This is a genomic window from Nesterenkonia sp. HG001 (genome assembly GCF_034438835.1).
Lineage (GTDB): Bacteria > Actinomycetota > Actinomycetes > Actinomycetales > Micrococcaceae > Nesterenkonia > Nesterenkonia xinjiangensis.
In genome coordinates this window covers 229,889-345,231 of record NZ_JAOSZD010000005.1, presented here as the reverse complement: position 1 = coordinate 345,231, position 115,343 = coordinate 229,889, and the positions used below count along the sequence as shown (strand labels likewise).

Annotated in this window: 89 protein-coding genes, 5 tRNA genes and 3 pseudogenes (2 of these 97 running past the window's edge); 66 read left to right on the top strand and 31 right to left on the bottom strand. The window is 69.0% G+C overall.

What is annotated here, in order from left to right; translation table 11 throughout:
• The 11 genes and pseudogenes from ODE13_RS11105 to ODE13_RS11060 all read left to right on the top strand — a co-directional run.
• Window positions 1-878, top strand: the 3' portion of a protein-coding gene (locus ODE13_RS11105) for a conjugal transfer protein TrbL (RefSeq protein WP_322479320.1). 538 nt of this gene lie to the left of the window's left edge; 878 of the gene's 1,416 nt are visible here — the last part of the coding sequence; its start codon lies beyond the left edge, outside the window; it ends in the stop codon at window positions 876-878.
• Window positions 879-885: 7 nt separating this feature from the next.
• A complete protein-coding gene (locus ODE13_RS11100; RefSeq protein WP_322479319.1) occupies window positions 886-2,355 on the top strand; it encodes an SCO6880 family protein in 1,470 nt (489 codons plus the stop codon).
• A 119-nt stretch (window positions 2,356-2,474) separates the two neighbouring features.
• A pseudogene (locus tag ODE13_RS11095) lies at window positions 2,475-2,843 on the top strand (hypothetical protein); the annotation flags it as partial.
• A 12-nt stretch (window positions 2,844-2,855) separates the two neighbouring features.
• Window positions 2,856-3,698 carry a hypothetical protein gene (locus ODE13_RS16935; RefSeq protein ID WP_416210670.1) on the top strand — a complete coding sequence of 281 codons (843 nt, stop codon included), beginning with the start codon at window positions 2,856-2,858 and terminating at the stop codon, window positions 3,696-3,698.
• Window positions 3,695-5,182 carry an ATP-binding protein gene (locus ODE13_RS11090; protein ID WP_322479318.1) on the top strand — a complete coding sequence of 496 codons (1,488 nt, stop codon included), beginning with the start codon at window positions 3,695-3,697 and terminating at the stop codon, window positions 5,180-5,182. The genes ODE13_RS16935 and ODE13_RS11090 overlap by 4 nt, the downstream gene beginning before the upstream one ends.
• The gene (locus ODE13_RS11085) at window positions 5,182-5,745 is read left to right on the top strand and encodes a hypothetical protein (RefSeq protein ID WP_322479317.1); all 564 of its coding nucleotides are present in this window, start codon (window positions 5,182-5,184) and stop codon (window positions 5,743-5,745) included. The genes ODE13_RS11090 and ODE13_RS11085 overlap by 1 nt, the downstream gene beginning before the upstream one ends.
• Window positions 5,742-7,511, top strand: a complete 1,770-nt coding sequence (locus ODE13_RS11080; RefSeq protein WP_322479316.1) for a TraM recognition domain-containing protein — start codon at window positions 5,742-5,744, stop codon at window positions 7,509-7,511. Before ODE13_RS11085 ends, ODE13_RS11080 begins: the two co-directional genes overlap by 4 nt.
• Window positions 7,512-7,602: 91 nt before the next feature.
• Window positions 7,603-8,094 carry a single-stranded DNA-binding protein gene (locus ODE13_RS11075; protein ID WP_322479315.1) on the top strand — a complete coding sequence of 164 codons (492 nt, stop codon included), beginning with the start codon at window positions 7,603-7,605 and terminating at the stop codon, window positions 8,092-8,094.
• 19 nt (window positions 8,095-8,113) lie between these two features.
• Window positions 8,114-8,728, top strand: a complete 615-nt coding sequence (locus ODE13_RS11070; protein WP_322479314.1) for a hypothetical protein — start codon at window positions 8,114-8,116, stop codon at window positions 8,726-8,728.
• Window positions 8,725-8,934 (top strand): hypothetical protein, encoded by a 210-nt coding sequence (locus ODE13_RS11065; protein WP_322479313.1) that lies wholly within the window; start codon window positions 8,725-8,727, stop codon window positions 8,932-8,934. The genes ODE13_RS11070 and ODE13_RS11065 overlap by 4 nt, the downstream gene beginning before the upstream one ends.
• A 183-nt stretch (window positions 8,935-9,117) precedes the next feature.
• A pseudogene (locus tag ODE13_RS11060) lies at window positions 9,118-10,170 on the top strand (recombinase family protein); the annotation flags it as partial.
• A gap of 399 nt (window positions 10,171-10,569) precedes the next feature.
• Here ODE13_RS11060 and ODE13_RS11055 read toward each other — a convergent pair.
• Window positions 10,570-10,734: a hypothetical protein gene (locus ODE13_RS11055; protein ID WP_322479312.1), complete on the bottom strand. Its 165-nt coding sequence runs from the start codon at window positions 10,732-10,734 to the stop codon at window positions 10,570-10,572.
• Between the two features lie 34 nt (window positions 10,735-10,768).
• Window positions 10,769-10,852, bottom strand: a tRNA-Leu gene (locus ODE13_RS11050).
• Window positions 10,853-11,003: 151 nt separating this feature from the next.
• Between ODE13_RS11050 and ODE13_RS11045 the strand changes: the two genes are divergently transcribed.
• A complete protein-coding gene (locus tag ODE13_RS11045) occupies window positions 11,004-11,624 on the top strand; it encodes an ANTAR domain-containing response regulator (protein WP_179542529.1) in 621 nt (206 codons plus the stop codon).
• Between the two features lie 280 nt (window positions 11,625-11,904).
• On the top strand, window positions 11,905-13,215 hold the full coding sequence (locus tag ODE13_RS11040) for an HNH endonuclease signature motif containing protein (RefSeq protein ID WP_322479311.1): 1,311 nt from the start codon (window positions 11,905-11,907) through the stop codon (window positions 13,213-13,215).
• A 36-nt stretch (window positions 13,216-13,251) separates the two neighbouring features.
• On the opposite strand, the gene ODE13_RS11035 is transcribed toward ODE13_RS11040, so the two are convergent.
• On the bottom strand, window positions 13,252-14,490 hold the full coding sequence (locus ODE13_RS11035) for a LysR substrate-binding domain-containing protein (protein WP_322479310.1): 1,239 nt from the start codon (window positions 14,488-14,490) through the stop codon (window positions 13,252-13,254).
• Between the two features lie 95 nt (window positions 14,491-14,585).
• Between ODE13_RS11035 and ODE13_RS11030 the strand changes: the two genes are divergently transcribed.
• Together ODE13_RS11030 and ilvD are read left to right on the top strand one after the other, a co-directional pair.
• Window positions 14,586-15,623 carry an EamA family transporter gene (locus ODE13_RS11030; RefSeq protein ID WP_322479309.1) on the top strand — a complete coding sequence of 346 codons (1,038 nt, stop codon included), beginning with the start codon at window positions 14,586-14,588 and terminating at the stop codon, window positions 15,621-15,623.
• Window positions 15,604-17,352, top strand: a complete 1,749-nt coding sequence (ilvD, locus tag ODE13_RS11025) for a dihydroxy-acid dehydratase (RefSeq protein WP_322479308.1) — start codon at window positions 15,604-15,606, stop codon at window positions 17,350-17,352. The genes ODE13_RS11030 and ilvD overlap by 20 nt, the downstream gene beginning before the upstream one ends.
• A gap of 12 nt (window positions 17,353-17,364) precedes the next feature.
• Here the strand turns inward: ilvD and ODE13_RS11020 are convergent, their stop codons facing one another.
• From ODE13_RS11020 to ODE13_RS10985, 8 genes are all read right to left on the bottom strand, one after another.
• Entirely contained in the window at window positions 17,365-18,150 is a 786-nt protein-coding gene (locus tag ODE13_RS11020) for a FadR/GntR family transcriptional regulator (RefSeq protein ID WP_322479307.1), read from the bottom strand.
• Window positions 18,151-19,881 carry an ABC transporter ATP-binding protein gene (locus ODE13_RS11015; RefSeq protein WP_322479306.1) on the bottom strand — a complete coding sequence of 577 codons (1,731 nt, stop codon included), beginning with the start codon at window positions 19,879-19,881 and terminating at the stop codon, window positions 18,151-18,153.
• Window positions 19,878-20,771: an ABC transporter permease gene (locus ODE13_RS11010; protein WP_322479305.1), complete on the bottom strand. Its 894-nt coding sequence runs from the start codon at window positions 20,769-20,771 to the stop codon at window positions 19,878-19,880. Before ODE13_RS11010 ends, ODE13_RS11015 begins: the two co-directional genes overlap by 4 nt.
• Window positions 20,768-21,712, bottom strand: a complete 945-nt coding sequence (locus tag ODE13_RS11005) for an ABC transporter permease (RefSeq protein WP_322479304.1) — start codon at window positions 21,710-21,712, stop codon at window positions 20,768-20,770. Before ODE13_RS11005 ends, ODE13_RS11010 begins: the two co-directional genes overlap by 4 nt.
• Before the next feature lie 22 nt (window positions 21,713-21,734).
• Window positions 21,735-23,273 carry an ABC transporter substrate-binding protein gene (locus tag ODE13_RS11000; protein ID WP_322479303.1) on the bottom strand — a complete coding sequence of 513 codons (1,539 nt, stop codon included), beginning with the start codon at window positions 23,271-23,273 and terminating at the stop codon, window positions 21,735-21,737.
• Window positions 23,274-23,290: 17 nt separating this feature from the next.
• A complete protein-coding gene (locus ODE13_RS10995) occupies window positions 23,291-24,727 on the bottom strand; it encodes an amidase (RefSeq protein ID WP_322479302.1) in 1,437 nt (478 codons plus the stop codon).
• Window positions 24,728-24,823: 96 nt separating this feature from the next.
• Window positions 24,824-25,603: an SDR family NAD(P)-dependent oxidoreductase gene (locus ODE13_RS10990; protein WP_322479301.1), complete on the bottom strand. Its 780-nt coding sequence runs from the start codon at window positions 25,601-25,603 to the stop codon at window positions 24,824-24,826.
• Between the two features lie 16 nt (window positions 25,604-25,619).
• Complete coding sequence (locus tag ODE13_RS10985; protein WP_322479300.1) at window positions 25,620-27,083, bottom strand: aldehyde dehydrogenase family protein; 1,464 nt, start codon at window positions 27,081-27,083, stop codon at window positions 25,620-25,622.
• 168 nt (window positions 27,084-27,251) lie between these two features.
• Here ODE13_RS10985 and ODE13_RS10980 point away from each other — a divergent pair, with 168 nt between their 5' ends.
• The 17 genes from ODE13_RS10980 (at window position 27,252) to thiL (ending at window position 47,708) form a co-directional block, all read left to right on the top strand.
• Window positions 27,252-28,397, top strand: coding sequence for a 3-isopropylmalate dehydrogenase (locus ODE13_RS10980; RefSeq protein WP_322479299.1), 1,146 nt, complete (start codon window positions 27,252-27,254; stop codon window positions 28,395-28,397).
• A 304-nt stretch (window positions 28,398-28,701) separates the two neighbouring features.
• Complete coding sequence (locus ODE13_RS10975) at window positions 28,702-30,576, top strand: acetolactate synthase large subunit (protein ID WP_322479298.1); 1,875 nt, start codon at window positions 28,702-28,704, stop codon at window positions 30,574-30,576.
• 3 nt (window positions 30,577-30,579) lie between these two features.
• Window positions 30,580-31,113: an acetolactate synthase small subunit gene (ilvN, locus tag ODE13_RS10970; RefSeq protein WP_322479297.1), complete on the top strand. Its 534-nt coding sequence runs from the start codon at window positions 30,580-30,582 to the stop codon at window positions 31,111-31,113.
• A 64-nt stretch (window positions 31,114-31,177) separates the two neighbouring features.
• On the top strand, window positions 31,178-32,203 hold the full coding sequence (gene ilvC, locus ODE13_RS10965; protein ID WP_322479296.1) for a ketol-acid reductoisomerase: 1,026 nt from the start codon (window positions 31,178-31,180) through the stop codon (window positions 32,201-32,203).
• Between the two features lie 96 nt (window positions 32,204-32,299).
• Window positions 32,300-33,901: a phosphoglycerate dehydrogenase gene (gene serA, locus ODE13_RS10960; RefSeq protein ID WP_179542546.1), complete on the top strand. Its 1,602-nt coding sequence runs from the start codon at window positions 32,300-32,302 to the stop codon at window positions 33,899-33,901.
• 23 nt (window positions 33,902-33,924) lie between these two features.
• Complete coding sequence (gene metG / locus ODE13_RS10955; protein ID WP_322479295.1) at window positions 33,925-35,532, top strand: methionine--tRNA ligase; 1,608 nt, start codon at window positions 33,925-33,927, stop codon at window positions 35,530-35,532.
• A gap of 93 nt (window positions 35,533-35,625) precedes the next feature.
• The gene (locus ODE13_RS10950; protein ID WP_322479294.1) at window positions 35,626-36,717 is read left to right on the top strand and encodes a 3-isopropylmalate dehydrogenase; all 1,092 of its coding nucleotides are present in this window, start codon (window positions 35,626-35,628) and stop codon (window positions 36,715-36,717) included.
• A gap of 68 nt (window positions 36,718-36,785) precedes the next feature.
• Entirely contained in the window at window positions 36,786-37,859 is a 1,074-nt protein-coding gene (locus ODE13_RS10945) for a branched-chain amino acid aminotransferase (protein WP_322479293.1), read from the top strand.
• Window positions 37,860-37,883: 24 nt separating this feature from the next.
• Window positions 37,884-38,657 carry a fumarylacetoacetate hydrolase family protein gene (locus tag ODE13_RS10940; RefSeq protein WP_322479292.1) on the top strand — a complete coding sequence of 258 codons (774 nt, stop codon included), beginning with the start codon at window positions 37,884-37,886 and terminating at the stop codon, window positions 38,655-38,657.
• Between the two features lie 26 nt (window positions 38,658-38,683).
• On the top strand, window positions 38,684-40,192 hold the full coding sequence (gltX, locus tag ODE13_RS10935; protein ID WP_322479291.1) for a glutamate--tRNA ligase: 1,509 nt from the start codon (window positions 38,684-38,686) through the stop codon (window positions 40,190-40,192).
• The gene (locus ODE13_RS10930) at window positions 40,189-40,920 is read left to right on the top strand and encodes an HAD family hydrolase (protein ID WP_322479290.1); all 732 of its coding nucleotides are present in this window, start codon (window positions 40,189-40,191) and stop codon (window positions 40,918-40,920) included. Before gltX ends, ODE13_RS10930 begins: the two co-directional genes overlap by 4 nt.
• A 74-nt stretch (window positions 40,921-40,994) precedes the next feature.
• A tRNA-Gln gene (locus ODE13_RS10925) sits at window positions 40,995-41,066 on the top strand.
• Between the two features lie 79 nt (window positions 41,067-41,145).
• Window positions 41,146-41,218 (top strand) — tRNA-Glu (locus ODE13_RS10920).
• 82 nt (window positions 41,219-41,300) lie between these two features.
• Window positions 41,301-41,376 (top strand) — tRNA-Glu (locus tag ODE13_RS10915).
• A 128-nt stretch (window positions 41,377-41,504) separates the two neighbouring features.
• Window positions 41,505-43,937: a helix-turn-helix transcriptional regulator gene (locus ODE13_RS10910; protein ID WP_322479289.1), complete on the top strand. Its 2,433-nt coding sequence runs from the start codon at window positions 41,505-41,507 to the stop codon at window positions 43,935-43,937.
• A 5-nt stretch (window positions 43,938-43,942) separates the two neighbouring features.
• Complete coding sequence (locus ODE13_RS10905) at window positions 43,943-46,519, top strand: LuxR C-terminal-related transcriptional regulator (protein ID WP_322479288.1); 2,577 nt, start codon at window positions 43,943-43,945, stop codon at window positions 46,517-46,519.
• Window positions 46,520-46,568: 49 nt separating this feature from the next.
• Window positions 46,569-47,708 carry a thiamine-phosphate kinase gene (gene thiL / locus ODE13_RS10900; RefSeq protein ID WP_322479287.1) on the top strand — a complete coding sequence of 380 codons (1,140 nt, stop codon included), beginning with the start codon at window positions 46,569-46,571 and terminating at the stop codon, window positions 47,706-47,708.
• Here the strand turns inward: thiL and ODE13_RS10895 are convergent.
• The gene (locus ODE13_RS10895) at window positions 47,690-49,018 is read right to left on the bottom strand and encodes a UDP-glucose/GDP-mannose dehydrogenase family protein (protein WP_322479286.1); all 1,329 of its coding nucleotides are present in this window, start codon (window positions 49,016-49,018) and stop codon (window positions 47,690-47,692) included. The genes thiL and ODE13_RS10895 overlap by 19 nt on opposite strands.
• A gap of 119 nt (window positions 49,019-49,137) precedes the next feature.
• Window positions 49,138-50,049 carry an IclR family transcriptional regulator gene (locus ODE13_RS10890; RefSeq protein WP_416210662.1) on the bottom strand — a complete coding sequence of 304 codons (912 nt, stop codon included), beginning with the start codon at window positions 50,047-50,049 and terminating at the stop codon, window positions 49,138-49,140.
• Between the two features lie 189 nt (window positions 50,050-50,238).
• Here ODE13_RS10890 and leuC point away from each other — a divergent pair, with 189 nt between their 5' ends.
• The 6 genes from leuC to ODE13_RS10860 all read left to right on the top strand — a co-directional run bounded on the left by leuC (window position 50,239) and on the right by ODE13_RS10860 (window position 56,833).
• Window positions 50,239-51,684, top strand: a complete 1,446-nt coding sequence (leuC, locus tag ODE13_RS10885; RefSeq protein ID WP_322479285.1) for a 3-isopropylmalate dehydratase large subunit — start codon at window positions 50,239-50,241, stop codon at window positions 51,682-51,684.
• A gap of 32 nt (window positions 51,685-51,716) precedes the next feature.
• Window positions 51,717-52,316, top strand: a complete 600-nt coding sequence (gene leuD, locus ODE13_RS10880; RefSeq protein WP_322479284.1) for a 3-isopropylmalate dehydratase small subunit — start codon at window positions 51,717-51,719, stop codon at window positions 52,314-52,316.
• A gap of 184 nt (window positions 52,317-52,500) precedes the next feature.
• Entirely contained in the window at window positions 52,501-53,823 is a 1,323-nt protein-coding gene (gene murA, locus ODE13_RS10875; RefSeq protein ID WP_322479283.1) for a UDP-N-acetylglucosamine 1-carboxyvinyltransferase, read from the top strand.
• Between the two features lie 20 nt (window positions 53,824-53,843).
• Window positions 53,844-54,587 carry a lysophospholipid acyltransferase family protein gene (locus tag ODE13_RS10870; RefSeq protein WP_322479282.1) on the top strand — a complete coding sequence of 248 codons (744 nt, stop codon included), beginning with the start codon at window positions 53,844-53,846 and terminating at the stop codon, window positions 54,585-54,587.
• 3 nt (window positions 54,588-54,590) lie between these two features.
• Window positions 54,591-55,664: an NAD(P)H-dependent glycerol-3-phosphate dehydrogenase gene (locus ODE13_RS10865; protein WP_322479281.1), complete on the top strand. Its 1,074-nt coding sequence runs from the start codon at window positions 54,591-54,593 to the stop codon at window positions 55,662-55,664.
• A gap of 8 nt (window positions 55,665-55,672) precedes the next feature.
• A complete protein-coding gene (locus ODE13_RS10860) occupies window positions 55,673-56,833 on the top strand; it encodes a D-alanine--D-alanine ligase family protein (RefSeq protein WP_322479280.1) in 1,161 nt (386 codons plus the stop codon).
• On the opposite strand, the gene ODE13_RS10855 is transcribed toward ODE13_RS10860, so the two are convergent.
• Complete coding sequence (locus ODE13_RS10855; RefSeq protein ID WP_322479279.1) at window positions 56,796-57,344, bottom strand: DUF3515 domain-containing protein; 549 nt, start codon at window positions 57,342-57,344, stop codon at window positions 56,796-56,798. The two genes, ODE13_RS10860 and ODE13_RS10855, sit on opposite strands and share 38 nt — an antisense overlap.
• 167 nt (window positions 57,345-57,511) lie before the next feature.
• On the opposite strand from ODE13_RS10855, the gene ODE13_RS10850 reads away from it, so the two are divergent.
• The 4 genes from ODE13_RS10850 to rsmD all read left to right on the top strand — a co-directional run bounded on the left by ODE13_RS10850 (window position 57,512) and on the right by rsmD (window position 62,477).
• Window positions 57,512-58,546 carry an LCP family protein gene (locus ODE13_RS10850; protein WP_322479278.1) on the top strand — a complete coding sequence of 345 codons (1,035 nt, stop codon included), beginning with the start codon at window positions 57,512-57,514 and terminating at the stop codon, window positions 58,544-58,546.
• Window positions 58,547-58,581: 35 nt separating this feature from the next.
• Entirely contained in the window at window positions 58,582-59,601 is a 1,020-nt protein-coding gene (locus tag ODE13_RS10845) for a DAK2 domain-containing protein (RefSeq protein WP_322479277.1), read from the top strand.
• The gene (locus tag ODE13_RS10840) at window positions 59,598-61,832 is read left to right on the top strand and encodes an ATP-dependent DNA helicase RecG (protein WP_322479276.1); all 2,235 of its coding nucleotides are present in this window, start codon (window positions 59,598-59,600) and stop codon (window positions 61,830-61,832) included. The genes ODE13_RS10845 and ODE13_RS10840 overlap by 4 nt, the downstream gene beginning before the upstream one ends.
• Before the next feature lie 93 nt (window positions 61,833-61,925).
• Entirely contained in the window at window positions 61,926-62,477 is a 552-nt protein-coding gene (rsmD, locus tag ODE13_RS10835) for a 16S rRNA (guanine(966)-N(2))-methyltransferase RsmD (RefSeq protein WP_322479275.1), read from the top strand.
• Here the strand turns inward: rsmD and ODE13_RS10830 are convergent.
• The gene (locus tag ODE13_RS10830; RefSeq protein ID WP_322479274.1) at window positions 62,450-63,346 is read right to left on the bottom strand and encodes a fused MFS/spermidine synthase; all 897 of its coding nucleotides are present in this window, start codon (window positions 63,344-63,346) and stop codon (window positions 62,450-62,452) included. The genes rsmD and ODE13_RS10830 overlap by 28 nt on opposite strands.
• 5 nt (window positions 63,347-63,351) lie before the next feature.
• The gene (locus tag ODE13_RS10825) at window positions 63,352-64,653 is read right to left on the bottom strand and encodes an aminotransferase class I/II-fold pyridoxal phosphate-dependent enzyme (protein WP_322479273.1); all 1,302 of its coding nucleotides are present in this window, start codon (window positions 64,651-64,653) and stop codon (window positions 63,352-63,354) included.
• A 69-nt stretch (window positions 64,654-64,722) separates the two neighbouring features.
• Between ODE13_RS10825 and coaD the strand changes: the two genes are divergently transcribed.
• The 8 genes from coaD (at window position 64,723) to ODE13_RS10785 (ending at window position 70,988) form a co-directional block, all read left to right on the top strand.
• Window positions 64,723-65,205 carry a pantetheine-phosphate adenylyltransferase gene (coaD, locus tag ODE13_RS10820; RefSeq protein WP_179542569.1) on the top strand — a complete coding sequence of 161 codons (483 nt, stop codon included), beginning with the start codon at window positions 64,723-64,725 and terminating at the stop codon, window positions 65,203-65,205.
• Window positions 65,206-65,306: 101 nt separating this feature from the next.
• On the top strand, window positions 65,307-66,227 hold the full coding sequence (gene galU / locus ODE13_RS10815; RefSeq protein WP_322479272.1) for a UTP--glucose-1-phosphate uridylyltransferase GalU: 921 nt from the start codon (window positions 65,307-65,309) through the stop codon (window positions 66,225-66,227).
• Window positions 66,228-66,367: 140 nt separating this feature from the next.
• Complete coding sequence (locus tag ODE13_RS10810) at window positions 66,368-66,925, top strand: YceD family protein (protein WP_322479271.1); 558 nt, start codon at window positions 66,368-66,370, stop codon at window positions 66,923-66,925.
• 72 nt (window positions 66,926-66,997) lie between these two features.
• Entirely contained in the window at window positions 66,998-67,201 is a 204-nt protein-coding gene (gene rpmF / locus ODE13_RS10805; protein ID WP_179542570.1) for a 50S ribosomal protein L32, read from the top strand.
• Between the two features lie 68 nt (window positions 67,202-67,269).
• Window positions 67,270-67,974, top strand: a complete 705-nt coding sequence (gene rnc, locus ODE13_RS10800; protein ID WP_322479270.1) for a ribonuclease III — start codon at window positions 67,270-67,272, stop codon at window positions 67,972-67,974.
• A gap of 18 nt (window positions 67,975-67,992) precedes the next feature.
• Window positions 67,993-68,970 (top strand): bifunctional DNA-formamidopyrimidine glycosylase/DNA-(apurinic or apyrimidinic site) lyase, encoded by a 978-nt coding sequence (gene mutM / locus ODE13_RS10795; protein WP_322479269.1) that lies wholly within the window; start codon window positions 67,993-67,995, stop codon window positions 68,968-68,970.
• A 1,084-nt stretch (window positions 68,971-70,054) separates the two neighbouring features.
• Window positions 70,055-70,303, top strand: a complete 249-nt coding sequence (locus ODE13_RS10790) for a hypothetical protein (RefSeq protein ID WP_322479268.1) — start codon at window positions 70,055-70,057, stop codon at window positions 70,301-70,303.
• A 166-nt stretch (window positions 70,304-70,469) separates the two neighbouring features.
• Window positions 70,470-70,988, top strand: a complete 519-nt coding sequence (locus ODE13_RS10785) for a YdcF family protein (RefSeq protein ID WP_322479267.1) — start codon at window positions 70,470-70,472, stop codon at window positions 70,986-70,988.
• Between the two features lie 77 nt (window positions 70,989-71,065).
• On the opposite strand, the gene ODE13_RS10780 is transcribed toward ODE13_RS10785, so the two are convergent.
• From ODE13_RS10780 to ODE13_RS10760, 5 genes are all read right to left on the bottom strand, one after another.
• A complete protein-coding gene (locus ODE13_RS10780) occupies window positions 71,066-71,836 on the bottom strand; it encodes a MerR family transcriptional regulator (protein ID WP_322479266.1) in 771 nt (256 codons plus the stop codon).
• Window positions 71,837-72,195: 359 nt separating this feature from the next.
• Window positions 72,196-73,356, bottom strand: coding sequence for an SGNH/GDSL hydrolase family protein (locus ODE13_RS10775; RefSeq protein WP_416210661.1), 1,161 nt, complete (start codon window positions 73,354-73,356; stop codon window positions 72,196-72,198).
• Window positions 73,353-73,949 (bottom strand): TetR/AcrR family transcriptional regulator, encoded by a 597-nt coding sequence (locus ODE13_RS10770; protein WP_322479264.1) that lies wholly within the window; start codon window positions 73,947-73,949, stop codon window positions 73,353-73,355. Before ODE13_RS10770 ends, ODE13_RS10775 begins: the two co-directional genes overlap by 4 nt.
• Window positions 73,950-74,065: 116 nt before the next feature.
• Window positions 74,066-74,845 carry a MerR family transcriptional regulator gene (locus ODE13_RS10765; protein WP_322479263.1) on the bottom strand — a complete coding sequence of 260 codons (780 nt, stop codon included), beginning with the start codon at window positions 74,843-74,845 and terminating at the stop codon, window positions 74,066-74,068.
• 6 nt (window positions 74,846-74,851) lie between these two features.
• On the bottom strand, window positions 74,852-76,087 hold the full coding sequence (locus tag ODE13_RS10760; RefSeq protein WP_322479262.1) for an MFS transporter: 1,236 nt from the start codon (window positions 76,085-76,087) through the stop codon (window positions 74,852-74,854).
• Window positions 76,088-76,643: 556 nt separating this feature from the next.
• Here ODE13_RS10760 and ODE13_RS10755 point away from each other — a divergent pair.
• Together ODE13_RS10755 and ODE13_RS10750 are read left to right on the top strand one after the other, a co-directional pair.
• On the top strand, window positions 76,644-77,840 hold the full coding sequence (locus ODE13_RS10755) for an LCP family protein (protein ID WP_322479261.1): 1,197 nt from the start codon (window positions 76,644-76,646) through the stop codon (window positions 77,838-77,840).
• Complete coding sequence (locus ODE13_RS10750; RefSeq protein ID WP_322479260.1) at window positions 77,837-79,987, top strand: glycosyltransferase; 2,151 nt, start codon at window positions 77,837-77,839, stop codon at window positions 79,985-79,987. Before ODE13_RS10755 ends, ODE13_RS10750 begins: the two co-directional genes overlap by 4 nt.
• Here the strand turns inward: ODE13_RS10750 and ODE13_RS10745 are convergent.
• Window positions 79,953-83,201 carry a glycosyltransferase gene (locus ODE13_RS10745; RefSeq protein ID WP_322479259.1) on the bottom strand — a complete coding sequence of 1,083 codons (3,249 nt, stop codon included), beginning with the start codon at window positions 83,199-83,201 and terminating at the stop codon, window positions 79,953-79,955. The genes ODE13_RS10750 and ODE13_RS10745 overlap by 35 nt on opposite strands.
• 108 nt (window positions 83,202-83,309) lie before the next feature.
• On the opposite strand from ODE13_RS10745, the gene ODE13_RS10740 reads away from it, so the two are divergent.
• A tRNA-Gly gene (locus ODE13_RS10740) sits at window positions 83,310-83,383 on the top strand.
• Between the two features lie 38 nt (window positions 83,384-83,421).
• Window positions 83,422-84,642, top strand: a complete 1,221-nt coding sequence (locus ODE13_RS10735) for a glycosyltransferase family 4 protein (protein ID WP_322479258.1) — start codon at window positions 83,422-83,424, stop codon at window positions 84,640-84,642.
• Window positions 84,643-84,680: 38 nt separating this feature from the next.
• Here ODE13_RS10735 and putP read toward each other — a convergent pair whose 3' ends face one another.
• Together putP and ODE13_RS10725 are read right to left on the bottom strand one after the other, a co-directional pair.
• Window positions 84,681-86,210: a sodium/proline symporter PutP gene (gene putP, locus ODE13_RS10730; RefSeq protein WP_322479257.1), complete on the bottom strand. Its 1,530-nt coding sequence runs from the start codon at window positions 86,208-86,210 to the stop codon at window positions 84,681-84,683.
• A 58-nt stretch (window positions 86,211-86,268) separates the two neighbouring features.
• Window positions 86,269-86,799, bottom strand: coding sequence for a hotdog fold thioesterase (locus tag ODE13_RS10725; protein WP_322479256.1), 531 nt, complete (start codon window positions 86,797-86,799; stop codon window positions 86,269-86,271).
• A gap of 18 nt (window positions 86,800-86,817) precedes the next feature.
• Between ODE13_RS10725 and polA the strand changes: the two genes are divergently transcribed.
• The 3 genes from polA to rpsA all read left to right on the top strand — a co-directional run bounded on the left by polA (window position 86,818) and on the right by rpsA (window position 92,860).
• Window positions 86,818-89,643, top strand: coding sequence for a DNA polymerase I (gene polA, locus ODE13_RS10720; RefSeq protein ID WP_322479255.1), 2,826 nt, complete (start codon window positions 86,818-86,820; stop codon window positions 89,641-89,643).
• 41 nt (window positions 89,644-89,684) lie between these two features.
• On the top strand, window positions 89,685-91,121 hold the full coding sequence (locus ODE13_RS10715; protein WP_322479254.1) for a GNAT family N-acetyltransferase: 1,437 nt from the start codon (window positions 89,685-89,687) through the stop codon (window positions 91,119-91,121).
• Window positions 91,122-91,363: 242 nt separating this feature from the next.
• Window positions 91,364-92,860 carry a 30S ribosomal protein S1 gene (rpsA, locus tag ODE13_RS10710; protein ID WP_179542588.1) on the top strand — a complete coding sequence of 499 codons (1,497 nt, stop codon included), beginning with the start codon at window positions 91,364-91,366 and terminating at the stop codon, window positions 92,858-92,860.
• Window positions 92,861-92,942: 82 nt separating this feature from the next.
• Here rpsA and ODE13_RS10705 read toward each other — a convergent pair whose 3' ends face one another.
• Together ODE13_RS10705 and ODE13_RS10700 are read right to left on the bottom strand one after the other, a co-directional pair.
• Window positions 92,943-94,199 carry a class I SAM-dependent methyltransferase gene (locus tag ODE13_RS10705; protein ID WP_322479253.1) on the bottom strand — a complete coding sequence of 419 codons (1,257 nt, stop codon included), beginning with the start codon at window positions 94,197-94,199 and terminating at the stop codon, window positions 92,943-92,945.
• A 14-nt stretch (window positions 94,200-94,213) separates the two neighbouring features.
• Window positions 94,214-94,912: an IMPACT family protein gene (locus tag ODE13_RS10700; protein ID WP_322479252.1), complete on the bottom strand. Its 699-nt coding sequence runs from the start codon at window positions 94,910-94,912 to the stop codon at window positions 94,214-94,216.
• A 334-nt stretch (window positions 94,913-95,246) separates the two neighbouring features.
• Between ODE13_RS10700 and ODE13_RS10695 the strand changes: the two genes are divergently transcribed.
• Window positions 95,247-97,088, top strand: a complete 1,842-nt coding sequence (locus tag ODE13_RS10695; protein WP_179542590.1) for a BCCT family transporter — start codon at window positions 95,247-95,249, stop codon at window positions 97,086-97,088.
• Window positions 97,089-97,134: 46 nt separating this feature from the next.
• Here the strand turns inward: ODE13_RS10695 and ODE13_RS10690 are convergent, their stop codons facing one another.
• Window positions 97,135-98,412, bottom strand: coding sequence for a cytochrome P450 (locus ODE13_RS10690; protein WP_322479251.1), 1,278 nt, complete (start codon window positions 98,410-98,412; stop codon window positions 97,135-97,137).
• A 27-nt stretch (window positions 98,413-98,439) separates the two neighbouring features.
• Between ODE13_RS10690 and coaE the strand changes: the two genes are divergently transcribed.
• The 3 genes and pseudogenes from coaE to ODE13_RS10675 form a co-directional block, all read left to right on the top strand.
• Entirely contained in the window at window positions 98,440-99,117 is a 678-nt protein-coding gene (gene coaE / locus ODE13_RS10685) for a dephospho-CoA kinase (RefSeq protein ID WP_322479250.1), read from the top strand.
• 121 nt (window positions 99,118-99,238) lie between these two features.
• Entirely contained in the window at window positions 99,239-101,380 is a 2,142-nt protein-coding gene (gene uvrB / locus ODE13_RS10680) for an excinuclease ABC subunit UvrB (protein WP_322479249.1), read from the top strand.
• Between the two features lie 211 nt (window positions 101,381-101,591).
• Window positions 101,592-102,572 (top strand): annotated as a pseudogene (locus ODE13_RS10675) (TerC family protein); the annotation flags it as partial.
• Window positions 102,573-102,641: 69 nt separating this feature from the next.
• Here ODE13_RS10675 and ODE13_RS10670 read toward each other — a convergent pair.
• The 4 genes from ODE13_RS10670 to ODE13_RS10655 form a co-directional block, all read right to left on the bottom strand.
• Window positions 102,642-104,051 carry an alpha/beta fold hydrolase gene (locus tag ODE13_RS10670; protein WP_322479247.1) on the bottom strand — a complete coding sequence of 470 codons (1,410 nt, stop codon included), beginning with the start codon at window positions 104,049-104,051 and terminating at the stop codon, window positions 102,642-102,644.
• Window positions 104,052-104,247: 196 nt separating this feature from the next.
• Window positions 104,248-106,845, bottom strand: a complete 2,598-nt coding sequence (locus tag ODE13_RS10665) for a DEAD/DEAH box helicase (protein ID WP_416210658.1) — start codon at window positions 106,843-106,845, stop codon at window positions 104,248-104,250.
• The gene (locus ODE13_RS10660; protein WP_322479246.1) at window positions 106,845-107,507 is read right to left on the bottom strand and encodes an MBL fold metallo-hydrolase; all 663 of its coding nucleotides are present in this window, start codon (window positions 107,505-107,507) and stop codon (window positions 106,845-106,847) included. Before ODE13_RS10660 ends, ODE13_RS10665 begins: the two co-directional genes overlap by 1 nt.
• 10 nt (window positions 107,508-107,517) lie before the next feature.
• Window positions 107,518-108,351: an HAD hydrolase-like protein gene (locus ODE13_RS10655; RefSeq protein WP_322479245.1), complete on the bottom strand. Its 834-nt coding sequence runs from the start codon at window positions 108,349-108,351 to the stop codon at window positions 107,518-107,520.
• Between the two features lie 216 nt (window positions 108,352-108,567).
• Here ODE13_RS10655 and uvrA point away from each other — a divergent pair, with 216 nt between their 5' ends.
• The 5 genes from uvrA to ODE13_RS10630 form a co-directional block, all read left to right on the top strand.
• On the top strand, window positions 108,568-111,453 hold the full coding sequence (uvrA, locus tag ODE13_RS10650; RefSeq protein ID WP_322479339.1) for an excinuclease ABC subunit UvrA: 2,886 nt from the start codon (window positions 108,568-108,570) through the stop codon (window positions 111,451-111,453).
• 145 nt (window positions 111,454-111,598) lie between these two features.
• Complete coding sequence (locus ODE13_RS10645; protein ID WP_416210668.1) at window positions 111,599-112,288, top strand: lysophospholipid acyltransferase family protein; 690 nt, start codon at window positions 111,599-111,601, stop codon at window positions 112,286-112,288.
• A complete protein-coding gene (gene uvrC, locus ODE13_RS10640; RefSeq protein WP_322479244.1) occupies window positions 112,281-114,308 on the top strand; it encodes an excinuclease ABC subunit UvrC in 2,028 nt (675 codons plus the stop codon). Before ODE13_RS10645 ends, uvrC begins: the two co-directional genes overlap by 8 nt.
• A 67-nt stretch (window positions 114,309-114,375) precedes the next feature.
• On the top strand, window positions 114,376-115,269 hold the full coding sequence (gene rapZ, locus ODE13_RS10635; protein ID WP_179542599.1) for an RNase adapter RapZ: 894 nt from the start codon (window positions 114,376-114,378) through the stop codon (window positions 115,267-115,269).
• Between the two features lie 2 nt (window positions 115,270-115,271).
• On the top strand, window positions 115,272-115,343 hold the beginning of the coding sequence (locus ODE13_RS10630; protein ID WP_322479243.1) for a uridine diphosphate-N-acetylglucosamine-binding protein YvcK. It continues 993 nt past the right edge of the window; the window shows 72 of its 1,065 coding nt (coding positions 1-72); the start codon lies at window positions 115,272-115,274; its stop codon lies off the right edge, out of view.

The window sequence follows — 115,343 nt, the reverse complement described above, 5'->3', positions numbered from 1 at the left end:
CGGCGGCGATCGTGTGGCTGTCCCTGCTGGTGCGCAAGGCGCTGCTGCTGGTCGCGATCGTGCTCGCACCATTGGCGTTCTCCGGGGCGTCGTGGGATGCCACGAAGGGGTGGATCAGCAAGTGGGCGATGTTCGTCATCGCCCTGATCGTCTCCAAGCTCGTCCTGGTCGTGATGTTCCTGGTCGCCATCACCCAAGTCTCCGCACCGATCGACGGCGACCTGTCCTCGGTGGCGGACCCGATCGCCGGGATCGTGCTCATGGCAATGGCTGCCTTCGCGCCGTACATGACCTACAAGTTCCTGAACTTCGTCGGGTTCGACATGTACCACGCCATCGGGTCGGAGCAGGACGCCAAGAGCGCCCTCAACAGGCCCGTGCCCACTCCGTCGAAGCCGCAGGGCGGGGCGGAGCCTAAGAAGGTTCTCGACGACAGTGGCGGGGGCAAGGGCGACAACGGCGGTGGTGGTGGGAAGAAGCCGCCGGAGCCGAAGAATCCGAAGCCGCAGGCATCCAGTGGCACTGCTGGCTCAGCCGGAGCTGGTGGTGGGAAGGCGGCCGCGAGTAGCGGCGCCGGTGCCGGGGCAAGCGGTGGAGCAGGCGCCGGTGCCGGTGCTGGCGCCGCGGCCGTGGTGGCGGCGAAAGTCGCCAAGGACGCCGCGACCGCCGGACCCAAGGCCGGCACGGCCCTCGGCAACCAGGGCGAGGCCGCCGCCGATTCGGCCGGACAGACCGGCAGCACACCACCACCGTCCGCGCAGGCGCCCCCGCCGTCGACACCGGCACCGAAGACACCCACCGGCGGGCCGTCGCAGTCGGAAGCGCGTCCATCGAAACAGCCCCCGCCGCCGGCTCCCAAGCCCACCGGGAAGGAGTGAACCGGTCATGGCCACGAAGCAGAACGACCGCGCTACGTCTTCGGAGTTGGTGCCGGTGAAGTTCTCCCGCCTCACCCGGCGCGGCATCCTCCTCGGACTGTCCCTGTCGCAGCTCATCACCCTCGCCATCGGCATCCTGTCGGTGGTAGGTGCGCTGTATGCCGGTGGCGGCATCCTCCTGGCATACACCGCACCGGTCTGGGTGGTTGCCGCCACCTTGACGTGGATACCGATCGCGGGCCGGCCCGCGGTGGAGTGGCTGCCGGTCGCGTTCTGGTGGCTCTGGCGTTCGACCGGCGGACAACTCCTCTATCGGCGCCGGATCGTCACGCCGCGACCGGTCGGGACGCTTGCGCTGCCGGGTGACATGGCCAGGCTGCGCGAGTACACCGACCCCGACACCGGGGCGGGGATGATCCACGACCCCCACGCCCAGACCCTCACCGTGGTCTGCGAGGTCTCCCACCCGGCGTTCGTCCTGTTGGACCCGGGTGAGCAGGAACGACGCGTCACCTCCTGGGGCCGTGTCCTGGCCACCGTCTGCCGCTCCGGCCGCATCGCCACCCTCCAAATCCTGGAACGCACCCTGCCGGACTCGGGCACCGGGCTGGCCGAATGGTGGGAAGCCCACGGCACCGAAGACGACACCTGGGCCGCGACCACCTATGCGGAGTTGATCGACCGGGCCGGACCCGCGGGTGAGAGACATGCCACGACGCTGAGCTTGTCGCTAGACATGAAGACCAGTGCCCGGCAGATCAGAACCGCCGGCGGCGGCATCCGCGGTGCGGCCGCCGTCCTGCGTCAAGAGATGTCCACCCTCGTGGCCGCTCTGCGGTCGGCTGATCTAACGCCCTCGGGATGGCTGAGTCCCGGCGAGGTCGCCGTCATCCTCCGATCCGCGTATGACCCGGCGATCGCCGCCACCCTGGAGCGGCACGGAGAACTCGGCCAGTCCCTCGCCACCGCCGGACCGGTGGCGGTGAACGAATCCTGGACCCGGCTGCGCACCGACTCCGCCCACCACGCCGTGCTCTGGGTCTCCGAATGGCCCCGGTCGCTGGTCTATCCCGGCTTCCTGTCCCCGGTCCTGCTCTCCACCGGTATCCAACGGTCGTTCTCGCTGATCTGCACCCCGATGCGCTCCGACCAGGCCGCACGGGATATCCGCAAGAAGAAGGTCGAGCACATCTCCGATGCCGCGCAGCGGGCGAAGATCGGGCAGATCGAAGACGCCTCCCAGACTGCGGAGTATCAGGACGTGCTCCAGCAGGAAGCCGACCTGACCGCCGGCCACGGCGTCCTCAGATACACCGGCCTCATCTCGGTGTCCGCGCCCACGGACGAAGAACTCGAGGCCGGGGTGGCAGCGATCGAGCAGGCCGCCATCCAAGCCTCCTGCGAGACCCGGCTCCTGGTGGGCCAGCAGGCTGCGGCGTTCACCGCCGCCGCACTGCCGCTGTGCCGCCGCGTCTGATCGCGCACAGTCGCCGGCCCCCGGCCCAGTGATGGTGGTGGCGTGGTGCGTGCACCTGAGGGGTGAGCCCGAACCACGGGCTCGCCCCTCTCTGTTCGCCCACCGTCTTGGAGGCTGTGATGCCCACGTTCCACGACCCGCTCGCCGATGCGGCCGAAGCCTCCGAGGCGCTGCGCGGTCTCGCCCATGCCTCCCGAGTCTTCGATGACCCGGCGGACACCTACACCGTGTTCGGTGACCTCGTGGCGGGGGTGCGGTCGCTGCGCCAAGTCCTCGACCAGCTCGCCGCTACCCACCTGAACGCCCAGGATCGGGCGTTCGACGATGACGGCGACCCGGCCGCGGGTGCGGCGTCCGCGCTGGCCGCGGCCGATGAGCTGCACCAGGCCGGCACGCTGCTGGATCAGGCCTACGACCGGCTCGACGCGGCGTTCTCGCACTCCGGGCGGATCGCCTGGCACCCCGAACCGGTCGTCGACCGAGACGCCGCCCGGGAACGCGTGGCCGCCCGGCTCGACGGTGACCCAGCGACCACGACCGTGCAGGCCGGGTCGCTGGCGCTGGTGGTGTGGCCGGATGCGCCGGTTGGTGAGCATCAGCGCTACGCCTACCGGATCACCGACACCACCACCGGGCAGGAACTGGAGGGCCGGGACCTGTTCACCGGCGCAGGGCAACCCGTCGACCCCGACCATGCGATCCGCGACCTCGCCACCTTCCTCGGAGCCGCCGGTGAGGCCCGCCAGTACGCCCTCGATCACCCCGACAGCGAGCCCGACCACGAGGGCCTATTCCCGGCGTGGGTGGCCGAGGCCGCCCGCACCAACACCGACGCCCTGGCCGAACTGAGTGAGCACGGCCCCATCCGACCTGACGAGGTCTCACAACGATGGATCAGCGTGGTGTTCCTCCAAGGCGAGGAGGCCGATGCGGTGCTCGACCTGATCGACCGCAACGGCACCGACGCTGCCATCGAACACCTGAAGGGATGGGACTACGGCGACGAGACCACCGATGCGGCGTTGGAGAACGGCTACGTCTACGACGATCAGCCGCCGACGAGCGGCATCGACCGGACCGTCACCGTCGCGGGGTACACGGTGACTTACAACCACGCGCTCGGCCAAGTCGGTCTCTACCGGCAATTCGACACTGCACCCGACCCAGCACTCCTCGTTGATCCGCCTGCTCCCGAGACCAACAGCATCAGGACAGAACTGTCGCGTGATGCCCAGCAGGCAGCGCCGGCGCACGGGGGTCGTGCGGCGTTGGTCGCGGACCGCGACTGGTTCACTTCCCCCTCCCGCAGCTCGGCTGGTTCAGGGCGGGGGTTGTCGCTATGAGCAGCACCGAGCCCGAGCGGCTGCACACCTCGGTCCTGGTCGCACCGGCCAAGGAGCGCCGCCGACTGCGCAAGCAACGTCGCCAGGCAGCGACGAGACTCCAGGCCGAGCAACGCGCTGCCGAGAAGCACGCTGCGCGGGCGAAGGCCGAGGCCGAGCGGGCCGAACGCCGCGCCACCACCTACCTGCCCGCGGCCGGTGAGCCCGGCCCCGCGGCGCTCAGGTCGCCGGGCCGGTTTCGGCTCCCCAGACATCAGGACACCAGTGCAACGTTGGCGGGGGTGTATCCGTTCGTCGCCGAAGGCGGTCTCGGCTCCGACGGTGTGTTCGTCGGGCAAGACCTCTACTCGGGCGGGTCCTTCGTCTACGACCCCTGGGTGCTGTATGCCCGTGGGGTCATCACCGCTCCCAACGTGGTGCTGGCCGGGATCGTGGGCTCCGGCAAGTCCTCCCTGGCGAAATCGCTCTACACCCGCAGCTTGCCGTTCGGCCGCAGGGTCTACGTCCCCGGCGACCCGAAGGGGGAACACACCGCGGTCGCCGAAGCCGTCGGCGGACGCGCGATCGTCCTGGGCCACGGACTGGACACCCGTCTGAACCCTCTCGACGAAGGACACCGCCCCGGTGGTCTCACCGATGGGCAGTGGACGACGACCGTGGCCTCGCGCCGCCGGGACCTGATCGGCGCTCTGGCCGAGACCGTGCTGGCGCGGGGGTTGACGCCGTTGGAACACACCGCCATCGACCTCGCCCTCACCACCACGGTGCGGGAGAACACGGTGCCGATCCTGCCGATGGTCGTCGAGCACATCCTCAACCCCACCGACGACACCGACGGTCGCCTGGCTGAGGATGGTCGGCTCGTCGGCCACGCGCTGCGTCGGCTTGTGGCTGGCGACCTTCAGGGGCTCTTCGATGGCCCATCGACGGTGGCGTTCGAGCCGTCATTGCCGATGATCAGCCTCGACCTGTCCCGAGTGACGGAGAACTCCACGCTGATCAGCGTGTTGATGACGTGCTCCAGCGCGTGGATGGAGTCGGCGCTGTTGGACCCGGCCGGTGGGCAGCGGTGGGTGATCTACGACGAGGCCTGGCGGCTGATGTCCCACCCGGCGCTGTTGAAGCGGATGGATGCGCACTGGAGGTTGGCGAGGCACTTCGGGATCGCGAACATGCTGATCTTCCACAAGCTCTCCGACCTCGACAATGTCGGCGACCACGGCTCAGCCATGCGCTCGCTCGCCAACAGCCTGCTCGCGAACGCGGAGACCCGGATTGTCTACCGCCAAGAGTCCGACCAGCTCGGACCTACCGCGACCGCGCTCGGGCTCACCGGCACCGAGCAGAAGCTGCTCCCGTCGCTGGGGGTCGGGCAGGGGCTATGGCGGATCAAGGATCGCTCCTTCGTGACCCAGCACCAGCTCCACCCCGCCGAGCTGGGACTGTTCGACACCAGCTCCCGGCTCACGCAGGGAGTGACGTGATGGCGTCGAAGAAGCCACGCCGCACCACCGGGCAGGACCCCGCCGAGACCCCGGTGCTGCTGCCACACGTCGTCGTCACGGTCGCCGAGAACGGAATCTTGGACGTCACCGTCGACGGCGCACCGTTCCCGCCCCCACAGCAGGATTCCGCGTGGACGCGCAGCACCTTCGGCGAGCTGATGGATGCCGTCACCTCCGACCGGACTATCGCCGTGCGGGTCGAGGTCCGAGAGAGCGACGGGTCCGTGTTCACCGACCTCATCCGCGCCCGCAAACCCACCCTGACAGAACCCGCAGAGACCAAGCCGCAGGAACGGCGTGGCAAGCACACCAAGACCAAGCACATGCCGGAGCTGGTGGAGGTAACCGGCGAGGGGTTCGTGCCCGGTGAGGACGTCGCGGTCGCCGTCGTCGTCGCTCACACCGACGCCACCGGCACCGGCCACGCCCGCACCCTGATCGACACCACTCACCTCGCTGATCTTCTCGACAACGGCGCCGGCGAGGTCGTGCTGCTGGGACGGGTCTCAGGCACCCTGCACATCCGGCGGCTCCCACGATGACCGGACAGCGACAGACCGGGAGCATGGGCGGTGAGCTGACCAACGCCGCCATCATCGCCCTGATCGGTGCCTGCGGCTTCGCGCTCGTCCTACGCGCCGCCGGGAGCGTGGCGGCGTTCCTCACCGGCACACCCCAACCCGCCGCCGGACCAGCGTCCGGGCTCGGGGTGCTGTTCAACCCCACCGACCCCGCCGCTGCGCTGGATGCCGAGGGGCTGAACCCGGTCGTCTACTGGATCGTCACCGCGATCCTGCTTGGTGGCCTCGCGACGGCTGGCGGGTGGGTGTGGGTGCGGCTGCGCCGTCACTCACGGAAGGCCGAGACCGACCCACGGCGCCTGGCCGGCACCGCCACAGCCCACGAGGTCACCCAGACCGCCTCCGCCAAAGGGCTGCTGCGCCGCGCCCCGACGCTGCGTCCGTCGCTCGACGAGCCCACGGCCTCCGATGTGGGCTACCTGTTGGGTCGTTCGCGCGGCAAGCAGGTGTGGGCCTCGGTGGAGGACTCGATCCTGCTCATCGGACCCCCGAGGTCCGGCAAAGGCCTGCACGTGGTCATCAACGCCATCCTCGACGCGCCCGGCGCCGTGGTCACCACCAGCACCCGGCCGGACAACCTCACCGCCACCCTCCGCGCCCGACAGCGTGACGGGCGGCCGGTGGCGGTGTTCGACCCCCAGCACCTCGCAGAAGGCATCCCCGCCGGGATGCGCTGGTCACCCATCCGCGGCTGCCACGACCCGCTCACGGCGATGATCCGCGCCACCGGCCTCGCCGCAGCCACCGGCCTCAGTGCGGGTGGGGTGGAGTCCGGCGGGTTTTGGGAAGGCAAAACCCGCACCGCCCTGCAAGCCCTGCTCCACGCCGCAGCCCTCGACGGACGCCCGCCATCGGAGTTGTTCCGCTGGACCCTCGACCCCACCGCGGCCGGCGAGGCCGTCGCCATCCTCACCAACACCCCGGCCGCGGCGACGGGGTGGGCGGACTCGCTCGGGGCGATGATCGATTCGGACCCCAAGACAAGGGACTCCATCTGGCAAGGCGTCGCACTCGCTCTCGGTGCCCTGGCCGATCCTCGCGTGCTGGACGCGGTGTCGCCGGGGCCGGGTGAGGAGTTCGACCCCGAGAGCTTCATCCGAAAGCGCGGCACGCTATATCTGCTCGCCACCGGAGCCGGAGCTGGCGCCTCCGCAGCGTTGGTGGCGGCGTTCGTCGAAGACCTCATCGAGACCGCCCGCCGGATCGCCGCACGCTCACCGGGTGCCCGCCTCGACCCGCCGCTGCTGCTGGCCCTGGATGAGATCGGCAACCTCGCCCCCTTGCCCTCCCTGCCGACGTTGATGGCCGAGGGCGGTGGCACGGGGATCACGACCCTGCCGGTGTTGCAGTCGTTGGCGCAGGCGCGGGAGAAGTGGTCCGACAACGCCGCCGGAGCCATCTGGGACGCCTCTATCGTCAAGGTCATCCTCGGTGGTGCCTCCAACTCCCGCGACCTCCAAGACCTGTCCACGCTGATCGGCGAGCGGGACGAGTACACCGACAGCGTGACCCTGGGTGACCACGGCACACGATCGAATCAACGCTCCATCCGCCGCATCCCGATCCTGCCGCCCGATCGCATTCGCACCCTGCCGTTCGGTACGGGTGTCACCCTTCTTCGTTCAGCGCCGCCGATCGTGACCGATCTGCGCCCCTGGCCCGCACGGCCCGACGGTGAGCAGTTGACGACCGACCGGGCTGAGGTCGAGGCGTTGCTCCAGCGCTGAGCCGGCCGCCTTCGGTCGTGGTGGTGCGCGCGTGCACCTACCTGTCCCAGCGGTCACCGCTCCGGTGGCTGCGTGAGCAGGAGTACGTGCGATGAGTACCGATTCGACGACTGGACTGGAGCTGAAGGACAGCATCTACGCCTTCGTGGCTTCCAAGCCGCAACTGACCTACACCGAGAACGGCGATGCCCGCCTGTACTTCAAGGCCGGCCAACGCCACCGCCACTTCGACCCCGAGGCCGGATGGCAGAACCAGCCGACCACCTTCCACGACGTCGTTGCATTCAAGGGTGCTGCCCAGTTCGGCATTGAGCACCTGCGCGAGAAGGACCGGTTCATCGCCCAAGGCTCGCTGCGCGAGTACACCAACAAGCACACCAGTGAGCGCGAGGAGCAGTTCGAGGCCACCCGGTTCCTGCCCGCGACTCCGCCGTCGAAGAACACTGCCGGGCGCGCCCCTCGCAGGACTCTCGAACGCCAGTCCCAGAGCCGGGAGGCCGCCAGTGCGGGGGCGCCGCAGATCGAACAGGCTCAGCGGCGAGCACCGCAGTCCCAGCACGCCACGCCACACATCGGCCTGTGACCCAAGAGGAGACACGAGCATGAACGACGACACTCCGAACGAGCACACGTCCGATGAGGACTTCCACGACATCGAGAACAGGGCTGACGCTGACGAGACGCCGGACACCGATGACGTGGACGGCTTCGACGACGCCGACACGCCGACGGTGCCGCATCCGGTGAACTGGAACCTGCTGAGCGCTGACGACCTGGAAGCCGAGTGGCTGGCACTCAACGACTGGGTCGCGTGGCTGCGCCGCACCTACGGGCTGCCCGTCAGCGTGCTGCCGCCGTTCTGGCACCGCCATCCCGAGCTGGTGTGGGAGCTGTCAGCGCTGCATCTGCACTGGCTGGGCGCCTACGACCCCGAGCAGAACGCCTCGGCCGCGATCGGCTGGCACCGTGACTTCGCCGACGCTCGCGCTCGACTGCGCGACTGGGTGGCCGCCTCGGGCACCCGCCTCGATCACGACCGGCCGACCCGGCAGACGGTCTGGCCCGGCGAGGAACCCGCACCCGCGATCGAGGACGCCACGATCACCAACCGTGGCGAGGATTTCGTGCAGTACGTGTTCGAGCAGGTTCAGACCCGCCGTGAAGCCGAGGACGCGTTCTTCGCCGGACTCGATCTCGACACCGGAGAGCTGCCATGACCACAGGAGCCGAAAGCCCGAGTGCTCCGCCGGAGCGGATGCGCGACTACCGCGTCGAGGCCGAGTTGCGTCCCAGCCCCGACCTGCAAAAGCTCGCCCAGGTGTTCATCGGGATGGCCCAGGCCCGCGCCCGCCAAGAACACCAGGAGAACGCCGGGCAGGAAAGTCCTCCTGAGCCCCCTGGTGGCCAGGGCGTAGAATCGTAAGCGTACGCATGCCAGCGGCCACCCAGGTGGTCGTGGTGTGGCGTCTTGTTCATTAGCCCTCGTGGCCTACCCAGCCCGTCTACAAGCGGACGGCACGGGTCGTGTTTGTTTCCTACGTCGCACCGCACGAGCAGTCCCGCGCTCTCGTGTTGGCCCCATCTGTTGGGGAAGGAAACACGACCCATGAGCACCACACACCCTCCATCTCCATTGGCGACGGCGCCCGATCAGATCGGTGCGACCACGACGCTGGCGGTGACCTACCTGCGCGTCTCGACCAAGGAGCAGGCATCCAAAGGCGGCCAAGACGAAGGGTTCTCCATCCCTGCTCAACGTCAGGCGAACCTGCGCAAGGCCCAGGAGGTCAACGCGGTCATCGTCGAGGAGTTCGTCGACGCCGGCGAGTCCGCTCGCCAGGCCGACCGGCCCGCGCTGATGCAGATGATCGAGTACGTCAAGACCCACCCGGTGGCCTACTGCATCGTCCACAAGGTCGACCGGCTCGCGCGCAACCGCGCCGACGACGTCGCCATCCACCTCGCGCTCAAAGAAGCAGGCGTCCTGCTGGTCTCGGCGACCGAGAACATCGACGAGACGCCCTCGGGGATGCTGTTGCACGGGATCATGTCCACCATCGCGGAGTTCTACTCCCGCAACCTCGCCAACGAGGTCTCCAAGGGCATGAACCAGAAAGCCGTCACCGGCGGCACCAACGGCAAGGCCCCGATGGGCTACCTCAACGTCACCCGGCGCGACGAACTCGGCCGCGAGATCCGCACCATCGACATCGACCCGCACCGCGGCCCGATCATCCGGTGGGCCTTCGAGGCCTACGCCACCGGGAACTACTCGGTGGCGACCCTGCGCGATGAACTCATCGACCGCGGCCTGACCACCGTGGCGACACCGAAGCGGCCAGCCAAGCCTCCCGCGTTGTCCTCGATCCACCGGATGCTGGCCAGCCCCTACTACAAGGGCAACGTGCAGTTCAAAGGCGCGACCTACGACGGCCTGCACGAACCCCTGGTCGCCCCCGAGGTCTGGTACCGGGTCCAGACGGTCCTCGCCGCCCACCAGGCCTCCGGAGAGAAGACCCAAGCCCACGAGCACTACCTCAAAGGCACCGTGTTCTGCGGCACCTGCGGCTCCCGGCTGATCCTGTCCAACGCCCGCAGCCGCAGCGGAGTGATCTACCCGTACTTCATCTGCGCCGGCCGACACTCCAAGCGCACCAACTGTGACCGTAAGTCGATGTTCGTGCCCGACGTGGAGGCCGCGGTCGAGGACTACTACCGCCGCGTGCAGATACCCGCCCACATCGTCACCGCGCTGCGCGAGCTGATCACCAGCGAGTTCGACCGGCTCTTCGCCACCGCCAAGACCGAACGCAAAGCACAGGTCGCCGAACGCGACCGCCTCTACGACGAGCGCACCAAGCTGCTCCAGGCCCACTACGCCGGGGCCGTGCCACTTGACCTGCTGGGGACCGAACAGGACCGCATCGCCCGACAGATCGCGTTTCTCGACTCACGGATCGAGGCCAGCGAGATCGAGTACGACCGGGCCCGCGCCCATCTCGATGACTGCCTGGCCCTGGCAGGCAACGCCCACGCGATCTACATGAGCATCGACGACTCACTCCGTCGGATCGCCAACCAGGCCTTCTTCGACCGTCTCACCGTCACCGACGACGACGCCATCGACGCCGAACCAGGCGTGCCCTTCGACACCCTGTTCAACCCCGAGGTCCAGGCCACCGCCCTCGCCCGCCAGACAGCAGGCGGAAACGGGGCGGATCAAACCGGGAACGTCGCTGGTTTGAACAACGACGCTCTGGTGCCCGAAGTGGGACTCGAACCCACACACCAGGGGTACCGCATTTTGAGTGCGGCGCGTCTACCAATTCCGCCATTCGGGCCGGTGCCAGTCCTCAGGGCGTCTGTTCGTCTCATGGAGGCGACCCTGAGGTGCCTGAACAGCATAGCGGGCGATACCCTAAAGGGGACAACCGGCCCGTCCATCAGCCGTCTGCCCTGTGCGGACGGCCCGGACCTCATCCAAGGAGAACGGTGACTGAAGAGCAGCAGTCCGCCCCATCGGGCGACGCCCCCGCGGAGACCCAGGGCCGTCGCGTCCTCGTCGCCGAGGACGAGACCCTCATCCGCCTCGACATCGTCGAGATCCTCACCGGCGCCGGCTACCAGGTGGTCGGCGAGGCGGACAACGGCGAGCAGGCGGTGGAGCTCGCGCGGGAGCACGAGCCCGAACTCGTCGTGATGGATGTCAAGATGCCCAAGATGGACGGCATCACCGCGGCGAAGGTGATCGCGGAGGAGCGCATCGCCCCCGTGGTCATGCTCACGGCCTTCTCGCAGCGTGATCTCGTCGAGTCCGCCCGCGAGGCCGGCGCGATGGCCTACGTGGTCAAGCCGTTCACCGAAAACGACCTCATCCCCGCGATCGAGGTCGCGGCCGCACGGTTCGATGAGATCCGAGCGCTGGAAGAGGAGGTCACCTCGCTGGCTGACAAGTTCGAGACCCGCAAGCTGGTCGACCGCGCGAAGTCGTTGCTGACCAGCAAGATGGGGCTGAGCGAGCCTGAGGCATTCCGCTGGATCCAGAAGACCTCCATGGACCGCCGGCTCTCGATGCGCGAGGTCGCCGAGACCGTCGTCGACCAGATGTCCTGACGGACTCGTCCACCTGTCGCCGTCTTCCGTCGGACGTGTCAGGGGCGGCGCCTAGGGTGTGAGACTTGGACACCGCAGCGCCACACACCCTGTGGCAGGAGCCCGGCACGGAGGCCGTTCGGCGTGCCACGCTGGCGCTGCGGCGTGCTGAAGCTGAGCAGGTTTGCGCCGCCCTCCAGGTGGTCGACGACGCCGACCGTCGCCTCGCCGCGCAGGATCTCACCGGGCACCTGCGTGAGCTGGAGCGCCGGGCCGTCCGTGCCCAGATCGCAGGGGCGATGTGCCTGAGCGAGCACTCCGTGGCGACGCTGCTGAGCCAGGCTCGCACGGCACGCCGGGACCTGCCTCGGACCTGGGGGGGGGCTTCCGCGAGGGGCGGCTCGATGCCCGGACCCTGCGCCGCATCGTGGAGACCAGTGAGCAGCTCGTCCACCCTGTCAGCCTCGAGGCGCTCGACGCGCGGGCCACGGCCTGCGCCGAAGAGCGGCGTCCTGCACAGATCGACGCCTGGCTGCGCCGGTTCGTGGCTGTGCGTGAGCCGGAGGAGCATCGGCGCCGGGCACAGGCTGCCGAACGCGCCCGAGGTCTGTGGCTGGAGCACCTGGACGATGGGATGAGCCATCTGCACGCGCTGCTCCCCACACTGACTGCCGAGGCCATCCGGAACCGCCTGCGTGCTGTGGCCGTCAGTCCCACCCAGCCGATCCCTCACCACTCGACACTCACCCCGGACCGGTCGGAGGAATCTGACCCGGCCGGCGGTCTCGCTGAGACGCGTGCGGGAGGCGACCCGCGCACTCTCGCCGAGCGTGAAGCTGACATGTTTGCCGCCTGGCTGCTCGACGGTCGCACCGTGCGTGACGCGTCCGTCGAGGCGTCAGTGGCCGTGATGGTGCCGCTGGCGACCCTGACCGGACAGAGCGATGCGCCGACTGTGATGCGCGACCGGTCCCGCCCGGTGCCGCCGGACCAGGTACTCGGGCTGCTGGCTGATCCTTCCACCCGCCGTCGGTGGCACACGATGATCGTTGACCCTGCGGAATCCGATCCCGACTCGCCCGATCCGCAAGCTCCGCCAGACGTGCCCGCCATCGGCCCGCCCGCCCGTGATGGGCGCAGGGGCGATCTGCTGAGCACGTCGGACCCGCCGTCTGAGTCGGGAGCCTCACGGCCGCATCCCCGTCTCGGTCCGACGGGTGTGGAGTTCGACGTGCTCGCTCATGAATACAGCGGACGATTCGTGCCGCGTGTGCTGCGTGATGCGGTGTCCTTCCGTGACGGCACCTGCCAGGCGTCGGGGTGCACCGTGCCCGCAGAACGATGCGACGCCGACCACCGGCTGCCCTGGCCCGCGGGCTCCACCGTGGCGGCCAATCTGCAGATGCTGTGCCGGCGGCATCACCGGATGAAGTCTCACGGTGTGCTGCCTCAGTCAGAAGACGAGGGGGACCAACGACCCAGTCTTCAACACCCCAGCGTTCAGCACACCGGCGATCCGCGTCCGAGCGCGGACCGTGCCGCCGGGCCTCCCGCCCGCACCGTGGACCTGGTCTTCCCACCGCAGCACGTGGGGTACGTCTGCGCCGCCTGAGCCGCCTGAGCCGCCTGCTCAGCTCGGCGGGTGCTCTCAGCTCGGTGGGCCCATCTCGAAGTACACCGGGTGGTGTCGGCTGCACCCCGGGTTGAACGCCGCCCCGCAGCCGGTGCATCCTTCGACCTGGAGGTACTCGGCGATGCTGAACCGCCGTCGGCACACGCCGCAGAGCAGGGCCTCGGCGTCATGCCGATCCGCGGGCCAGGGCAGCACAGAGTGGTCCTCGGCCCCGGCATGGCAGTGCAGGCAGGGATACCAGCGTCCGCAGCAGTGGAATCGGATCGCCACCACGTCCAGTGCGGAGGCGTAGTGCACACAACGGGTCTCGTCGTCCACCACGGGTCCTGCCACCTCGCCCGGGGACGGCTCACGGTGGGCGTCCTCCAGCGCGGCGCCGGTCTCCTGCAGCAAGCGGGTCACGGTGCGGACGGCAAGCCGGGCATGCCGATCGGGGCGGCTCAGAGCAACGATGGAGCGCTGCGCCCGGACACCGGTCAGCGGACGCAGCACGAGACCCTCACGGGGGCGGGTGGTGAACCCCGGCAGCAGGGCGGCACCCATTCCGGCACCCACCAGCGACTCCACGAGGCGGTTGTCGCGCAGCCTCACGCGACGGGACAGCGGTGCTCCGAGCTCGTTCTCCAGAGCCACGAGAACCGTGTCGAAGGGGTAACCCGGGGGCACCCCGATCCACTCCAGCGCATGCGCCTCCTCAGGGCCGATCGCTTCGGCGCCTGCCATCGGGTGGTCGGCCGGCAGCGCCACCACCAGGGGTTCATGCGCCACCACAGTGACGTTCAGCTCCTTCGTGCCCGTGGGGGCGTCTCCGCTCAGACTGTGGGCGATCACGATGTCGGAGTCGTGGGCGCGTGCCGCGAAATCAGCCTCGGCGAGGTCGAAGTCATCCAGGTCCACTGCGATCCCTGTCCCAGCGGTCCGCGCCAGCAGGCCCGGCATGAGCGCCTCGCCGGCGCTGGGCAGCGTGCCCAGGGTGACGGTCCCGGCAGGGGCGCCGCGCCGAGCGTCCAGCTGGGCCTGCAGGTCGGCCATGCGCTCAGCGATGTCCGCCGCCCCGGCGGCCAGCAGCTCTCCCTCCGGTGTCAGCCGCACCGTGCGTGACGCCGGCTCCACCAGTCGCACCCCCAGGTCCCGTTCTGCCGCGCGCAGGTGCTGGGACACTGCCGAGGGAGAGCGGTGGGTGGCCGTCGCCACGGCAGCCAGTGTTCCGCGGGCGGCGAGCTCACGGAGGAGTTCAAGATGTCGGTGCTCCATGGGAGGCATCATCCCACCCATTCATCAGTTCTGCTTCACTGCAGGTGCAGAATAATGCGCTGGTGCTGATGAGTGTTGCGAGGAGAGACTGAACCATGCCCATCCGTCATGTCCTCCTCGCGCTCACCGTCGCTCTGCTCTGGGGCTTGAACTTCCTCGCCATCCATCTCTCGCTCCAGCAGTTCCCACCGCTCTTCCTGGTCGCACTGCGCTTTGCCGTCCTGGCCGTGCCGACCCTCGTGCTCGTGCCGCGCCCTGACGTGCCGCTGCGCTGGCTCATCGGCTACGGGCTGGGCTTCGGCACCCTGCAGTTCTTCGGGCTGTATCTGGGCATGGCGGCGGGCTTCCCTGCAGGACTCGCCTCATTGGTGCTGCAGTCGTCGGCGCCCTTCACCGTGCTGCTCGGCGCGCTGCTGCTCCACGAGCGGCTCGGACCCCGCCGGGCCGTCGGCGTCTCCGTGGCGGTGGCCGGGCTGCTCGTCGTGGGGCTGGCCCGCGGGGGCCTCGACGGCTGGGCACCCTTCCTGCTGGTGGTGCTGGGCGGCTTCGGCTGGGCGCTGGGGAACATCGCCTCGCGACAGGCCCGGTCCGAGAAGCCCATGCACCTGGTGCTGTGGATGACCGTGATCCCGCCGCTTCCGATGCTCGCCCTCTCGCTCACCGTCGAGGGACCGGAGCAGATCGCCCATTCCCTGACCACCGCCTTCACCGCGGCCGCCGTCCCGGCCTGGCTCGGCCTGCTCTACACCATCATTGCCGGAACCGTCATCGGCTCCGCGGTGTGGGTCTGGCTGATGGCCCGTCACCCGGCCAGCACCGTCGCGCCCTTCTCCCTGCTCGTGCCGGTGGTCGGGATCCTCACCGCGTGGGCGGCGCTCGGGGAGGTGCCGCTGCAGGGGGAGATCCTGGGTGGTGTCCTGGTCATCGGCGGGGTGCTCTGGGCCAACAGCCGGGTCCGACGCCGGCCACCTGCGCAACCTGTGCCTGACCCCGGGCTCGACCCGGTGCCTGACCCTGTCGGCGAGATCTCCACCGCCTCCGCGCTCGTCTCACATTCCAGAACGGCGGCGAGGTGCCTCCCCGCGCCCTCCGAGCCCGGTATACGATCTGCCTATGGCACAGAGCACCAGTGAGGACACCCCGTTCACCCCTCCGCAGCCGGTCACCGGCCCGTCGACCGCCGAGAAGCCCCGCAGCTGGCAGGTCACCGACGGCTACACCCGCGCTCCCGCCCGCGGCATGCTCCGCGCCGTGGGCATGGGGGATGAGGACTTCTCCAAGGCGCAGATCGGCATCGCGAGCTCCTGGAACGAGATCACCCCCTGCAACCTCTCGCTGGACCGCCTGGCCCGTGCCTCGAAGGAGGGAGTCCACGCCGGAGGCGCCTATCCGCTGGAGTTCGGCACGATCTCCGTATCCGACGGGATCTCGATGGGCCACGAGGGAATGCACTACTCGCTGGTCTCCCGCGAGGTCATCGCCGACTCGGTGGAGACCGTCATGCAGGCCGAGCGGCTCGACGGCTCCATCCTGCTGGCCGGCTGTGACAAGTCCCTGCCCGGCATGCTCATGGCCGCGGCCCGTCTCGACCTCTCCTCGGTGTTCCTCTATGCCGGATCGATCATGCCCGGCATCGCCCGCTTCGCCGACGGCACAGAGAAGGAGGTCACCCTGATCGACGCCTTTGAGGGCGTCGGTGCCTGTGCGCGCGGCGCCATCAGCGAGGCCGACCTCGACGTCATCGAGCGCGCCATCTGTCCCGGCGAGGGGGCCTGCGGCGGCATGTACACCGCCAACACCATGGCCGCCATCGGTGAAGCGCTGGGCATGTCCCTGCCGGGCTCCGCGGCTCCGCCCTCGGCGGACCGTCGTCGAGACACCTTCGCCCATCGTTCGGGCGAGGCTGTGGTGAACCTTCTCCGCCAGGGGATCACCACCCGCGACATCCTCACCAAGCCTGCCTTCGAGAACGCCATCGCTGTGACCATGGCTTTCGGCGGCTCCACCAATGCGGTGCTGCACCTGCTGGCCATCGCTCGGGAGGCCGGCGTCGGCCTCACCCTGGACGACTTCAACCGCATCGGTGACAAGGTCCCGCACCTGGGAGACCTGAAGCCCTTCGGCCAGTACGTGATGGCCGACGTCGACCGGGTCGGCGGCGTCCCGGTGGTCATGCGCGCCCTGCTCGACGCGGGGCTGCTCCACGGCGACTGCCTCACGGTCACGGGCCGGACGGTCGCGGAGAACCTCGCGGCCATCAATCCGCCGGACATCGACGGCAAGATCATCCGCTCGTTGGACGACCCCATGCATCACAACGGGGGCATCGCCGTGCTGCGCGGATCCCTGGCGCCGGAGGGCGCGGTCGTGAAGTCGGCCGGCTTCGACGCCGAGGTCTTCGAGGGCACCGCCCGCGTCTTCGAGCGTGAGCAGGCTGCGCTGAAGGCCCTGGAGGAGGGGCAGATCCAGGCCGGCGACGTCGTCGTCATCCGCTATGAGGGGCCCAAGGGTGGCCCCGGCATGCGCGAGATGCTGGCGATCACCGGCGCCATCAAGGGCGCCGGGCTCGGCAAGGACGTCCTGCTCATCACGGACGGCCGCTTCTCCGGAGGCACCACGGGATTGTGCATCGGCCATATCGCCCCTGAAGCGGTCGACGGCGGTCCGATCGCCTTCATCGCCGACGGCGACACCATCCGTGTGGACATCGCCGGACGTTCCATCGAGCTGGTGGTCGCCGAGGACGAGCTGGCCCGCAGACAGCAGGAATGGACTCCGCTGGAGCCGTATGTGACCACCGGTGTGCTCGGCAAGTACGCCAAGCTGGTGGGTTCGGCGGCCGAAGGGGCCTACTGCGGCTGAGCTCTGCCCCTGTCAGCCGAGCAGCGGCCCCAGCGCCTCAAGCTCCTCGGCGGTGAGCCGATCCTTGTAGAAGCGGTAGATGTTCTCCGTGGCGATCTTCCGTGCGCCGGTCGGGTCCTGGGCCTGGATGCGCTCGGTCAGTGCGGCCGCGTCCTGAGCAGAGCGGCGCAGCCGCGAGCTCAGCGCCGTGCTGTCGGTCTCGCCCCCGAGTCGCTGCCGGGCGATGGTCGTCAGCGCTCCGTCGACGGCCTGCCCGGTCGCCTGCAGCAGCTGGTTGCCGGAGGCGGCGCGGATGGCCGTGTGGAAGCCGGAGAGCAGCACGCCGAACTGCTCCGGGTGATCTGCGGGCGCCTCCGGCTCCGCGGTGGATGCCCGGTCGGCCAGACGCGCGAGGCCAGCGGCCCGGGAGGAGATCTCCTCCTTGGCCTGGGCGTCGTCCGAGGCAGCGGCGAGCAGCGCCGACTGGCCCTCCAGCAGCAGCCGGAACTGGATCAGCTCCGCTCGGGTCGTGCCCTGCTGGTGCGTCATGCGCAGCAGCGGGCGCTCCAGGGCCTGAGGAGTGAACGGCAGCACCTCGGGGCCCCGCGGGTCGCCCGCTCGGGTGTTGACGACCCCGGTGGCGTGCAGCACCCGCATCGCCTCACGCACCGTGGGCCGTGAGACCGAGAAGGTCTCCATCAGTCTCCGCTCGCCGGGGAGCCGATCGCCGGGGTGCAGCCTCCCCTCGCGGATCCCAGCCTCGATCTGCTCCACGATCATCTCGTAGGAGGGCACCTTCTTCACCGGTTCGAAGCGCATCTAACGCACCTTGTCTCTGAGTCGGGGGATGGCGGACACCAGCTCTTTCGTATAGGGGTGCTGAGGAGATTCCAGCACGTCCGCTGAGGGGCCGCACTCCACGATGTTGCCGGCCTTCATGACCGCCACGACATCACAGCTGTGACGGACCACATTGAGGTCATGCGAGACGAAGACCAGGGTGAGCCGGTACTCCTCGACGAGGTCGTCCAGCAGATTGAGGACCTGAGCACGCACGGAGACGTCCAGCGCAGACACAGCCTCATCGGCGATGAGGATCTCCGGCTTGGTGACCAGAGCCCGGGCGATGGCGATGCGCTGGCGCTGCCCGCCGGAGAACTCGTGCGGGTGCTTCGCGGCCGAGCTGAGTGGCAGCCCGACCTGCTGCAGGAGCTCGTCCACCCGGCGGCTCCGCTCGGTCCGGGACGCTGTTCGCAGCGGTTCGGTGATGATGTCTTCCACTGCCATCCGGGGATCCAGAGATCCCATCGGGTCCTGGAAGACGATCTGCATGGTCTCACGCAGCCAGCGCAGCTGCTTCTCCCGACGGCGGCTGATCACCTGTCCGCTCACCTCCACCTGACCTGAGCTCGGGTCGTCGAGCGCGGTGAGGAGTCGAAGCAGCGTCGACTTGCCGCAGCCGGACTCCCCGACGATTCCGAACCGCTGCCCTGCGGCCACGTCGAAGGAGACTCCCCGCAGCGCCCGCACGGTGCGACCGCGGCCGAGGAGCCCAGGGCTGCCGTACGTGCGGGTCAGGTCACGGACCCTGAGCGCCGGGTCCTCCACCTTGTTGAAGACGGGGGAGGAGCCCTCCTCGGTCAAGGTCTCATGCTGGACGGACCCGGCTCCGGCCGGGGGCACGGGCGTCCCTACGCGATCCGGGCGTTCCGGGGGTGGTCCGTCCACGGTCACCAGTCGCCTGGTGGCCGGGTGCGTCTCGAGGGCGGAGGCGGCCATCAGCGCGCGGGTGTAGGGATGCTCCGGTGCGGTGAACACCCTGTCGAGGGGCCCGCTCTCCACGATCTGTCCGTGGCGCATGATGATCACCCGGTCGCACACCTCCGAGACCACGCCCAGATCGTGGGTGACGAACAGCAGCGAGGAGCCTGCGCTCCTCACCTGTTCGGTCATGAGGTTCAGTGCCTGCTTCTGGACGGTGACGTCCAGGGCGGTGGTCGGCTCGTCGGCCAGCAGGAGGTCCGGCTCATTGGCCATGGCCATCGCCAGCATCACGCGCTGCCGCTGGCCCCCGGACATCTGGTGCGGGTAGACGGTGGCGGCACGGGCGGGCTCGGGGATGCGCACCGAGGAGAGCAGCTCGAGCATGCGCTGTCTGCGGTTCGTGGTCCTCGGCTGGTGGATCCGCAGGCTCTCGGTCAGCTGATCTCCCACCTTCATCAGAGGGTTCAGCGCCGTCATGGGCTCCTGGAAGACCATGGAGATCCGGTTTCCACGGATCGTGGCCATCTGCTTCTCCTGCGCCGTCAGCAGGTCGACCGGCTGAGGGCCGCCGTGAAGCGTGACGCGACCGTCGGCGTGCAGGCCTGGACCGAGCAGGCCGATCACCGAGAGGCAGGTCAGGGACTTGCCTGACCCCGACTCGCCGATGAGGCCCACGCGCTCCCCACGGGACATGCTGAAGCTGATGGTGCGGACCAGCCGGTCCGCGCCCGCGCGGACGGAGAGGCCTTCCACGCTGAGCAGGGGTTCTGCACGGCCGACGCTCAACGCGCCACCTCCATTCGCGGGTCGAACCGGTCCCTGAGCCCGTCGCCGAGCAGATTGAAACCCAGCACGGCGACGGCGACGGCCAGTCCTGGCCACAGCACGGTCAGGGGCGCGACATGCAGGACGGCCTGGCCGTCCTGCAGCATGCGGCCCCAGGAAGCTGTGGGTGGGGGAGTGCCCAGGCCGAGGAAGCTCAACGCCGCCTCCGCGAGGATGGCGATGGCGAATCCCACGGTGGCCTGGACGATGAGGATGCCGCGGATGTTCGGGAGCACATGGCGCACCGCCAGATAGAGCGCTCCCCGCCCGGCGGCGCGGGCGGCCAGGGCGAACTCGCGGCTGAGGACCTGCAGGGTGCCCGAGCGGACGACTCTGGCCACACCCGGTGCGAGCCCGAGTCCCAGAGCGATGATGGCGGTCAGCGTGCTGGGGCCGAAGACCGCGGCGAGGATGATGGCCAGCAGCAGCGCAGGGAAGGCCTGGAGGATGTCATTGCCGCGCATCAGCCACATACCTGCGCCACGGTCGGTCATCGCCGCGATGATGCCGAAGGGCACACCGAGAGCGAACCCCACCGTCACCGTGCCGAGCCCGACCAGCAGCGGCACCCGTGAGCCGGCCAGCAGCATCGACGCGATGTCGCGGCCCAGTCCGTCCGAGCCCAGCCAATGGTCGGCGCTGGGACCGGCCAGACGATCGACCGCGTGGGTCGCTGTGGGGTCCTGGGGGGTCCAGAAGAGGGAGACCAGCGCCATCAGCAGCACGGCAGAGACCAGTACGCTGCCGGCGAGGATCATCGGGCCGCCGCCGCGGCGGCGACGGCGCAGGGCCGGCACCTCCTCAGTCTGCGGCGCGGCGCGGTTCTCCGGGCGGCTCTTCCTCGTGCTCATCTCGTGCTCCTGAGGCGGGGGTCGATGACGGGACGCACCAGGTCCACCAGCAGGTTGACCACGAGCACCAGGATCACCACACACATCACGATCGACTGGATCATGATGAGGTCGCGGTTGGCCACCGCCCGGATCAGGGTGGACCCGAGCCCGGGGATGACGAACACCGTCTCGATGACCACGGCCCCGATGATGAGGTTGGCGAACTCGATGCTGGTCACCGTGACCACAGGCACCAGGGCGTTGCGGAGTCCGTGACGGATCAGGGTGCTGCCCGGGGTGAGGCCCTTGGCCCGGGCGGTGCGCATGAAGTCCTCCCGCATCACCTCCAGCACCGCAGCACGGGTGTAGCGTGCCAGGATGGCTCCGTTGACCAGGCCGAGCGCGAGTGCCGGGAGGGCCAGATGTCGGAGGAAGTCCACGCCCGCCGCCGGCGGTGACCACCCTCCCGAGGGCAGCCACCCCAGGGCCACCGCGAAGACCGCGATGAGGAGCAGGCCGGCCAGGAAGTTGGGCACGGAGATTCCCAGCTGGCTCAGGCCGGAGAAGAGCGCACCGTCGGGGCGGTGGTGACGCACGGCGGAGAGGATGCCCAGGGGCAGCGCGATGAGGACTGCCACGCAGATGCCGCCCAGCACCAGCAGCAGCGACACCTGGAGCGCATCGAGGACCTGGGGGGCCACCGGCGTGCGGGACGCGTAGGACAGCCCCATGTCGCCGCTGAAGAAGCCGGTGACCCATTCCAGGTAGCGGACCGGCAACGGCCTGTCCGCGCCCAGCTGCTCGCGCAGCGCCTGCACCTGCTCCTCGCTCGCCTGAAGGCCCAGCTGCGCCCTCGCCGGGTCACCGGGCAGCACCCCCAGCAGGAAGAAGACCACCACTGAGGCGACCATCACCGTCAGGACGAAGACGCCCAGCCGACGGATCACGTGCAGCAGCATGGTTCTCCTCCACCCGCTCGGATCACTCGGCGACGGTGACGTCGGACAGGTCGATGCCCACGCCCAGGTCATTCTCGGGCAGGCCGGAGATGCCCTCGGTGGAGAGGACCACGTTCGGCGCGTTGTACAGCCACACCCCGGGGGTGTCCGCGACGATCTGCTCGGTGAGCTCCTGCATCGTTGCCACGTACTCGTCGTCCTCGGTGGCGGAGGCGGCCTCGGCGAAGAGGTCCTGGGCCTCCGGAGAGTCGTAGCCCCAGTAGTAGTCGGCGTGGGCGTAGTTGGCCATGTTCCGGGGCTCCACGTGGTTCACCAGAGTGAGATCGAAGTTCTGGTCGACCATGTTCTCCTCGACCCATACGGCGGGGAACTCCTGCGTCTGCAGGGTCACCTCGATGCCGACCTCGTTGAGATTGTCCTGGATCACCTGCGCGGAGGCCTCCGCGTAGGCCCTGTTCGGCACGGTGAAGGTCAGCGAGAGGTCCTCGACCCCCGCAGAGTCCAGCTTCTCCCGGGCCAGCTCGGGGTCGTGCTCATAGGTGGTGGAGAAGTCGACGAAGTAGGGATCGGTGGGAACGGTCGGTCCGCCCAGGATCTCCCCGTAGCCGGCAGTGGCGGCCGCGAGGACCGATTCCCTGTCGATGGCGTGCTGGAGGGCCTCACGCACCGCGGGCTGGGCCAGGGCCTCGTGGTCGGGGTTCATCGACATCACCACCACGCCCTGAGTCGAGCCCACCAGGACGTCGACGTCGTCCTCGGCCTCGAGGCTCTCCAGCTGGTCATAGGCCTCGGAGCGAAGGATGGCGTCCACACCGCCGGTGCGGATGGCGTTGGCGGCGGCGGAGGCGTCTTCGTAGTAGACCAGCTCCACCCCTGCGGTCCCGGCCGGTTCGCCCCAGTACTGATCATGGCGCGCGAACTCCATGCGCACCGCGTTCTCGTAGGTCACGAATTCGAAGGGGCCGGTGCCGTTGGCCTCGGTGGCCAGGCTGTCGACGCTGTCGGGGGAGAACATGGTGCCCAGCGGACCGGCCAGCCAGAAGAGCGCGTCGTAGTCCGGCTCGGAGAGCACCACAGTGACCTCGTGATCGTCCACGACCTCCACCGAGTCGATGGCCGACAGGTCCTCGGGGGTGTTGGCGGACCACTCGTCCAGCCGCTCCAGCGAGAACTTCACAATCTCGGCGTCGAACGCTGTGCCGTCGTGGAAGGTGACGCTTTCGCGCAGCTGGAACGTGTACTCCAGGCCGTCGTCGCTGATCTCCCAGGACTCGGCCAGCAAGGGCTGGAGCTCGCCTTGGGAGTCGACGCGCACCAGACCCTCGTAGACGTTGTAGAGCAGCGCTTCGAAGATCGCGGCACCGCCTGTGGTGGTGAAGTCCAGGTTCGCCGGCACTGCGAACATGCCGATGCTCACGCTCGCGTCTGCGACGACGCCGTCGCTGTCGGTGCCTTCGGCCGGAGAGGCGTCATCGGCACCGGCGTCGCAGGCGGTCATCAGCGTCAGGGCGCCGATGGCCAGGACCGCGGTGAGTGCCGTGCTGGATGGGGCTGGTCTCATGATGGTGTCCTTGTCTCTCAGCGTCCGGGGATGACATGGTCGGTGACTCGCCCGCGCGGCCAGGGTCGGGAGGCGTCCTGCGGACGCTCACCCTCGAAGAAGGCCGCCGCGGCCAGCGCGGTGCGATCCTGGTGGCGCTGGGCGGCGATCTGGAGGCCCACAGGGCTCCCCTCCGAGGTGAATCCGGCGTTCACGGAGGCGGCGGGCATGCCCGCGAAGTTGTAGCCCACGCAGAAGTGGATGTGCTCCATGGCCCGATGCACGTCATTGGACGGCATCGGCCACTCCGCGGGGAAGGCCGCGCCGGGGGAGATCGGGGAGAGCACGATGTCGAGGTCGGCCGAGGCGTCCAGCACGGTGCGCCCCAGCTCGATCTGAGCATCATGGGCCTCCAGAGCCTCCTCGGCGCTGATCGTCGAGGCTGCCCGGCACCAGTCGGCGATGAACGGCAGCATCTTCGCCTGCTGCTCTGGCGCGAGCTGCTGGTATCTCCTCCAATGGCTGGCGCGCCAGAACTTGTCGATGAGGTCCACCGTGCCCGGCGTCAGATAAGGGGGCACCTCCACGACCTCCGCTCCCGCAGCGACGAAGGTCTCAGCCGCCCGCCGGATGAGGGCGGCGACCTCCGGATCGACCGGGGCGCCGTCACCGATGTCCAGCATCAGGCCCACGCGCAGCCCGAACGGGTCCAGCTCAAGGTCGAGCCAGTCTGTGCCGTCCTCACGCAGCGACGAGGGATCGGCCGGATGCGGCCCGGCGAGCACGCTCATCGCGCGGGCCAGGTCGGCCGCGCTGCGCCCCATCGGGCCGATCGTGCGTCCTGGGTAGGGCGGGTCCACGGCGATTCTGCCGTAGGTGGGTTTCAGCCCGGCGACCCCGCACCAGGACGAGGGCAGACGGATGGACCCGCCGATGTCCGAGCCGAGATTGATCGGGGCATAGCCTGCGGCAGAGGCGGCCCCGGCTCCTCCGGAGGAGCCGCCTGGGCTCCACTCCAGGTTCCAAGGATTGCGGGTGATCGGGTGGGCGGACGAGATGCCGGAGGAGAGCATGCCGAGCTCAGACATGGTGGTCCGTCCCAGCACGCAGGCTCCGCCGCGCAGCGCCCTGTCCAGCACGGGGGCGTTCTGCCCGGCCGGCACCGGGAGGGTGGATGCCGAGCCCAGGATGGTCGGCCGGCCCGCCACCTGTTGGTTCTCCTTCAGGGTGAGGGGGATCCCGTCCAGAGGGCCCAGGGGCCTGGACTGCTTCCAGCGCCGGGCCGAGGCCTCGGCTGCGGCGAGAGCCGCCTCGTCATACCGGTCGTACATCGCTCGCAGGGAGGGTTCGAGGGCATCCATCCGGTGGAGGCAGGAGTCGACGACGTCGACCGGGCTCAGCTCGCCCGAGGCATAGCCCGAGGCCATCTGCCCCGCGTCGAGATCCGGGAGATGAGGTGCGGACAGCGATTCCATGGAGTGACCCCCGCAGTGTCGAGATTCAGTGTGCAATGCATCACGTGGACAGGTATGTTACTGGCCTGGCCAGTAGGAGGCCAGGGTGGGGAGTCCTCACGGGGGAGTCGGCGGGGTGAATCGGCCGTCGATCGCAGTCCACCCCCCGTCGACGCGAAGGCTGGTGCCGGTGACGTAGCCGGCGGCGTCCGAGGCGAGGAAGACCACCGCCCCGGCGAGCTCGGAGGGCACGGACCAGCGGCCCAGCGCGCTCTTGGAGGCGTAGGCCTGGTACCACTGGGGGTCGGACTTGATCTGGTGCGTCAGGGACGTCTCCACCACTCCGGGGGCGATGGCATTGACTCTCACCCCCGCCTCGCCGAATTCGGCGGCGGCGGTCTTCACCAGCTGCACGGCTCCCGCCTTGGTCGCGGCGTAGACCGACTGGCCCGGCTCCACCACCTCCTCGCGGATGGAGGAGAAGACGATGATGCTGCCGCTTCTGCGTGCCACCATCGGCGCCCCGAACTGTTGGATGACCATGAACGTGCCCTTGAGATTGAGCGACACCACGCGGTCGAACTCCTCCGGGGAGTAGTCCAGGATCCTCTTCCGGACGTTCATGGCGGCGGTGAGCACCACCGCGTCCAGCGGGCCCAGGTCCTGGGCCGCCCGGCGGACGGCCGCGGCGTCGGTGACGTCCAGCTGCAGCGGGTCGCCCGCCACCTCGTCGGCGGCGGACTGTGCCGTGCCGAGGTCCTGGTCTGCGCAGGTGACGTGGGCCCCGTGGTCCTTCAGGGCCTTGGCCGCCTCGAGGCCGATTCCCCCGGCGCCGATGACCAGCGCCCGGCGTCCGTCCAGGCGGAACAGGTCCGTGTACGTGTGCGTCGTGCTCATCATGCTCCTTCGATGCCTAGTCCGGCCGGATGATGGCCATCCGGGTGACGGTGAGTTCCTCGATGGCGAATCTGGGCCCCTCGCGTCCTATGCCGGAGTCCTTCACCCCGCCGTAGGGCATGATGTCCGAGCGGAAGCCCGGCACCTCGTTGACGACGACGCCACCGACCTCGAGCTCGTCGATGGCCCGGAATGCGTTGGTCAGCGACCGGGTGAAGATGCTGGCGTGGAGGCCATAGCGGGAACGGTTCACCATCTCGAGGGCCGCGTCGAGGTCAGGCACCGACCGGACCCCGATCACCGGCGCAAAGATCTCCTCACCCCATGCCTGCGCCGACTCCGGCACGTCCAGCAGCACGGTGGGTTCCACGGCCCCGGCGGTGGCGCGGCCCCCGTGCAGGATCTGGGCGCCGAGGCGTTCTGCCTCGGCCACCCAGCGCAGAGTGCGTTCGGTGGCCGCGGCATCGATGAGCGGCGCGACATCGGTGGCGGGGTCCCGCGGGTCCCCGACCCGCAGCGCCTCGACCCGGGGGGTGAGCTCGGCCAGAAACGCCTCCCGGACGGCCTCGCAGACCACCACCCGCTGCACCGCGATGCACGCCTGCCCGTTGAAGTAGTACCCACCGCGAACCACGGCCTCCGCGGCCCTGGCGGGATCTGCCTCGGCGTCGACGATCAGCGCCGCATTCGAGCCCAGCTCCAGGAGGGTCTTCCGCGGGGCCGCGTCCCGGGCGATCTGGTGGCCGACGGCGTCTGAGCCGGTGAACGAGACTGCTGCCACCCGGGGGTCGGTGACCAGATGGCGGCCCACCTCGGCGTCTCCGGTGACCACCTGGATGATCTCCGGAGGCGCGCCGTGTGCGGTCGCCGCCTCTCGGACCAGGGCCGCCAGCCACAACGTCGTCAGGGGAGTGGCCGGGGCGGGTTTGCAGATCACCGGGCAGCCCGCAGCGAGAGAGGGTGCGATCTTGTGGCTGGCCAGCAGCAGGGGTGCGTTGAAGCCGGTGATGCCGACCACCAAGCCGATCGGCCGCCGGGTCCAGAACCCATACATCCCGGCGCCGGAACTCTGCAGGTCGAGCGGCACGGTCTCGCCATGGATATGAGCGATCTCCTCAGCGGCGGCCGACCACGTGACCAGGGTGCGCGAGACCTCCATCTCGCAGTCCCTGCGCACCTTGCCGGTCTCTGCCACGAGCAGCGCCACGAGCTCATCGGCGCGACTGCGCAATGCCTCGTGGACGTCCAACAGGATCTCCCTCCGGACCTTGGAGGTGAGCCTGCCGACGGTGCTGGTTGCTGCGGCTCCGGCGCCCAGTGCTCGCTGCGCATGCTCCACCAGTCCGACCGGAGCGTGGGCGACGACTGAGCCGTCGAAGGGGAAGACGACTTCGGAGGTCGGCACACCCTGCACCCATCCAGGACCGAGGGGGAGCCCGTGGGGGATCGACGCCAGGCAGAGATCGGGACGCTGGTCCATGGTGAGGTCCTCCTGGTCAGGGATGACGAGCGGGGCGGGGTACTGGTCAGGCCAGTACTGCGCCCTCTATAGTTTGATCCAGGTCACACTGAGCGGTCAAGGCCCGGAGTTCGCATGAGGAAAGGCCACCGCTCTCAGCCAGGTCAGGATGGAGAGGACAGGACCGCCATGAGGACGTATCGGCTCGCCGTCGTCAAGGGCGACGGCATCGGCCCTGAGGTGACAGAGGCCGCGTTGCGAGGGATGCATGCCGCGGCGCGGCGCTGCGGCTTCAGTCTGGACGCGGCAGACGTCGATCTCGGAGCCGAGCGCTACTTGCGCACCGGAGAGGTGCTGGACGAGGGGACCGTCTCCGCCCTGCGGACCCACGACGCCGTGCTCCTGGGCGCCGTCGGAGACCCCAGGGTGCCCCCGGGCATCCTGGAACGCGGCCTCATCGTCGCGCTGCGGGTCGCCTTCGCCCAGTCGGTCAACATTCGTCCCGTCCGGCTGTACCCGGGAGTGCAGAGCCCCATCCGCGGAGTCACTGACCAGAACTGCGACCTGGTGGTCATCCGTGAGAACACCGAGGGTCTGTACACCGGGGGAGGGGCCCTCGCCCATGCCGGCACTGCCCATGCGGTGGCCGTCCAGAACTCCCTGACCACGGTCGCCGCCACCACGGACACCGTGGAATTCGCCTTCCGGCTCGCGCAGGCGCGACGTCGCCGGGTGACCTTGTGCCACAAGACGAACATCCTGATGCACGCCGGGCAGCTGTGGCAGGAGGTGGTGGACCAGGTGGCCCTGCGCTACCCCGAGGTGGAGCACGACTACGTCCACGCCGACGCGATGTGCCAGCATCTGCCGCTGGATCCGGGCCGCTTCGACGTGGTGGTCACGGACAACCTCTTCGGGGACATCATCAGTGATCTCGGGGCGACGGTGCAGGGCGGCCTCGGCCTGGCCGCCAGCGCCAACTACAACGTGGCAGGCACGGCTCCGAGCATGTACGAACCGGTGCACGGGTCGGCACCGGACATCGCGGGGAAGGGATGGGCTAACCCTGCTGCAGCCGCCCTCTCGGCGGCGCTGTGTCTGGCCGGACTCGGTGAGCGGGAGGCCGCACTGTGTCTGGAGGCGGCCACGGCCTCCGTGCTGGCGGAGCTGCCGTCTCTGGCCGGCCCCGGCATGGGCGGCGACACCGCCGCACTGGGTGACCGCATCGCTGCCCGGGTCATGGACGTCGACCCGGCACAGCACACGGGTGGAGACGGATCCCTGATGAGTGCTCTGAGCCGGATCGCCCGGGAAAGGGCGGCGGCCGTCATCTGAGCCGTCCACACAGTGAGACGAGTTCATGGTCTGTTGACACCCGTCACGCGCCCGGGAAGCATAGAGGCCATGCGTCACCTGCTACGAGTAGCCGTACTCGCCGCCGGGGGAGAAGTGGAGTGATCCACCTTCCTCAGGGTGGTCCGAGCCCTGCTCGTGGCGGGCGGGACGACGGTCGCACCCTGAGCTGACGTACACGCTCAACCCCGGTAGAGAGCCCCAGCAGGGACGCTTTTCTGTCGGGGTTTCTCCTTTCCGGGTTCCCGCATCACCCGCCCAGGGACAGGACAACAGGAAGTCAACGATGAGCACACCAGCTGCGACGAGCCCCGCGGCGCTGGCCGCGAAGAGGCCGCGCCCCAGTCACACGACCTCGGCCGATCGTCGTCTCTACGGACCAGGCCAGCCGGTGGAACCTGTACAGGTCACCGGCTCCCAGTCGATCGTCCGCAGCCTCGAGGCACTCGGCGTGACCGATGTCTTCGGCATCCCCGGCGGCGCCATCCTGCCGACCTATGACCCGCTCATGGACTCCGCCACGGTGAACCACATCCTCGTCCGTCACGAGCAGGGTGCGGGCCATGCGGCTCAGGGCTACGCGATGGTCACCGGAGAGGTCGGCGTCTGCTTCGCCACCTCCGGACCCGGCGCCACCAACCTCGTCACGCCGCTGGCGGACGCGCACATGGACTCCGTGCCCATGGTCGCGATCACCGGTCAGGTGAACGCGCAGGTGATCGGAACCGATGCCTTCCAGGAGGCCGACATCGTCGGGATCGCCACCCCGATCACCAAGCATTCCTTCCTGGTCACCGACGCCGACACCATCCCGCAGGTCATGGCCGAGGCGTTCCACCTGGCCTCCTCCGGACGGCCCGGACCGGTGCTGGTGGACATCACGAAATCTGCCCAGACCGCGCAGACGACCTTCGCCTGGCCGCCGAAGATCGGCCTCAACGGGTACCGGCCGGTGACCCGCGGACATGCCAAGCAGGTCCGTGAGGCGGCCAAGCTCATCCGCGAGGCGAGCCGCCCGGTGTTCTATATCGGCGGCGGCGTGATCAAGGCCGACGCCTCCGCGGAGTTCGCGGCCCTGGCGGAGACAGTGGGCGCGCCGGTCGTCAACACGCTGATGGCTCGCGGCGCCTTCCCCGACTCCCACGATCTCAACGTCGGCATGCCTGGCATGCATGGGACGGTCTCCGCCGTCGCCGCCCTGCAGCGCGCCGACCTGCTCATCACACTCGGTGCCCGCTTCGATGACCGCGTCACCGGCCAGCTGGACAGCTTCGCGCCCGATGCCAAGGTCATCCACGCCGACGTGGACCCGGCGGAGATCTCCAAGAACCGGCTCGCCGACGTGCCGATCGTCGGATCGCTGAAGGAGATCATCCCGGAGCTCGACGCCGCGCTCACCGACCTGTTCGAGAAGGAGGGCCGGACGGACATCGAGGGCTGGTGGCGTCAGCTGCGGCGTCTCCGCGAGACCTACCCGCTGGGCTGGACCGAGCCCGAGGACGGCGCGATCGCGCCGCAGAAGGTCATCGAGCGCATCGGCAAGGCCGCCGGCCCGGAGGCGATCTACGTGGCCGGGGTCGGTCAGCATCAGATGTGGGCCGCCCAGTTCATCGACTACGAGCGCCCCCGCCAGTGGCTGAACTCCGGCGGCCTGGGCACCATGGGCTACTCGGTGCCGGCCGCGATGGGCGCCCAGGTGGGCAATCCCGATCGGGTGGTCTGGGCCATCGACGGCGACGGCTGCTTCCAGATGACCAACCAGGAGCTGGCCACGTGCGCCATCAATGACATCCCGATCAAGGTCGCGGTGATCAACAACTCCTCCCTGGGCATGGTCCGTCAGTGGCAGACGCTGTTCTACGAGTCGCGCTACTCCAACACGGACCTCAACACGTCGCTGAACCCCTCCGGCGAGGCCGTCGTGCGCATCCCTGACTTCCTCAAGCTGGCAGAGGCCTACGGCTGTGTGGGCCTGCGCTGCGAGCGGGAGGAGGACATCGACGACGTCATCGCCCAGGCGATGGCGATCAACGACCGTCCCGTGGTGGTCGACTTCGTGGTCAGCAGAGACTCGATGGTGTGGCCGATGGTGCCGGCAGGAGTGTCCAACAGCGACATCCAGGTCGCCCGCAACATGACGCCGGAATGGGACGAGGAGTAGACCATGACCAGCCCTCAGCCGAACCCCGGTGCCCAGCGCCGCACCCTGTCCGTCCTCGTCGAGGACGTGCCCGGTGTCCTGACCCGTGTCTCGGGCCTCTTCGCCCGCCGGGCCTTCAACATCGACTCCCTCGCGGTCGGCCCCTCCGAGATCGCCGGGCTGTCCCGCATCACGGTCGTGGTCGACGCCGACGCCGAGCTTCTCGAGCAGATCACCAAGCAGCTCAACAAGCTCATCAACGTCATCAAGATCATCGAGCTGGCACCGGAGACCTCGGTGCAGCGCGACCACCTGCTGATCAAGGTCAAGGCCGACTCGCCGACCCGGCTGCAGGTGACCCAGGCGGTGGACCTCTTCCGCGCCAAGATCGTGGACGTCTCCGTGGACTCGCTCACCGTCGAGGCCACCGGCGCCCCGGACAAGCTCAACGCCTTGCTGGAGGTGCTCGAGCCCTACGGCGTGCGGGAGATCGTGCGCTCCGGCACGCTGGCCATCAGCCGAGGCTCGAAGTCCATGACCGACCGGGCGCTCCGCTGAGCGGCCCGGGCCCCACCCACGACATCCCTCATCAGAAGAACCCATCACTCAAGGAGATCTCGACGTGACTGACCTCTACTATGACGACGACGCCGACCTGTCTGTCCTCAGCGACAAGAAGGTGGCCGTCATCGGCTACGGCTCGCAGGGCCACGCCCACTCGCTCTCGCTGCGGGACTCGGGTGTGGACGTGCGAGTCGGCCTCAAGGAAGGCTCCAGCTCCAAGGCCAAGGCCGAGGAGCAGGGACTGACCGTCAAGCCGGTGGCCGAGGCCGCTGCCGAGGCCGACGTCATCATGATCCTGGTCCCGGACCAGCACCAGGCCGCGGTCTACTCCTCGGAGATCGAGCCGCACCTCAAGGCCGGCGATGTGCTGCTGTTCTCCCACGGGTTCAACATCCGCTACGGCTTCATCACCCCGCCGAAGGACGTGGACGTCGCCATGGTCGCCCCGAAGGGCCCGGGCCACGTGGTCCGCCGCGAGTACGAGGCGGGTCGTGGTGTGCCGGCGCTGATCGCTGTGGAGCAGAACCCCAGCGGCCGGGCCAAGGAGATCGCCCTGGCCTACGCCAAGGGCATCGGCGGCACCCGTGCCGGGGTCATCGAGACCACCTTCACCGAAGAGACCGAGACCGACCTGTTCGGCGAGCAGGCGGTGCTCTGCGGCGGCGCCTCCCAGCTGGTGCAGTACGGCTTCGAGACCCTCACAGAGGCCGGTTACAAGCCCGAGATCGCCTACTTCGAGGTCCTGCACGAGCTGAAGCTGATCGTCGACCTCATGGTCGAAGGCGGCCTCACCAAGCAGCGCTGGTCGATCTCCGACACCGCCGAGTTCGGCGACTACGTCTCCGGCCCGCGGGTCATCTCCCCGGAGGTCAAGGAGAACATGAAGGCCGTGCTGGCCGACATCCAGGACGGCGGCTTCGCGAAGCGCTTCATGGACGACCAGCGCAACGGCGGCGCCGAGTTCGCCGAGCTGCGGAAGAAGAACGAGGCGCACCCGATCGAGTTCACCGGTCGCGAGCTGCGCAAGCTGTTCTCCTGGATCACCCAGGAGGACGACTACACCGAGGGCACAGCCGCCCGCTGAGCCGCTAGAGTGTGTGGGGCCGGGCCGGTCACCGGCCCGGCCCCACACGTCTGACCGGAGCATGACAGACCACCCATCACCGAGAAGAAGGACACTGTGAGCATCAACCGCCCCGTCGTCGTACTCGCCGAGGAACTCTCTCCCGCCACCGTCGAGGCCCTCGGGCCGGACTTTGAGATCCGTCAGTCCGACGGGACCGATCGCCAGCGTCTCTTCGCCGATCTCTCGGACGCCGATGCGCTCATGGTGCGCTCGGCCACCACTGTCGACGCCGAGGTGCTCAGCCACGCGCCCCGGCTGAAGGTCGTCGCCCGCGCCGGCGTCGGACTGGACAACGTGGACATCAAGGCGGCCACCGCCGCCGGCGTCATGGTGGTCAACGCCCCGACGTCGAACATCATCTCCGCGGCCGAGCTGACCTGTGCTCACATCCTCGGTCTGGCCCGGCACATCGCGCCGGCCACCCGGGCGCTCAAGGACGGGGAGTGGAAGCGTTCCAAGTACTCCGGCGTCGAGCTGCAGGACAAGGTCCTCGGCGTCATCGGACTGGGCCGCATCGGTGGCCTGGTCGCAGAGCGGATGAAGTCCTTCGGCATGGAGCTCATCGCCTACGACCCCTACGTCACCTCGGCGCGCGCCCATCAGATCGGCGCCCAGCTGGTGACCCTCGAGGAGCTGTTCGCCAAGGCGGACGTCATCACCATCCACATGCCGAAGACCCCCGAGACTCTGGGCATGCTCAACCGTGAGGCCTTCGAGAAGATGAAGGACACCGCGTTCGTGGTGAACGTGGCCCGCGGCGGACTGGTCGACGAGGCAGATCTCGAGGCGGCTCTGGCGGAGGGCCTCATCGGGGGCGCCGCCATCGACGTCTTCGCCAGCGAGCCCTCCACCGACCTGCCGTTCTTCGGCCGAGAGAATGTGGTGGTCACCCCGCACCTGGGCGCCTCCACCTCCGAGGCCCAGGAGAAGGCCGGCGTCTCCGTGGCGCGATCAGTGCGCCTGGCCCTGGCCGGCGAACTGGTGCCCGACGCGGTCAACGTGGCCGGGGGCGCCATCGACGAGCTCGTTCGCCCCGGAATCCCGCTCATCGAGAAGCTGGGCCGGGTGCTCAACGCGCTGGCCTCGGATGCCTTCACCGACGTCGAGACCGAAGCCGCCGGCGAGATCGCCGAGCACAACGTCGACGCTCTGCAGCTGGCCGCCCTGAAGGGCCTGTTCACCGATGTCGTCTCCGAGCAGGTCTCCTATGTCAACGCGCCGATCCTGGCCGAGCAGCGCGGCATCGCCACCCGGCTGACCACCACCCCCGACGTCGAGGACTACCGCAACGCGCTCACCGTCCGCGGCGCCACGGCCTCCGGGGTCAACCTGGAGGTCCGCGGCACGCTCACCGGTCCGAAGCAGATCGAGAAGATCGTGGGCGTCAACGGCTACGACCTCGAGATCCCGCTGACCGACCACCTGGTGATCTTCGAGTATGCGGACCGCCCCGGTGTGGTCGGCGCCCTCGGCCGGATCCTCGGCGAGGCCGAGGTGAACATCGCCGGGATGCAGGTCTCCCAGGACACCCGAGAGGAGCGCGCCCTGGCCGTGCTGGCGGTCGACGCGGCCCTGCCTGCCGGTGTGCTGGAGACCATCTCCCAGGAGGTCGGCGCGGCCCTGGCCGCTGAGGTCGACCTCGAAGAACGGAACTGAGAGGAACTGAGGGGCGACCACTGATGTCACGACCCGCCTACTATCTGACGACGGCGATCACCTACCCCAACGGTGAGCCGCACATCGGCCATGCCTACGAGTACATCTCGGCCGACGTGATGGCCCGCTTCAAGCGCCTCGACGGGTACGACGTCCGTTTCCTCACCGGCACCGACGAGCACGGCCAGAAGGTCCAGCAGACCGCTCAGGCTGAGGGGATCACCCCCTACGCTCTGGCCACGCGGAACGCCCAAGCGATCAAGAGGGTGGACGATGAGGTGCTCGGCATCTCCTATGATCGCTTCATCCGCACCACCGACGACGACCACTACGTGGCCTCTCAGGCGATCTGGCGGCGGATGGTCGAGGCCGGGGACATCTACCTCGACAAGTACGCCGGCTGGTACTCGGTGCGTGACGAGCGGTTCTTCGCCGACGACGAGACCGAGGTCCGTGAGGACGGCGAGCGATTCGCGATCGAGACCGGCACGCCGGTGACCTGGACCGAGGAGGAGAGCTACTTCTTCCGGCTCTCCGCCTACCAGGAGAAGCTCCTCGAGCTCTATCGGTCCCACCCGGAGTTCGCCGCGCCGGCCAGTCGCTTCAACGAGGTCATCCGCTTCGTGGAGAGCGGCCTGGAGGACCTCTCCATCTCCCGGACCACCTTCGACTGGGGGGTCCCGGTGCCGAAGGATCTCACGGCCGGGCAGACGGAGCTGGACCATGTGATGTACGTCTGGGTGGACGCGCTGACGAACTACCTCACCGGGGCCGGGTTCCCGGACACCGAGTCCGAGGAGTTCCGGCGGCGCTGGCCCGCCGATCTGCACATCATCGGCAAAGACATCTCCCGGTTCCACTGCATCTTCTGGCCGGCGTTCCTGATGAGCGCCGGCCTGGAGCTGCCGCGCCGGGTGATGATCCACGGATTCCTGCACAATGCGGGGGAGAAGATGTCCAAGTCGGTGGGCAACGTGGTCGCCCCGGCCGCATGGACCGAGGCCTACGGCCTCGACGCCGTACGGTTCTTCCTGCTGCGGGAGTTCCCCTACGGCCAGGACGGCTCCTACACCCATGAGGCCGTCGTCGGACGGAAGAACTCGGACCTGGCCAACAACCTGGGCAACCTGGCGCAGCGTTCGCTGTCGATGATCGCGAAGAACTGCGAAGGCGCTCTGCCGGTCGCGGGTGAGTTCAGCGAGGAGGACCGGGCGATCCTGGACCAGGCCGCCGGGCTGCTGGAGATCTGCCGCGCCGCCTATGGGAAGCAGGACTTCCACCGGGCGCTCGAACGCACCTGGTACGTGCTCGGGGAGGCCAACGCCTATTTCGCCGAGCAGGCGCCCTGGCAGCTGAAGAAGACGGATGTGGAGCGCATGAACACCGTGCTGTGGGTGACCGCCGAGGTCCTCCGCCGGGTCGCTCTGCTCATCCAGCCGGTGATGCCGGGCTCGGCCACCCTGCTGCTGGACGCCCTGAGCGTGGACGCCGGCGGCGACGCCGGTGCCACCAACGCCTCCAACACCGGTCCGCGCAGCTTCGCCGCCTTCGACGAGGAGCTCGTCGCAGGCACTCCGATCGCGAGGCCGCAACCGATCTTTCCGCGGCACGAGGAGCCGGCCGCGGTCTGAACCGGGCCTTCGGGGGTCGCCCGGGGTCTCAGATGCTGAGAGCTCAGGTGCTTCTCTCGCCGCCCGGCGGGAGAAGCACCTAGCCTGAGGGACATGTCTGACATCGTTGCGCAGAACCCCACCGGCACCACGTTCGACATCGCCGTCGTCCCCGGGGACGGCATCGGCCCCGAGGTGATCGCCGAGGCTCGCCGCGTGCTCCAGTCCGTGCTCGACGCGGCCTCAGTGGCGGTGACCTGGACCGAGTACTCGCTGGGTGCCGCGCACTGGGTGGAGACCGGGGAGACGCTCTCGGAGGCGACTCTGGAGCGGCTGCGCGGCCATGATGCCATCCTTTTCGGCGCCGTGGGCGCCGACCCGCAGGACACCCGCATCCCCTCGGGGCTCATCGAGCGGGAGCTGCTGCTGAAGCTGCGGTTCAGCCTCGACCACAGCATCAACCTGCGTCCGGCCCGCACTTACCCGGGCACCGCCACTCCGCTGGCCGGAGACCCGGAGATCGACTTCGTCGTGGTCCGAGAGGGCACCGAAGGGCCCTATGTGGGCAACGGGGGCACGATCCGCCGCGGCACCGCCCATGAGATCGCCACCGAGGTCTCGCTGAACACCGCGCACGGGGTGCGCCGCGTCGTCGCAGACGCCTTCGCCCGTGCCGCACAGCGCCGCGGCCGGCTGACCTTGGTCCACAAGCACAATGTGCTCACGCACGCCGGGGACCTGTGGCGCCGTACCGTGGAGGAGGCCGCCGCCGAGCATCCCGAGGTCGGCTGGGACTACATGCACGTCGACGCCGCCACGATCCACATGGTGCAGGACCCTGCGCGCTTCGACGTCATCGTCACCGACAACCTCTTCGGTGACATCCTCACCGACCTCGCCGCGGCGGTCACCGGCGGCATCGGCCTCGCCGCCTCCGGGTCGATCAACGTCGAAGGCTCGGCGCCGTCGATGTTCGAGCCGGTGCACGGCTCCGCCCCGGACATCGCCGGCCGGCAGATCGCCGACCCGACCGCGGCCGTCCTCTCCGGCGTCCTGATGCTGCAGCACCTCGGACTCGCCGAGCCCGCCGCGCGCCTCGAGCAGGCCGTGCAGGCTCAGCTCGCGGAGTGGGCCCGGGACCCCGAGGCGGCTCGCGGGCTGAGCACCGCCCAGCGCGGCGAGGCCCTCCTGACCCGACTCGGCTGAGAGGTTACCGAGCCGCCGGGCAGCGGTAGAGTGGACCGCACGCAGAGAACGAGCGAAAGGCTGTTCCCATGACGTTCGACGTCACCTCACACCCTGAGCCGACGACGGAGGCCCGTCGCCAGCAGATCCTGGCCGACCCGGGCTTCGGCACGAACTTCACCGACCACACCGCGGTGATCGACTGGACCCAGGGCGCCGGCTGGCACGGGGCCCGCGTGGAGCCCTACGGTCCCATCACCCTGGACCCGGCCGCGGCCGTGCTGCACTACGCGCAGGAGATCTTCGAGGGCATGAAGGCCTACCGTCATGCCGACGGCGGAGTCCACACCTTCCGTCCGCGGGAGAACGCGCGCCGGATGAACCGCTCAGCCCGCCGGATGGCCATGCCGCAGCTCGACGAGGAGCTGTTCGTGCAGTCGCTGGAGGCGCTGGTCGGGATCGACGCCGACTGGGTCCCCAGCGGCGAGGGCGAGGCGCTGTACCTGCGCCCGTTCATGTTCTCCACCGAGGCCTTCCTCGGGGTGCGCCCGGCACGGGAGTTCACCTATCGGGTCATCGCCTCGCCGGCCGGCAACTACTTCGGCGGCGAGCTCAAGCCTGTCCGGATCTGGGTCACCCGGGACTTCACCCGTGCGGCGCCCGGGGGGACCGGCGATGCGAAGACCGGCGGGAACTACGCCGCCTCGCTGGCCGCCCAGGCGCAGGCCACTGAGAAGGGCTGCGACCAGGTGCTGTTCCTGGACCCGCTGCATGACAACGCCATCGAAGAGCTGGGCGGGATGAACGTCTTCCTGGTCACCGCCGACGGTCGGCTGATCACCCCCGAGCTGACCGGCACCATCCTCGAGGGGATCACCCGGGACTCCGTCATCCAGCTCGCCAGGGATCGCGGACTCCAGGTCGAAGAGCGTCGCGTCACCCTCGACGAGTGGGACCGCGGAGTGCAGGACGGCACCGTCACCGAGGTCTTCGCCTGCGGCACCGCCGCGGTCATCACGCCGATCGGCGAGCTGCTCGACGGCGACCGCACGATCGCCTCCACCGGCACCGGCGAGGTCACCCAGTCGATCCGTGCCGAGCTGCTCGGGATCCAGACGGGGACGGTCGCGGATCGCCACGGCTGGATGCACCGTCTCGTCTGAGGCTCGCGCGATAGGGTGGTGGGCATGCGCATCGCACGTTTCGTCACTGACGCAGAGCCCACCTTCGGAGTCGTCACCGGAGAGCCCGGACAGGAGACCATCACCGAGCTGGTCGGAGATCCCTTCTACCAGGGGATCCAGCAGGCACAGACCACCCACGCCCTCGACGACGTGCGGCTGGTCGCTCCGATCATCCCGCGGAGCAAAGCGATCGGCGTGGGTCGCAACTATGCGGACCACGCCAAGGAGATGGGTCATGACCTGCCCGTCTCTCCGCTGCTGTTCCTGATCCCCAACACGGCAGTCTCCGGGCCGCACGAGCCCATTACCCTGCCCTCCTTCTCGGAGGAGGTCAGCTATGAGACCGAGCTGGCCGTGGTCATCGGCCGGATCTGCAAGGACGTGCCTGTGGAGCGGGCCGCCGACGTCATCTTCGGATACACCGTGGGCAATGACGTCACGGCCCGTGACGCGCAGCGGACTGACGGCCAGTGGGCCCGGGCCAAGGGCTTCGACGGCTCGACCCCCCTGGGCCCCTGGATCGAGACCGAGCTGGACCCCGAAGGGCTGCGCATCACCGGTCGCCTCAACGGAGAGACCGTGCAGGACGGCACCACCGGGGACATGGTCTTCGGGGTGCCCGAGCTGGTCTCCTACATCTCCCAGGCCTTCACCCTGCTGCCGGGTGACGTCATCCTCACCGGCACCCCCGCCGGCGTCGGGCAGGTCTCCTCGGGAGACCGCTTCGAGGCCGAGATCGAGGGCATCGGCACCCTGGTCAACCACTTCCGCAGCTGAACACCCACAGGAGTCACCACACCACCATGAGCATCCCCGTCGTCGACGCCTCCACCCCGGTCCGCGTCAGGTTCTGCCCCTCACCGACCGGCACGCCGCATGTCGGCCTGATCCGCACCGCGCTGTTCAACTGGGCCTACGCCCGGCACACCGGGGGGAAGCTGGTGTTCCGCATCGAGGACACCGACGCCGCCCGTGACTCTGAGGAGTCGTACCAGCAGCTCCTGGAGGCGCTGCGCTGGCTGGGGCTGGACTGGGACGAGGGTGTCGAGACCGGCGGCGAGCATGGCCCGTACCGACAGTCCCAGCGTGGCGAGATCTACGCCGACGTGCTGGAGAGGCTGAAGGCCGCCGGGCACGTCTACGAGTCCTTCTCCACTCCCGAGGAGGTCGAGGAGCGGCACCGCGCCGCCGGCCGTGACCCGAAGCTGGGCTATGACAACGCCGACCGGGACCTCACCGGGGAGCAGATCGCCGCCTTCCGTGCCGAGGGCCGGGATCCGGTGCTGCGGCTGCGGATGCCGGCCGAGGACCTCACCTTCACAGACCTGGTGCGGGGGGAGATCACCTTCTCCGCAGGTTCCACCCCGGACTTCGTGGTGGCCCGTGCCAACGGGCAGCCGCTCTACACGCTCGTCAACCCCGTGGACGACGCGCTGATGGAGATCACCCACGTGCTGCGTGGTGAGGATCTGCTGTCCTCGACGCCGCGCCAGATCGCCCTCTATCGGGCGCTGCATGACATCGGAGTGGCCCGGTACATGCCGCTGTTCGGCCACCTGCCCTACGTGATGGGGGAGGGGAGCAAGAAGCTCTCCAAGCGGGATCCGGAGGCGAACCTGTTCCACCATCGGGACCGCGGATTCATCCCGGAGGGCCTGCTCAACTACCTGGCGCTGCTCGGCTGGTCGCTCTCCGCGGACGAGGACATCTTCACCGTGGACCAGTTGGTGGAGCACTTCGACGTCGCCGACGTCCTGGGCAATCCAGCGCGTTTCGACACCAAGAAGGCCGAGTCCATCAACGGCACCCACATCCGCCGCCTGGAGCCCGCGGACTTCCGTGACCGCCTGGTACCCCATCTGCAGGCTCTGGGGCTGGTGGGCGCGGAGCTCACCGCGCAGCAGGGCCGCATCCTCGACGGCGCCGCGCCCCTGGTTCAGGAGCGCATCGCGCTGCTCAGCGAGGGTGCGGACATGATGGGGTTCCTGTTCGTCGCCGACGAGGACCTGGAGATCGAGCCCAAGGCATTCAGCGGTCTCGGGGAGGACGTGCTCGGCACCCTCGACGCGGGCGTCGCGGCGTTGGAGGGCGTGGCGGAGGATTCCTGGCACACCGAGGTCATCGAGGGGGCCCTGCGCGGGGCGCTGATCGACGGCCTCGGCCTGAAGCCCCGGAAGGCCTTCGGGGCAGTGCGCTCAGCGATCTCCGGACGCAGGGTCTCCCCGCCGCTCTTCGAGTCCATGGAGCTGCTCGGCCGGGAGTCCTCGCTGGCGCGCCTGGCACGCTTCCGTGCGGAGGTCGAGGCCCGGTGAGCCCGGCCGGCGTCCTGTTCGACGTCGACGACACGCTCGTCGACCTGGAGGGTGCGATGCGGGCCACCTTCCGTGAGCTGGCCTCCGCACACCTCCTCCGCGAGGGGGTCGTCTGGGAGGACTCCGCCTGGGAGGCCGCGGAGAGCAGCTTCTGCGGCGACGCCGGTCAGCAGTACGCCCGATACCTCGCCGGGGAGCTGAGCTTCCTGGAGCAGCGGATCGCTCGGGTCCGGGACGCCTACCGGGCAGCCGGGGCGCCGGTTCCGGATCCGCAGAGCCTGCTCCACTGGGAGGACGGGTATGAGCAGGCGGTGAGACGGCGCTGGCGGCCCTTCAGCGACGTGCCGGAGGCCCTGGCCCGGCTGCGCTCTGCTGGCGTGGCAGTGGGCGCGGTGACCAACAACGTGGCCGCGTATCAGCGGGCGAAGCTGGGCATCGCAGGGCTGGGCGGATTCGACGTCGTCGTCGGCACCGACACCGTCGGGGAGGTCAAGCCGGCGCCGGCGATCTTCCACGAAGGCGCCCGGCAGCTGGACCTTGCCCCGGCCTCCTGTGCCTATGTGGGAGACAATCCCGTCGTCGACGGCGTGGGCGCGCGCGATGCCGGGCTGGAGTCTGTGCTGGTGGATCGCAAGGGCATCGTGGAGGCCCCCGAGGGGGTGACCAAGGTCGCCACCGTGGAGGCCGCCGTCGATTTTGTGCTCGGGGCACCTGCTCGTGTAGAGTAGTTTCCCGTTGCGGGGCGCGCGGAAAGCCGGGACGAGAGATCCTCCAGGCGGGCCGAATGGCCAGCAACAGCCGATGGGCTATGGTGTAATCGGCAACACAGCGGTTTCTGGTACCGTCGTTCTAGGTTCGAGTCCTAGTAGCCCAGCGCGATCCGATTTGCGGATCGAAAACCCAGTCGATAGGCTGGTGCAGCCCTCGGCGACGAGGGCATCATAATGACATAGGGCCCCATCGTATAGCGGCCTAGTACGCCGCCCTCTCACGGCGGTAACGCGGGTTCGAATCCCGCTGGGGTCACGGTCGATGGTCTCCTGTTCCTTTCGAGGAGCGGAGGCCATCTCTCCGTCAGCTGCCTTGACGGCAGCTGAAAAGTGAATATGGCCCCATCGTATAGCGGCCTAGTACGCCGCCCTCTCACGGCGGTAACGCGGGTTCGAATCCCGCTGGGGTCACCATATTCAGAAATGCCTCGGATCACATGATCCGAGGCATTTCTTCTGTCTGCCGGCACCACCGGCCTTTCTCCCTTCTCCGGCGATCAGGGAATCTATAGGATGCAGGAGGAAGCTCCGAGAGGTTGCCCATGACTGGTGCCCGTCCCCAGGCCGCCCCCGGCGGCGCAGACTTGATGATGGTCGAGGCAGACTGGAAGCGCGCGCTCGACCACTGGCAGTCGCGCCCGGCGGCGGCCCTCTTGGTCGAGGGTGAGCACGGTGCGCCGAGCGAACGCTTCATCCAGGAGCTGGCCCGAGCGACCGGAACCCGCCTGCATCTGCTCGGCGCCGACGGGAGGGTTACGGCTGAGGCGGTCTCCACCGTGGTCTCCACCGTGCTGTGCCCCCACCTGGAGACGCCTGCCCACGGGCCCGGAGCCGTCCTGGTACCCGGAGCGGACCGACTCGACACGAGTTCGCTGACCGCGCTGGATGGCCTGCTGCGGCAGGAACGCGTGCCCGTGATGCTGACCTGTTGGCCCGGTTCGGACTTCGGGTATCGCTTCGCCCGGGTCGCGGGTGCGCCGCGAGGGCTTCGCGTGAGCCTGGACATGCTCCCGGTTGCCGCGACCCAGCGGCTGCTCACGCGGCTCCTGGGCGTCCCTCCCACCCAGACCCTGACCCGCTACCTCCACCAGGTCTCCGGGGGACATGTCCTCGAGCTGGAGGACGTGGTGGAGGTCGGACTCGTCGAGGGTTGGATCAGCGCCGCCGGCCGGCGGGCGTCGATCGCGCGACTGCCGGACTGGCTGGATCGGCGCACGGCGCGTGGGACGGTCCGCAGACTTCGGGAGGGCACGACGCCCGTGGGCCTCGACGTGCTTCAGCAACTCGCCGAGCTTGGGCCGCGCGACCTCTCCTCGCTGGCCGCAGACTCCACGACGCGGGACGCGGTCTTCGGGCTGGAAGCGGCAGGTCTGGTCGTCCTGGACCGTTCCACGGTCGGGCTCAGCTGTGCCGCGCACCAGCATGCCCTCTCCTGCGACACCGAGAGGTCGGAACGGTCGCGCGGTGAGCCGGCGCCGGAGTCCGCGCTGGGTAGGGCGCTGCGCGGTGAGCCGGTCGGGGAGGAGGAGGGAATCACCAGAGCCTCGCACCTGCTGCGCAACGGGCTCCTGTCCCAGATGCGGGTGCTGCTGCGCCGCATGGATGCCCATGATCCCCGGGTGTCCTGTCTCGAGGCAGCCGCTCTGGCCGCACAGGGGGCACCGGCTGCAGGACTTGCGGTGTTGGACGCCGGGGATCCTCCCGTGACTGGCGGCATCGCGACCCTCGCTCACGAGCTGCGGAGCTTCATCCGTTTCGGCCTCCTCGACGACCAGGGTGACCCGTCAGGGCCGCGATCAGACCTCAGCGGGCGGCTGTGCACTTTCCGCGAGACCCGGGCCACGGAGTATCTGCGACGCTTCTGCGCCCCGGCTCCGGGCTCGTGGGCCCCGGTCATGGGCGACACGACCCTCATCGGTGATCTGCAGCCCCTCCAGGTGGAGACCTGCACCCTGCTCGCACTCGATGCCTATGCCGCTGCGCTGGCCGACCACAGGGTCAGGGCCCGCACGGCGCTCCAGGCTCTCGAGCAGTTCGGTGAGCAGGGGATCCCCCTGGTGTGCCTGTCCTGGGTCGCCGAACGGGTCAGCGTCGCCCGTGTGCTGCTCGACGCCGAGGATTCGGTGCTCCCCGAGGACTGGCGCACCCGGCAGGTCCCGGAGCGCACGCTCGCCATGGCCCTGGCCGTCGGCATCGTCGAGGTGTTCCGCGACGTCGTCCGCGGGGTCCGCCCGGAGAGCCTGCACGGCCGTCTGGAGGATCTCTGGAGCGAGTTCGAGGCCGGAGGGCCGGGCGGCCACGTCACGCGCATGCAGCTGGAGGCGCTGGACTTCCTCATCGACGGGGAGCGATCGAGGGATCTCATCGGGCCGCCAGGGGTCGCGGTGACGAGGGTGGGGGAGTCTTACGGGGATGCCTGGGTGACGGCGATGCTCGGGCTGGCGCGGCTGCTCCACGCCCCGGCTGAGGCCGTCGGCTCCCTCGTCCGGTCCCAGACGAGCGATGAAGCGACCGTCCCGGGGGTGCGTCGTCTCATGCTCCGCTGTCTGGCGCTGCGGCGCGCGCGGGAACTCGCGACGACGGACCTCGTCCTGCTGCTGCAGGCCTGCCGACGGGTCGACGTCGAGGAGGAGATCCTGGACATGCTCTCTGCGCACATCGCAGGAGATGCAATCCAGATCAGGGCCTCCATACAGCGGCTGGGGACGAGCCATCCCCGGCTGCATGTCTGGGAGCATCTTGACAGCTCGGGGGAGGGCCCCCTGCGGTGGAACGCGGTCTATGCGACGTTGTCGCCCCGTGAGCGAGAGACGGTCGCGCTTCTGATGAATGGGCTCCAATCCGCCGATGTGGCTGAGAGGCTGGGGATCAGCCCCCGCACGGTGCAGACCCATATCCGTCACGTGTACCGGAAGCTCGGCGTGGGCTCCCGCACGGCACTGCGTGCCCTTCTCACCCGGGGGAGTCCTCGCTGATGCTGATGCCGCCCCTTCTTGTGGAGGCCCCGGACTTCCGCCCCTCCCGTGCACTGGCGGAGGCCCTGCTCACCGTCGACGACTACGACGTGGCCGCCGTGATGATCCCGGCCCTCTGGGGCGCCGACGAGCTGCTCGGCGAATTGGCGGGGCGGACCCGAGTGCATCGGCTGCGCCACGACGCCACATCGGGGGAGTCTCTCGCCTCAGCACTCGGGCCGCCAGGGGTGGAGAATGACGCGGGCGCAGTGGGCTTCATCGTTGTCCAGCACCCTGCAGAGCTGGAGGAACGGCGGTTCAGCGAGCTGCTGGAGTTCGTGTCCGGCCGGCCCCTGACCGTGTTGCTGATCCTGCGGAGCCAGCAGGACCTGCCGGAGTCGGTCATCCGGCACGGACGCACCGGCCGGGTGGTGACTCTTGCCGTGCGGGCGCTCACGCCGGAGGACACCGTTCGTGCGATGGTCCGAGAGCTGGGTGGTCCGGTGACCTCGCTGGCGGCCCGGCGCACGGTGCTGCTCAGCGGAGGCCACCCCCAAGCGGTGAACATGGTGCTCGACCGGGCGCGTCGCACCCAGGTGCTGAGACCAGTCGACGGTGTCTGGAGGTGGGAGCCCGAGGAGCCCGCCTTCCGCCGCAGGCTGGCCGAAGAGCTTCCGGAGCTGATGCGTGGCTTGGAGGAGAAGGAGCATGAGCTCCTCCGCCTGATCTCCTGTGCCTGGCGACTGCCGGAGTCCTGGGCGGTCCGGGAGTTCGGAGTCTGCGTAGTGGACAGTCTGCGGGCGCAGGGCCTCATCGGTGTGGATGCCCCGGCTCCTCATGGCCCTCCGGAGCTCAGGATCACCTCGGAGCTGCTGGAGAGCGGCATCGCCGACCGGATGCGCCCTGCCGAATCGGCTCGCCTCTGGCATGTCATGGGGGCGACGGTCCCCCGGGTCGGGATCGGCGCGACGGCCGAGATCGGCCTGATCTGGTGGGCGGCACGCGTGGGGGAGCAGGTCGGTGTCGAGGAGGCGCTGCGAGCGGCACGCGGGGCGGTCTCACGTTCCTGGTACGGGCCGGCGATAGCGGTGCTGGACGCGATGGCGGAGGATCCCGGCCCGACGGGGCGTGTGCTCCGTGTTCGCGCCATGCTCGGACTGGGACGCGTGCGGGAGGCGGTCCAGGATCTCGGGCGGCTCGTCCGGCACTCTCCGGGGGACACCGCCCCGTCCTCCGAGTGGCTCGACGCGCTGCGGCAGGGGCTCCTCCTGGCGCGTAGGCTGAGCCTCTTCCAGCCGGCTGCGGCGGACCCGCTGGTCCAGCAGCTCTCCGCGGTGCTGGGGCCGGGGACGACTCCGACACTCGACCGGATCGTGGGCACAGCCGACGATGCCGTCTGCCCCGGTGACCCCGAAGACGTCGAAGGCGCCCGCCGGTGGCTCCAGGAAGTGCGCCGGATCCACCAGGAGGCCCCCTGTGACGAGGCTGCCGTGGCTCAGCTCCATGTCGGCGCCCGCCTCGGTCTCGGACGGCATCCGGACCTCGGACGCCTGGTCCTATCCTTGCTGCTCGACCAGCTGGCCCGTGAAGGTGGCCGGCCGGATGTCGAGGAGGCCGCACACAGCCTTCTGCTGATGATCACCATGGTCACGGGGTGGCATACGGACACCCTGCGCCTCGACGTCGGGACCTGGCGTCACGGGGCCGCGAACCCGGCGACGGGCGCCGCGGTGGCCGACACGGTCGGGGCCGTCGCCGCTATGCAGGAGGACCGCATGCACACCGCCGCCCAGTTCGCCGTCTCGGCGATGGCGTCCTGGGAGCGGGACGACCCCTATGGCCTTCTGCCGTTCGCCTCCGCCGTGCACGCCGCCTGCGCCTCGTACGTGGACCCTGAGGTCGCCGCCGAGGCTCATCGTGATCTGCGTCTCCGTGGGCTCGAGGAGTCTGCGGGCTTCCCGGCGCTGCGCCTGGCCACTGCCGGAATGGCCCTGGTAGGGAGCGGCCCCGGTGCCTTCGAGGTCGCCGATGCCCTCGTGCGGCTCGCGGAGCGTGCCCGTGAGGCAGGGGAGTGGGCCCAGGAGCAGCAGCTGCTCCTGCTCGGAGTGCTCAGCGGCTGGCCCCCCGCTGCTGAGGCGATCGGGGAGTCATCGTGGGGGCGCAGCACGGGCCGGGCCCGCATGATCGGGATCCTCGGGGAAGCGATGATCACGGAGTCCGACACGAGGGCCCTGGAGATCGCGGATGTGCTGCTGCAGGCCGGGGCCAGGTTCTTCGGTCTGGCGGTGCTCATGGTCCGTTGGCAGAGACGCCATGAACTCGACCTGTCCCAGCGGGCCTGGATCGTGCGGACCGTGCTGGAGGAGCGGAGACGGGCGCCGGAGGGCTCGTGGGTGTTGAGCACCTTCACCGAGCTCGACCTCTCGTCCCGGGAGGAGCAGGTCCTCGGGCTGTTGCGCCGCGGCGAGCCGACCCGCCAGGTGGCCCGCGTCCTGAGACTGTCGCCACGTACGGTGGAGGCCACGATCTCCCAGCTGCTCCAGCGGTTCTCCTGTCGGAACCGCATGGAGCTGATGGAACTCGGACTGGTGGACCTGGAATGACAGGGGACGTCCCGGCCGGACGGTGACGTCCCATGGGATCATGGGACCCATGTCAGAGACCCGCCCCGCCGACCCCGCCGACCCCGCCGACCCTGAAGGCGCTGACACGGTCCAGCAGCTCGGAGAGGACGTGGTCCTCGCGGCCCTGCGCGAGGTCATCGATGCCCACAACGCTCACAACGCCCCTGATGCCCATCGTGCCCAGGCCCCTCCTGGGCGAGGGGTGCCGGTGGGCATGCCTGTGGGTCCGGGCGACGACGCCGCAGTGCTCCGGCTGGAGGACCCTCGGCTGGTGGCCACCACCGACACCATGTCCCAGGACCAGGACTTCCGTCCCGGCTGGTGGGCCTATCCCGCCGAGGCCGCGCATGCCGTCGGGACCAAGGCCGCGGCTCAGAACCTCTCGGACCTCAGCGCCATGGGCGCTCGTCCGGTCGCACTGTTGGTGAGCCTCACTCTGCCTCCGCAGACCCGCCTGGACTGGGCAGTGGGCGTCATGTCCGGGATTGCGGCGGCGGCCACGGCGCCCGGCGCTGCGGGGTGTGTGATCGCCGGCGGGGACCTCGGCTCCGGCGATGTCGTGTCGGTGACCATCACGGCCCTGGGGACGCCCACCGGGGCGAGGAGCCTGCTGCGCTCGGGGGCGCGGCCGGGAGATCAGCTGGCCGTGTGCGGGCCGCTGGGTCGGGCCGCCGCCGGTCTGGCGGTGTTGGAAGGGGAGGTGTCGCCCGCGCGGGGCGCCGAATCTCTGCTGGAGGCCTGCCTCGATGCCCAGCGCCGTCCCGCCCCGGACCTGACGGCGGGGCCCCGGGCGCTGGCCTCCGGCGCGACCGCGGGACTTGACGTCTCCGATGGGCTGCTGCGCGACGCGGACCGGCTGGCCCGGGCGTCCGAGGTCGCCCTCGTCCTCGAGGAGCAGACTCTTGCCGAGGAGATCACTGCGCTGGGCCGTCTGGACGCGCACAGCTCCCGCGGGTGGGTGCTCGGCGGGGGAGAGGACTATGCCCTGCTCGCGACCTTCCCCGGTGAGGTCGACCTGCCCGAGGGTTTCCGTCGGATAGGAGAGGTGCGCAGATGCGACGGTGCCCCCGGCGTGTTCGCCGGGGGCACCGTCAGCGCGGGATGGGACTCGCTCCGGCAGGGCGCGGGGCCCGCCTCGAGGTCCGGCTCTCAGTCCTGCGGGAAGTGACGGCCGAGCTGGGCGAAGGTCCAGCCGGCGCCCTCCCACTGCGCGGCGTCGAGCACGTGGCGGGCGTCCAGGAAGTTCTTCGCGGCCACCACTCCGTCCAGGTCGGCGGGAGTCAATGCCTTGAACTCATCCCATTCGGTGGTCAGCACCACCAGATCGGCGTCCTGGGCGGCTTCGGCCAGGGAGTCCACATAGCCCAGGCGCGGGAAGCGCTTCGCGGCGTTCGCATTGCCCTCCGGATCATGGACGAAGACCTCGGCGCCGGAGTTGAACAACCGGTTGGCCACATCCAGACCGGGGGAGTCGCGCACGTCGTCCGAGAGCGGCTTGAAGCTCACCCCGAGGACAGCGATGCGGCGCCCGCTGAGGTCCCCCAGGATCTGCTCGGCGAGGGTGACGACCCGGTCGCGGCGTCGCAGGTTGATCTGGTCCATCTCATTGAGGAAGTTCATCGTGTGGTCCAGGCCGAGCTCGGAGACCCTGGTCTGCAGGGCGCGGATGTCCTTGGGCAGGCAGCCGCCGCCGAAGCCGACCCCCGCGTTGAGGAACTTCCGACCGATGCGGGCGTCGTGTCCGATCGCGTCCGCCAAGGTGCGGATGTCACCGCCGACGGTCTCGGTGACCTCGGAGAAGGCGTTGATGAAGGAGATCTTGGTGGCCAGGAAGGCGTTGGCGGCGACCTTGACCAGCTCGGCGGTCTCGAAGTCGGTGGCGACCCACGGCGTCTCGCGGCTCAGCGCGTCGGCGTAGACCTCGCGCAGCGTGGCCTCGTCCTCGGGGGAGTCCGTGCCGACCACCAGGCGGTCCGGGCGCAGCGTGTCCTGCACCGCGAAGCCTTCGCGGAGGAACTCGGGGTTCCAGGCCAGGGCGACCCTGACCCCGTCGCGGGACTCTTCGGCGACCAGGTCGCGCAGCCGCCTGGCGGTGCCGACCGGCACGGTCGACTTGCCGACGATCAGCGCGTCCTTGGTGATGGCGCGTGCGAGTCCGGCGGCGGCCGTGTCGACGAACGTCATGTCCGCCCCGGTGCCGCCGCTCTGCTGGGGAGTGCCCACCGCGATGAAATGGATGTCCGCCCAGCTGCCGACCGCGTCGAGGTCGGTGGTGAAGCGCAACCTGCCCGAGTCCACGTGGCGGCGGATGAGCTCCGGCAGGCCGGGTTCATGGAAGGGCAGCTCCCCGCGCGAGAGGCGTTCGATCTTCTCCGGGTCGACGTCGACTCCGACGACGTCGAAGCCGAGCTCCGCCATGCACGCCGCGTGCGTGGCGCCCAGATATCCGGTACCGATGACACTGATGTTCTTGATCACGGACCCATCATAGGTGCGTGAGCGGGGGAGCCGGCGGCACAACGTCCGGGCGGCGGGTCTGTGACGATCCAGGCGTCCGAGGCCGCTGCGCGAGGGGGGCGGCGACGTCGGCGGCGACCTCAGGGGCGCCCGGGATCCTCTCCGAGTCCGTGCTCGGCGGCGTCGGGGTTCTTCCGGACCATCTCGGTCAGCTGATGAGCGGCCTGGACGACCACTTCAGCGTGCTGACGGCCCGGCTGGCGGGTCAGCCGCTCGATGGGCCCGGAGATGGACACGGCGGCGATCACCCGGCCGGAGGGGCCGCGCACCGGCGCCGAGACCGAGGCGACGCCGGGCTCGCGCTCGCCCAGCGATTCTCCCCAGCCGCGTCGACGTACCCCGGCCAGCACCGTGGGGGTGAAGCGAGCCCCCTGGAGTCCTTCGACGAGGCGCTCGTGGTCCTCCCAGGCGAGGAGCACCTGGGCGGCCGAACCGGCTCGCATCGACAGCTGGGTCCCGATCGGAATGGAGTCGCGCAGTCCGATGGGGCGCTCCGCGGAGGCCACGCAGACCCGCGCATCGCCCTGCCGGCGGTACAGCTGGGAGCTCTCGCCCGTGGCGTCACGCAGCCGCAGCAGGATCGGCCCGGCGGCGGAGACGAGCCGGTCGTCACCGGCGGCGGAGGCGAGTTCGGCCAGTCGGGAGCCGATCACGTAGCGGCCACGGACATCTCGGCTGAGGAAGCGGTGATGGATCAGCGCCGAGGCCAGCCGGTGGACCGTGGGGCGGGCCAGCCCGGTGCATTCCACGAGCTGGGCCAGGGAGGCCGGGCCGGCCTCCAGGGCGTCGAGGATGAGGACCGACTTGTCCACCACGCCGATTCCTGAGGGGGAGTGCAGCGGGCGGGGCGGGCCCAGCGGCGGGTCCGCGGGGCGGGCCGGGTCAGCTGCGCGTCCGCGCGGCGGGGCGGTGCCGGGCCGCTGGGGGCCGGACGCGGAGGCGGCGGGTCGGGAGGCTCGGGGTCGGGGAGCACCGGCTCGAGGGCTGGACATGGACCACATCATACTGCGAATCCGAGGAAATATCTCAGATAGTGAGACCTGATGCCGCGCCGGGTCCTGAGCTGTGGGTCGCCGATTCGGCTCCCGCTGTTCATATAGTGAGACCCGGGCGTCTAGGTCTGGATACCGCCTGGCAACGATGCTTCTGTAGTGGTATAGGGCCGACCTCAGGAGGATCCCATGGAGGACAAGCCGCTGACGATGGCGGAGAAGGTGTGGCATGAGCATGTCGTCGTGCCCGGCGAGGAGAAGGGCGGGCAGCGCACGCCTGACCTGCTCTACATCGACCTGCATCTCGTCCACGAGGTGACCTCCCCGCAGGCCTTCGAAGGGCTGCGGCTCGCCGGTCGTGAGGTCCGCCGTCCCGATCTCACGATCGCCACCGAGGACCACAACACCCCCACGCTGGAGATCGACAAGCCGATCGCCGATCCGATCAGCCGCAAGCAGGTGGACACCCTGCGCGCCAACGCTGTGGAGTTCGGCATCAGGCTGCACTCGCTCGGCGACGACGATCAGGGCATCGTCCACGTCGTGGGCCCGCAGCTCGGGCTCACTCAGCCTGGGATGACGGTGGTCTGCGGCGATTCCCACACCTCCACCCACGGCGCCTTCGGCGCGCTGGCCATGGGCATCGGCACCTCAGAGGTCGAGCATGTGATGGCCACCCAGACGCTCTCGCTCAAGCCGTTCAAGACCATGGCCATCACGGTCGAGGGCACGCTGAAGCCCGGGGTCAGCTCCAAGGACATCATCCTCGCGGTGATCGCGAAGATCGGCACCGGCGGCGGACAGGGCTATGTGCTCGAGTATCGCGGCTCCGCCATCGAGCAGCTCTCCATGGACGCCCGGATGACGATCTGCAACATGTCCATCGAGGCCGGCGCCCGAGCCGGCATGATCGGCCCGGACGAGATCACCTTCGACTACATCAAGGGGCGCCCCCACGCTCCTGAAGGCGAGGACTGGGACGCCGCCGTCGAGAACTGGCGCTCGCTGCGCACCGACGAGGGCGCGGAGTTCGACGCCGAGGTCGTCATCGACGCCGACGAGCTGGAGCCCTTCGTCACCTGGGGCACCAACCCCGGCCAGGGGGTGAGCCTCTCCGACGCCGTGCCGGCGCCGGAGAACTTCGACGACCCGGGGGACCGCGACTCCGCAGAGCGCGCTCTGAAGTACATGGACCTCACCCCCGGCACGCCGATGCGGGACATCCGGGTGGACACCGTCTTCCTGGGCTCCTGCACCAATTCCCGCATGGAGGACCTGCACGCCGCCGCGGAGATCATCCGAGGCCGCGAGAAGGACCCGCAGGTGCGCATGATCGTGGTGCCGGGATCCCAGCGGGTGCGCCTGCAGGCGGAGGCGGAAGGGCTGGACCAGGTGTTCAAGGACTTCGGCGCCGAATGGCGCTTCGCGGGCTGCTCCATGTGTCTGGGCATGAACCCGGACCAGCTGCAGCCGGGGGAGCGCTGTGCCTCCACCTCGAACCGCAACTTCGAGGGCCGCCAGGGCAAGGGCGGCCGCACCCATCTGGTGTCTCCTGTGGTCGCCGCCGCGACCGCGGTGCGCGGCACGCTGTCCGCCCCCTCTGACATCCTGGCCCCCGCGCCGCAGCCGGCCTGAGCCGGCGTCCCCCACGAGGAGCTGAATCGAGCATGGAACCCATCATCCGGCACACCGGCGTCGGCGTCCCGCTGCGCGCCTCCAACGTGGACACCGACCAGATCATCCCGGCGGTGTACCTGAAGCGGATCACCCGCACCGGCTTCGAGGACGCGCTGTTCTCCTCCTGGCGCAGGGATCCTGAGTTCATCCTGAACCAGGACGCCTACCGCGAGGGCACAGTGCTGGTCGCCGGTCCCGACTTCGGCACCGGATCCTCGCGCGAGCACGCCGTGTGGGCGCTCAAGGACTACGGATTCCGTGTGATCATCGCCTCACGCTTCGCCGACATCTTCCGCGGCAACTCCGGAAAGCAGGGGCTGGTCACGGCCCAGGTGGCCCAGCCCGACGTCGAGCTCATCTGGAAGGAGCTCGAGAAGGAGCCCGGCGCCGAGGTGGAGGTGGACCTGGAGGCCCGCACCGTGCGCTGCGGTTCGGTGGAGTCGACCTTCGAGATCGACGACTACACCCGCTGGCGTCTCATGGAAGGCTTCGACGACATCTCGCTGACGCTCACCCACGCCGAGGACATCTCGCGATTCGAGGCGACGCGTCCCCGCTGGAAGCCCAGGACGCTCCCGGCCCGGATCTGATCCCTCCGGGGCAGTGACCTGGATCGCCGTGATGCTGGGGATCCGCTGGGAACCGGCTGGGAAGATCCCCCGTCATGGAATCGTTGCCTTCCCGCGTGGCTGAATTGTCCGACGGCGTCCACGACGTTGGATACAGTGGCAAGGCCACATCTCCTGTGCATCACGAAGGGATCGTCGAGTCACTATGGCCAAACTGCTCACCATCCAGGGTGGAAAGCCCCTCGAGGGCAGCGTCCGGGTCCGCGGCGCGAAGAACCTCGTGCCGAAGGCCATGGTCGCCTCTCTGCTCGGCAGCGAACCTTCGAAGCTCCGCAACGTGCCGGAGATCAAGGACGTCGAGATCGTCACGAATCTGTTGACCATCCACGGGGTGACCGTCGACGTCGAGCCGGAGACCGGTGACCTCACCCTGGACCCGCGGCAGATGCGCAATGCGGAGCATTCCGAGATCGACACCCATGCGGGCGACTCGCGCATCCCGATCCTCTTCTGCGGTCCCCTGATGCATAAGAACGGGGAGGCCTTCATCCCGGATCTGGGTGGCTGCCGCATCGGCGACCGCCCGATCGACTACCACCTGGAGGTCCTGCGGACCTTCGGCGCCGTCGTCGACAAGCAGGTCACCGGCATCCATATCACCGCGCCCAAGGGCCTCAAGGGTGCCAAGCTCGACCTTCCCTACCCCTCGGTGGGCGCCACTGAGCAGGTGCTGCTCACCGCCGTCATGGCTGAGGGCATCACGGAGCTGAAGAACGCCGCGGTGGAGCCCGAGATCCACGACCTCATCGCGATCCTGCAGCAGATGGGCGCGATCATCTCGGTCAACACCGACCGGACGATCCGCATCGAGGGAGTGGACCGGCTCAGCGGATTCCGGCACCGGGCGATCCCGGACCGCAACGAGTCCGCCTCTTGGGCCTCCGCCGCGCTGGTCACCCGCGGTGACATCTACGTCCACGGTGCGGCCCAGCGCGACCTCACCGCCTTCCTGAACACCTACCGGAAGATCGGCGGGGAATTCGAGGTCGACGACGACGGCATCCGCTTCTGGCACGCCGGGGACCCGCTGAAGCCCCTCGTCCTGGAGACCGACGTCCACCCGGGCTTCATGACCGACTGGCAGCAGCCGATGGTCGTCGCGCTCACCCAGGCCCATGGGGTCTCCATCGTCCACGAGACCGTCTACGAGAACCGCTTCGGATTCACCGAGGCGCTCAAACGGATGGGAGCCTCCATCCAGCTCCACCGTGAATGCCTGGGGTCCAACCCCTGCCGCTTCGGCCAGCGGAACTTCCTGCACTCGGCCGTCATCTCCGGGCCCTCCGAGCTGAAGGGCACCGACATCGACGTGCCCGACCTGCGCGGGGGCTTCTCCCACCTCATCGCGGCACTCGCCGCCCAGGGCACCTCTCGCGTCACCGGCATCGAGATCATCAACCGCGGCTATGAGCGGTTCATCGACAAGATCGCCGGACTCGGCGCTGACGTCGAGATGACTGGCCGCTGAGGCTGGGTAGGCTCTCTGCTGTGACACCTCCTCGCCACACCCCGACCTCGCTCAGCATCCGTGCCGCCGCAAACGCGGTGCGCCCAGCCCTGAACCTGGTCCTGAGCAAGCAGTGGGACGGCCTGGACCGACTTCCGCGCGGGGGCTTCATCGCGGTGGCCAACCACATCACTGAGATCGACCCGCTGGTGGTCGCCCACGCCGTGTACAGCAGCGGCAGCACCCCGCACTTCCTGGCCAAGGACTCGCTGTTCAGGATCCCGGTGTTCGGCGGCATGCTGGGCCGACTGGAGCAGATCCCCGTGGCGCGGGACCAGCGGGGCGCGCAACGGTCCCTCCACCAGGCCCGTGAGGCCCTGGCGGCAGGCGGAGCCATCGTCATCTATCCCGAAGGGACGCTCACCCGGGACCCTCAGCTGTGGCCCATGCGTGCCAAGACCGGCGCCGCTCGCCTGGCGCTGAGCACCGGGGTCCCCGTCGTGCCGATCACCCATTGGGGAGTCCAGGGTCTGCTGGCTCCCTACGGGAAGGTCCCCAGGATCCTGCCACGCCCCCGGTACCGGCTGCGCGTGGGGGATCCGGTGGATGTCGCCGACCTACGGGAGCTCCCCAGCACGCGCAAGGTGCTGGCCCGGGCCACCGAGCGCATCGAGGATGCACTCACCGAAGGAGTGGCCGCACTGCGCGGCGAGGAGCCGCCCGAACTCATCTGGGACCGCGCGCTGCGCCAGCGGGTCCCGCGTCGTCAGGTCCAGGAAGGGTGATCCATGAACGTGCAGAACATCGCCCGGCAGGCTGAACCGTCCTCCGGGGCGCAGCACGGCGCCCGGATCGCGGTGCTGGGCGCCGGCAGCTGGGGCACCACGTTCGCGAAGGTCCTCGGCGATGCGGCCCGATCCTCCGGCAGCCCGATCGAGGTCGTGCTGTGGGCCCGCCGCGAGGAGGTCGCCCGAGAGATCACCGGGAACCACACGAACACCTCCTACCTGGGTGGCGTCCCTCTGCCCGAGTGCGTGCGCGCGACCACCGACATCGCCGAAGCGGTGACGGACGCGGAGGTCGTCGTCCTGGCCGTGCCGGCCCAGTCGCTGCGCTCGCACCTGACCGCCGTGGGAGAGGTGCTGGACGACGAGGCCGTGCTGGTCTCTCTGATCAAGGGTCTCGAGCGCGGCACCGACATGCGCATGTCCGAGGTGATCGCCGAGGAGCTCGGCGTGGGGCCTGCGCGCGTCGCCGTCGTCTCCGGGCCCAACCTGGCCATGGAGATCGCCCGGGAGGAGCCCACCGCCTCGGTGGTCGCCTGCGCGGAGGTGTCCGTGGCCGAGCGGATCGCCGCACTGTGCAACAACGCCTACTTCCGGCCCTACACGAACACCGACGTCGTCGGAGTGGAGATCGCCGGCATCGTCAAGAACGTCATCGCCCTGGCCGTGGGCATCTGCGACGGCCAGCGCCTCGGGGACAACTCCAAGGCCTCGGTGATCACCCGCGGCCTGGCCGAGACCACACGGCTGGCCAGCGTCCTGGGCGGCCAGCTGGAGACCTTCTCCGGGCTGGCCGGGCTGGGCGACCTTGTGGCCACCTGCGCCTCGCCGCTGTCCCGCAATCGCAGCGCCGGCCGGCTCCTCGGAGACGGCCTGACCGCCGAGCAGGTCACCGCCGAGCTGACCCAGACCGCCGAAGGGATGAAGTCAGGCTCGGCCGTGGTCGACCTGGCGCGCCGCCACGGCGTGGAGATGCCGATCTCTGAGGCGGTCGTGGCCGTACTCGAGGGCACGCTCGCGGTGGACCGCATCGCCTCGCTGCTGCTGGCCCGAGACCTCAAAGCCGAAGGGAAGTGACCCTCTCCATGCCTGAACCAGTGCAGCCCGGACCTGCTCAGCCTCGCCCTCGTGTGCTCGTCCTCTACGGCGGCCGCTCCTCGGAGCACGCGGTCTCCTGCGTGACCGCAGCCGGAGTGCTCAAGGCCGTGGACGAGGAGCAGTTCGACGTCGTGCCGGTGGGGATCACGGCCTCCGGCCAGTGGACCCGCCCCACCGTGGATCCGCGGACCCACACCTTCAACGGCGGGGCCCTGCCCCGAGTGGCGCCGACCGCCTCCACGGTGACGCTGCACGGCGGCGCCGACGGGGCCGGAGCCCGCACCGGCGAGCTGCTCGAGGTCGGTCCTGCCGGCGAGAGCACGCTGCTGGGACCTGTCGACGTCGTGCTGCCCCTGCTGCACGGGCCCTTCGGCGAGGACGGCACCCTGCAGGGGATGCTGGAGTCCGTCGGGGTGCCCTACGTGGGCGCCGGGGTGCTGGCTTCGGCCGTGGGCATGGACAAGCACTTCATGAAGGTCGCCTTCGAAGCCGCCGGACTGACGGTGGGCCGGTACGAGACGCTGAGCGCCCGACAGTGGCGCCGCGACCCGCAGGCGGCGCTGGACCGGGTGCGTCGGCTCGAGCTGCCGGTGTTCGTCAAGCCTGCACGCGCCGGCTCCTCCGTGGGGATCACCCGCGTGGACGCCTGGGAACAGCTCGACGAGGCAGTGGCGCTCGCGCAGAAGCACGACCCCAAGGTGGTCATCGAAGAGGGCATCTCCGGCCGTGAGATCGAGTGCGGCGTCCTGGACGGTCGCGAGGGGGAGTCCCCGCGCGCCTCGCAGCTGGGGGAGATCGTCGTCCACGACGGCGGCGAATCCCATCAGTTCTATGACTTCACGGCCAAGTACACAGACTCTGCGGCGGCCGACCTCAGCTGTCCTGCGGACCTGCCGGCGGAGGTCGCCGAGGAGATCCGGCGGCAGGCGGTGATCGCCTTCGAAGCGGTGGACGCCGAGGGCATCTCCCGGGTGGACTTCTTCTACACCGATGCCGGGGAGATCGTGATCAATGAGATCAACACCATGCCCGGCTTCACTCCGATCAGCATGTACCCGCAGATGTGGAGAGCCACTGGGATCGACTACTCGGAGCTGATCACCGAGCTGATCACCCTGGCTCTTCAGCGTCCTGTCGGTCTTCGCTGACGTCCGAGCCGTCCGCGGTGTCCTCGATGTCCTGCTCGGTGGAGGTGCATTCGCGGGTCTGATCGATCCGCTCCACTGCTCCGGAGAGCGCCAGCATCACCGTCGAGGATGGGACCTCTTCGACATCGAGCAGCACCTCCACCGCGGGCTGCCGGCCGTAGCTGATCAGCCGCCAGTCGGCTGAGCCCTCCTCCAGCGCGAGCCAGTCGACGCCGTCGGCGCTCACACAGTGCTCCGGGCTGGGGCCCGGCGGCTCCACTCCGCAGCGCACGACCACCTGACTCGGGTCGCCCCAGACCGCGGTGCCCTGCGAGTCGGTCTCGCGCTGGTCGTGTTCGCCGATCACCTCCGGCAGGGCCAGCATCACCTGGGCGCACAGCGGGTCGGCGGCGTGCGGGGCGGGCTCCACAGAGGCCACGCCCCCGGAGCAGGCGGTCAGTGTCGCGACGACGGGAATCAGGGTCGGGACGTGCAGTCGGCGGCGGCTCGAGTCGGTCCGGAGAACGGGCATGCACGACACCGTAGCTGAGCGGCCCACGGAAGGGCTGTCACGGCTCGTCACAGTTCTGGCATATCCTGGGACGACGTCGACCCGTTCATTGCACGTCGACCGTCGGACGCCGTTCGCGGGGAGACCCGCCGTCCGACGGCAGGGGCGCGCCCAGCTGAGGAGCACATATGGCAGAAGAGACCGTCGATACGGCGCGTCAGAGACGGAAGAAGCGCAGCCGGATCACCATCGGCATCGTGCTGGGTTCCTTGGTGATCCTGGTCGCAGGCGCGCTCGTCGCCGCGCTGATGTATCTGAACTCGCTCTCCCGGAGCTACGAGGACAATGTCCAGACCTTCGCCGAGGAGGATGTCTTCCCGGACGAGGAGGGGCGTCCCGCCAAGGACGACGACTCGATCAACGTCCTGCTGATCGGTTCGGACGACCATGGCGGCTCCGGCGAGTCCGAGGACCTTCCTCGGGTGCCGCAGGGTGGGCGCTCCGACACGATGATGCTGGTGCACATCCCGGAGGACCGGGACAGCCTGCAGGTGATGTCCATCCCGCGTGACCTCTGGGTCGAGGTGCCTGAGCACGGTTGGCACAAGGTCAACGCGCCGCTGGCGCTCGGTGGGATCGCGCTGACCGTCGACACCCTCGAGGGCCTGTTCGACGTGCGCATCGACCATGTCACCTCGGTGGACATGCTTGGCTTCATCGGCCTGGTCGAGGCCCTGGGGGGAGTGGACGTCAACTCCAGCTACTCCGAGGCCTTCACCACCGGGGAGGGGCACACCTTCGAACCGGGCGTGCAGCACATGGACTCCGAGCAGGCGCTCTCCTTCGTGCGGCACCGCGCGACGTTCCCCGACGGGGACCTGCAGCGAGTGCGTAATCAGCAGGCCTTCATCCGCGCGGTGGTCCAGGAGTCGCTCTCTCCCTCGAACCTGACCAACCCCGGCCAGGTGCAGGACATGGTAGAGACCTTCTCGCCGCATCTGGTGGTCGACGACACCCTGGACGCTCGGGCCGTGGGCTCGCTGGCCTGGCAGATGCGCGGCGCCGCCGGAGACATCCAGCTCTTCACGCTCCCGACCGGCGACTCCGGACGTTCTCCCGACGGCCAGTGGATCTGGAACCAGGACACCCAGTCGATGGCGGAGATCTCCGAGGCCCTGAACGACGGCACGCTCCAGGAGTACGTGGACGAGCGCGACCTCTAGCGCCGCCGGCACCAGAACGCAGCACGAGGAGGACCATGAGGGGCAAGGTCAAGGGCCGCCAGGCGGTGCAGGGCTGGTTCGCGCTCGCGGAGCAGTCCCTCGACGCCCGAAGGGGCCAGCTGGACCTGCTCAACGTGTTCCCCGTCCCGGACTCGGACACGGGGACGAACATGCTCGCCGCGGTGCGCACCTGTCGTCGTGCTGTGGAGAGCTCCGAGCAGGAGGATCTGGGCGAGCTGCTGGCCGCTGTGGGATCTTCGGCCATGGTGGAGGCCCACGGCAACTCCGGGACCCTGCTGGCGGTGCTGCTCTCCGGCATCGCCGAGCCCCTCCATGGGCATCAGCGGCTCACCGCGCCCGGGCTGGCCGACGGTCTGGAACGGGCCAGCCTGCGGGCGTGGAGCGCCCTGTCCGAACCCGTGGCCGGGACCATGCTTTCGGTGCTCGACGCCATCGCCGCGGAGATCCGTTCCAGCGCCCTCACCGCCGAGGAGCCGGAGAGCCGCGCCGCGCTCGAGGAATGTCTGCACCGGGCGCTGCGCTCCGGTCGAGCCGCGGTGGAGGCCACCGTGGATCAGCTGGACGTGCTGCGCGCCGCCGGGGTGGTCGACGCCGGCGGCACCGGCCTGCTGCTGATCTTCGATGCGCTGCGTGCCACGGTCTGTGGGGAGGAGCTCGCCGAGGACCTCCTGGACGGGCTGCCCGGTCTGCTCGGACCGGCGCCGCAGGAGCCCGTCGGCGCCGCTCAGGATGGGTCCCCCACGGGCCCTGCCGCGTCCACGTCCCCGCAGCAGACCGAGCATGCCGCCGCGAGCCGCCTGGTGGAGATCATGGCCACCGTCCGCCTGGACCCGCTCGGCGCCGCGTCGCTGCGGCACCGGCTCGATGAGCTCGGGGATTCGGTCATCATCACCCCCGTCGACGTCGAGGCGGATGCCGCGGGAGCCTACCGCTGGCGAGTGCACGTCCACACCGCCCGGCGTGGGCCCACTGCTGAGGCGATCCGCGCCGCCGGTTCGGTCGAGGCGCTCACCCTCACGGAGCTCGGCGGATGAGCGGACACGGACCGCACACGCCGCTGGACCGGCTGCTCGGTGAGGCCTCCGCGCGCACTCTGGAACGTGAGCTCGGACTGCGCACCGCTGAAGATCTGCTCGAGCACATCCCGCGCCGCTGGGTCGAGCACGGGCAGCTCTCCTCACTGGCCGAGCTGCGCGAGGACGAGCACGTGACCTTCGTTGCCCGGGTGGTCAGCTCGTCCAAACGGCGCATGCAGCGTCGCCGCGGCTTCCTGGTGGAGGTGCTCGTCGAGGACGACGACGGCGTCCGTCTCCAGATGGCCTTCTTCCAGGGACACGGGGCCTTCCGTGATCTGAACTCCGGGGTCCGGGCGATGTTCCACGGCAAGGTCGGCAGCTATGGGGGCCGGCTGACCCTGAACAATCCCGACTATTCGGTCCTGCGGGAGGACGCCGAGGAGCCGCCGGGGCTCCCCGCCCATGGACCGTCGGGCGCTCCGCTGCCGGGGGAGGGGCGGACCACTCCGGTCCCGTTGTATCCGGCCACGGCGAAGGTCTCGAGCTGGGAGATCTACCGCTGCGTGCGACTGGTGCTGGAGATGGTCGACCTCGACACCTGGCCGGATCCGGTGCCTGTCGAGGTGGCCGACTCTGAGGACCTCTGCGGTCTGGCCACCGCCTACCTGCTGATCCACCGGCCCGCGCGCATGGAGGACCCCGCTGAGGGGCTGCGTCGGCTGCGATTCCAGGAGGCCTTCCTGCTGCAGGCGCTGCTGGCCCGGCGTCGTGCGGTGGCGGGTCCCGGCGTCGGGCACCCGCGGCCGCGTCGCGAGGGCGGGCTGCTCGGGGTCTTCGAGGCCGCCCTGCCCTTCACCCTCACCGCCGGACAGCGAGGCTGCGGGGAGCTGATCGCCGCGGATCTGGCCGGCGCCGAGCCGATGAACCGCCTGCTGCAGGGCGAGGTCGGCTCCGGCAAGACGCTGGTGGCGCTGCGTGCGATGCTCCAGGTCGTGGACGCCGGGGGGCAGGCGGCCCTGGTCGCGCCCACGGAGGTGCTGGCCGCCCAGCACGAGCGGTCGCTGCGGGGGATGCTCGGTGCGTTGGCCGGCACGGATCTGCTCTCGGCCTGGGACAGCCCGGATGACGCCCCGGCGGTGAAGGTCACTCTGCTGACCGGCTCGATGAGCACCGGGGAGCGTCGACAGGCGCTGCTGGACATCGCCTCCGGAGCGGCGGGCATCGTCGTCGGCACCCACGCGCTGCTGGGGGAGAAGGTCCAGTTCGCCGACCTGGGGATAGTCGTCGTCGACGAGCAGCATCGTTTCGGCGTCGAGCAGCGTGACGCTCTGCGGCACCGCTATACGGTCACCCCGCACATGCTGGTCATGTCGGCCACCCCGATCCCTCGATCGGTCGCGATGACGGTGTTCGGCGATCTCGAGCTGACCGTCCTGGACGGGCTGCCGGCCGGCCGGCAGCCGATCCGCACCCATGTGGCTCGGATGGTCCAGGGCCCGCGGGTCATCGGCCGGGTCTGGGAGCGCATCGCTGAAGAGGTCGCCGCCGGGCATCAGGCCTATGTGGTCTGCCCGAAGATCTCCGAGTCGGACCAGCGCGAGGATCCGGAGACCGGGGTACAGATCGAGCAGGACGCCTCCGTGGAGCTGCTCGCCGAGCGGCTCGCGGAGCATCCGCTGATCGGCAGACTGCGCCTGGCCAGCCTGCACGGTCGGATGGACGCGACCCAGAAGGAGGCGGTGATGACGGCCTTCGAACGCGGAGAGATCGATGTGCTGCTCTCCACCACCGTCATCGAGGTCGGGGTGGACGTCCCCAACGCCACCGTGATGGCGGTGCTCGACGCCGACGCCTTCGGCATCTCCACGCTGCATCAGCTCCGCGGCCGCATCGGCCGCGGTTCCGCGCAGGGTCTCTGTCTGCTGGTCACCCGGCTGCCGGACGAGCACCCGTCCCTGGAGCGTCTGGAGGAGGTCGCCGCGCACAGCGACGGCATGGAGCTGGCTCGGCTGGACCTCCAGCGTCGGCGCGAGGGCGATGTGCTCGGCGCTTCCCAGGCCGGCCGCAGCACCACGCTGAAACTGCTGCGCATCGTCCGGGACGAGCAGGTCATCGCCGGTGCCGCCGACCACGTGCAGGCCATGACGGCGGCAGATCCGCAGTGGGAGGGCCACGCCGCGCTGCGGGAGGCGATCGACGCCTGGATCGCCCGCAGCGACGGTGCCGACGCCTACCTGGAGCGCGGCTGAGCCGAGCCGGCCGACACCCCGGACGGCCGACACCCCGCACGACCGACACCCCGCACGACCGACATCCCGCACGACCGACAGAGAGGCGCATCAGTGGCGCGTATCATCGCCGGCACGCATAAGGGCCGCCGTCTGGCGTCGGTCCCCGGGGAGGGGACTCGGCCCACGAGCGATCGGGTCAAGGAGTCGCTGTTCTCCCGGCTCGAGGTCTATGACGCCCTCGAGGACGCCGTCGTCGTGGACCTCTTCGCCGGCTCGGGGGCGCTGGGGCTGGAGGCGCTCAGCCGCGGCGCCCGCCACGTGGAGCTGGTGGACCGGGCCGAACCCGCGCTGCGCACCCTGCAGCGCAACGTGACGTTCTTCGAGGCGCACCGGGCCACAGTGCACCGCTGTGACGCGCTGCGTCACCTGCAGCGGCGTGACGACGCGCCGATCGAGCTGCTCTTCCTCGACCCGCCCTACGCCCTCGAGGAGCAGGAGCTCACGGCTCTGCTGTCCGCGGCGGTCCCGCAGCTCCATCCCGCGGCCACAGTGGTGGTCGAGCGAGACGCCCGGAGCCCGGAGCCCAGCTGGCCGGAAGGCCTGGAACGTTTCCAGGAGCGCGCCTACGGCACCACTCAGATCTGGTTCGCCGAGCCCTCCTGAGCCGCGAGCCAGACCTGAAGCTCATGCCCGCTGAGCACCTCGCACGGATGTGGTCCGGCGGCCCAGATCGCCTCGGCGGCGCGGGACCGGATCGGAGCGTCGGCGACGGCGACCACCAGGTTCCCCGCGACGGCGCCTTCGAGGACATCGGCAGGGGCGGTGACCAGGCACCGTACGGCCTCCCCGGCCGCGGCGCCGGACACCAGCCGGCTGATCAGCGGGCGGGCGAAGGCCAGTCCCGGCTCGTCACCCAGGTTCATCACCAGCACCCCGCCGGGGGCCACGATCGCTCCGAGCCTGCGGCAGAACTGCGTGGAGGTGACCGCCTCGGGGGCGTCGGCACTGTTGAAGAGGTCGACGACGACGGCGTCGTGGTGACGTCCGGCCAGCGCCCCGCTGGGAGCCAGGGCTGCGGCGGCGTCCGCGACGATCGTGTGCGGGCGGGTGCGCATCGGCAGCGTCTCGAGCACGAAATCCATCAGCTCGGGCTCGAGGTCCAGCACGATCTGCTCGGGGGCGGGCAGGTGTCGTTCTGCAGCTCGGTGCTCCACCCAGCGCGGCAGGGTCAGGGCCCCGGCGCCGAGGTGCAGCACGCGCCGTCCTCTGGTCGAGGCGGTGCCGTCTCCCAGCGCGTCGAGCACCGCGCCGATCCGCACCGTGTAGTCATGCAGCAGCCAGCCGGGGTCGTCCGTCTCCACATGGGACTGCTCGACGCCGTCGATGGTCAGCACCACTCCGGCCTCGGTGAGATCGTCGGCTCGCAGCTCGGCCAGAGTGCCCGAGCCGGAGAGCCCGATGCTGCGCGGGAGGGTGTGCGGCGGGCTGGGTGTCGGCGTCCGCGCCGCGGGGTTCTCCTCGGGGTGGACCATGGTGCTCAGCCCAATGCCGCGGGAAGGCGCTCGCGCAGTCGGCGCATGGCCTCCTCGATGGTCCGCGGCTCCTTGCAGAACGCGAAGCGGACCAGTCGCTGCAGCTCGTCGTCCGTGCTGGCGCGATGCTGGATGGTCAGCGCGGCGACCGGAATCGCGGCGACGCCGACCTCGCGCGTCAGCACCTCGCAGAACTGCGGGCCGGAGAGCTCGGTGACCTCGGCGATGTCGGCGACCACGAAGTACCCGGCCTCCGCCCGATTCGGGCGCAGCCCGGCCTCCCGGAGGCCCCCGCGCAGCAGGTCCCGGCCGGCGGCGAGCGCGGCGGCGTTGGCGGCGAAGAACCCGCGGTCATCACGCAGGCCCTGGGCGATCGCCCACTGGTAGGCGGGTCCCGAGGAGAAGCTGAGGAACTGCTTGACCCCGCGCACTTTGTTGAGCAGCTCCGTGGAGCCGGTGATCCAGCCGACCTTCCAGCCGGTGAGCGAGAAGGACTTTCCGGCCGAGCCCACGGCGACGGCCACCTCCTGAGCGCCGGGGACCGAGAGGATCGTGCGGTGGCGATGGGTGGCGTCGTCGAAGACCAGGTGCTCATAGACCTCGTCACACATGATGCGCAGCCCATGGCGCCGGGCGATGTCGACCACCCGGCGCAGCTCCTCCGGGCTGAAGACCGTTCCCGTCGGGTTGTGGGGGGTGTTGAGCAGGATGAGCGATGTCCGGTCCGTGACGGCGGCCTCCAGGGCGTCGACGTCCGGGCGGAAGTCCGGTGCGCGCAACGGCACGCCCTTCAGCTCGGCGCCGGCCAGGGCGGTGCAGGCGCCGTAGGAGTCGTAGTGCGGCTCGAAGGTCAGGACCTCGGAGCCGGGTTCGGCGAAGGCCAGGATCGCCGCCGTGATGCCCTCTGTGGCGCCGGTGGTGATCATGACCTGCTCGGCGGGGTCCAGGGTGACGTCGTATCGCCGCCGGTGGTCCTCGGCGACGGCTTCGCGCAGCACCGGCAGTCCGAGTCCGGGGGCGTACTGGTTCGGCGGGCCCACCTGCGGATCCGTGATGGCCTCCGCGGCGGCGGCCTGGAGCCAATCCGGACCCTCCCGGTCAGGGAAGCCCTGTCCGAGGTTCACGGCATCATGGGCCAGGGCGGCGGCGGTGGTGCGCTCATAGATGGTGGGCAGCACCGTGGCGGTCTCGAAGTCGAACGTGTTGGCCCCGATCGCCGCCTTGGCCCAGAGGGGGCGGTGGTCCAAGGGGACGCGGGAGAGGGCGGCGGAGGCGGATTCAGACTGGTGGCCGGAGCGGGAGAGCATGCCTCCCATCGTAGACACATCGGTCTTCCCTCCCGCCGAGGAGGGGTCACCTGCAGTAGTGTCCTGTACATGCAGTCAGCCGTGTGCCCCGGATCCTTCGACCCCCTGCACAACGGGCATGTCGAGATCATCGCTCGTGCCTCCAACCTGTTCGACGAGGTCATCGTGGCGGTGTCCCCGAACATGCACAAGAGGCCCATGTTCTCCGTGGAGGAACGCATGGAGATGGTCCAGGAGACCTTCGCCTATGTGCGCGGAGTGACGGTGAGGCCGCTGGGCGAGGGACTGCTGGCCGAGTTCTGCAAGGCCCACGGCGCCAACGCGGTCGTCAAAGGGCTGCGGGATGCCAAGGACCTCTCCTATGAGACCCCGATGGCGACGATGAATCGCCACCTCTCCGGGCTCGAGACGATCTACCTGCCTGCCGACGGTCGTTACACACATCTGTCCTCCACCCTGATCAAGGAGGTTCACAGCCTGGGCGGAGATGTCTCCGAACATGTGCCTCGGGCCGCGCAGCGGCGTCTCGCGGAACGGCGTCACGAGGCCTGAACCACGCCGCGGCGGAGTCGGTGACATGCTAGATTCCCCGATACTGCGGTCCTTCGTACCATCAGTCCTCGGTACCCGAGGCGTGAACCAGAGAGAGGTCGATGAGCAGCATGAAGCCGATCAGCAAGGCCGTGATTCCAGCGGCGGGCCTGGGGACCCGCTTCCTCCCGGCGACGAAGGCCATGCCCAAGGAGATGCTGCCGGTGGTGGACGAGCCGGCCATCCAGTACGTGGTGGCGGAGGCCTCCGCCGCGGGCCTGGATGACATCCTGATGATCACCGGGCGCAACAAGCGTTCGCTGGAGGATCACTTCGATCGGGTTCCGGCGCTGGAGGCCACTCTGGAGGCCAAGGGGGACACCGCGAAGCTGGCGGCGGTCCGGGAGGCCACCGAGCTCGGCGACATCCACTATCTGCGCCAGGGAGACCCCAAAGGACTGGGGCACGCAGTGCTGTGTGCTCGTCAGCACGTCGGGGATGAGCCCTTCGCGGTGCTGCTGGGCGATGACCTGATCGACCCCCGGGACGAGCTGCTGACCACAATGCTGAACACCCAGCTGGAGCTCGGCGGATCCGTGATCGCGGTGATGGAGGTCCCGGTCGAGGACATCAGCGCTTACGGGGTGGTCGACACCGGGCGTGCGGGTGCCGGGCTCACGGAGAACGGTGACGAGACCGTGGTGCCGGTCACCGGGCTCGTGGAGAAGCCCCCCGTGGAGGAGGCGCCGTCGAATCTGGCGATCATCGGCCGGTACGTGCTGCATCCGGCGATCTTCGATCGGCTCGAGCAGACCCCTCCGGGACGTGGTGGTGAGATCCAGCTGACCGATGCGTTGCAGACGATGGCCTCGACTCCGGCCGAGCAGGGTGGCGGGGTGCACGCGGTGGTCTTCCGCGGACGCCGCTATGACACCGGGGACAAGTTGAGCTACATCAAAGCCGTGGTGACCCTGGCGGTGGACCGCGAGGATCTCGGCGCGGACCTGCGGACCTGGCTCAAGGAGTTCGTCCCCGGTCTGTGATCCGCGTCCGGTCAGAGAGCCCACGACGACACGCCGCCGAGGGTGTTCCGGCCGGATTCGTCACCGGCGCCGGCGTGGGATAGACTGGCACGTCGGTCCTCGAGGATCGAATCGTTCGTCGTCCGCAGGGAGTCTCCATCGTGGCTGCACCGCACGGAAGTGCCCTGGTGATCGATGCGAAGGAGCTCCGGGGCAGACCCGGGACCCAACAGCATCTCGCCAGGACCGTCGGCGTGCCCGCCGGTTTCTCCACGGTGCTCGTGGGATTCCCCGAGGGCGAGGACCTCGAGCTGGATCTGCGGATCGAGTCGGTGCATGAGGGCGTGCTCCTCACCGGCACCGTCTCGGCACGGATGTCCGGCCAGTGCGGACGCTGTCTCGGGGAGCTGGGACAGCCGCTCACGGTCGACGTCATGCAGCTGTTCACCTATCCGGAGCGCGCCGCCGACGCATCAGGGGAGGACGAGGACGAGCGTCTCATCGGCGAGGATCTCAGGATCGACCTGGAACCGGTGCTCCGTGACCTTATGGTCTCGGCCCTGCCGTTCCAGCCGATCTGTCGCGAGGAATGCCCCGGGCTGTGCTCCCAGTGCGGACTCCGCATGGAGGATGACCCCGAGCATTTCCACGAGCAGATCGACCCCCGCTGGGCGGCCCTGGCCGACCTGCGGGACGGGCTGGACAAGCCCGAGGACTGACAAGACCCCACCGGGGAGGGGCCGCGGCCCCTGCCGATGACCTGACCGACACCGAGAGAGAAGAGAGACACAGTGGCTGTTCCGAAGCGGAAGAAGTCCCGTGCCAACACCCGTCACCGCCGTTCGCAGTGGAAGGCCCAGGCGCCTTCGCTGGTCAAGACGGTCGAGAACGGCCGTGTCGTCTACAGCCAGCCGCACCAGGCCAAGCTCGTGACCGACTCGGCCGGCACCCCGCTGTTTTACGAGTACAAGGGTCGCAAGGTCGCCGACGCGTGACCTCGACGGCTCCTTCCGGCGGACCCGTCGGAGCGGATGACCAAGAATCACTGGTGAAGAGTCTCGGGGTGCACATCGCCCCCGAGACTCTTCGCTGTGCCCTGACGCACCGGTCCTACGCCTACGAGAACGACGGGATGCCCACCAACGAGCGTCTGGAGTTCCTCGGTGACTCGGTGCTGGGCTATGCCGTCACGGACTACCTGTTCCGCACCTATCCGGATCACTCCGAGGGGGATCTGGCCAAGCTGCGCTCTGCGTTGGTGAGCACCCGGGCTCTGGCCCGGATCGCTCGCGCCCTGCAGGTCGGGCCGCACATCAGCCTCGGCACCGGCGAGCTGCGCACCGGCGGCCAGGACAAGGACTCGATCCTCGCCGACACCATGGAGGCGCTCATCGGGGCTGCCTACCTCTCGACCTCCTTCGAGACCGCCCGCCGCCTGGTGCTGCGACTGGTGGTCCCGTTGCTCTCCGATGCGCAGGCGATGAGTGCCGGCAAGGACTGGAAGACGACGATCCAGGAGATCTCCGCCCAGCGCGGGCTGGGAGATATCCGCTATGGGATCGAAGGGTCGGGACCGGACCATGACAGGAGCTTCACTGCGACACTGATCATCGGTGGCGTAGCCTACGCCTCGGGGACCGGCAAGTCTAAGAAAGACGCCGAGCGGGAAGCTGCTCGACGCTCCGTGGAGAAGCTGGCGGGCGGCTCACCTGACGCCGTCAGGGACGATGTGCTCGACGACGTCCTCGGTGACGTCCTGGACCGTTGACTCGCAGAGCGCCCCGCCATGCCTGAGCTTCCCGAGGTCGAGGTCGTCCGTCGTGGACTCGCCGCCTGGGTCGCCGGCCGTCAGGTGATGGACGTCGACGTCCATGACGCGCGCAGTCTTCGTCGGCATGAACCGTCCCCAGGCTCTGACCCGGGGGCTCCTGCTGACGCCCCCACCCAGCCCGACCCGGCGCCCTTCGCTCGCGGCGAGGACTTCCGTGCTCGGCTTCTCGGCCGGACGTTGCAGGAGCCGCAGCGCCGCGGGAAGTATCTCTGGCTTCCGCTGGACTCTGCCGACTCCGCGCTGCTGATCCATCTGGGCATGAGCGGTCAGGTCTTGGTGGAGGATCGCGCCGCTGCGGCGGAGAAGCACCTGAAGATCTCTCTGGACCTCTCCGCGCGCCGTGGGGCGCCGGAGCAGCTGCGCTTCGTGGATCAGCGGATCTTCGGAGGCATGCAGGTCACTGGCCTGGTCGCCGCCGACCATGCCTCCGGCGCGGTGCCGGCCCCGGTGGCGCATATCGCGGCCGACCCCTTCGAGACGGCCACCGACCCCTCCGCTGATGAGCGGCTCTTCCGGGCTCTGCGCCGCAGGCGCTCCGGGCTGAAGCGCGCGCTGCTCGACCAGTCGCTGATCTCCGGAATCGGGAACATCTACGCCGATGAGGCACTCTGGCGCGCCGGGCTGCACTTCGCCCGCCGAACCGAGACGGTCACTCGGGACGAGGCCTCCCGGCTCCTCGCCGCCGCCCGGGAGGTCATGTCCGCCGCGCTCGAGGCCGGAGGGACGAGCTTCGACTCGCTCTACGTCAACGTCAACGGCGCCTCCGGGTACTTTTCCCGTTCGCTGCAGGCCTATGGGCAGGCGGGCTGCGAATGTTCCCGCTGCGCGGTGGACGGTCGCAGCGCCGGGGTGATCCAGCGGGCCAAGTTCATGGGCCGCTCCTCCTATTGGTGCCCGGTCTGCCAACCGCGGCCCCGCAACGGCCGGTGGTGAGCCGTGTACCAGAGGCCGGCGTTCTCGTGCAGTGACTTATCTCGGGCGTGTTCGTTCGAGGAGCTCGCTGACTAAGCCCACCGCTTCCTCGCCCGGACCACGGCAGGGAGCGTTTCGGCGAATCCTCCAATACGCGCGTTCATGGGGCTCAAGTTTTCGGGGTCTACTCTGTCATGCAGCGTCGCATCGGCATAGTGCGCCCCAGAATGGGCCCTTGTGGGAGTTTTCTGGGCATTCTGTCGGTCTGTGGCTTGTGAGCGTGAGTCTGGGAGCGACACACGGCGGTGTTCTGGACCGCGTCATACAAACGCACTCTCCGAATGTGATCAGATCGGGCGTCGATCTCCTACTACAGGGGGAGATGGCCTACTCCCGAAGAATCAGTCACTTGAGAATCTCTGAAAAAAGTCCTACTCAGGAATGTTCCTGGGCAGTTGTGCGCCTCATATTCTCGATGCAGTAAATATTCGTCATGCCCCTGAACGGGAGTTAAGGAGAATGAGATGACTGAGGTATGTGTCCACGGGAAGCAAAGTCTGACGACCCCGAGGAGAGTCCATCGCGCGATGTCGCTCAGCGCGGTCGGATTGGCACTCGGGCTGGTCCTGAGCGGGTGTGGGTTCTTCGAGGAAACACGAGCTGTGACCTACGAGGTCGAGACAGTGTCCGACGGAGCCGATGCTGAAAACTTGCGGGTTGAGTATCTCGGACGTGAATCCGGGGTGAGTGGGCAGGAGACAGTGGGATCTACGGTGACGAACGGCTCTCTTCCAGCACAGTTTGAGACGCTCGGTCGAGTCGATGATGATGTGTCGGTCTCCGTCGCCGGGGTTGCCGACGTCGTCCTGCGTTGCGTGGTCATCGTCGATGACTCCCACACTTTGGCGGAATCGGAATCGAGTGCTCCAGGTGAGGGCGTTGAGTGCAGTGCCACAGTGCCTGCGCCGGAAGATTAGCGATGATGCTCATATGGACGTGGCCGATACTGTGACTGTGCGGACTTGGTACAGCGGGTTGGGGGCTGACGAGGTATTTCCGTGACGGACGCCGACTGGGATCCTTCGTCCGAGGAATGTTTGGAGCGTTGGCCGCACTTGTCGCTGGTGGACTTCTCGCGCTGGAACATGGCCACCCCGAGGTGCTTATCGGTACTGGGCTCACTGCCGTGGTGATCCTGGTCGCAGGAAACGTTCTTGGCTACCCGGTTCTGACCGTGTTCCTCTTGTGGAGCGGCGTCACCGTGCTGCGTCGAGAGAGCCGCTCACTGGGCAACGCTTCGGCCCTCGTCACTGGGATCGCGCTAGTCTCTCCCGACCACATTGCGATTGCTTGAGCCCTCCGGTGCGGTCCATGATGATGTGGGCTACTTGATTCGCTATGGCCTCCACCTCGCGGCGACGCTCTTCGTGGGTTATTTCGAGTTCTGTTTCTCTGTCTTTCTCGTGGCGTCGTTGCTCTACCGGTGAAGACGGGTTCAGCTCACCCCTGAGGCTGTCATCGTGCTCGGGGCGGGCCTCATCAACGGTCAGGTCCTGCCATTGCTGGCCGGCCGGCTCTGCCGTGGGCTCCACGCCCAGCGCCAGTACGGTGCGAAGCTACTGGTCACCAGTGGCGGTCAGGGGCAAGACGAACCGGTCCCCGAGGGTGATGCGATGCGTGACTACCTGATGAGCCAGGGAGTCACGCCGGACCAGGTCATCGCGGAGACAGCTTTGAGCAATACAGCGGAGAATCTCAAGTTCTCTCGCGAGCTGTTGGGTGACCCGCAGTCGTCTGTGCAGGTCGTGACCAGCAGCTACCACGTATTTCGAACCGCTCTCCTGACTCGGAAGCTTGGCATGAGGGCCCATGTCATTGGGCCGAGAACAGTATGGTATTACTTCCCCAGCGTAGTGATCCGGGAGTTCATAGGGATCCTACGTGACCAGCTGAGGTTCCATGTGGCAGCAGGCGTGATCATCATCGCTGTCAGTGTCCTCAGCGTTGCCTTCTCCTCTACTAGGTCCGCCCCGGGGTGACTGAGAATCACCAGACGTGACTGGTGACCAGGTCGTCGCTCCGAACGAGGCGAGCGATCGCCGCGGAACCCTAGCACTCAGGGCGGTTCGTTCTGGCTGAACCGTTGGGCAAGCACGCTCAGGGTTTTGCGCTGTTGCGGGTTGTAGGTTTCGGTGCTGTATTTGTCCAGCAGATCTGCTGCTCGCCCCAGATCGGTGGGGTGGTCGTCTGTGGTGAGGGGTGAGTCTAGTTCCGCGAAGAACGCGGTAAAGTCGTCAACCAGCTCGGCGATCTGCGCCTCACTGCTAGTCGAATCAAGAGCCTCGAAGCGCCGAGAGATGTCGGCAGAGGAGGCAAGAAGGGCTGAGTCCTCGCTGAGCTTCTGGCAGACAGCCATCAGGTATGCCTTGCCTGTCTCGTCGGAGAAGTGGCTCCACAGGATGGCCTGGTCACGGTCCATCTGAGCCACACGCTCGGGGTAACCGGCCATGTCAAACGGTGGGTAGAACGGCACCAGCTCCGCCGGTAGATCCGGGGCAGCCTGATGCGCGCGCAGGTGGGCGATCACTTTTCGCTGTGCGGTGAGCTGTTGGATCTGCTGCAGCAGTTCCTGGTCAAGGTCATCCAGGTATTGGCCCTGAGCCAGCCCGTCTGTCTCAACATCATCGAGAACGGAGTCCATCTGGTCCAGGGGCATGCCCAGGCTGCTCAGTTGCCTGATCCGCAGCAGCCGGACCAGATCAGTCACACTGTACTCGCGGTAGCCGTTGCTGGTACGTGGCGGCTCTGCAAGCACGCCGACCTGGTGGTAGTGGCGCAGGGTGCGCACGGTGACACCGGCCAGGCGGGCTATTTCAGCGCTGCGCATCTCATGCCTCCTCGGCAGCTTCGGGCGGGGGCTACTCCAGGTTACGGAAGGCCGAGGAGAAGACGGCATAGACCACGGAGATTACCCGCAGCCACAGGAAGATCAGTGCGCCCGCCTCAAGACTTAAGTAGGCGATGCCCGACGGCCGCCGTGGCTCACTGTGTCAGCGACGCGTGAACCCTGGTCACTCAGCGACGGGGCGGTCTTCGCCAGTTACTTGCGATTCCTTGGCTGGTAAGCCAAGAGGCGCGATGGTGTGATCTTGGCCTGCTCGGTGAGTTCGACAATTTCTTCCGCACAGCGAAGCCCTCTTCTCCTTCAGCCGCCCGGAATGGAAGCATTGTGCACGACGAAGAACATCAGTTCGGTGATGGGCCGCTGAACAGGCCGTGCCTGCCGAAGGCCGCCACGGCGAAGCGTTCACCTATGAGTTCATGCGAGGCGGTGTCAGGGTGCAGGGAATCCGAAAGTGGCAGACGCTCCGCGTCCTTCTGGCCGTAGAGCCTCAGCCCGTCCAGATAGGACAGGTTGGGATCGTCCGTGCGCGCATCGACGAGGCTCTTCAATGCGGTGCGGATCACCTGCAGGGTCAGTCGGCCCTGTTCGGTGTCACCGGGCCGACCCGTTGCGGTGAACCGCGCGGTGCCGGTGCCGAAGGATTCGGGGTCAATGGCCCCCGGCCCGGGAGTTTCTTCGTGGATTCCGCAGAAGATTGGCGATATCAGCAGAATCGGTGTGGTTGGGTGGCCCTCCCGGATCGTGTCGAGGAACCCATGCACAGCGGGCACGAAAGCGCGTAGTCGCATCGCATCCGCGTTCACGATGTTGATGCCGAGCTTGACGCTGATGAAGTCCGCAGAGGTGTCGCGGATGACGCGCGCCATGAACGGGTCTGCGAAGGCGCTGCCGCCGAAGCCGAAGTTGTGCAGGCTCACGTTGGCCCGCTTGGCAGCGACGGCGGGCCAGATGCGGCTGGGGGAGATGGAATTCGAGCCGTGGCTGATGGAACTGCCGTGATGCACCCACACCGGGCGGGTCTGTTCTCGAGGGGACAAGGGCTGATCAGAGTGCATCGAAGTCAGCTCGATCGCCTCGTTGTGCGGCAGCCAGAGTTCCACGAACTTCTCACCGTGGGGGAGCCCGTCGATTTGCACGAGGTCCGCCGCGCCCTCGACCAATGCTGTGTGGCCAGTCTCCATGTCGAACTCGAACTGGTCACCCTGGGCGAGGACCCGTGAGTCCCAGTCGGCACCGTCCACGACGACGTCGACCGCACCTCGCGCGCGCTGCAGTCCGCGATAGGTCACGCGCGTGGAGTGGATATCGAGGGTGATCGAGCGGGCCTCGGTGGTGAACTCCAGACGAACGCCGGAGGGCTGGGTCTCCATCAGAGAGAGCTGTTGGTCTGCGTGACGTTCTCGGGTGGCCTGCGGGAGCCGGTGCGGCTTGATGCCGCGGGCGGTGTGCTCAAGTTCAGTGGTCCCGTGGATGAACTCGGCGGAGATGGGGGTCGCGATCATGAGCTCTTCCTCATCGGGTTCGTGGACCGGGTGGTCCAGGTGTCGAGGATGGTGTCCAGAGCTCCCAGTAATTCTGGCCAGGTGCAGTCGGCCTCGGGCTGGCTGTGCGCGAAACTTCCGACTCGCTCGAGATTGACGAAACCGTTGATCGCGCTGCCCACGATCCGGGCCGGGTGCACGTGATCCCGTTTTGCGATCCCGTATCCCCACAGCACAGAGTTGGCCGTCTGGACCAGGCGGTGCGCTGCGGGGTTCTTGGCGACTTGCACTCCCATGGGCTTCTGAAGCGCCTCCCAGCACCCAGGGCGGCTCCGGGCGTAGCGGCGATGCGCGTCCGCGAACCCGGTCAGCGCGCTCTTTCGTGAACGGCCCATGATGGCGTCAGCGATCATCTCCGAGAGTTCCTGCAGCGCGAGAATGGCGATTCCGTCGCGCAGAGCTGCGAGGCTCCCCACGTGGGTGTATAGGCTCGGAGCCTGCACGTTCAGTGAGCGAGCTACTGCGGAGAGAGTGAGTGCGCTGTAGCCCTGGGTGTCTGCCAACGCCGCGCCGCGTTCAATGACCGCAGACCTCGACAACATCACTCTGTTCATGCCACTAGTCTACACCTAATAGGCTCTATCCTATTGGCCATAGGAGGACGGCCGTGTAGGTGTGCCCGGGCCGGGATCCGTGCTCATCGCGTCCCGCAGATTGAAGGGTCCTTGTCTCATGGGTACTCAGACGTGGAACTCTCGTCATTTCGGTCGTCGAGGTCGGACCTAACCTTGTCCAGGACGGTCCGCTGGGCGGAGCTGAGGTAGTGCGTCGTGTGCATTCTGAACCAGGCTTCTGGCGGTGGAGGAAACTCGGGCAGGTCTTGAGTGGCGAGTTCAGCCAGTACGGGCAGGAACAGCTCCGTGATCTGATCAGCGAGAGTCATCATCTCTTCACGCGAAGATTCCTCGTCAAGGTCCGCCCATACTGTCATTGCTGCCGCAGCGGCCGAGGCCCGGTGAGGGTGGCTGAGTAGTTCATAGATCGCCGTCAAGTAGCCCTGGCCCTGGCTGCCGATCAGATGCATCAGCAGCAGAGTGTGGTCGCGATCGACGGCGGCCGCGCGTCCAGTCAGGCCAGAGTGGCGCAGAAGATTGTGGAACGATGCGATCTCCGGAGGAAGGTCAGGCAACGCCTCGTATCGTCTGAGGTGTGAGAGGAGCGCGCGTTGTCGGGTCAGGTTCTCGATCTGCGTCGCGTATTCCTCGTCCAGGGCGTCGAACAGCGCTCTGGGAGGTGGATCGTCGCCCTCGAGCATGGTCGAGATCTGGGGCAGGGAGAAGCCGAGTTCGACCAGGCGTCGGATTCGCAGGACTCTGACCAGCGCGTAGGTGTTGTAGTCGCGGTAGCCGTTGCTCGACCGCGCCGGCTCCTCCAGCAGCCCGATCTGGTGATAGTGCCTAAGCGTCCGGACGGTGATGCCGGCACGGTCAGCGAGGTCACGGCTACGCATCGCGCATCACCTCTTGATCCTGTCCAGCGGGGCAAGTTTTTCAAGGCTGCGCATCGATCGGGCGAACAGTGCCACCAGGAGTCCAAGAGACCACAGCGCGGCGAGTGCCACAAGCGCTGTATGGAGGCCCAAGAATTCTGTCATCGCTCCGGCGAGGAAGATGCCCAGAGGTGTGGCTGCCGTGACGAACGTGTTCTGCGTACCGAGGACGCGTCCGCGCTTGTCTTCCGGGATCCGCTCGATCGAGAGCACCCCGACCAGCGCTCCGAAGAGCCCGACGGAGAAGCCAAGGACGAACGCCCCGACGAAGAGTATCCACACCGATATCAAAGAGGCCACGATCGCGAGGCCGAGCACGCTGCCCAGAGAGCCCGTGACGAACCATGAGCGACGAGAACCCCGCGTTCCAGCAACGGCGTAGATCGCGCCTCCGACCAGTGACCCGGCGGCGATGGCACTCATGACCAGACCAAGCAGACCTGGACGATTGATCTCGGTGAAGTAGAGCGGCAGGATGATGCCTTGGAGTCCTCCGATGGCGATGACTGCAGAGGTGGTCAGGATGGTGGTGACCAGGACGAACTTGTTGCAGATCATCTCGGCCCACCCTTCTCGCAGCTGCCCCCAGACGCGGCGGACTGGGGCCTCGCTGGCCTTGGCTGTTCGTTCGAGTGTTCCCACACGGTGGGGAATCATCAGGGTCAGCAGCGCCGCGGCCAGTGAGGTGCTGGCCGTGACCCATAGGGCTGTGGTGCCGTCCCAAGTGGTGAGCATGAACCCGGCGGCTGCGGGACCGACGACGATCGCGACCGCGCCTAGTGCTTCGCGGGTGCCTGTGATGCGTTCCGCAGACATCCCGCTGTGGCGGATGACGGCAGGGAGTAGGGCTTCGCGTGCGGTGATTCCTGGGACATCACCGATGGCGCCGATGATTCCGAACAGGACAAACCAGCCGACAGAGAGTCCGGTAATCATGTCGACGAGGGGAAGTGCGCCCATCGCGGCAGCAGAGATGAGGTCGGTGAACACGGATGAGGTTCGTCTGTTGATTCTGTCGATGACCACGCCCATGAAGATTCCCGCGAGGATGGCGGGGATGATGGTGGCGGCTGCGACGGTGCCTGCGGCGAGGGCACTTCCGGTGGTGTGGAGCACAAGCAGAGGCAGCACGATGGCCGCGATGGAGTTCCCCAGTGCGGAGAGGGTATAGGAGGCAAGGTATGTAGCGGGTAGAAGTCTCATGGGATGAGCCAAAACTATGACGTCGCGGCGGAGTCAACTGGACTGGTTTGCCTCTGCCGCTCTTGCTCCTACAGCCGACAGCTGAACCCTCCTCTCCCGGGCTTCTATTCGAACTCAACATCACCAGTGGCGCCGCACTGGCCGAGGCTCACGGCTCCAGAGCCCGGACCCCTACTGTGCGGACCGTTCACGCTCTGATCGAGGCGCTTGCACAACGACCTGCGGAGCTCGCCGAGCGGCTGCCAGTCAACCTCCGGCGTCAGTTCAGATGGGCTGCGGCGTTCCATGAGGGGGAGAGCCCAGTGCGATGGGAGAGCCGTGCGCCCCCTTCGCCGACACGCCCCGTGCGACGGTGATCTGCCGCACGGCGTTCATGTGCAGATCCTCCTACTGGTGCCCCGGATGTCAGCGCCGGCCGAGGACGGGGCGCTGGTGAGCTCTCGCATGTCCGCTAGCATGGCCTGGATGACTGCAGGGCTCGAGAGAGGCCCGCGAGTCCGGGGCACATGTGACGCCGCCCCGAGCACACGACTGTTCCGTTCCCAGGGGAGGACCTGTGGCTGATCACGACTCCGCCGCGGGGCGGCAGCCTCACCGACCGCGTCGGGCCAGGCGGCTCAGCGATTCCGCACCGCCGGCCGCCTCCGCCGCCGGGCCGGAGACGCGTGCCGATCGGGAGCAGCGGAAGGCCCGCCGCCGACGCAGACGTCGCATCGCCGGCTGGACGACCGGTGTGATGGCGGTGCTCGTCGCCGCCGCCGTGGTGACCGCCGGCCTCTATCTGCGCGGCCTGCAGACCGACTTCGACGAGAACCGCAACGTCCTGCAGATGGATCTGGAGGACGAGACGGCGGGCCGCACCAACGACGGCGTGATCAACATGCTGCTGCTGGGCTCCGACAGTCGGGGCGATGGTCTCGACCTCGCAGAGATCAAGGGTGAGGACGGGGAGCGCTCGGACACGATGATGTTCGTGCACATTCCTGCGGACCGGTCCGGGGTGTACGTGATGTCCATCGTGCGCGACCTCTGGGTCGACGTTCCGGGCCACGGCGAGGGGCGTATCAACTCCGCCCTGGACGCCGGCGGCTACGAACTGGTGATCGACACCGTCGAAGAGCTGCTCGACACCCATATCGACCACATCGGGATCATCGACTTCGACGGATTCGAGGACCTCACCCAGGCGCTCGGCGGCGTCTACGTCGACAATCCCGTCGCCTTCTCCGCCGGACAGCTGAACCCCTCCTTCTACCCGCAGGGCACTGTCCGCCTCGAGGGATCCGACGCCCTGCGGTACGTGCGGGAGCGAAAGTCCTTCCTCGAGGGAGACTTCATGCGGGTGGAGAACCAGCAGCGCGTGGTCCAGGCGATCGTGGACCGATTCCTCAGCGCCGAGACGCTGACCAGTCCGCAGCGCATCTCCGACGCGGTCAACAGCTTCGTCCCCTACCTCTGGATGGACGAGGGCCTGGACTCCGGCACTGTGGTGGACTATGCGCTGCAGATGCGCGACGTCCGCTCCCAGGACATCCACATGTTCACCATCCCCACCGGGGAGCCCACCACCACCTCCGGCGGGGCGCAGGTCCTCCTCCAGGACGAGGAGGCGCTGCAGACGCTCAGCACCTCGCTGCGCCAGGAGAACATGGACGGGTTCCTGGAGCTCATGGAGACCCGGGAGCAGGAGGACATGCCCGAGGACCTCACCGAGGACCCCGAGGCCGAGTCCACTGAGGTGCCGCAGCCGTGAGGCGCGTCCAGCTGCTCACCCATTCCTACTGGCCGGAGTCCACGCCCCCGCAGCGACGCTGGCAGCGCCTCACCGCGTCGCTGGTCGACGAGGGCTGGGAGGTGGACGTCGTCACTCCCGCGGCCGATCCGCGGCAGACACCGGCCGCTCATCAGGACCAGGGGCGGATGAGCCTGCGCGCGGTCGCCGGCCCTGGCGGAGAGCGGATCCTGCGCCTGCCGCGGCTCCTGCTTCGGGACTCCCGGATGGGCCGTTTCGCCTCGGACGCCGCCGCCGCCGCGCTGATGGTGCCGCGCGCCCTGGGCGCCCGGCGCCCCGACGTGGTGGTGGCCACCGTGCCGGCCCTGCCGGTGATCTGCGCGGGCTGGATGGCCGCCCGGCTGCGTCGGGTCCCGCTCGTGGTCGACATGCGGGACGCCTGGCCTGATCTCGCCCGCGAGGCCGGAGTCCGCGCGGGCCCTGCGGGTCGGCTCATGGAATCAGTGGTGACCGGGGTCCAGCGCGACGCCGCGCTCGTGGTGACCGTCACCTCCGGATTCGCCGACCGGCTCGCCGCCCGCGGAGTGCAGCGGGTCGCCACGATCAGCAACGGTGTGGACCTGGCCGGCGTCCCGGAGCTGAAGCACCGGCCCCGCGAGGCCGGGACCCTCCGCGTCGCCTACCTGGGCAATCACGGGGAGAGCCAGGCTTTGGATGCGGCCATCGACGCCGTCAGGACTGTGCACCGGGCCGGCGAGGTCGACGTCGTGCTGCGCCTCATCGGCTCCGGCACGCAGAAGGAGCGACTGCGTGACCGTGCGGGTGACTGCCCGGCGATCGAGTTCCATGATCCCTGCCACGGCGAGCAGGTCTGGGAGCACTACCGTTGGGCGGACTCCGCCCTGGTCAGCCTGCGCACCGACTGGGCCTCCTTCGCCTGGACCGTGCCGTCGAAGACCTTCGAGCTGCTCGGGCTCGGCAAACACATCACTGCCGCCGTGACCGGCGAGGCCGCCGAGACACTCCGCCAAGCGGAGAACGTGCGGGTGCTCGACGACGCCGGTGAAGGCCCGGCACGCGTCGATCGCCTGGCCGAAGCCCTCACCTCGCTGGCCCGTGATCCCGACTCCACCCCGATCTCGCGGTCCGGTCGTCGGTGGGTGGCTGAGCACGCCGACCTGCCGGCCCTGGGACGACGCTATTCCGCGCTGCTCGAGGAGCTCGTGCCTCACGGATCGTCGACCGACCCGCGGGCGAGCGCGGCGCGCAGCCCGGTGGACTGGGACCGCCTGTGGGTCTGCGTGTGCACGTATCGGCGTGATGACCTGCTCGCCGAGCTGCTGGAGTCCCTGCGCGCTCAGCGTGCCCCGCAGCTGCCGCGTCTGCTGGTGGTGGACAACGACCCCGACGGCGGCTCGGCCGACACGGTGCGCCGGCTCTGGCCCGAGGCGCGTTGGGTGCATCAGCCTCGCCCCGGGATCGCTGCGGCCCGAAACGCCGGGCTGGACGCCCTGCCCGAGGACGCCGACGCAGTGGTCTTCGTCGACGACGACGAGCGCGCCGCCCCGGACTGGCTCGCCGCGCTGGTGCGCACCGCCGACGCCTCAGGGGCGGACACGGTCTCCGGTCCGGTGCGGTCCCTGCTGCCGCCGGGCACACCCGCGGACTTCGCTGACGAAGGTTTCATCCGCCGCATCGACTTTCCGACGGGGCCGTGGGCCTTCCGCCCGGCGACGAACAACGTGCTGGTCCGAGCCGACTGGTTCACCCAGGAGCCGGCCTTCCGCTTCGACGAGGATTTCAACTTCAGCGGGGGCGAGGACTCCGAACTCTTCGGCCGACTGCAGGCCGCGGGCGCACAGAGCTGGTGGTGCGCCGAAGCCGAGGTCAGCGAGGACGTCCCCGCCGAGCGCGCGACGCCTGAATGGATGCGTGCCCGCGGGGTGCGGGCCGGTCACGTACGGGCCAAGAAGGCGGCCAAGGTCGGCCACGGGAGCGCCCGCATCGCCGGAGAGGCCATGACTCGCATCGCTCTGGGAGCCGGCCGGGTGGCCCTGCGCCGGCTGCAGCGCCGCCGCGTCGGCTATCGGGACAGCCTGTGGCTGCGGGAGGGCGTCGGCATGCTGCAGACCGTCACCGGCCGCGCACGCGAGGAGTACGCCCGCTGAGATCGGCGGCTTCTCCTGCACATTCCCCTGCGGATTCCCCTGCAGATTCCTCAGCAGTCCGCGGGGGAGCGACCAGTGCCTGATCCAGTGCCTGCTCGGCGGCCATCACCGCATCCCACGGACCCCCCGGGGCCTCGAGCTGCCGCTGGTCCTCGCGCAGCTCGGCCATCATCGCCCGCTGGGCCGTCGGCTCCGGCTTGAGCGTGCGCCGATACACGGTGCCCAGTGCCCGCCCCGGTGGAGTGGCCTTGAAAGCGACGGCCTGCCGAGAGACCTCTTTGAGGAGACGCCGTCGGGAGGCGCCCAGAGCAGGTCGCAGCGCCGCGGGCGCAGGCAGCCGACCGCGCAGCGCCTGCTGGGGGTTCGCCAGCCCGAAGAAGCGCAGCGCCTTGGGAGAGCGCCACCGGTGGGAGGTCGGGTTCGGGACGTACTCAGCGATGATCTGGCGGATGATCCTCTCGGACTCCTCCCGGTGCTCCGGCGCCACTCGGGTGAGCTTCCACAGGTACCAGGTCACCAGGAAGTGTTCGAAGCGGGTCTCCAGATAGTCCCGCATCAGCCCGGTCTCGCGCAGCCAGGCCGCGCGGGCGGATTCGAGGATGAGGTACTTGCGGAAGTACTTCGGGGTCACCACGTTCACGATGGAGGTGTCCACCGCCCCGTAGTAGACGTAGACCGGGCGGTCCACGGCCAGGTAGGCCTTGGTGTGGTGCAGCAGCTGCTGGAAGAAGAAGGTGTCCTGACCGGTGGCGCCTTCCGGCTGGGTCAGCCCGAGGTTCTTGAGCCAATAGGTGCGGGCCACCATGCCCTCGATGCTGGCCGGGCGGAACTTGACCGCTCGCAGCGCATCGCGTGTCGGACGCCGCAGACCGTCGACCTCGGGGATCCCGGCGTTGAGCCACCGGTGCACGTCCAGCACGGTGCGCCGATGGGTCCAGGTGATCTGGGTCCCGAGCGCAAAGTCGGCCTCCTCGGCGTCCTGGAGGCTCTCCATCAGGTGGATGTAGCCGTCCTCGTGCTGCTCGTCATCGGGGTCGAGATAGGTGACGAACGGGGTGAAGGTCAGCTCCAGCCCGGTGTTGCGCGGCCGGGAGGCGGAGCCGGAGCCGCCCGGGGCGTGGTGGAAGGCCGAGACGTTGGGGTGGGTCCGGGCGAGCTCGTCCACCACGGCCGCGGTGGAGCCATCGGTGGAGCCGTCGTCGATGAGCAGCACATGCATCTGCTCGAAGGACCGCGAGCGACGCAGTGAGGCGAAGGCCTTATGCCGCAGGTGGTGTCCGTTGTTGTAGATCGGCACGATGACCGCCAGCTCCAGGCCCCGCTCCTCGGCGGTGCGGCGGAAGTCCCGGCGTGCCGTCGCAAGCTCCTCATCGCCTTCCGGGGGCCCAGGTTCGGCGCCTGCCCGGTTGCCTGCCCGGCTGCCTGCCCGGCTGCTCTGCCCGGTGGCGCGGTGCTGCAGGTGGTCGGTGGCATAGGTCCGCTCACCGCGCAGCGCCTGGGCGAGACGGTCGGGTGACCGCAGCGCCTCAGGTGCCAGTGCGCCGGCCGCGATCCTGTCGACAGGCCGGCGCAGCGCGGAGAGCTCCAGCGCGGCGGCGTCGCCGTCCAGGGAGCCGAAGCGGTGGTGCCGGTGGGCCTGGGGGTCGGTGCCCGCCGCATCGCCGTCGAGCTTGACCGTCAGCGCGGCGGACTGCAGGCGGAAGGCCGCCGTGTGGTCGGCGGCGTAGTCCGGCTCGTAGCGACGCGCGGGGCTCACCGGCATCAGGATGTCGGTCTCTTCGAGGCGGGCCGGAAGCTCCTCCCAGCTGACCACGTCCACGGGGCCGCGACTCTGTGCGGCCAGATCTGCCCGCAGCTGGTCGGTGGGCTGCTCGGCCACGGCGAGCAGGCGATCCCCGGGCAGCTCCACGCTGGCGCCGACGATCGCGGCCAGCCGGGCCAGCAGATCAGCGCCGTGGCTCTCCAGGAAGACCTGCCTGATGCCGTCGCCCTGGGCGCGGCGCAGGGTCTCCAGGTCCAGGTCGCGCAGCGTCGCGGCGACCTCGTCGGAGGAATTCGCGATGCGCACCTGCGGATAGTAGGAGTTCAGGCCCTGGTTGTAGGTGGAGAGGACCAGGGTGCCCGCCGCCTGCAGCTCGAGGGCACGGTTGGCGAACATCGTCTGGCTGGCCAGTACCGAGTTCAGGTTCACCGCGACGTCGGTCACCCGCTGCAGACCCATCAGCTCGTGGTGGTCCAGGGCCGGGACGCGGTAGGGCCAGTACTCGTAGGGGAGCAGCTGATTGGGACTGGGCAGCTCGGCGTCGTGATAGCGGTCCACCACAGCCAGCGGGCGGCCGGCCTGAAGGACGCCGTCGAGGATCCACCGGCCGTAGGCGGCACGTTCGGGATACTTCCTGGCCATCCAGGAGCCGGCGAAGATCACGGGTCGACGAGCGGAGGTCCAGTCCGGCTCCCCGGCGGCGGGCCGGGACCCGATGGGGGAGTGCAGCAGCGGGTTGATCGCGAAGGGCAGCACATCGACGCTGCGTGCCTGGGGGCAGTCATGCCGGTAGTCCTCCACCACTTCGGCGGCCGTGGTGAGGATGTGCTCGCAGGCCCGGGCGACGTCGAGGAACTGCCGGTAGTCCGGCGGATCCTCCTTGCCGTAGTAGACGGTGGGGACACCGGCCTCGCGGAAGGCCGGGATCAGCGTCTCGGTGAGGAGCCGGCGGCGGCGCCTGGCCTGCGGGCCGGTGACGTCCCAGGAGTGCCCGTCGTGGCCCCGCCAGGTTGCGGCGACCAGCAGCACGTCCACCTCGTGGAGATGACGGCGCCAGGTGGTGGGGGTCAGCGGGATGAGCTGCGCCAGCCCGGAGAACGTGTCGAAGAGGAACCGGTCGCAGATGATCCCGATGCGCAGTCCCAGGCGAGGGCGTGAGATCCCTTCCTCTGGGGCCGGCAGCGCAGCGGCGGCCTCGAGAGCCTCCTCGACTCCGCGGCGTGCGGTGGCACGGGCCTGGGCGGACTCGAGGAGAGGAGTGTCGGAGGGTTCGAGCTCCGTGGCACGGGCACGCATCGCCTCGGCGCGACGGCGATGTGCCTCAGCCAGCGGGGCCCAGATCTGGGGTCGGTGCGTGCGGACCAGCGCGGCGGCGGCGTCGTCGTGCGCGACGGCCGCGGTGACCAGGGGCGTCGCGGGCCGCGCCTCGGGACGGGGAAGCTCGGAACTCACCCTTCGAGGGTATCCCGAGCGGGACGGCAATCCGAGACGGCGCGTCGGTTTTGGAGGGTGCGCGGTGCCTTGCTAAGCTGAGTCACCGTTGCGGCTGCGGTCGCGAACGGGGATGTAGCTTAATGGTAAAGCTTTGGTCTTCCAAACCAACGACGCGGGTTCGATTCCCGTCATCCCCTCCATCTCCTTCCTGATCTCCTCTGCCTCCTCAGGAGCGTGCATGCGAGTCCCCCGCCGTCGCACGTCGCGGGACCATGGCTCCCGGCCGAGGGTCCATCTGGTGGTCCAGCCGACCGTCTCCCACTACCGCGAGCCGCTGCTCCGGCGTCTGCTTGCCAGCACCCGGCTCGACGTCGACCTGGTGGGCCGGTACCGCAACAGCGAGGGATCCGCCGCGGACCGCATCCAGTCGGCCTCCCCGGAGCTCCTCGAGCAGGTGACCCCGTTGCGCTTCCTCTCCTGGGGGGAGCTGTGGTGGGAGCGGGGCCAGGTCGGCGCGGTGCTCTCCGGCAGGCATGACGCTTACGTCCTGGCCGGGAGGATCTACACACTCTCCGCCTGGGCCGCGCTGCTGGCTGGGCGGCTGACCGGCCGCACGGTGCTTCTCTGGGGCCACGGGTGGAAACGCCCCGAGGACGGGCTGAAGCGCCGACTGCGCCTGGCGTTCTACGCGCTCTGTGACGGGCTGCTGGTCTATGGCGACCGTGCTCATGACCTCGGACGCTCCTACGGGGTGGCCGAGGAGAAGATCGCCGTGGTCTACAACAGCATCTATTCGGAGGACCAGCTGGCCGAAGGCCCTGCCGAGGAGCGGCCGGAGCCCGGCCACCCCGGCGAGGATCCGGCGCGTGGCGCGGAGGCTGCGCGGCGCCCCACCCTGATCTACAGCTCCCGGCTGACCGCGCGCCACCGCCTGGACACGCTCGCGGAGGCATTGGAGATGATGCCGGCACGGACCCGTCCCCGGGTGCTCGTGGTCGGCGACGGCGTCGAGCGGCCCCGGCTGGAACGGCGCTTCGCCGAGGCCGAGGTGGACGCGGAGTTCCTCGGGGCCGTCTATGACCTGCCCACGCTGCGTCGCCTCTACGCCCAGGCCGACGCGGCGGTGTCCATCGGCGGGGCCGGGCTCAACGTCACCCAGGCGCTCAGCCTCGGAGTCCCCGTGGTGGCCGAGGACGGCAACCCGGACTCCAGCCCGGAGATCGAGGCCGTCATTGATGGTGAGACCGGACGGCTCTACCGCAGCGGCGACCCCGAGTCGCTGCGAGAGGTGCTCCAGGAGCTCGTCGAGGATCCTGCCGGCCTGCGACGGATGGCTCGCCGCGGTCTGGAGGTCGTGCGTGAGCGGTACACGGCCGAGCGTCACGCCGAGGCCATGGAGGAGGCGATCCTCGCCTTCCTCGACGCCCGCGGGGCGCCCAGGAGGACGAGGATCGCCTGATCCTGCCGGGCACGTCCCGGGCAGGTGTGGCCGGAGAGTCAGGACGCCGGTGTGCGCGCCCCGGCGACCACCAGCATCTCGTCGAACTCGGCATCCACCTCGGGGTCCTCACGCCAGGTGAGGCGGGAGACCAGCCACGCGGCGAGGGTGGCCAGCAGGAAGCCGGGCACGATCTCGTAGATGAACCCGGAGAGTGCGTCGACGTTGCCCCAGATGCCCACGGTCACCGCACCGGTGATCATGGCAGCCAGCGCACCGGGCATGGTCAGCCGGCGCCAGTACAGGCTCAGCAGGATGATCGGGCCGAAGGCCGAGCCGAATCCGGCCCAGGCGAAGCCCACCAGCTCGAGGATCGTGGAGTCGGTGTCCAGAGCCAGCAGCGCCGCGATCACCGCCACGGTCAGCACCGCCCCGCGGCCCAGCATCAGCTGATGGCTGCGGCTGGGTGTCCGCCCGAAGGAGAGGTAGATGTCCTCCACCAGGGCGGAGGAGCACACCACCAGCTGCGAGGAGATCGTGGACATCACGGCCGCCAGCACGGCGGCGAGCAGCAGCGCGGCGATGAACGGGTGGAACAGCACCTGGGAGAGCACCAGGAACACATGCTCGGGGTTGGCCAGCTCGGTGCCCTGCTCGTGGAAGTAGGCGATGCCGATCAGTCCGGTGAAGACGGCGCCGGTGGCGGCGATGGCCATCCAGCCGATGCCGATTCGCCGCGCAGCCGGGGCGTCGGCGGCGGAACGCATCGCCATGAACCGCACGATCACGTGGGGCTGGCCGAAGTAGCCCAGGCCCCAGGCGGCCGCGGAGATGACACCCAGCGCCGAGGCCCCCACCAGGAAGCTCATCCGGTCCACCTCGGCTCCGGCGTCGGCGACGCTCGCGGCGAGGTCCGCGGCGCTCACCCCGGAGGTGACCTCGCCCCAGCCGCCGAGGGTGATCAGCGCGATCAGCGGCACCAGCAGCAGGCCCAGGAACATCATCGTCCCCTGGACCACATCGGTCAGCGACGCCCCCAGGAAGCCGCCCACCAGGGTGTAGACCACTGTGACGCCGGCGACCAGGAGCATGCCCTGCAGGTAGTCCATGCCGAAGGCGACGGTGAAGAACTCTCCGCCGGCGACCATGCCGGAGGAGACGTAGAAGATGAAGAACGCCAGGATGATCACCCCGGCGATGATCCGCACGGCGTGGTTGTCGGTGCGGAAGCGGGCCTCCAGGAAGCTGGGGATGGTGATGGAGTTGTTCGCCACCTCCGTGTAGGCACGCAGCCTCGGCGCGACGAACTTCCAGTTCAGCCAGGCGCCGACCGTCAGGCCGATGGCGATCCAGGCCTCGACCAGGCCGTTGAGGTAGATCGCCCCGGGCAGGCCCATCATCAGCCAGCCCGACATGTCGGAGGCGCCGGCGGAGAGGGCAGCGGTGGAGGGCCGGAGCTTGCGTCCGGCGAGCATGTAGTCGGTGAGGTCCGTGGTGCGCCGGTAGGCGTAGTAGCCGATGGCGACCATGCACGCGAAGTACAGGATCACCGCCACCAGCTGGACCGTGGTGTTCGCAGTCTCGATCATAGGCCCGAGTATTGCACCCAGTGACCCGTCTCACCGGACATTGCCGCGCGGGCGGCCCTCACTCCCGAGGGGTGAGGATCATGTTCGTCATCCGGGCCGTGGACAGCCTCCGCCCCTGCTCGTCTCGCATCACGATCTCATGGGAGGTGAGGGTGCGCCCCAGGTTGATCGGGGTGCAGGTGCCGGTGACGACGCCGTCGGTGACCGCCCGGTGGTGGGTGGCGCCCAGCTCGATGCCCACGACGGGGTGGACGAGCTCCAGGGTGAGGCGCACGTGCAGGATCGCCGCCAGCGAGCCCAGCGTCTCGGCCAGCACCATGTGCGCGCCCCCGTGGAACAGGCCCATGTTCTGCTCGTTGCCGGCCACCGGGAGCGTGGCCACCAGGCGCTCCGGGGCCATCTCCTCGAATCGCAGGCCCATCTTCTGCCCCAGCGGGGCCACTCCATGGGGCCCCATCATCCCATGCAGCTCCTCGGGCACGCCGGCGGCGCGGAGCCGGGCGGTGCGTTCGGCCTCGTCGGGGATCTGGCTGGGGTCCGGTCGCAGGTGCGCCTCGGGGGCGGTGCGGGCGGTGAAATCTCCACTCATGCCCACTAGAGTTGCACTGTGAGCCCGCAGAGTGAAGCCAGCCCCGAGACCGCACCCGCCGCAGCATCCTCATCCGGGGGTGAGAAGCTCCTCATCATCGATGGTCATTCGATGGCCTTCCGCGCGTTCTACGCCCTGCCTCCGGAGAGCTTCCTCACCGACTCCGGCCAGTACACCAACGCGGTGCACGGATTCACCAACATGCTGCTCAAGCTCATCCGCGAGGAGGAGCCCACCCACGTCGCGCTCGCCTTCGACCTGGACACCCCCACCTTCCGGCACACGTCCTATGACGAGTACAAGGCCGGCCGGGCCAAGACCCCGGAGGAGTTCCGCGGGCAGATCGGCCTGATCAAGCAGGTCGCCGCGGCCATGAACATTACGGCCATCACCGTGGAGGGCTACGAGGCCGACGACATCGTCGCCACCTGCACCACGTTGGCCGAGCAGGCGGGCTGGGAGACCCTCATCGTCTCCGGGGACCGCGACGCGCTGCAGCTGGTGACCGAACGCACCACCCTGATGTACCCCACCTCTGGGATCTCCAAGGTGACCCTCCTGGACCCCGCCGGAGTCGAGGCCAAGTACCTGGTGCCGCCGGCGAAGTACCCGGACCTGGCGGCGCTGGTCGGCGAGTCCGCCGACAACCTGCCGGGTGTGCCGAAGGTCGGGCCGAAGACCGCCGCGAAGTGGATCGACCAGTACGGCTCCACCCGGGAGATCATCGCCCACGCCGACCAGATCGGCGGCAAGGTGGGCGAGAACCTGCGTGCCGCCCTGGACGACGTCGAGCGCAACCTTGAGCTGAATCGGCTCGTCCAGGACCTGGACCTGCCCGTGGCTCTGCAGGACACTGCCCTGACCCTTCCGGACCGGGACGCCATTGAGCCGCTCTTCGACGCCCTGCAGTTCAACCAGATCCGTGAGCGGCTCTTCGAGACCTTCGCCCAGCGGTTCCCCGAGGCCGAGATCGCAGCGGAACCCACCGAGGAGCTGCCGCCGCTCCGCGTCCTCAGCGAGGCCGCCGAGCTCACCGAGGCACTCGACGCCACGGAAGGGCCGGTCGGCGTCGCGCTGTGCCTGGACCGCAGCGGGGAAGGGCTCTCCACCAAGTCGAAGCGCGACGAGGCGGCACGGGTGGCCGAGGCGCTCGCGGTCGTGCTGGTGCCCGAAGGTTCTGCGGAGGCGCTGGTCATCTCGCTGCTCGAGGCGGACTCGGCGCTGGAGACCGCGCTCGGCGAGTGGATGGCCGAGGCCGGGCGCCCCAAACTGATCCATGACCTCAAAGACGCCGGACGGCGCCTGGCCCGGCGGGGTCTGCGGCTGGCCGGAGCGGCCGAGGACACCCTGATCTCCGGCTACCTGATCCAGCCGGACCGACGCAGCTTCGCCTTCGCCGATCTGGTCACCCAGTATCTGAGTGCTTCCACGGAGCCCGGCGACTACCTCTCCGAGTCCGCGGCCGCAGAGGTGGAGTCGAGCGGCGGGGACACGCTGTTCTCGGCGCAGGACGCCGTCTCCGGGGTGAGTCGGGCGGACCTCGAGGCGGCAGCCGTGCACGGGATGCTGCTGCATCGGCTCAGCGCGGTGCTGCGCGAGCAGGTCGCCGGCCGCGACGCCTCCTCCCTGCTCCACGACCTGGAGATCCCCCTGGCAGAGGTGCTGCTGCAGATGGAGCTCACCGGCATCGCCGTCAGCCGAGAGCGTCTCGAGGCTCTCGACGCCGAGTTCGAGGAGTCCATCGGTGCTTCCGCCGAGGCCGCCTATGCCGCCGTCGGACATGAGGTGAACCTGGGCTCTCCCAAGCAGCTGCAGACGGTGCTCTTCGACGAGCTCGGCCTGCCGAAGACCCGCAAGACCAAGACCGGCTACTCCACCGACGTCGAGTCCCTGCAGGATCTGCTGATCAAGACGCAGAACGAGTTCCTGGTCCACCTGATGGCGCACCGGGACGCCACCAAGCTGCGCCAGACCGTCACCGGCCTGCGCGGCGCCGTCGACGACGACGGACGCATCCACACGACCTACGCGCAGACGGTCGCCGCGACCGGCCGGCTGTCCTCGCTGCACCCGAATCTGCAGAACATCCCGGTGCGCACCGCGGCCGGACGTCGGATCCGCGACGCCTTCGTGGTCGGGGAGGGCCATGAGGAGCTGCTCACCGCCGACTACTCGCAGATCGAGATGCGCATCATGGCCCACCTCTCGGGGGACCAGGCGCTCATCGACGCCTTCCGGGCGGGGGAGGACCTGCACAGCTTCGTCGGCGCGCGGGTCTTCGGAGTCGGCACCGAGGAGGTCTCCACGGAGATGCGCTCCAAGGTGAAGGCGATGAGCTACGGACTGGTCTACGGCCTCTCCAGCTTCGGACTGTCCAAGCAGCTGGGCATCGGCGTGGACGAGGCCCGTGACCTGATGAACGAGTACTTCCAGCGCTTCGGGGCGGTGCGAGACTATCTGCGCGAGGTGGTCGAGCAGGCCCGCACGGACGGCTACACCTCCACCCTCTACGGGCGGCGCCGCTACCTGCCGGACCTCACCAGTGACAATCGGCAGCTGCGTCAGATGGCGGAGCGGGCCGCGCTGAACGCCCCGATCCAGGGTTCGGCGGCCGACATCATCAAGCGGGCCATGCTCGACGTCGACGCCGCCCTGCGGGAGGCCGGCCATGACTCACGGATGCTGCTGCAGGTCCATGACGAGCTCGTGCTCGAGGTCGCATCGGGGGAGCGGGAAGCCGTCGAGCAGCTGGTGGTGGAGCGGATGCGCGCCGCGGCGGAGCTCTCGGTGCCGCTGGACGTCCACGTCGGCGTCGGCGCCTCCTGGCATGAAGCGGCCCACTAGCACGCGTTCCTGGATCATGCATTCCTGGATAAGGTGGGGCTGTGACTTCTGAGACTCCCGTGCAGATGGCAGCCCCTGCTCCGCGTCCACCTGCCGTCGCCCCGCTCGCTGACGGCCTGCGCGCCGAGACCTTTCCCGTCGTGGCCGATGCGGACGGCAAGGTCAGCGACCCCCGGGTGGTCGCCTTCACCCGTGGGGTGGGCCAGGGCTTCTATGAGCGGTGGTCCTCCCAGGAGGAGGCGGACCGCTGGGTCGGCGCCCTCACGGCGGACGGCCAGCGGCTCACCGCGGTGTATGTGGACCCCGGCTTCTCGGGCCTGGAGCCCTGGGGCGAGACTCTCGAGCGGCTCGGGCATGGACCCGAGCATCCGGTGGGGACGTTCGCCGAGTGGGACAAGACGATCAACGCCGGCGGTCCCGATCTGCTGCCGGCCCGGCTGATCTCTGCGGTCACGGTGAACCCGGGCTTCCGACGCCGGGGGATCCTGGCGCACCTGATGACCTCCCGGCTGGCCGCGGCGGTGGAGGAGGGCATGCCCCTGGCCGCACTGACGGTCTCCGAGGGCGGCATCTATGGGCGCTTCGGCTATGGGGCGGCCACCCGTGAGCAGCGGATCCAGGTGAACGCGACCCCTGCCGGGGACGGGTTCGCCCTGCGCACCCCGCCCACCGGGACCGTGCTGACCGTGGACCCCACACGCCTGGGAGAGACCCTTGAGGAGATCTTCGCCGCCCAGCACGTGGCGACCCGCGGTTCGGTGGACCGTCACGAGGCCACCCGAAAGATCGGTACCGCCCGGTGGAGCCCTGACGATGTCAGCTCCTGGAACCGTGCCGCACGGGCGGTGGTGCACGTGCGCGAGGACGGGGAGGTGGGAGGCTGCGCGGTCTTCTCCTTCGACGGCTGGGACACCGACCCGCCCACTTTGCGCGTGATCGACATGATCGCGGTGGACGCCGCCAGCCGGATCGAGCTGTGGCGGCACCTGACGAGCATGGATCTGATCCATCGCGTCGTGCATCGCCAGGCGCCGGTGGAGGACCCGCTCGCCCAGGCGCTCGTGAACCCGCGTGCCCGCGAGGTGATCGGAGGCCAGGATGTGCTCTGGATCCGTGTGCTCGACGTCGTGCGCTGCCTGCAGGCCCGCGAATGGGCCGCCGACGGGCAGATGCGTCTGCGGGTGGAAGACCGCCTCGGCATCATCGACGGCGACTACCGGGTGAGCGTGCATGCGGGTCTGGCCCAAGTGGAGCAGCTGGAGCCCGTCCGGACGGGCCCGGGATCCGTCCAGGAAGAGGCGCCGACCCTGCGTGTCGATGCTGAGACGCTGGGCACGCTGCTGCTGGGCGACGTCTCCCTGCGCACGCTGCACGCCGCCGGCCGCGTCACGCTCGAGTCTGCCGGGGAGGCCGATCTGCGTCGGCTGGCGGCCAGCTGGGACCTGCCCACCGCGCCGCACTGCGCCACGCACTTCTGAGCCGACCCGGCCGTCGGCCGACCGGCCGGAGGGCCCGGTTGAACAGGATTGCGCGGGGAGTATAGACTGGGCGGGCGCGTTCTGCGCACAGAGTCGATCCAGACCTCTGACACAGATCCTGTTCGGCCCTGACGCCCCTGGGCGCCCGGGCCCGCAGCATGTCATTCGTCCGTCGCTCAGTGCATCAGGAGAACCGTGCACTGACCAGTCAAGCAAACGATCCATATCGGAGCCCCTACTACATGACCACCACCGCAACCGCCCCACAGGTCGCCATCAACGACATCGGCACCGCCGAAGAGTTCCTCGCCGCCGTCGACGAGACCATGAAGTACTTCAATGACGGCGACCTCGTGGAAGGCACCATCGTCAAGGTCGACCGTGACGAGGTCCTCCTCGACATTGGGTACAAGACCGAGGGCGTCATCCCGTCCCGTGAGCTGTCCATCAAGCACGATGTCGACCCGGACGAGGTCGTCGCCGTCGGCGACCAGGTGGAGGCTCTGGTCCTCACCAAGGAGGACAAGGAGGGGCGCCTGATCCTCTCCAAGAAGCGCGCCCAGTACGAGCGCGCCTGGGGTGACATCGAGCGCATCAAGGACGAGGACGGCGTCGTCTCCGGCACCGTCATCGAGGTCGTCAAGGGCGGCCTCATCCTCGACATCGGCCTGCGCGGCTTCCTGCCCGCCTCGCTGGTCGAGATGCGCCGTGTCCGGGACCTGGCTCCGTACATCGGCCAGGAGATCGAGGCCAAGATCATCGAGCTGGACAAGAACCGCAACAACGTGGTCCTGTCCCGCCGTGCGTGGCTGGAGCAGACCCAGTCCGAGGTCCGCTCCTCCTTCCTCAACAAGCTCGAGCGCGGTCAGGTCCGCACCGGCACCGTCTCCTCGATCGTCAACTTCGGCGCCTTCGTGGACCTGGGCGGCGTCGACGGTCTGGTGCACGTCTCGGAGCTGTCCTGGAAGCACATCGACCACCCGAACGAGGTCGTCGAGGTCGGCCAGGAGGTCACCGTCGAGGTCCTCGAGGTGGACATGGACCGTGAGCGTGTCTCGCTGTCCCTGAAGGCCACCCAGGAAGACCCGTGGCAGACCTTCGCCCGCACCCACGCGCTGGGCCAGATCGTGCCCGGCAAGGTCACCAAGCTGGTGCCCTTCGGCGCGTTCGTCCGCGTGGAGGACGGCATCGAGGGTCTGGTGCACATCTCCGAGCTGGCCGTCCGCCACGTGGATCTGGCGGAGCAGGTCGTCTCGGTCGGCGAGGAGCTCTTCGTCAAGGTCATCGACATCGACCTCGAGCGTCGCCGGATCAGCCTGTCGCTGAAGCAGGCCAACGAAGGTGTCGAGCCTGAGGGCGAGGAGTTCGACCCGGCGCTGTACGGCATGGACGCCGAGTACGACGACGAGGGCAACTACAAGTACCCCGAGGGCTTCGACCCGGAGACCAACGAGTGGATGGAAGGCTTCGAGGAGCAGCGCGCCGTCTGGGAGGCCCAGTACGCCGCGGCTCAGGAGCGGTGGGAGGCCCACAAGAAGCAGGTCGCGGCCGCCATCACCGCCGACGCCGAGGCCGCCGCTCAGGCGTCCATGGGCGGAAGCAGCTCGTCGTCCTCCTCGTCGAAGTCCGAGCCTGCGCCGTCCAACTACTCCTCCTCGCAGCCGACGGAGGACGCTGGCACCCTCGCCTCTGACGAGGCGCTGGCGGCTCTGCGCGAGAAGCTGACCGGCAACAGCTGATCCTGAGCATCTGCTGAGCCGCTGAAGGCCCCGTTCCACCCTCCGGTGGGGCGGGGCCTTCGTCGTGTCCGGGCTGATCTCGTCAGTCGGGCTTCACCGACTCCGTGACGGTGAACTTCGGATTGCGAGCCAGTTGGCGGGTGGGCCCCACCTCGCGCTGCAGCATCGGACGGTGCCTCAGATGCGAGTTCCACACGCAGAGCAGCTTCCCGCCGGGCCTCAGCACGCGCCCGACGTCGGAGAAGAGCCGGTGCGCGACCGAGGGGTCCACGGCGTTGCCCCGATGGAACGGCGGGTTCAGCAGAATGGTGGACACGCTTCCGTCCTCCCAAGAAGACAGCGCGTCGTCGTGCATCGTGCGCACCCGGTCGGCGACGCCGGCCGCCTCCGCGGTGCGACGCGTGGAGGTCACGGCCGAGGCGGACTGGTCCACCGCCACCACCTGCGCCCGGGGATCACGGAGCGCGGCCCAGGCGGCGATCGTGCCGTTGCCGCATCCGAGGTCCAGGATCTCCCCGCCGTGGGGGAGCAGCTCCCCACCCGCGTCCCCTGCGAGGGTGGACAGCAGGAACCGGGTGCCGGGGTCCAAGCTCGTCCCGCCGTAGACGGCGCCCTCGGCACAGAGCGTCAGATCCTGGTCCAGCCCCAGGTCGGTGACGTCCCGGTGTGTGTGGCGGCGCGGGAACGGGGCCTCTCGTCCGCGGCGTGGGCCGCGGGCGGTGATCACCCGGGCCTTGCCCCGCCCGCGTCCGGGGACGACATCGGTGAACTGTGCGGAGAGCACGTCGTTCATCGAGCGGGTCATGTGCTTGTCCCGGCCTCCGGCCAGCATCACCACGTCCTCGGCCGCATGTTCGGCCACCGTCCAGGCCCAGTCGGCGAGGGTCTCTAAGGAGCGGGGGAGCGGCATCAGCACCGTGTGCGCTCCAGCGAGCAGCTCGGCGGTCACGCCGGGGCCACGAGTGATGGCGCCGAGCTCAGTGGAGAGCCCGAGTCGGGCGGCGTTGGCCACCAGGGCGATCTCGGCGCCGCGGGTGTCCTGGCCGACGCGGAGCAGCTGGGCGCTGGGCTGAGGGACCCCGGCCAGCAGACCCAGGGTCAGCGCGCCCCAGCGGTCATCGATCACCGCGATGTCCCGGGTGGGGTGCCCGGCGGAGAACCAGGCAGCGGCGGTGTCCAGCAGGAGCCTGTCGGCCGCATCGGCGCCGGGGGCCTCGGGCGGATGCTGGCGCAGCGGGGCCAGGATCTGATCCTGGCTCAGTGCTGACGCGACGACCTCGGGAGTCCGGCCTGCCGGCAGCGGAGGGCCATGCTGATCCTCAGGAGTCACGGGTGTCATGGGCGTCATAGGTGTCATGGAAGGAGCTCCAACCAGCCGATGCCGTCGTCCTGGAGGGCGGCCCGCCCGGAGGTCAGCTGGGCCAGCCGCGCATCCAGTGCCGCCAGGTCCTCGGGGGTGTCATCCACCGCCAGGCGCAGCTGTGCGGCTGATCCGGCCCCGTAGTCGGTGCCCAGCACCTCGACTCCTGTGGCGCGCAGCTCGTGCTCCCACCGGCCCACCACTGCCACAGGGGCGGAGAGGCGAACCTGCCGCATCCTTCGGCGGCGGCGCAGCAGCCCCCGGGACTCGGCCTGTCGGACCGCGGCCACCACCGAGTCGGAGTAGGCGCTGACCAGGCCCCCGGCGCCCAGCAGGGTGCCGCCGAACCAGCGGACGACGACGGCGACCGCATCCGTGAGGTCCTGGCGGCCACCGGGCATCGCGGCATGGGTGAGGGCTTCGAGCATCGGCGCCCCGGCGGTGCCGGAAGGTTCGCCGTCGTCGTTGCCGCGGCGGATCTCCTGGGCAGGTCCGATGACCCAGGCGCTGCAGTGGTGCCGGGCGGAATGATGCTCGCGGCGCAGGCCCTCGACCACATCCTGGGCGTCGTCCACGGTCTCGGCGCGGCGCAGCACGGTCAAGAAGCGGGACTTCCGACGCTCCAGCTCGACGACGACGTCCGCGTCCTCGGCGAGGACGGTGCACAGGCGGCCGGCGCGGGGGGAGGTCATCGTTCATCAGTCTAGAGGAGCCTCTGGGCCCACCTGTTGCACAGGAGGTGAGCAGCCGACTCCCAGGAGATATTCGGGAGATGATCACGATGCAATCACGAACTGCGTTCTGTTCGCTCCATGATCCTGGACCCTTCCCGTGATCGGAATGAGACTTCCCTGCACTGGCCGTCGAGAGGGCGGGGTCGTAGAGTGTACGCATTCACCTGGAGCTACACGCCGTGCCAGGTCAACACGTGAAAACAATGGCGTTTTCTCATACGGTGTGTGAAACGTTCCGGAACGCCGCGACCCGGCGGACCGGAGACACGGCAGACCCACGAAAGGCACCCTCATGCTCGAAAGGTTCCACGACCTCTTCAGACTGCGCACGAGCCCTGTCGTGTTCTTCGTCTCGGCGGTGATCATCCTCGGGTTCGTGGTGCTGACCCTCCTGATGCCGACCGGCATGGGGGAGTTCTTCGGCACCGCTTCCGACTGGATCTACTCCAACCTGGGCTGGTTCTACGTCTCAGGTGTCACGGTGTTCCTGCTCTTCCTGATCTATATCGCGCTGGGGCGCTTCGGGCGCATGCGACTCGGCCAGGATGACGAGACGCCGGAGCACTCGGACGTCTCCTGGTTCGGGATGCTCTTCGCCGCCGGGATCGGGACCATCCTGATGTTCTGGGCGGTGGCGGAGCCGGTCAACCACTTCGCGAATCCGCCGCGCGGGATCTCCGCCGAGGAGGCTTCGGAGATCGCCCAGGGCGGCGGTTCGGTGGACCCGACGACCGTCGTCGGAGGGACCGCCGAGGCGGCCTCCGAGGCGATGGGCTTCACGCTCTATCACTTCGGCCTCCACACCTGGACGATCTTCACCCTGCCGGGCCTGGCCTTCGCCTACTTCATCTACAAGCGCAACCTGCCGCCGCGGGTCTCCTCGATCTTCCAGCCCATCATGGGGGAGAAGATCCACGGCCCCCTCGGCAAGGCGATCGACATCCTCGCCATCGTCGGCACCGTCTTCGGCGTCGCCGTGTCCATCGGTCTGGGCACCATGCAGATCAACTCTGGGCTGGCCGAACTCTTCGGCATCGAGGAAGGGGCGCTGTCGCAAATCATGATCATCGCGGCGGTGACGATCGTCGCCCTGATCTCCACGCTGCTCGGGGTGAACCGAGGGATCAAGCGGCTCTCGAACTTCAACATCTGGGTGGCTGTCGCGCTGCTGGTCTTCATCCTCATCACCGGGCCCACCATCTACCTGCTGCGCGGCATGATCGAGTGGACCGGCGTCTACGCGACGATGTTGCCGGAGCTCGCCTTCTGGAACGACACGATGGCCGACACCGGCTGGCAGAACGGCTGGACCATCTTCTACTGGGCGTGGACCATCACCTGGTCGCCCTTCGTCGGCATCTTCATCGCCCGAATCTCCCGGGGCCGCACGGTCCGCCAGTTCGTCGCAGGCGTGCTGGGACTGCCGACGCTGTTCACGATCGTCTGGTTCGGGATCTGGGGGACGGGCACCTTCGACATCGAGATGGAGGGCGACGGCGGCCTCGTCGACCGGGTCGTCGGCGACGGGGACATCCCGGGGGCGCTGTTCGCCTTCCTCGGGGACTTCCCCCTGGTGACCGTCACCTCCGCAGTGGCGATCATGCTGGTCTCCATCTTCTTCATCACCTCGATGGACTCCTGCGCCCTGGTGCTCAATGACATGTCCAGCGGCTTCGAGGGCAAGGTCCCCGCCCATCAGAAGGGCTTCTGGGCCGTGGCCATCGGGCTGATCGCTGCGATCCTGCTGACCGCCACCGGGGACGGCGGGCTGGAGGCGCTGCAGAACGTGGCCATCGTGCTCGGGCTGCCCTTCTTCCTGCTGGGCTACCTGATGATGTTCAGCCTGTCCCGGGCGATGCGGGAGGACGCCGGCGAGATCGGACTGCTGCGCACGCGCCGGTGGCTCAAGACCCTGCCTCCGGAGGAGTACGAGCGTCGCATGGAGGAGGCCGACGAGACTCTGGTCCAGGCCGTGGTCGCCCCCGACTTCCAGGAGGGCACCCAGCCGGAGGGTGCACCGGAGGTGGAGCACGTCGAGCAGCCGGAGATCGTCGAGGAGTACCGCATCCGCACCGGCGAGACGGCAGTCGTGGACCCGGCCGATTCAGGAAGGTTCCCGCCTCGGCAGGGATGAGCCGCGGCTCCGCCGAGCCTCGGAGCCCCGCTGCGCCTCGCCCCGTTCACCGCGGATCGAGGCGCAGCGGGGCTCCGTCGCGGGGGACGTTGGTGATGTTCCGAAGCCGCGTGCGGGACGGGCGCTCGGCGACCGGGTCGGTTCGGAGCAGCACTTCGCGGAGCACCTCGGCCGCCTCCATCTGGGCGAAGGCGGCGCCCAGGCAGCGGCGGACCCCGCCGCCGAAGGGGACCCAGGCGCCAGGGTCCAGGGATCCGTCGAGGAATCGTTCCGGGCGGAAGTCCTGTGGGGCGGAGACATGCCGGGGATCCTGCTGAGTCAGCATGATCGCCGGGGCGACGGTCACTCCGGCAGGCAGCGTCCAGCCGCCGATCGTCTGCTCGCTGCGCAGTGTGCGGGCCACGAAGTCGATGATCGGATGAAGGCGGAGGGTCTCCTTGAGGCAGGCCTCCAGGAAGTCGTCGTCGCCGTCGTCTGCGGCCTGGCGGGCGCGCCGGCGGACCTCCGGGCGGCGGCCGAGCTCATGGAGCGTCCAGGCCAGTGCGGAGGCGGTCGTTTCGTAGCCGGCCAGTACTAGGGTGACCAGCTGATCGCGCAGCTGGGCGTCGTCCAGCCCGGCACGGATCAGCATTGAGAGCACGTCTGATCGCTCCCGGGCCTCCGGCGCCTCCGACTCTCGACGCCGTTCTGCGATCTCCTCGGCGACGAGCCGGTCCACGGCTTCGAGGTTCCGCCGCTCGGCCCGCCAGGGCGGGAGTCCGCGCAGCCGCGGGTACAGCCACCCCAGGGCGACCACCGGTCCGACCTCCACCAGGCGCAGCAGCCTCGGTCGCAGCCGGTTCAGCCGTTCAGAAGCGGTCACGCCGAGGACCACCTGGAGCATCACCTCCAGGGTCACCGCACTCATCCGCTCCAGCGTCGCCACCGTCTGGCCCGTCCGCCAGGTGGAGACCTCCTCCACCACCAGGCGGTGGACCGTCCTGCGATGGTCGCGCACCGCTCCGGGGGAGAACGCCGGCATGAGGCTGCGCCGCAGCGCGCGGTGGTCCTCGCCGTCGGTGAGCATCACGGAGCGATCCCCCATGGCCGCACGCAGCACTTCGTTGCCTCCTGCCCCGCTGAACTCCCAGGAGTCTCCGGCGAAGATCTCCCGGATGTCCTCCGGGTCCGAGAAGAGCACCAGTGTCTGCGGCCCGGGAAGCAGCCGGAGGGTCACGGTCGGTCCGTAGCGGTCCTGCAGCCGAGGGAAGCTGCGCAGACGTGCGCCGTAGGTCATCAGAGTCTGTGCGACGGCCGGCAGCCGCGGACCGGGAGGGAGCATCATGCCGGGATTCTTGCATAGACTCGGACTATGACCGGCAGCTCCACCGCCCGCCCGACGAATTCCGGACCCGCATCCGGACCTGACGCCCCGCAGACCCTGCTGGTGGGTCTGACCGGTGGCATCGCCTCCGGAAAGTCGGCGGTGTCGGCGCGGATGGCCGAGCGGGGCGCCCTCGTGATCGACGCGGACGTGCTCTCCCGATACGCCCTGCAGCCCGGCGGCGCGGCGCTGGCCGAAGTCGTCGAGGCGTTCGGCGAGTCGGTGCTCCAGCCCGACGGGGCCCTGGATCGGGCAGCGCTGGGGGCGGTGGTCTTCGGGGATCCGAAGGACCGGGAAAGGCTCAACCGGATCGTCCACCCGCGGGTGCGTCAGCAGGCACGGGCCCTGCGTGAGCGCGCCGAACCCGGAAGCATCATCGTGGAGGACATCCCGCTGCTGGTGGAGACTGGGCAGGCCGACCGCTTCGACGTGGTCGTGGTGGTCCGGGCCCCGCAGAAGGAACGCATCCGTCGCATCGTGGAGGATCGGGACAGCACCGAGGCTGATGCCCGGGCGCGCATCGAGGCGCAGGCCACCGATGCGCAGCGGGTCGCGGCCGCTGACGTCGTGCTGGACAACTCCGGCACGCTGGAGGAGCTCCACGACCAGGTGGACGACCTCATGGACCGACTCCTGCGCGCCGACCGCGGCGGCCTGGCGGGATGAGCTCCACCGCACTGTGACGGGGGCGGAGGATCGAAGACATCTTCGAGGCGACGCGATAGGCTGTCCTGGGCGGGCCGGAGCTCCGGCCCGCGGCATCCACGAGACGGGAGGCGAGGGAACGATGTCTCTGGCACCGAAGATCAGCCGCACCGTGGCACCCTTCGAGGTGATCAGCCCGTTCCAGCCCTCCGGGGACCAGCCGAAGGCGATCGAGGAGCTGGCCGAACGCATCGAGGGCGGGGAGAAGGACGTCGTGCTGCTGGGAGCCACGGGCACCGGCAAATCCGCGACGGCGGCGTGGCTGGTGGAACGCATCCAGCGGCCCACGTTGATCCTGGTGCAGAACAAGACCCTGGCCGCCCAGCTCGCCAACGAGTTCCGCGAACTGCTGCCGAACAACGCGGTGGAGTACTTCGTCTCCTACTACGACTATTACCAGCCCGAGGCCTACGTCCCGCAGACGGACACCTTCATCGAGAAGGACTCCTCGGTCAACGAGGAGGTCGAGCGGCTGCGCCATTCGGCGACCAACGCCCTGCTCACCCGCCGTGACGTCGTCGTGGTCGCCACGGTCTCCTGCATCTACGGCCTGGGCACACCGGAGGAGTACATCGCGCAGATGGTGCCGGTCCGTCGGGGCGAGGCGATCGACCGCGACGAGCTGCTCCGCCGTTTCGTGGCCATGCAGTACGCGCGCAACGACACGGACTTCCACCGCGGCACCTTCCGGGTGCGGGGTGACACCGTGGAGATCATCCCCATGTACGAGGAGCTCGCTGTGCGCATCGAGTTCTTCGGCGACGAGATCGAGGCGATCTACACCCTCCATCCCCTCAGCGGCACGGTGGTGCGCGAGGAGGAGGAGATGTACATCTTCCCCGCCAGCCACTATGTCGCCGGCGACGAGCGTATGGCGCGGGCGATCACCGCGATCGAGGACGAGCTGCGCGAGCGGCTGAAGGAGCTGGAGTCCCAGGACCGGCTGCTCGAGGCGCAGCGGCTGCGCATGCGCACCACCTACGACCTCGAGATGATGCAGCAAATGGGCTTCTGCAACGGCATCGAGAACTATTCGCGGCACATCGACGGGCGTCCCGGAGGGTCCGCCCCGCACTGTCTGCTGGACTATTTCCCGGACGACTTCCTGCTGGTCGTGGACGAGTCGCACGTGACGATTCCGCAGATCGGCGGCATGTATGAGGGGGACATGTCGCGCAAGCGGACCCTGGTGGAGCACGGGTTCCGGCTGCCTTCGGCGATGGACAACCGTCCGTTGAAGTGGGACGAGTTCCTCGAGCGGATCGGCCAGACCGTCTACATGTCGGCCACTCCCGGCCCTTACGAGCTCGGGGTCTCCGACGGCGTGGTGGAGCAGATCATCCGTCCGACCGGTCTCATCGATCCGGAGATCGTCGTCAAGCCGACCAAGGGGCAGATCGACGATCTGCTCGACCAGATCCGCTCTCGGACCGCGCGCGACGAGCGGGTGCTGGTGACCACACTGACCAAACGGATGGCCGAGGACCTCACCGAGTATCTGCTCGACCACGGGATCAAGGTGGAGTACCTGCACTCCGACGTGGACACCCTCAAGCGGGTCGAGATCCTTCGCGAGCTTCGCCGAGGCACCCACGACGTCGTCGTCGGCATCAACCTGCTCCGTGAGGGCCTGGACCTCCCGGAGGTCTCGCTGGTGTCGATTCTCGACGCGGACAAGGAAGGTTTCCTGCGCTCGGCCCGGTCGCTCATCCAGACCATCGGCCGCGCGGCGCGCAACGTCTCGGGGCAGGTGCACATGTACGCCGACCGGATCACCGACTCCATGCGCCAGGCCATCGACGAGACCGACCGGCGTCGGCAGATCCAGCGGGCGTACAACACGGAGCACGGGATCGATCCCCGCCCGCTGCAGAAGCGGATCGCGGACATCACCGACCAGCTCGCCCGCGAGGACGCCGACACCGCCGACCTGCTGCAGGGCATGGGCGGTCTGGCCACCGGTTTCGAGTACGGCAAGGGTCATCGCGGCTGGACCGGATTCCAGAAGGACGGCGACGGTTCCGCCGAGGGCACGCCGGCGGAGTCCGGATCCGCAGCATCGACGACTCCGGCCACCGACCTGGCCGACCTGATCGAGCAGATGACCGGACAGATGCACCATGCCGCCGAGGAGCTGAACTTCGAGCTGGCCGCCCGGCTCCGTGACGAGATCGGGGATCTGAAGAAGGAGCTGCGGCAGTTCAAGAAGGCGGGGCACGACTGAGCCGCAGGACTGGAGCCGACCGACGAGCACCGGGAGGCCTCGGGTGTACGATGGTGTTCTGCGTGAGGGAGTATCCGTCAGCGCTGTGAACGTCAGCACGCGGGTCGAGGTCGATCCGCCGGGCACAGCGATCCGAAGCCGTCAGGGCGCCGGGTGGAGAGACTCACGAGGACCGTCCACATCCTCGTGATCGTCGAAAGGACTCCCTGCCGTGGAGATCACACCCCTGGTCTGGGGACTCACCATCCTGCTGATCGTCGGACTGCTCGCCTTCGACTTCGTCTTCCATGTGCGCAAGGCGCACATCCCCACCATCCGCGAGGCGGCCGTCTGGTCGAGCATCTACATCGGTGCCGCGCTGGCCTTCGGGCTGGTGTTCCTGGCGATGGGCGATCCCACGCTGGCCACCGAGTACTATGCCGGCTACGTGACCGAGAAGGCGCTCTCGGTCGACAACCTGTTCGTGTTCCTGGTGATCATCGCGAGCTTCAACGTCCCCCGCGAGGACCAGCAGAAGGTGCTGCTCTTCGGGATCGTCTTCGCGCTGATCGCCCGCACCGCGTTCATCCTGCTCGGCGCCGGGCTGATCCACGCCTTCAGCGACGTGTTCTACCTGTTCGCCGGCATCCTACTGCTCACCTCCGTGCAGCTGCTGAAGAAGGGCTCGGGCGGGACGGACCCCGCCGAGGAGGCGGACAACATCATCATCCGGCTGGCCCGCCGGTTCCTCCACACCACCGAGCACTACGACGGTGACAGGCTCATCACCCGGGTGGACGGCAGGCGGATGCTCACCCCGATGCTGCTGGTGATGGTCGCCATCGGCGGCACCGACATCCTCTTCGCCGTGGACTCCATCCCGGCGATCTACGGGCTCACCCAGGAGCCCTACATCGTCTTCGCCGCCACGGCCTTCTCGCTGATGGGGCTGCGTCAGCTCTACTTCCTCATCGACGGGCTGCTGGACCGCCTGGTGCACCTCTCCTACGGGCTCGCCGTGATCCTCGGGTTCATCGGCGTGAAGCTCCTGCTCCACGCCCTGCACGAGAACAACCTCCCCTTCATCAACGGCGGCCAGAACGTGCCGGTGCCGGAGATCCCCACCGGGATCTCCCTGGCGGTGATCCTGGCGGTGCTCGCCATCACTGTGGCGACCTCGCTGCTGTCACCGGCCGGGCGGGCCTCGCGCGCGGCACGGGACATCGAGGGCACGGAGCCCGTCCGGCGCGGCTGAGGAGCCGGGGCACGCCGCCCACCGTGCTCAGTCGATCCGAGCGTGGACTCCGCGTCCGTCGGCGGTCGCCGCTGGGTTCTCGTCCTCCACAGGGGAGGGCACCAGAGGCGCCGGGGCGTCGGTGCGGTGCAGCAGCTCGCGCAGGATGCGGGCGCCGTCGTCATGCAGGCCGTCGTGATGGTGCTCCGCAGTCTCCCAGACGCTGAGACCGGCCACCTGCGCTGCGGTCTCCAGGGAAAGCTCCCGCGCCACGTAGACATCGTCACGGTAGACCGCGGCGGCGGCCGGGACGGTGTTCCTGGCCAGCCGGTCGGTGTCATAGAGCGGGGTCCAGTCCTCGACGGCGGCGAGCCGGTCGGCGGCATCGGCCAGCGGGGCGAGCACCGGGTCCAGCGCCACGTGATGGCGCAGGATCATCTCCCCGGTGAGGAGCGGAGACGCCGCCGCGGGGGAGAACTCGGGGTGCTCCTCCAGGATCCGTTCCGCCGCCCACCCGGTGGCGCCCCGCCCCTCGGTGAGGTCGGCGGGCTGCCCGTAGATGGACTCGTGCATCAGCGCGTACATCGGGGCTGCGGCGAAGGAGATCTGCTGGTGGACGGCGCTGAGGAACGTGTCGGAGAGGACGTCCGGCCCGGCGGCGTCGAAGGCCTCCTCGAGCAGGAAGTGCAGCAGGTCGGCGCGCGTGTTGCCGCCCAGCAGCATCCCGAGCATCTGGAGGCGAGGGACGGTCAGCGGGGAGCCGTCGGGCAGCCGCACCTCGTGGCGACGCAGATGGTCGACCACTTCGTCCAGCCGCTCGCGGTCCTCCGGGAAGCGGGAGAAGTGCTCCCGGTTGCGGGCGGCCATCTTCGTGTAGGTGGCGCGATAGACCTGGTCGGCGTGGCCGGTCAGCGGGGCCAGGCCGCCGGTGATCAGCGCCCTGTCCAGCGACTCCGGGAAGGCGGACAGATACGTCAGGGTGCAGAAGCCGCCGAAGCTCTGGCCCAGCACGCTCCAGGACCTCAGCCCCAGGTGGCGGCGGAAGGCCTCGGCGTCACGGACGATGGAGTCGGCACGGAAGTGTCGCAGATGCGCGGCCTGCTCCGCGGGTCTGCCACGTCGCAGCACGTGGTGGCGCGTCAGCGGCGTGGACAGCCCGGTGCCGCGCTGGTCGAGCATCAGGATCCGGAATCGACGTCCGGCCTCCTGCATCCAGCTGGGAAGCCGGGCCGGGCGCACGCCCTTGCCGCCGGGGCCGCCCTGCAGATACAGCAGCCACGGCATCCGTGAGACCTGTTCCGGGCCGCGCTCCGCAGCCTCGGCGCTGACGAACTCCCGGGCGAAGAGCTGGAGCTGCTCGGCCCCGGGATCGGCATGGTCCAGCGGAACCTGCAGCCGATGCTCCACCAGTCGTGTGCCGTCGAGCAGTGTGCGGGCGGGGGAGGGGGTGTGGTGCATCCTGGCTCTCTCTGCTGACCGGTCACGGGTCCGCCGGGCGGCGGCTCCGCCCCCGCGGCCGCGGACCGCCGGGGGAGGACGATGGGAGCTGACTCGGGCGAGATGGCCAGCTCCCACCGAGGGATCAGTGTGTCATAGGGCACAGTCGCCGGTCACGCCGCGAGGACGTCGACGCCGGCCGGGTCACTGGGCGGGATCACTGGGCGGGGGCCTCCTGGAGCTCGCCCACATGATCGATGAGCACCACCGGCGTACCGACCTCGTCCGAGGCCGCCAGGTCGATCCAGGCGTGGATGCCCCAGTCGTGGTTCCCGTCGGCGTCGTCGAGGACCTGCACCGCCCGCCAGAACCCGGCGCGGCCGGCCGGGGCCTCGTCGAGGCGGATCAGTGCGGGACCGCGGGAGGAGCCATCGGTGAAGACATCGTCGTAGACGTCGAAGAAGGTGTCCATCGCTGTGCCCCAGCGGCCGGCGTCCCATCCGGACTCGCCGTCGAGCTGTTCCAGCTCCCGCTCCTTCTCATGGGCGAAGAGCTCCGCGCGGAGGAACATCGCGTTGCGCACCATGACCCGGAAGGCCCGCACATTGTGGGTCACGCCCTCCGGCTCGGCCGGTGCGGCATCGGTGAGGTCGAGATCCTCGGCGGTCGCATCCTCTGCACCTGAGGCCAGTCGCTCCCACTCCTCGAGCAGCGAGTTGTCGGTCTGACGGATCATCTCGCCCAGCCACTCCACGAGGTCCTCGAGCCCTTCGGTGACCTTCTGCTGGGGAACGGTCTGGCGCAGCGCCTTGTAGGCGTCCGTGAGGTAGCGCAGCAGCACGCCCTCCGACCGGGAGAGCTGGTAGTGGTTGATCATGTCGGTGAAGCCGAAGGCTCGCTCCACCATGTCGCGGACGACCGCCTTGGGGGCGAGCTCGTGGTCACCCACCCAGGGGGCGGAGGTGCGGTAGACCTCGAACTGCTGGGTGAGCAGCTCGCCCAGAGGCTGCGGGTGGGTCATCTCGTCGAGGATGCGCATCCGCTCCACATAGTCGACCCCCTCGGCCTTGAGCTCGGCGATCCTCTCCGACTTCAGCTTCTTCACCTGGGCGCCGGTGACCTGGTAGGGGGTCTCGAGGATCGCCTCGATCACGGAGATGACGTCCAAGACATAGGTGTCGGACTCCGGATCCAGCAGCTCCAGGGCCGCCACGGCGAAGGGCGCCAGCGGCTGGTTCAGCGCGAAGTCGTCCTGCAGGTCCAGGGTGAGGTCCACGGTGCGGCCATCCTCATCCGGCTCCTCCAGGCGCTCCAGCACCCCGGCGGTGAGCAGCTCGCGTAGGATCTGCAGCGCCCGGCGCTGCAGCATCGCCTGCCGCACCGGGGTCTCGTCGGAGCTGAGGATCAGCCGACGCATCGCCAGGATCGGGTCTTCGGGCCGCTGCAGCAGCTGGAGGATCATCGCGTAGCTGATCTGCATCCGCGAGACCATCGACTCCGGGGAGGCCTCCGTGAGGCGCTCGAAGCTCTTCTCGGACCAGCTGACGAAGCCATCCTGGGGCTTCTTCTTGCCCGCCGAGCGGATCGCCTGGGCGACCTTCCTCTCGTCATCGCCGTGCTTGGCGCGGGCCTTGCGCAGCGCCTGTTCGTTCTCGATCACGTGCTCGGGCGCCTGCACCACGACCCGGCCTTCGGTGTCGAAGCCGGCCCGGCCTGCGCGCCCGGAGATCTGGTGGAACTCGCGGGCGTTGAGCTGGCGGGTGCGCTGGCCGTCATACTTGCTCAGCGCGGAGAGGAGCACCGTGCGGATGGGGACGTTGATCCCCACGCCGAGGGTGTCGGTGCCGCAGATGACCTTGAGCAGGCCCTCCTGGGCGAGCTGCTCCACCAGACGTCGATACTTGGGCAGCATGCCTGCGTGGTGCACACCGATCCCGGATCGCAGCAGCCGGTTCAGCACCTTGCCGTAGCCCTTGGCGAAGCGGAAGGTCTCAAGCCGCTGACGGATGAGCTCCCGCCCCTCCTTGTCCACCACGTTCAGCGAGGCCAGCCCGGCGGCACGTTCGGCGGCCTCGCGCTGCGAGAAGTGCACCACGTAGACCGGCGCCTGCTCCCCGGCGACCAGCTCCTCAAGCTTGTGCTGCAGCGGGGTCATCGAGTACTCGAAGTGCAGCGGCACCGGCCGCTGGGCTGAGGAGACGGTGACGACGTCGCGTCCGGTCCGCTCGGCGATCTGCCGCTCGAAGCGGCTCGTGTCGCCCAGGGTGGCCGACATCAGCAGGAACTGCGCCCCGCGGAGCTCCAGCAGCGGGACCTGCCAGGCCCAGCCACGCTGCGGGTCGGCATAGAAATGGAACTCATCCATGATGACCGGGCCGACCTCAGCCTGGGCGCCGTCGCGCAGCGCCTCGTTCGCGAGGATCTCGGCGGTGCAGCAGATGATCGGAGCGTGGGCGTTGACCGCGGAGTCACCGGTGACCATGCCGACGTTCTCGGCGCCGAAGATCTCCACCAGGGCGAAGAACTTCTCCGAGACGAGCGCCTTGATGGGGGCGGTGTAGACGCTGCGCTCCCCGCGGCTGAGTGCGAAGAAATGCGCCGCCGTCGCGACCAGCGACTTCCCTGAGCCGGTCGGGGTGGCCATGATGACATGACGCCCATCGGCCAGCTCCAGGACGGCATCCTCTTGGGCGGGGTAGAGGGCGATGCCGCGCTGGGCGGCCCAGTCGGTGAACGCCTCCAGGAGCTGAGAGGGGTCGGGGGCGTCGCCCTCGGAGGGGGCGGGACGCAGAGCGTCGAGTCGAGGGGCCGCCACTACCAGCCGCGCTCCCGCCACTGGGTGAGCTGCGGCCGCTCGGCGCCGAGCGTCGTGGGGTCGCCGTGTCCGGGATGGATGACCGTGTCATCAGGAAAGGCTTCGAAGAGCCTGGACTCGACATCGTCGATGAGTGAGGCGAAGTCCGCGTCGCTGTCGGTCTTGCCGACGCCTCCGGGGAACAGCGAGTCGCCGGTGAAGATGTGGGTGGGTCCGTCCTCGACCGGATAGACGAAGGCCACTGAACCAGGGGTATGGCCGCGCAGCTGGATGACGTCCAGCCCGATGCCGTCGTACTCGACGAGGTCGCCGTGGGCCAGACGACGATCGATGTGCACGCCCTGCGCCTCTTCGACGGCGTGAGCGTCATCCTCTCCCGCAGCGGTCTCCACGCCCTGGGCGACTGCGGAGAGCGCGCGGACGTGGTCCCAGTGCCGGTGCGTGGTCAGCACAGCCCGCAGCTGGGGCGCGCAGGGCGTGTCCGCGGCAGCCGCGGCCAGCATCGTGCGGATCGCCTCGGCGTCGTCGGCGGCATCAATGAGCACCTGGACCCCCGACTTCTTCGCCGTGAGCAGGTAGACGTTGTTGCTCATCTCGGAGACCGCGATGCGGCGGACGGTGATCGCCGGGAGGTCGTGGATCAGTGAGCTGTCGGTGGCCATGAGGGACAGTCTATGGTCTGCTCTCGGTCAGATGCCATGACGCCGTCGGGCCTCGCGCCGCCTCGGGCATGCGGCCGCCGGTCGCACCGCTGAGGACGCCGTCGAGCACAGCGTCCAGGGCGGTGCGCAGGCCGGCGGCATCCTTGACGACGATCTGGGCCCCGGCCTCCTCGAGCTCGCCGACGGGCGCGTATCCCCAGCGCACGCCGATGCACGGGATGCCGTGGGCCTGGGCGCCCTCCACGTCGAAGACGCGGTCGCCGACCATCGCCCTCGGCACGGGGTTCGGCCCCAGGTTCTCCGCCCCCAAGTTCAGTGCCTGCAGCGCGGCCGCGAGGATGGGCCCCTTGCCGCTGTGCGGGATCGACTCGTCCGGGTGGGAGCCGGAGATGGCGTCGAAGGCCGTCGCCAGGCCCTGGACCTCCAGGAGCCGCTCGGCCAGCGGCTGCGGCTTGGAGGTGGCCACGGCGAGGGCCGCTCCGGCCGCGCGCAGCTCGCCGAGCAGCTCGCGGATCCCCGGATAGACCGTGGAGGCGGCCATTCCTCGCGCGAGGTACTCCTGCCGGTAGTGCTCCACGATGCCGGGCAGCTGGGACTCGCGAACCTCGGGCAGCGAGAGCAGGCTCTCGGCCAGCGGCGGACCGACCATCGCGTCCAGGACTGCAGGCTCCGGGACAGGGATGCCGTGGGCCTTCAGCGCGGCGGCGATCCCTCCCGTGATGGCACCGCCGGGGTCCACCAGGGTGCCGTCGAGGTCGAAGAGCACAACGGCGGCGGGTGTCGGTGCGGGAGCGTCGGGAGGCGCGGGGGCATCGGTGCCGGAAGAGGGCGTCAGGTCGTCCATGCCCCCATCCTCTCAGCACCGATGTCGGGGCTTCGGTGCCGTGGTCGGTCCACCAGGATCGAATATTTGTTCGATCGCGCCAACGGGCATAGACTAGTGCGCGTGTCTGAGCGATTTGCCGAGGTCCACGGCGCAGTGATCGAATCCGTCGACGACTATTACAGCCGGGGTCAGCGCCGGAAGGCCGGTGCCAACGGGACGATCGGTCGTGCCGAGGTGGACCGCATCGTCGTCCAGGGGGCGCGCGAGCACAACCTCCACGACGTCGGCGTGGAGCTGCCCCGCAACGCGTTCATCGTCTTCACCGGGCTCTCCGGGTCGGGGAAGTCGTCGTTGGCCTTCGACACGATCTTCGCCGAGGGTCAGCGCCGGTACGTCGAGTCGCTCTCGGCCTACGCGCGCATGTTCCTGGGGCGGGTGGACAAGCCCGACGTCGACTTCATCGAAGGGCTCTCCCCGGCGGTCTCCATCGACCAGAAGTCCACTTCGCGGAACCCTCGCTCCACGGTGGGCACCGTCACGGAGATCCACGACTATCTGCGCCTGCTCTGGGCGCGCATCGGCGTGCCCCACTGCCCGGTCTGCGGCGAGACCATCGAGCGGCAGACCCCGCAGCAGATCGTGGACCAGATCCTCGACCTTCCCGAGCGCTCCCGGTTCCAGGTGCTGGCACCGGTGGTCCGCGGTCGCAAGGGAGAGTTCAAGGACCTCTTCCGGGACCTCGCCGGCCAGGGCTTCGCGCGCGCCGTCGTCGACGGCGAGACCGTCCAGCTCAACGAGCCGCCGGTCCTGGAGAAGCAGATCAAGCACCACATCGACGTCGTGGTGGACCGCCTCGTCATCCGCGAAGGGATGCGCCAGCGGCTCACCGACTCGATCGAGACCGCGCTGCGATTGGCCGAGGGCCGCGTCGTGGTGGACCTGGTGGACCTCGCCGCCGACGGGACTCCGGAGGATCCGGAACGGGTCCCCGAGGGGCTCGTCGGCCCGAAGCAGCGCAGCTTCTCCGAACACCTGGCCTGCCCGAACGAGCACCCGCTGCCCATCGATGAGATCGAGCCGCGCTCCTTCTCCTTCAACTCGCCGTTCGGCGCCTGCCAGACCTGCTCCGGCATCGGCTCCCGGCTCGAGGTGGATGAGGAGCTCGTCATCCCCGACGACACCCTGTCACTGCAGGACGGAGCGATCGCGCCGTGGAACCGCGGCAAGGCCTCCAGCGAGTACTGGATGCGGCTCATCCGGGCCCTGGCGGAGGAGCTCGAGTTCTCCGTGACCGTCCCCTGGCAGGAGCTGCCGAAGAAGGCGCGCACGGCGCTGCTGCAGGGGCGCAACCACAAGGTCGTGGTGCAGTACCGCAACCGCTTCGGCCGGGAGCGCAAGTACTCCACCGGCTTCGAGGGCGTGCTCTCCTACCTGCACCGCAAGTATGAGGAGACCGAGTCGGACAACGCCCGGGACCACTACGAGCAGTACATGCGGCAGGTGCCGTGTCCGGCCTGCGACGGTCAGCGGCTGAACCCGGCCTCCCTCTCGGTGCTCATCGAGGGGCGCTCCATCGCCGAGGTCTCTCGCCGACCGCTCGAGGAGGTCGTCGAGTTCTTCGCCACGCTCAGCCTCTCGGCGCGGGACGCCACGATCGCCGAACAGGTCCTCAAGGAGATCCTGGCTCGGCTGAACTTCCTGCTCGACGTGGGCCTGGGCTACCTCAACCTGGAACGCGCCGCCGGCACGCTCTCCGGCGGAGAGGCCCAGCGCATCCGGCTGGCCACACAGATCGGCTCCGGACTCGTGGGCGTGCTCTACGTGCTCGACGAGCCCTCCATCGGCCTGCACCAGCGTGACAACAGCCGGCTCATCGGCACGCTCACCCGGCTGCGGGATCTCGGCAACACGCTCATCGTCGTGGAGCACGACGAGGACACGATCGCCGAGGCCGACTGGGTCGTGGACATCGGCCCGGGAGCGGGGGAGCGCGGCGGTCGTATCGTGCACTCCGGCTCCGTGGAGCGGCTGAAGGCCAATGAAGACTCCATCACCGGGGACTATCTGGCGGGCCGCCGGACCATCGCCGTGCCCGCACAGCGGCGCCCGCTCGACACGGAGCGCATGCTGCGCATCGTCGAGGCCCATGAGAACAACCTGGCCGACGTCAGCGTGGACCTCCCGCTCGGCGTCTTCTTGGCGGTCACCGGGGTCTCCGGCTCGGGCAAGTCGACCCTGATCAATGAGATCCTCTACAAGTCTTTGGCGAATCGGCTCAACAACGCCCGTCAGGTGCCGGGCCGTCATCGTCGGATCGACGGGGTCGACCACCTCGACAAGGTCATCCATGTCGACCAGAGTCCGATCGGGCGCACCCCGCGCTCGAATCCGGCCACCTACACCGGCGTGTTCGACCACATCCGCAAGCTCTTCGCCGAGACCCAGGAGGCCAAGACGCGCGGCTACCAGCCGGGGAGGTTCTCCTTCAACATCAAGGGCGGCCGCTGCGAGGCCTGCTCGGGCGACGGGACGCTGAAGATCGAGATGAACTTCCTCCCCGACGTCTACGTCCCCTGCGAGGTCTGCCAGGGAGCCCGGTACAACCGGGAGACCCTGGAGGTCCACTACAAGGGCAGGAACATCGCCGAGGTCCTCGCCATGCCGATCGAGGAGGCCGCTGAGTTCTTCTCCGCGTTCGCGCCGATCGCCCGGCACCTCACCACCCTGGTCGACGTCGGACTGGGATACGTACGCCTCGGTCAGGCCGCCACCACGCTCTCCGGAGGTGAGGCGCAGCGCGTGAAGCTCGCCTCCGAGCTGCAGAAGCGGTCCAAGGGTCGCAGCATCTACGTGCTGGACGAGCCCACCACCGGTCTGCACTTTGAGGACATCCGCAAGCTCCTCGGTGTGCTGCAGGGCCTGGTGGAGAAGGGCAACACCGTGGTGACGATCGAGCACAACCTCGATGTCATCAAGTCTGCGGACTGGGTCATCGACCTCGGCCCGGAGGGTGGCACCGGGGGCGGACTCATCGTCGCCGAGGGCACGCCGGAGCAGGTCGCCGAGCACGCCGAGAGGACCGGATCGCACACCGGGACGTTCCTGCGCACGGTGCTGTGACCTGCGGCCCGGGCCGTCGCGCTGGCTGTGACGGGCCACTCAGCGGGTACACTGAACCGCGGCCCAGCACGAACGGCGCCCTGCGCCCGGCGACACGAAGGAACTGCACGTGAGCACAGACCCCACCGCGCCCCTTCGGAAGCGCGTGGTCACCCACGATGCGATCCGGAAGACCTTCGCCGCGTATGTGAAGATGACCTGCCGCCCCACCATCACCGGCCTGCACCACGTGCCCGACGACGGCGGCTTCGTGGTGGCCAGCAACCACCTCTCGTTCCTCGACTCGGTGCTGATCCAGGCGATCTTCCCGCGTCCGGTGAGCTTCTTCGCCAAGGCTGAGTACTTCACCCAGACCGGGCTGAAGGGTCGGGCCATGAAGATGTTCTTCGAGTCGGTGGGCTCGGTGCCCGTGGAGCGGCAGAGGAAGTCCGCCAGCGTCGAGGCGCTGCATCAGCTGGGCGACATCGCCTCGTCCGGTTTCGGGGTGGGCATCTACCCAGAGGGCACCCGCAGCCGCGACGGCCGCCTCTATCGTGGCAAGAACGGCGTGGGCTGGCTGGCGCTGGCCACCGGCGTCCCGGTCGTCCCGGTCGGGCTCCGAGGCACCGAGGACCTCCAAGCGGCGGATTCCAACCGGGTGCGCCCGGCGAAGTTCGAGATGCACGTCGGAGAGCCCCTCCACTTCGAGCACATCGGCGAGCGGCATCCGCTGCCCATCCGCCGCGAGGCCACGGCTCGGGTCATGGACGCCATCGCCGCGCTCACCGGACAGGAGCGCGTGGACAGCTACAACAGCCCTCCGGTCGACAGGACTGACGTCGGCGACGATGGCTGACCCCGCCTCCTACCGTCCCCGGCAGGGAGAGATCCCGACCTCCCCGGGGGTCTACCGTTTCATCGACCCGCACGGTCGGGTCGTCTATGTCGGCAAGGCCAAGAACCTGCGCGCCCGGCTGAACTCCTACTTCGCCCGGCCGGCCGGCCTGCCGCCGAAGACCTACGCCATGGTTCACACCGCCGCGCAGGTCGAGTGGACGGTGGTCGGCTCCGAGCTCGAGGCGATCCAGCTCGAGTACACCTGGATCAAACAGCACGCTCCGCGGTTCAACATCATGTACCGCGACGACAAGTCCTATCCGTACCTCGCCGTCACGATGAATGAGAAGTACCCCCGGGTGCAGGTCATGCGCGGTGACCGCCGACCCGGTGTGAAGTACTTCGGGCCCTTCCACCCCGCCAAGGCCATCCGCGAGACCGTGGACACGATGCTGCGCGTGTTCCCGGTGCGCAGCTGCTCCTCAGGGGTGTTCCGGCGCGCTGAGGCGGCCGGGCGACCCTGTCTGCTCGGGTACATCGACAAGTGTTCGGCCCCCTGCGTGGGCAGGGTCAGCCCCGAGGAGCATCGTCGGCTCGCCGAGGAGTTCTGCGAGGTGATGTCAGGGCGGCCCGGCCCTCATGTCCGTCGCATCCAGGCGCAGATGGACGAGGCGGTCGCGGAGCTGCGCTACGAGGACGCCGCCCGTCATCGCGACGACCTCGAGGCCCTGCGTCGGGTCTTCGAGCGGAACGCGGTGGTGCTCTCCGAGGACACCGAGGCCGACATCTTCGCCTTCGCCGAGGATGAGCTCGAGGCCGCGGTGCAGGTCTTCCACATCCGCCAGGGGCGGATCCGGGGGCAGCGCGGCTGGGTCGTGGAGAAGGTGGAGGAGACCGACTCCGCCGGCATGGTCGAGCAGCTGCTGCTGCAGGTCTACGGCTCCATCGAGGACGCCGAGCGCATCCCGCGTGAAGTCCTGGTGCCGGCCCTGCCCGAGGATGCCGAGCAGATCGGGGCGTGGCTGCGGCAGCGCCGTGGGGCCGCCGTCGACCTGCGCGTGCCTCAGCGTGGCGACAAGGCCGCCCTGCTGGGCACCGTGCGGGAGAATGCCGAGCAGGCCTTCGCCCTGCACAAGGCGCGACGCTCGTCGGATCTCACCACACGTTCCCAGGCGCTGCGTGAGCTGCAGGAGGCGCTGGACGCTCCGGAGCCGCTGCTGCGCGTCGAGTGCTATGACATCTCTCACACCTCCGGGACTCATGTCGTCGCGTCGATGGTGGTGCTCGAGGACGGCCTGCCGAAGAAGCGCGACTACCGGCGCTTCTCCCTCCGCGGTGAGGCGGCCCGCGACGACACCAGCGCCATGCATGATGTCATCACCCGGCGCTTCGCCCGCCACCTCGAGGAGCAGATGGCCCTCGACACCCCGGGAAGCGCACCTGAGGAGGAGCCGGGGGAGGAGCGAGTGGAGGAGGCCGGGGAGGAGGCCGGAGAGGAACCTCACGAAAAGGCCCCCGCCTCCGCGGAGAACCCGGGGGAGGACCCGGCGGTGGACCCGGTGGAGGACACGGCGGTGGACCGCGAGGGTGCTCGCTTCGCGTACCCGCCCAGCCTCGTCGTCGTCGACGGTGGCCAGCCGCAGGTCGCCGCGGCGCGTGCCGCGCTCGACGCGCTGGGCATCACAGATCTGCCGGTGATCGGTCTGGCCAAGCGCCTCGAGGAGATCTGGCTGCCCGATGACGAGTTCCCGCTCGTGCTGCCGCGCACCTCCCAGGCGCTCTACATGCTTCAGCGCATCCGGGATGAGGCCCACCGCTTTGCGATCGCCTATCACCGCAGCAAGCGTTCTCGCGAGATGACTGCCTCCGCCCTCGACGACGTCCCGGGCCTCGGCCCGGCTCGGCGCCGCGCGGTCGTCGAGCACTTCGGTTCGGTGGCGCGGCTGCGGCGAGCCAGCGTGGAGGAGATCACCGAAGTCCCCGGTGTCGGGGAGGCCACCGCCCGGCGGATCCTCGAACACCTGGCCGCTGAGGGCTGAGGTCTCCAGGTCAGGGTCGGTGCAGAGAGATTGTTGACCGCGCTGCCGGGGACGTAGGCTTCCGGGTATGAGCGACGGACTGATCCCGGTGAAACCCCCCGAGAACGAGCTGCTGATCGTCACGGGCATGTCGGGCGCCGGACGCACTACGGCGGCCCATGCGCTGGAGGACCGCGGATGGTATGTGGTCGAGGGGCTCCCCGCAGAGCTCATCGGCACGATGCTTGACCTCATCGCCCGCAACCCCGGGTCGGTGGAGAAGCTCGCCGTGGTCATCGACGTCCGTTCGCGCGGGCCGTTCTCCGACATGCTGGACGCGCTGGGACAGGTCCGCGCCGCCGGCATCACCTACCGGATGCTCTTTCTGGACGCCTCCGACGAGCTCCTGGTGCGCCGCTTCGAGCAGGCGCGTCGTCCCCACCCGCTGCAGGGCTCCGGGCGCATCCTCGACGGCATCGTGGCCGAGCGGGACATGCTCAAGGAGGTCAAGGCCGGTGCCGAGGTGGTGGTCGACACCACCGATCTCAACGTCCACGGGCTGGCCCGCGAGATCACCGAGATCTTCGCCGAGGACGGCCCCATCCAGCTGCGGCTGAACGTGATGAGCTTCGGATTCAAGTACGGGGTGCCCGCTGACGCGAACTTCATCGCCGACGTCCGCTTCGTCCCGAATCCGCACTGGGTCCCGGAGCTGCGTCCGTTGACCGGACTGGACGAGCCGGTCCGCGAGTACGTGCTCGTCGACGAGGGTGCCGGTGAGTTCGTGGACCGCTATGTGGAGGCGCTCAAGCCTGTGCTGGAGGGCTATCGGCGGGAGAACAAGCACTACGCCACCCTTGCGGTGGGCTGCACCGGAGGCAAACACCGCTCGGTAGCCATCTCGGAGGAGCTGGCCCGCCGCCTGGACCAGGTCCCCAACGTCACGGTGAACACCGTGCACCGCGACCTGGGTCGGGAATGAACATGGCGCAGCCCTTCCCGGTGCCGCAGCCGACCGGGCCGGTGCCGATCGTCCCCTCGACGGCCCAATCCCGC

Coding starts and splice junctions, on each gene's coding strand:
- rpsA (WP_179542588.1), top strand. CDS start 91,364: ATGACCACCACCGCAACCGCCCCACAGGTCGCCATCAACGACATCGGC.
- ODE13_RS10860 (WP_322479280.1), top strand. CDS start 55,673: ATGCCTGAACCAGTGCAGCCCGGACCTGCTCAGCCTCGCCCTCGTGTG.
- metG (WP_322479295.1), top strand. CDS start 33,925: ATGTCACGACCCGCCTACTATCTGACGACGGCGATCACCTACCCCAAC.
- uvrB (WP_322479249.1), top strand. CDS start 99,239: ATGTCTCTGGCACCGAAGATCAGCCGCACCGTGGCACCCTTCGAGGTG.
- ODE13_RS10990 (WP_322479301.1), bottom strand. CDS start 25,603: ATGAGCACGACGCACACGTACACGGACCTGTTCCGCCTGGACGGACGC.
- ODE13_RS10985 (WP_322479300.1), bottom strand. CDS start 27,083: ATGGACCAGCGTCCCGATCTCTGCCTGGCGTCGATCCCCCACGGGCTC.
- ODE13_RS10850 (WP_322479278.1), top strand. CDS start 57,512: ATGGCAGAAGAGACCGTCGATACGGCGCGTCAGAGACGGAAGAAGCGC.
- ODE13_RS10705 (WP_322479253.1), bottom strand. CDS start 94,199: ATGACACCCGTGACTCCTGAGGATCAGCATGGCCCTCCGCTGCCGGCA.
- ODE13_RS10770 (WP_322479264.1), bottom strand. CDS start 73,949: ATGAACAGAGTGATGTTGTCGAGGTCTGCGGTCATTGAACGCGGCGCG.
- leuD (WP_322479284.1), top strand. CDS start 51,717: ATGGAACCCATCATCCGGCACACCGGCGTCGGCGTCCCGCTGCGCGCC.
- ODE13_RS10735 (WP_322479258.1), top strand. CDS start 83,422: ATGCGAGTCCCCCGCCGTCGCACGTCGCGGGACCATGGCTCCCGGCCG.
- ODE13_RS11070 (WP_322479314.1), top strand. CDS start 8,114: ATGAACGACGACACTCCGAACGAGCACACGTCCGATGAGGACTTCCAC.
- leuC (WP_322479285.1), top strand. CDS start 50,239: ATGGAGGACAAGCCGCTGACGATGGCGGAGAAGGTGTGGCATGAGCAT.
- ODE13_RS11010 (WP_322479305.1), bottom strand. CDS start 20,771: ATGAGCACGAGGAAGAGCCGCCCGGAGAACCGCGCCGCGCCGCAGACT.
- coaE (WP_322479250.1), top strand. CDS start 98,440: ATGACCGGCAGCTCCACCGCCCGCCCGACGAATTCCGGACCCGCATCC.
- ilvN (WP_322479297.1), top strand. CDS start 30,580: ATGACCAGCCCTCAGCCGAACCCCGGTGCCCAGCGCCGCACCCTGTCC.
- mutM (WP_322479269.1), top strand. CDS start 67,993: ATGCCTGAGCTTCCCGAGGTCGAGGTCGTCCGTCGTGGACTCGCCGCC.
- ODE13_RS11090 (WP_322479318.1), top strand. CDS start 3,695: ATGAGCAGCACCGAGCCCGAGCGGCTGCACACCTCGGTCCTGGTCGCA.
- ODE13_RS10855 (WP_322479279.1), bottom strand. CDS start 57,344: ATGCCCGTTCTCCGGACCGACTCGAGCCGCCGCCGACTGCACGTCCCG.
- thiL (WP_322479287.1), top strand. CDS start 46,569: ATGTCAGAGACCCGCCCCGCCGACCCCGCCGACCCCGCCGACCCTGAA.
- ODE13_RS10840 (WP_322479276.1), top strand. CDS start 59,598: ATGAGCGGACACGGACCGCACACGCCGCTGGACCGGCTGCTCGGTGAG.
- ODE13_RS10890 (WP_416210662.1), bottom strand. CDS start 50,049: ATGTCCAGCCCTCGAGCCGGTGCTCCCCGACCCCGAGCCTCCCGACCC.
- ODE13_RS10700 (WP_322479252.1), bottom strand. CDS start 94,912: ATGACCTCCCCCCGCGCCGGCCGCCTGTGCACCGTCCTCGCCGAGGAC.
- ODE13_RS10775 (WP_416210661.1), bottom strand. CDS start 73,356: ATGATCGCGACCCCCATCTCCGCCGAGTTCATCCACGGGACCACTGAA.
- coaD (WP_179542569.1), top strand. CDS start 64,723: ATGCAGTCAGCCGTGTGCCCCGGATCCTTCGACCCCCTGCACAACGGG.
- ODE13_RS10765 (WP_322479263.1), bottom strand. CDS start 74,845: ATGCGTAGCCGTGACCTCGCTGACCGTGCCGGCATCACCGTCCGGACG.
- ODE13_RS10830 (WP_322479274.1), bottom strand. CDS start 63,346: ATGGTCCACCCCGAGGAGAACCCCGCGGCGCGGACGCCGACACCCAGC.
- ODE13_RS11035 (WP_322479310.1), bottom strand. CDS start 14,490: ATGGAGCACCGACATCTTGAACTCCTCCGTGAGCTCGCCGCCCGCGGA.
- ODE13_RS10695 (WP_179542590.1), top strand. CDS start 95,247: ATGCTCGAAAGGTTCCACGACCTCTTCAGACTGCGCACGAGCCCTGTC.
- ODE13_RS10690 (WP_322479251.1), bottom strand. CDS start 98,412: ATGATGCTCCCTCCCGGTCCGCGGCTGCCGGCCGTCGCACAGACTCTG.
- ODE13_RS10760 (WP_322479262.1), bottom strand. CDS start 76,087: ATGAGACTTCTACCCGCTACATACCTTGCCTCCTATACCCTCTCCGCA.
- ODE13_RS11030 (WP_322479309.1), top strand. CDS start 14,586: ATGCCCATCCGTCATGTCCTCCTCGCGCTCACCGTCGCTCTGCTCTGG.
- ilvD (WP_322479308.1), top strand. CDS start 15,604: ATGGCACAGAGCACCAGTGAGGACACCCCGTTCACCCCTCCGCAGCCG.
- ODE13_RS11100 (WP_322479319.1), top strand. CDS start 886: ATGGCCACGAAGCAGAACGACCGCGCTACGTCTTCGGAGTTGGTGCCG.
- ODE13_RS10975 (WP_322479298.1), top strand. CDS start 28,702: ATGAGCACACCAGCTGCGACGAGCCCCGCGGCGCTGGCCGCGAAGAGG.
- gltX (WP_322479291.1), top strand. CDS start 38,684: ATGAGCATCCCCGTCGTCGACGCCTCCACCCCGGTCCGCGTCAGGTTC.
- putP (WP_322479257.1), bottom strand. CDS start 86,210: ATGATCGAGACTGCGAACACCACGGTCCAGCTGGTGGCGGTGATCCTG.
- ODE13_RS10980 (WP_322479299.1), top strand. CDS start 27,252: ATGAGGACGTATCGGCTCGCCGTCGTCAAGGGCGACGGCATCGGCCCT.
- galU (WP_322479272.1), top strand. CDS start 65,307: ATGAGCAGCATGAAGCCGATCAGCAAGGCCGTGATTCCAGCGGCGGGC.
- ODE13_RS10950 (WP_322479294.1), top strand. CDS start 35,626: ATGTCTGACATCGTTGCGCAGAACCCCACCGGCACCACGTTCGACATC.
- ODE13_RS10845 (WP_322479277.1), top strand. CDS start 58,582: ATGAGGGGCAAGGTCAAGGGCCGCCAGGCGGTGCAGGGCTGGTTCGCG.
- ODE13_RS11000 (WP_322479303.1), bottom strand. CDS start 23,273: ATGAGACCAGCCCCATCCAGCACGGCACTCACCGCGGTCCTGGCCATC.
- ODE13_RS10905 (WP_322479288.1), top strand. CDS start 43,943: ATGCCGCCCCTTCTTGTGGAGGCCCCGGACTTCCGCCCCTCCCGTGCA.
- ODE13_RS10945 (WP_322479293.1), top strand. CDS start 36,786: ATGACGTTCGACGTCACCTCACACCCTGAGCCGACGACGGAGGCCCGT.
- ODE13_RS10940 (WP_322479292.1), top strand. CDS start 37,884: ATGCGCATCGCACGTTTCGTCACTGACGCAGAGCCCACCTTCGGAGTC.
- ODE13_RS10825 (WP_322479273.1), bottom strand. CDS start 64,653: ATGCTCTCCCGCTCCGGCCACCAGTCTGAATCCGCCTCCGCCGCCCTC.
- ODE13_RS11080 (WP_322479316.1), top strand. CDS start 5,742: ATGACCGGACAGCGACAGACCGGGAGCATGGGCGGTGAGCTGACCAAC.
- ODE13_RS10865 (WP_322479281.1), top strand. CDS start 54,591: ATGAACGTGCAGAACATCGCCCGGCAGGCTGAACCGTCCTCCGGGGCG.
- murA (WP_322479283.1), top strand. CDS start 52,501: ATGGCCAAACTGCTCACCATCCAGGGTGGAAAGCCCCTCGAGGGCAGC.
- ODE13_RS11085 (WP_322479317.1), top strand. CDS start 5,182: ATGGCGTCGAAGAAGCCACGCCGCACCACCGGGCAGGACCCCGCCGAG.
- ODE13_RS11065 (WP_322479313.1), top strand. CDS start 8,725: ATGACCACAGGAGCCGAAAGCCCGAGTGCTCCGCCGGAGCGGATGCGC.
- ODE13_RS10660 (WP_322479246.1), bottom strand. CDS start 107,507: ATGGCCACCGACAGCTCACTGATCCACGACCTCCCGGCGATCACCGTC.
- ODE13_RS10670 (WP_322479247.1), bottom strand. CDS start 104,051: ATGCACCACACCCCCTCCCCCGCCCGCACACTGCTCGACGGCACACGA.
- ODE13_RS10780 (WP_322479266.1), bottom strand. CDS start 71,836: ATGCGCAGCGCTGAAATAGCCCGCCTGGCCGGTGTCACCGTGCGCACC.
- ODE13_RS10725 (WP_322479256.1), bottom strand. CDS start 86,799: ATGAGTGGAGATTTCACCGCCCGCACCGCCCCCGAGGCGCACCTGCGA.
- uvrC (WP_322479244.1), top strand. CDS start 112,281: ATGGCTGACCCCGCCTCCTACCGTCCCCGGCAGGGAGAGATCCCGACC.
- ODE13_RS11005 (WP_322479304.1), bottom strand. CDS start 21,712: ATGCTGCTGCACGTGATCCGTCGGCTGGGCGTCTTCGTCCTGACGGTG.
- ODE13_RS11075 (WP_322479315.1), top strand. CDS start 7,603: ATGAGTACCGATTCGACGACTGGACTGGAGCTGAAGGACAGCATCTAC.
- ODE13_RS10910 (WP_322479289.1), top strand. CDS start 41,505: ATGACTGGTGCCCGTCCCCAGGCCGCCCCCGGCGGCGCAGACTTGATG.
- ODE13_RS10995 (WP_322479302.1), bottom strand. CDS start 24,727: ATGGAATCGCTGTCCGCACCTCATCTCCCGGATCTCGACGCGGGGCAG.
- ODE13_RS10655 (WP_322479245.1), bottom strand. CDS start 108,351: ATGGACGACCTGACGCCCTCTTCCGGCACCGATGCCCCCGCGCCTCCC.
- rapZ (WP_179542599.1), top strand. CDS start 114,376: ATGAGCGACGGACTGATCCCGGTGAAACCCCCCGAGAACGAGCTGCTG.
- ODE13_RS11020 (WP_322479307.1), bottom strand. CDS start 18,150: ATGCGCTTCGAACCGGTGAAGAAGGTGCCCTCCTACGAGATGATCGTG.